Annotated in this window: 90 protein-coding genes and 1 pseudogene; 33 read left to right on the forward strand and 58 right to left on the reverse strand. The window is 69.3% G+C overall.

The genetic code is table 11. The annotated features are described in order from the left end of the window. Positions 1–132 precede the first annotated feature (132 nt). The 10 genes from ACWFR3_RS21935 to ACWFR3_RS21980 form a co-directional block, all read right to left on the reverse strand. A complete protein-coding gene (locus ACWFR3_RS21935) occupies positions 133–1,830 on the reverse strand; it encodes a proline--tRNA ligase (RefSeq protein WP_453736282.1) in 1,698 nt (565 codons plus the stop codon). Between the two features lie 69 nt (positions 1,831–1,899). Next, on the reverse strand, positions 1,900–2,445 hold the full coding sequence (locus tag ACWFR3_RS21940; protein ID WP_453736283.1) for a GNAT family N-acetyltransferase: 546 nt from the start codon (positions 2,443–2,445) through the stop codon (positions 1,900–1,902). 70 nt (positions 2,446–2,515) lie between these two features. Continuing rightward, the gene (locus ACWFR3_RS21945; RefSeq protein WP_453736284.1) at positions 2,516–3,364 is read right to left on the reverse strand and encodes a GNAT family N-acetyltransferase; all 849 of its coding nucleotides are present in this window, start codon (positions 3,362–3,364) and stop codon (positions 2,516–2,518) included. A gap of 981 nt (positions 3,365–4,345) precedes the next feature. Next, positions 4,346–5,503, reverse strand: coding sequence for a flavodoxin-dependent (E)-4-hydroxy-3-methylbut-2-enyl-diphosphate synthase (gene ispG, locus ACWFR3_RS21950; RefSeq protein ID WP_453736285.1), 1,158 nt, complete (start codon positions 5,501–5,503; stop codon positions 4,346–4,348). A gap of 163 nt (positions 5,504–5,666) precedes the next feature. Further along, complete coding sequence (locus tag ACWFR3_RS21955) at positions 5,667–6,968, reverse strand: M50 family metallopeptidase (RefSeq protein ID WP_453736286.1); 1,302 nt, start codon at positions 6,966–6,968, stop codon at positions 5,667–5,669. Continuing rightward, on the reverse strand, positions 6,965–8,221 hold the full coding sequence (dxr, locus tag ACWFR3_RS21960) for a 1-deoxy-D-xylulose-5-phosphate reductoisomerase (protein ID WP_453736287.1): 1,257 nt from the start codon (positions 8,219–8,221) through the stop codon (positions 6,965–6,967). The genes ACWFR3_RS21955 and dxr overlap by 4 nt, the downstream gene beginning before the upstream one ends. Before the next feature lie 109 nt (positions 8,222–8,330). Next, positions 8,331–10,277, reverse strand: a complete 1,947-nt coding sequence (locus ACWFR3_RS21965) for an acyl-CoA dehydrogenase family protein (protein ID WP_453736288.1) — start codon at positions 10,275–10,277, stop codon at positions 8,331–8,333. A 225-nt stretch (positions 10,278–10,502) separates the two neighbouring features. Beyond that, positions 10,503–11,948: an aldehyde dehydrogenase family protein gene (locus ACWFR3_RS21970; protein WP_453736289.1), complete on the reverse strand. Its 1,446-nt coding sequence runs from the start codon at positions 11,946–11,948 to the stop codon at positions 10,503–10,505. 145 nt (positions 11,949–12,093) lie between these two features. Next, on the reverse strand, positions 12,094–13,683 hold the full coding sequence (locus ACWFR3_RS21975) for a PucR family transcriptional regulator (protein WP_453736290.1): 1,590 nt from the start codon (positions 13,681–13,683) through the stop codon (positions 12,094–12,096). 204 nt (positions 13,684–13,887) lie between these two features. Further along, on the reverse strand, positions 13,888–16,293 hold the full coding sequence (locus tag ACWFR3_RS21980; protein ID WP_453736291.1) for an ATP/GTP-binding protein: 2,406 nt from the start codon (positions 16,291–16,293) through the stop codon (positions 13,888–13,890). A 289-nt stretch (positions 16,294–16,582) separates the two neighbouring features. Here ACWFR3_RS21980 and gabT point away from each other — a divergent pair, with 289 nt between their 5' ends. Continuing rightward, the gene (gene gabT, locus ACWFR3_RS21985; RefSeq protein ID WP_453736292.1) at positions 16,583–17,917 is read left to right on the forward strand and encodes a 4-aminobutyrate--2-oxoglutarate transaminase; all 1,335 of its coding nucleotides are present in this window, start codon (positions 16,583–16,585) and stop codon (positions 17,915–17,917) included. Positions 17,918–18,465: 548 nt separating this feature from the next. After that, entirely contained in the window at positions 18,466–19,071 is a 606-nt protein-coding gene (locus ACWFR3_RS21990; RefSeq protein ID WP_453736293.1) for a phosphatase PAP2 family protein, read from the forward strand. Here ACWFR3_RS21990 and ACWFR3_RS21995 read toward each other — a convergent pair. The 8 genes from ACWFR3_RS21995 to ACWFR3_RS22030 form a co-directional block, all read right to left on the reverse strand. Next, positions 19,059–20,192: a chitinase gene (locus tag ACWFR3_RS21995; RefSeq protein WP_453736294.1), complete on the reverse strand. Its 1,134-nt coding sequence runs from the start codon at positions 20,190–20,192 to the stop codon at positions 19,059–19,061. The two genes, ACWFR3_RS21990 and ACWFR3_RS21995, sit on opposite strands and share 13 nt — an antisense overlap. Positions 20,193–20,280: 88 nt before the next feature. Beyond that, complete coding sequence (locus ACWFR3_RS22000; protein ID WP_453736295.1) at positions 20,281–20,757, reverse strand: hypothetical protein; 477 nt, start codon at positions 20,755–20,757, stop codon at positions 20,281–20,283. Between the two features lie 126 nt (positions 20,758–20,883). After that, positions 20,884–22,302, reverse strand: coding sequence for an NAD(P)/FAD-dependent oxidoreductase (locus tag ACWFR3_RS22005; RefSeq protein ID WP_453736296.1), 1,419 nt, complete (start codon positions 22,300–22,302; stop codon positions 20,884–20,886). A 30-nt stretch (positions 22,303–22,332) separates the two neighbouring features. Further along, positions 22,333–23,136: an ABC transporter permease gene (locus ACWFR3_RS22010; protein WP_453736297.1), complete on the reverse strand. Its 804-nt coding sequence runs from the start codon at positions 23,134–23,136 to the stop codon at positions 22,333–22,335. After that, complete coding sequence (locus ACWFR3_RS22015; protein ID WP_453736298.1) at positions 23,136–24,065, reverse strand: ABC transporter permease; 930 nt, start codon at positions 24,063–24,065, stop codon at positions 23,136–23,138. Before ACWFR3_RS22015 ends, ACWFR3_RS22010 begins: the two co-directional genes overlap by 1 nt. After that, entirely contained in the window at positions 24,062–25,222 is a 1,161-nt protein-coding gene (locus ACWFR3_RS22020; protein ID WP_453736299.1) for an ABC transporter ATP-binding protein, read from the reverse strand. The genes ACWFR3_RS22015 and ACWFR3_RS22020 overlap by 4 nt, the downstream gene beginning before the upstream one ends. 53 nt (positions 25,223–25,275) lie before the next feature. Then, positions 25,276–26,520 (reverse strand): ABC transporter substrate-binding protein, encoded by a 1,245-nt coding sequence (locus ACWFR3_RS22025; protein ID WP_453736300.1) that lies wholly within the window; start codon positions 26,518–26,520, stop codon positions 25,276–25,278. A gap of 59 nt (positions 26,521–26,579) precedes the next feature. Further along, positions 26,580–28,082: a gamma-aminobutyraldehyde dehydrogenase gene (locus tag ACWFR3_RS22030; RefSeq protein WP_453736301.1), complete on the reverse strand. Its 1,503-nt coding sequence runs from the start codon at positions 28,080–28,082 to the stop codon at positions 26,580–26,582. 207 nt (positions 28,083–28,289) lie between these two features. Here ACWFR3_RS22030 and ACWFR3_RS22035 point away from each other — a divergent pair, with 207 nt between their 5' ends. Then, on the forward strand, positions 28,290–28,853 hold the full coding sequence (locus tag ACWFR3_RS22035; RefSeq protein ID WP_453736302.1) for an NADAR family protein: 564 nt from the start codon (positions 28,290–28,292) through the stop codon (positions 28,851–28,853). 293 nt (positions 28,854–29,146) lie between these two features. On the opposite strand, the gene ACWFR3_RS22040 is transcribed toward ACWFR3_RS22035, so the two are convergent. Next, positions 29,147–29,605: a DUF4190 domain-containing protein gene (locus tag ACWFR3_RS22040; RefSeq protein ID WP_453736303.1), complete on the reverse strand. Its 459-nt coding sequence runs from the start codon at positions 29,603–29,605 to the stop codon at positions 29,147–29,149. 462 nt (positions 29,606–30,067) lie between these two features. Between ACWFR3_RS22040 and ACWFR3_RS22045 the strand changes: the two genes are divergently transcribed. Genes ACWFR3_RS22045 through ACWFR3_RS22055 form a run of 3 tightly spaced genes read left to right on the forward strand, consistent with a single transcriptional unit; the run spans position 30,068 to position 32,054 of the window. After that, positions 30,068–31,126 (forward strand): adenosine deaminase, encoded by a 1,059-nt coding sequence (locus tag ACWFR3_RS22045; protein ID WP_453736304.1) that lies wholly within the window; start codon positions 30,068–30,070, stop codon positions 31,124–31,126. A gap of 21 nt (positions 31,127–31,147) precedes the next feature. Continuing rightward, positions 31,148–31,837, forward strand: a complete 690-nt coding sequence (locus ACWFR3_RS22050) for a glycerophosphodiester phosphodiesterase (protein ID WP_453736305.1) — start codon at positions 31,148–31,150, stop codon at positions 31,835–31,837. A gap of 49 nt (positions 31,838–31,886) precedes the next feature. After that, positions 31,887–32,054, forward strand: coding sequence for a hypothetical protein (locus ACWFR3_RS22055; protein WP_361193995.1), 168 nt, complete (start codon positions 31,887–31,889; stop codon positions 32,052–32,054). A gap of 87 nt (positions 32,055–32,141) precedes the next feature. Here ACWFR3_RS22055 and ACWFR3_RS22060 read toward each other — a convergent pair whose 3' ends face one another. Then, complete coding sequence (locus ACWFR3_RS22060) at positions 32,142–32,813, reverse strand: class F sortase (RefSeq protein WP_453736306.1); 672 nt, start codon at positions 32,811–32,813, stop codon at positions 32,142–32,144. Continuing rightward, entirely contained in the window at positions 32,810–33,631 is an 822-nt protein-coding gene (locus ACWFR3_RS22065) for a hypothetical protein (protein WP_453736307.1), read from the reverse strand. Before ACWFR3_RS22065 ends, ACWFR3_RS22060 begins: the two co-directional genes overlap by 4 nt. A 197-nt stretch (positions 33,632–33,828) precedes the next feature. Between ACWFR3_RS22065 and ACWFR3_RS22070 the strand changes: the two genes are divergently transcribed. Continuing rightward, positions 33,829–34,299, forward strand: coding sequence for a hypothetical protein (locus ACWFR3_RS22070; RefSeq protein WP_453736308.1), 471 nt, complete (start codon positions 33,829–33,831; stop codon positions 34,297–34,299). A gap of 42 nt (positions 34,300–34,341) precedes the next feature. Here ACWFR3_RS22070 and ACWFR3_RS22075 read toward each other — a convergent pair whose 3' ends face one another. Continuing rightward, positions 34,342–35,550, reverse strand: a complete 1,209-nt coding sequence (locus tag ACWFR3_RS22075; protein WP_453736309.1) for an ABC transporter substrate-binding protein — start codon at positions 35,548–35,550, stop codon at positions 34,342–34,344. 184 nt (positions 35,551–35,734) lie between these two features. Next, positions 35,735–37,174: a gamma-aminobutyraldehyde dehydrogenase gene (locus tag ACWFR3_RS22080; protein ID WP_453736310.1), complete on the reverse strand. Its 1,440-nt coding sequence runs from the start codon at positions 37,172–37,174 to the stop codon at positions 35,735–35,737. Between the two features lie 161 nt (positions 37,175–37,335). On the opposite strand from ACWFR3_RS22080, the gene ACWFR3_RS22085 reads away from it, so the two are divergent. The 6 genes from ACWFR3_RS22085 to ACWFR3_RS22110 all read left to right on the forward strand — a co-directional run bounded on the left by ACWFR3_RS22085 (position 37,336) and on the right by ACWFR3_RS22110 (position 43,306). Next, positions 37,336–37,848, forward strand: a complete 513-nt coding sequence (locus tag ACWFR3_RS22085; RefSeq protein WP_453736311.1) for an Lrp/AsnC family transcriptional regulator — start codon at positions 37,336–37,338, stop codon at positions 37,846–37,848. After that, positions 37,833–39,212: an aspartate aminotransferase family protein gene (locus ACWFR3_RS22090; RefSeq protein ID WP_453736312.1), complete on the forward strand. Its 1,380-nt coding sequence runs from the start codon at positions 37,833–37,835 to the stop codon at positions 39,210–39,212. Before ACWFR3_RS22085 ends, ACWFR3_RS22090 begins: the two co-directional genes overlap by 16 nt. Positions 39,213–39,437: 225 nt before the next feature. Continuing rightward, the gene (locus tag ACWFR3_RS22095; RefSeq protein ID WP_453736313.1) at positions 39,438–40,259 is read left to right on the forward strand and encodes an ABC transporter ATP-binding protein; all 822 of its coding nucleotides are present in this window, start codon (positions 39,438–39,440) and stop codon (positions 40,257–40,259) included. After that, positions 40,241–41,416, forward strand: coding sequence for a hypothetical protein (locus ACWFR3_RS22100; protein ID WP_453736314.1), 1,176 nt, complete (start codon positions 40,241–40,243; stop codon positions 41,414–41,416). The genes ACWFR3_RS22095 and ACWFR3_RS22100 overlap by 19 nt, the downstream gene beginning before the upstream one ends. A gap of 152 nt (positions 41,417–41,568) precedes the next feature. Beyond that, positions 41,569–41,973 carry a VOC family protein gene (locus ACWFR3_RS22105; protein ID WP_361194027.1) on the forward strand — a complete coding sequence of 135 codons (405 nt, stop codon included), beginning with the start codon at positions 41,569–41,571 and terminating at the stop codon, positions 41,971–41,973. 121 nt (positions 41,974–42,094) lie between these two features. Then, positions 42,095–43,306, forward strand: a complete 1,212-nt coding sequence (locus ACWFR3_RS22110) for an LOG family protein (RefSeq protein WP_453736315.1) — start codon at positions 42,095–42,097, stop codon at positions 43,304–43,306. 273 nt (positions 43,307–43,579) lie between these two features. Here the strand turns inward: ACWFR3_RS22110 and ACWFR3_RS22115 are convergent, their stop codons facing one another. The 5 genes from ACWFR3_RS22115 to rlmN form a co-directional block, all read right to left on the reverse strand. Next, positions 43,580–44,380: a maleylpyruvate isomerase family mycothiol-dependent enzyme gene (locus ACWFR3_RS22115; protein WP_453736316.1), complete on the reverse strand. Its 801-nt coding sequence runs from the start codon at positions 44,378–44,380 to the stop codon at positions 43,580–43,582. Positions 44,381–44,484: 104 nt separating this feature from the next. Continuing rightward, positions 44,485–45,537, reverse strand: a complete 1,053-nt coding sequence (locus ACWFR3_RS22120; RefSeq protein WP_453736317.1) for an ABC transporter ATP-binding protein — start codon at positions 45,535–45,537, stop codon at positions 44,485–44,487. Between the two features lie 52 nt (positions 45,538–45,589). Then, positions 45,590–47,278: an ABC transporter permease gene (locus ACWFR3_RS22125; protein WP_453736318.1), complete on the reverse strand. Its 1,689-nt coding sequence runs from the start codon at positions 47,276–47,278 to the stop codon at positions 45,590–45,592. Beyond that, complete coding sequence (locus ACWFR3_RS22130) at positions 47,254–48,351, reverse strand: thiamine ABC transporter substrate-binding protein (RefSeq protein WP_453736319.1); 1,098 nt, start codon at positions 48,349–48,351, stop codon at positions 47,254–47,256. Before ACWFR3_RS22130 ends, ACWFR3_RS22125 begins: the two co-directional genes overlap by 25 nt. 248 nt (positions 48,352–48,599) lie before the next feature. Beyond that, a complete protein-coding gene (gene rlmN / locus ACWFR3_RS22135) occupies positions 48,600–49,706 on the reverse strand; it encodes a 23S rRNA (adenine(2503)-C(2))-methyltransferase RlmN (RefSeq protein ID WP_361194044.1) in 1,107 nt (368 codons plus the stop codon). A gap of 664 nt (positions 49,707–50,370) precedes the next feature. Here rlmN and ACWFR3_RS22140 point away from each other — a divergent pair. After that, entirely contained in the window at positions 50,371–51,654 is a 1,284-nt protein-coding gene (locus tag ACWFR3_RS22140) for an ATP-binding protein (RefSeq protein ID WP_453736320.1), read from the forward strand. 54 nt (positions 51,655–51,708) lie between these two features. Then, a complete protein-coding gene (locus ACWFR3_RS22145) occupies positions 51,709–52,347 on the forward strand; it encodes a hypothetical protein (protein ID WP_453736321.1) in 639 nt (212 codons plus the stop codon). Between the two features lie 47 nt (positions 52,348–52,394). Here the strand turns inward: ACWFR3_RS22145 and ACWFR3_RS22150 are convergent, their stop codons facing one another. After that, on the reverse strand, positions 52,395–53,060 hold the full coding sequence (locus tag ACWFR3_RS22150; RefSeq protein WP_453736322.1) for a YdcF family protein: 666 nt from the start codon (positions 53,058–53,060) through the stop codon (positions 52,395–52,397). After that, entirely contained in the window at positions 53,057–53,332 is a 276-nt protein-coding gene (locus tag ACWFR3_RS22155) for a UTRA domain-containing protein (protein WP_453736323.1), read from the reverse strand. Before ACWFR3_RS22155 ends, ACWFR3_RS22150 begins: the two co-directional genes overlap by 4 nt. A gap of 38 nt (positions 53,333–53,370) precedes the next feature. Between ACWFR3_RS22155 and ACWFR3_RS22160 the strand changes: the two genes are divergently transcribed. The 3 genes from ACWFR3_RS22160 (at position 53,371) to ACWFR3_RS22170 (ending at position 55,498) form a co-directional block, all read left to right on the forward strand. Further along, positions 53,371–54,105, forward strand: coding sequence for a hypothetical protein (locus ACWFR3_RS22160; RefSeq protein ID WP_453736324.1), 735 nt, complete (start codon positions 53,371–53,373; stop codon positions 54,103–54,105). Then, the gene (locus ACWFR3_RS22165; protein WP_453736325.1) at positions 54,102–54,437 is read left to right on the forward strand and encodes a type II toxin-antitoxin system PemK/MazF family toxin; all 336 of its coding nucleotides are present in this window, start codon (positions 54,102–54,104) and stop codon (positions 54,435–54,437) included. Before ACWFR3_RS22160 ends, ACWFR3_RS22165 begins: the two co-directional genes overlap by 4 nt. A gap of 272 nt (positions 54,438–54,709) precedes the next feature. After that, positions 54,710–55,498, forward strand: a complete 789-nt coding sequence (locus ACWFR3_RS22170; RefSeq protein ID WP_453736326.1) for an NUDIX domain-containing protein — start codon at positions 54,710–54,712, stop codon at positions 55,496–55,498. Here the strand turns inward: ACWFR3_RS22170 and ACWFR3_RS22175 are convergent. Then, positions 55,482–56,489, reverse strand: coding sequence for an XRE family transcriptional regulator (locus ACWFR3_RS22175; protein ID WP_453736359.1), 1,008 nt, complete (start codon positions 56,487–56,489; stop codon positions 55,482–55,484). The two genes, ACWFR3_RS22170 and ACWFR3_RS22175, sit on opposite strands and share 17 nt — an antisense overlap. A 671-nt stretch (positions 56,490–57,160) precedes the next feature. Between ACWFR3_RS22175 and ACWFR3_RS22180 the strand changes: the two genes are divergently transcribed. From ACWFR3_RS22180 to ACWFR3_RS22205, 6 genes are all read left to right on the forward strand, one after another. After that, positions 57,161–57,424: a DUF6284 family protein gene (locus tag ACWFR3_RS22180; RefSeq protein ID WP_453736327.1), complete on the forward strand. Its 264-nt coding sequence runs from the start codon at positions 57,161–57,163 to the stop codon at positions 57,422–57,424. Further along, the gene (locus ACWFR3_RS22185; protein WP_453736328.1) at positions 57,421–57,870 is read left to right on the forward strand and encodes a Pycsar system effector family protein; all 450 of its coding nucleotides are present in this window, start codon (positions 57,421–57,423) and stop codon (positions 57,868–57,870) included. Before ACWFR3_RS22180 ends, ACWFR3_RS22185 begins: the two co-directional genes overlap by 4 nt. After that, positions 57,867–58,751 (forward strand): DUF2637 domain-containing protein, encoded by an 885-nt coding sequence (locus ACWFR3_RS22190; protein WP_453736329.1) that lies wholly within the window; start codon positions 57,867–57,869, stop codon positions 58,749–58,751. Before ACWFR3_RS22185 ends, ACWFR3_RS22190 begins: the two co-directional genes overlap by 4 nt. Positions 58,752–58,806: 55 nt before the next feature. Next, a complete protein-coding gene (locus ACWFR3_RS22195; protein WP_453736330.1) occupies positions 58,807–59,124 on the forward strand; it encodes a hypothetical protein in 318 nt (105 codons plus the stop codon). Positions 59,125–59,305: 181 nt separating this feature from the next. Continuing rightward, on the forward strand, positions 59,306–61,435 hold the full coding sequence (locus ACWFR3_RS22200; RefSeq protein ID WP_453736331.1) for an FtsK/SpoIIIE domain-containing protein: 2,130 nt from the start codon (positions 59,306–59,308) through the stop codon (positions 61,433–61,435). Positions 61,436–61,637: 202 nt separating this feature from the next. After that, the gene (locus ACWFR3_RS22205; RefSeq protein WP_453736332.1) at positions 61,638–62,096 is read left to right on the forward strand and encodes a hypothetical protein; all 459 of its coding nucleotides are present in this window, start codon (positions 61,638–61,640) and stop codon (positions 62,094–62,096) included. A 12-nt stretch (positions 62,097–62,108) separates the two neighbouring features. On the opposite strand, the gene ACWFR3_RS22210 is transcribed toward ACWFR3_RS22205, so the two are convergent. Then, positions 62,109–62,297 (reverse strand): hypothetical protein, encoded by a 189-nt coding sequence (locus ACWFR3_RS22210; protein ID WP_453736333.1) that lies wholly within the window; start codon positions 62,295–62,297, stop codon positions 62,109–62,111. A gap of 119 nt (positions 62,298–62,416) precedes the next feature. Between ACWFR3_RS22210 and ACWFR3_RS22215 the strand changes: the two genes are divergently transcribed. From ACWFR3_RS22215 to ACWFR3_RS22240, 6 genes are all read left to right on the forward strand, one after another. Beyond that, positions 62,417–63,292: a bifunctional DNA primase/polymerase gene (locus ACWFR3_RS22215; protein WP_453736334.1), complete on the forward strand. Its 876-nt coding sequence runs from the start codon at positions 62,417–62,419 to the stop codon at positions 63,290–63,292. A gap of 3 nt (positions 63,293–63,295) precedes the next feature. Beyond that, entirely contained in the window at positions 63,296–64,771 is a 1,476-nt protein-coding gene (locus ACWFR3_RS22220; protein WP_453736335.1) for an ATP-binding protein, read from the forward strand. A gap of 458 nt (positions 64,772–65,229) precedes the next feature. Further along, positions 65,230–65,472: a helix-turn-helix domain-containing protein gene (locus ACWFR3_RS22225; protein WP_453736336.1), complete on the forward strand. Its 243-nt coding sequence runs from the start codon at positions 65,230–65,232 to the stop codon at positions 65,470–65,472. 88 nt (positions 65,473–65,560) lie between these two features. Further along, positions 65,561–66,826 carry a tyrosine-type recombinase/integrase gene (locus ACWFR3_RS22230; protein WP_453736337.1) on the forward strand — a complete coding sequence of 422 codons (1,266 nt, stop codon included), beginning with the start codon at positions 65,561–65,563 and terminating at the stop codon, positions 66,824–66,826. Between the two features lie 103 nt (positions 66,827–66,929). After that, the gene (locus tag ACWFR3_RS22235) at positions 66,930–67,376 is read left to right on the forward strand and encodes a hypothetical protein (RefSeq protein WP_453736338.1); all 447 of its coding nucleotides are present in this window, start codon (positions 66,930–66,932) and stop codon (positions 67,374–67,376) included. 223 nt (positions 67,377–67,599) lie between these two features. Continuing rightward, complete coding sequence (locus tag ACWFR3_RS22240) at positions 67,600–67,932, forward strand: DUF6233 domain-containing protein (RefSeq protein WP_453736339.1); 333 nt, start codon at positions 67,600–67,602, stop codon at positions 67,930–67,932. Between the two features lies 1 nt (position 67,933). On the opposite strand, the gene ACWFR3_RS22245 is transcribed toward ACWFR3_RS22240, so the two are convergent. The 6 genes from ACWFR3_RS22245 to rpsB form a co-directional block, all read right to left on the reverse strand. Then, a complete protein-coding gene (locus ACWFR3_RS22245; RefSeq protein WP_453736340.1) occupies positions 67,934–68,779 on the reverse strand; it encodes an endonuclease/exonuclease/phosphatase family protein in 846 nt (281 codons plus the stop codon). A gap of 214 nt (positions 68,780–68,993) precedes the next feature. Continuing rightward, positions 68,994–70,070 (reverse strand): phosphatidate cytidylyltransferase, encoded by a 1,077-nt coding sequence (locus ACWFR3_RS22250; protein WP_453736341.1) that lies wholly within the window; start codon positions 70,068–70,070, stop codon positions 68,994–68,996. A gap of 34 nt (positions 70,071–70,104) precedes the next feature. Beyond that, entirely contained in the window at positions 70,105–70,662 is a 558-nt protein-coding gene (frr, locus tag ACWFR3_RS22255) for a ribosome recycling factor (protein WP_127829926.1), read from the reverse strand. A 151-nt stretch (positions 70,663–70,813) separates the two neighbouring features. Next, complete coding sequence (pyrH, locus tag ACWFR3_RS22260; RefSeq protein WP_397714914.1) at positions 70,814–71,575, reverse strand: UMP kinase; 762 nt, start codon at positions 71,573–71,575, stop codon at positions 70,814–70,816. A 187-nt stretch (positions 71,576–71,762) separates the two neighbouring features. Continuing rightward, positions 71,763–72,599, reverse strand: coding sequence for a translation elongation factor Ts (gene tsf / locus ACWFR3_RS22265; protein WP_389908938.1), 837 nt, complete (start codon positions 72,597–72,599; stop codon positions 71,763–71,765). Positions 72,600–72,693: 94 nt separating this feature from the next. After that, a complete protein-coding gene (gene rpsB / locus ACWFR3_RS22270; protein ID WP_453736342.1) occupies positions 72,694–73,629 on the reverse strand; it encodes a 30S ribosomal protein S2 in 936 nt (311 codons plus the stop codon). 290 nt (positions 73,630–73,919) lie between these two features. Between rpsB and ACWFR3_RS22275 the strand changes: the two are divergent. Then, a pseudogene (locus ACWFR3_RS22275) lies at positions 73,920–74,504 on the forward strand (peptidoglycan DD-metalloendopeptidase family protein); the annotation flags it as partial. 175 nt (positions 74,505–74,679) lie between these two features. Here ACWFR3_RS22275 and ACWFR3_RS22280 read toward each other — a convergent pair. From ACWFR3_RS22280 to proS, 18 genes are all read right to left on the reverse strand, one after another. Beyond that, positions 74,680–75,237 carry a TetR/AcrR family transcriptional regulator gene (locus ACWFR3_RS22280; protein ID WP_453736360.1) on the reverse strand — a complete coding sequence of 186 codons (558 nt, stop codon included), beginning with the start codon at positions 75,235–75,237 and terminating at the stop codon, positions 74,680–74,682. 132 nt (positions 75,238–75,369) lie between these two features. Next, positions 75,370–76,212 carry an RNA polymerase sigma factor WhiG gene (gene whiG / locus ACWFR3_RS22285; RefSeq protein WP_351165420.1) on the reverse strand — a complete coding sequence of 281 codons (843 nt, stop codon included), beginning with the start codon at positions 76,210–76,212 and terminating at the stop codon, positions 75,370–75,372. Between the two features lie 328 nt (positions 76,213–76,540). Continuing rightward, positions 76,541–77,713 (reverse strand): DNA-processing protein DprA, encoded by a 1,173-nt coding sequence (dprA, locus tag ACWFR3_RS22290; RefSeq protein ID WP_453736343.1) that lies wholly within the window; start codon positions 77,711–77,713, stop codon positions 76,541–76,543. Then, on the reverse strand, positions 77,710–79,329 hold the full coding sequence (locus tag ACWFR3_RS22295; RefSeq protein ID WP_453736344.1) for a YifB family Mg chelatase-like AAA ATPase: 1,620 nt from the start codon (positions 79,327–79,329) through the stop codon (positions 77,710–77,712). Before ACWFR3_RS22295 ends, dprA begins: the two co-directional genes overlap by 4 nt. Continuing rightward, positions 79,329–79,706 (reverse strand): YraN family protein, encoded by a 378-nt coding sequence (locus ACWFR3_RS22300; RefSeq protein ID WP_453736345.1) that lies wholly within the window; start codon positions 79,704–79,706, stop codon positions 79,329–79,331. The genes ACWFR3_RS22295 and ACWFR3_RS22300 overlap by 1 nt, the downstream gene beginning before the upstream one ends. A 141-nt stretch (positions 79,707–79,847) precedes the next feature. Next, a complete protein-coding gene (locus ACWFR3_RS22305) occupies positions 79,848–80,156 on the reverse strand; it encodes a DUF2469 domain-containing protein (protein WP_003965949.1) in 309 nt (102 codons plus the stop codon). A gap of 55 nt (positions 80,157–80,211) precedes the next feature. Continuing rightward, positions 80,212–80,733, reverse strand: coding sequence for an NUDIX hydrolase (locus ACWFR3_RS22310; RefSeq protein ID WP_453736346.1), 522 nt, complete (start codon positions 80,731–80,733; stop codon positions 80,212–80,214). Next, on the reverse strand, positions 80,723–81,490 hold the full coding sequence (lepB, locus tag ACWFR3_RS22315; RefSeq protein ID WP_453736347.1) for a signal peptidase I: 768 nt from the start codon (positions 81,488–81,490) through the stop codon (positions 80,723–80,725). The genes ACWFR3_RS22310 and lepB (ACWFR3_RS22315) overlap by 11 nt, the downstream gene beginning before the upstream one ends. Positions 81,491–81,570: 80 nt before the next feature. Further along, positions 81,571–82,542, reverse strand: a complete 972-nt coding sequence (gene lepB, locus ACWFR3_RS22320) for a signal peptidase I (RefSeq protein ID WP_453736348.1) — start codon at positions 82,540–82,542, stop codon at positions 81,571–81,573. Further along, complete coding sequence (lepB, locus tag ACWFR3_RS22325) at positions 82,427–83,512, reverse strand: signal peptidase I (protein WP_453736349.1); 1,086 nt, start codon at positions 83,510–83,512, stop codon at positions 82,427–82,429. Before lepB (ACWFR3_RS22325) ends, lepB (ACWFR3_RS22320) begins: the two co-directional genes overlap by 116 nt. Then, positions 83,505–84,224 (reverse strand): signal peptidase I, encoded by a 720-nt coding sequence (gene lepB, locus ACWFR3_RS22330; RefSeq protein WP_453736350.1) that lies wholly within the window; start codon positions 84,222–84,224, stop codon positions 83,505–83,507. Before lepB (ACWFR3_RS22330) ends, lepB (ACWFR3_RS22325) begins: the two co-directional genes overlap by 8 nt. 45 nt (positions 84,225–84,269) lie before the next feature. Beyond that, positions 84,270–84,620, reverse strand: coding sequence for a 50S ribosomal protein L19 (gene rplS / locus ACWFR3_RS22335; RefSeq protein ID WP_453736351.1), 351 nt, complete (start codon positions 84,618–84,620; stop codon positions 84,270–84,272). A 132-nt stretch (positions 84,621–84,752) separates the two neighbouring features. Beyond that, positions 84,753–85,574 (reverse strand): tRNA (guanosine(37)-N1)-methyltransferase TrmD, encoded by an 822-nt coding sequence (gene trmD / locus ACWFR3_RS22340; RefSeq protein WP_453736352.1) that lies wholly within the window; start codon positions 85,572–85,574, stop codon positions 84,753–84,755. Continuing rightward, on the reverse strand, positions 85,574–86,137 hold the full coding sequence (gene rimM, locus ACWFR3_RS22345) for a ribosome maturation factor RimM (protein WP_453736353.1): 564 nt from the start codon (positions 86,135–86,137) through the stop codon (positions 85,574–85,576). Before rimM ends, trmD begins: the two co-directional genes overlap by 1 nt. Before the next feature lie 134 nt (positions 86,138–86,271). Continuing rightward, the gene (locus ACWFR3_RS22350) at positions 86,272–86,511 is read right to left on the reverse strand and encodes an RNA-binding protein (RefSeq protein WP_119295199.1); all 240 of its coding nucleotides are present in this window, start codon (positions 86,509–86,511) and stop codon (positions 86,272–86,274) included. 2 nt (positions 86,512–86,513) lie between these two features. Continuing rightward, positions 86,514–86,951: a 30S ribosomal protein S16 gene (rpsP, locus tag ACWFR3_RS22355; RefSeq protein ID WP_363212531.1), complete on the reverse strand. Its 438-nt coding sequence runs from the start codon at positions 86,949–86,951 to the stop codon at positions 86,514–86,516. 209 nt (positions 86,952–87,160) lie between these two features. Beyond that, entirely contained in the window at positions 87,161–87,757 is a 597-nt protein-coding gene (locus ACWFR3_RS22360; RefSeq protein ID WP_365864749.1) for a hypothetical protein, read from the reverse strand. 261 nt (positions 87,758–88,018) lie between these two features. Next, on the reverse strand, positions 88,019–89,434 hold the full coding sequence (proS, locus tag ACWFR3_RS22365) for a proline--tRNA ligase (protein ID WP_453736354.1): 1,416 nt from the start codon (positions 89,432–89,434) through the stop codon (positions 88,019–88,021). Positions 89,435–89,660: 226 nt separating this feature from the next. Between proS and ACWFR3_RS22370 the strand changes: the two genes are divergently transcribed. Beyond that, positions 89,661–90,524, forward strand: coding sequence for an SAM-dependent methyltransferase (locus ACWFR3_RS22370; RefSeq protein ID WP_453736355.1), 864 nt, complete (start codon positions 89,661–89,663; stop codon positions 90,522–90,524). Between the two features lie 56 nt (positions 90,525–90,580). Here ACWFR3_RS22370 and ACWFR3_RS22375 read toward each other — a convergent pair whose 3' ends face one another. After that, complete coding sequence (locus ACWFR3_RS22375; RefSeq protein ID WP_453736356.1) at positions 90,581–91,489, reverse strand: LysR family transcriptional regulator; 909 nt, start codon at positions 91,487–91,489, stop codon at positions 90,581–90,583. A 70-nt stretch (positions 91,490–91,559) separates the two neighbouring features. Here ACWFR3_RS22375 and ACWFR3_RS22380 point away from each other — a divergent pair, with 70 nt between their 5' ends. Then, positions 91,560–92,207, forward strand: coding sequence for a maleylpyruvate isomerase family mycothiol-dependent enzyme (locus ACWFR3_RS22380; protein ID WP_453736357.1), 648 nt, complete (start codon positions 91,560–91,562; stop codon positions 92,205–92,207). Here ACWFR3_RS22380 and ftsH read toward each other — a convergent pair. Further along, positions 92,204–94,144, reverse strand: coding sequence for an ATP-dependent zinc metalloprotease FtsH (ftsH, locus tag ACWFR3_RS22385; protein WP_453736358.1), 1,941 nt, complete (start codon positions 94,142–94,144; stop codon positions 92,204–92,206). The genes ACWFR3_RS22380 and ftsH overlap by 4 nt on opposite strands. Positions 94,145–94,225: the final 81 nt, after the last annotated feature.

Raw genomic sequence — 94,225 nt, forward strand, 5'->3', positions numbered from 1 at the left:
GCCGGCGTTTGAGGCCATCTTTTCGGGGGTCCAGGGGGCGGAGCCCCATGCCACGCGGCGGAGCCGCACATCAGATGCAGCGGGAAGGGGCGGGATTGGGGAGAGCCCCGCAGGGCCCCCGCCCCAGCCGGCTCAGGCAGTCAGCCGCGCAACCGCCTCAGCCACGGTGAGCTCCTCGCGCTCGCCCGTCCTGCGGTCCTTCAGCTCCACGACGCCCTCGGCGGAGCGACGCCCCGCCACCAGGATCTGCGGGACCCCGATCAGCTCCGCGTCGGTGAACTTCACGCCGGGCGAGACGCCTGCCCGGTCGTCGACCAGGACCCGTACGCCCGCCGCGTTCAGCTGCTCGGAGACGTCCAGGGCCAGCTCCGTCTGGAGCGCCTTGCCCGCGGCCACCACGTGGACGTCGGCGGGGGCGATCTCCTTGGGCCAGCACAGACCCTTGTCGTCCGCGGTCTGCTCGGCGAGCGCCGCCACCGCGCGCGAGACGCCGATGCCGTACGAGCCCATGGTCACGCGGACCGGCTTGCCCTGCTGGCCCAGGACGTCCAGCTGGAAGGCGTCGGCGAACTTGCGGCCGAGCTGGAAGATGTGGCCGATCTCGATGGCGCGGTCCAGCTTGAGACCGGTGCCGCACTTGGGGCAGGGGTCGCCCTCTTCGACGACCACGACGTCGAGGTACTCGTTGACCTCGAAGTCACGGCCCGCGACGACGTTCTTCGCGTGCGTGTTGATCTTGTTCGCGCCGGTGATCCAGGCCGTGCCGGCCGCCACCCGCGGGTCGGCGATGTAGCGGACCTTCTCCAGGCCCTGCGGGCCGACGTAGCCGCGTACGAGGTCGTCGCGGCCCTCGAAGTCCTCGGCCGTCACCAGTTCGACGACGGCGGGCGCCAGGTGCTCGCCGAGCTTGCCGAGGTCGACCTCGCGGTCACCGGGCACGCCCACGGCAACGATCTCGCCGTCAACCTTGACCAGGAGGTTCTTCAGGGTCGCGGACGCGGGCACGCCGAGGTGGGCCGCGAGGGTCTCGATGGTCGGGGTGTCGGGGGTGTCCAGGTCCTCGACGGGGCCGTGCGCCGAGCCGTCGGCGGTCTCGGTGACGACGAAGGAGACCGCCTCCGTGTTGGCCGCGTAGTCGCACGCGGGGCAGTCCACGAAGGTGTCCTCACCGGCGGGCGCGGGCGCCAGGAACTCCTCGGAGGCCGAGCCGCCCATCGCGCCGGAGACGGCGGAGACGATGCGGTGGTCGAGACCGAGACGCTCGAAGATCTTGATGTACGCGGCGCGGTGCAGGGCGTAGGACTCGGCGAGGCCCTCGTCCGTGGTGTCGAAGGAGTACGAGTCCTTCATCTGGAACTCGCGACCGCGGAGCACACCGGCGCGGGGGCGGGCCTCGTCGCGGTACTTCGTCTGGATCTGGTACAGGATCACCGGCAGGTCCTTGTAGGACGAGCACTGGTCCTTGACGATCTGGGTGAAGATCTCCTCGTGCGTGGGGCCGAGGAGGTAGTCGGCGCCCTTGCGGTCCTTGAGGCGGAACAGCAGGTCGCCGTACTCGTCGTAGCGGCCCGTGGCGTCGTACGACTCCTTGGGCAGGAGCGCGGGCAGGAGGACTTCCTGGGCGCCGATGGCGTCCATCTCCTCGCGCACGACGTGCGTGATGTTCTCCAGGACCTTCTTGCCGAGCGGCAGCCAGGACCAGATGCCTGCGGCGGTGCGGCGGACGTATCCGGCCCGGACGAGGAGCTTGTGGTTGAGCGTCTCGGCGTCCGCCGGGTCGTCGCGCAGTGTCTTGATCATCAATCGGGACATGCGCTGGACCTGGGCCATGGTGAACTCCTGCGTGGAAAGGTTGATGAGCAGGAGGTTACGCGGGGCGTGGGCGCGGGCGGAAATCGGTTAGGTTCCCGGCCGCCTGAGCGGCAGCGGAGCGCCCATCACCGCGTACGGCCTGGAGGCGCTGGGGAACTGGACGTTCCGGGCCAGGTCCGCGTATCCGAGGGAGCGGTAGAGGCCGCGTGCGGGGCTCTCCGTGTCGATCGCGGAGAGGATCGAGCGGGGCTGGCGGGCGGCGTCCGTGATGGTGGTGATCAGGGTGCGGCCCACCCCGCGGTTCTGGTATCCGGGCTGTACGTGGAGCTCGGTGATCACGAAGGAGTCGTCGAGCCATCCGTCCAGGCCACCGGCGCGCAGATACGGCTCGACGACCGTGGACCACCAGTGGCCGCGGTCGTTGGGCATGCCGTAGACGAAGCCGACGAGCCGTCCCTCGGGGGTGGTGGCACCCAGGGCGCGGGCGCCGGGGTAGGTGATGTGCCGCAGCACGATCTGTCGCCGTACGGACACCTCGTCGTCGCTGAGCCCGAAGGCGTGGGCCTGCACCCGCAGCGCCTCGTCCACGTGCGTGGCGAGGTCCAGGGGCCCGATCGCGACGTCGTCAGTCATGCGCCGAACTTTAACTCGCGAAAGCGTGTAGGTGAGGGGCGCGGTGCGGGTCGCGGGAGTCGTGGGGGAGCTAGAACAGGACGCTCATGAACGCCCCGACTTCTTGGAAGCCCACGCGCCGGTACGCCGCTCTGGCCGCGGTGTTGAAGTCGTTGACGTAGAGGCTGACGACCGGGGAGACGTCCTCCAGGGCGTAGCGCAGGACGGCTGCCATGCCGGGGGCCGCGTAGCCCTGGCCGCGGTACTCGGGGGCCACCCAGACGCCCTGCACCTGGCAGGCCTGCGCCGTGGCCGCGCCGATCTCGGCCTTGAAGATGACCTTGCCGTCGCGGTCGAGGCGAGCGAACGATCGGCCCGCGCCCACCAGTTCGGCGACGCGGGCCTGGTAGAGCAGGCCGCCGTCGCCCGCGAGGGGCGAGATGCCGACCTCCTCGGTGAACATCGCCACGCACGCGGGCATGATCGTCTCCATCTCGTCCTTGCGGACGCGACGGACGTACGGATCGGGTTCGATGTCCGCCGGGAGCCGGTCGGTGACCATCAGGGGCTGCTGGGCGCGGACTTCGCGGGCGGGGCCCCAGGAGGGTTCGAGGAGGCGCCAGAGCTGGGCGGTGGGCTCGGCGGGGCCGACTATGGAGGAGCAGCGGCGGCCTGCCCTGCGGGCGCGGTCCGCGAAGGCGCGGATTGCTCGCGGGGTCGCGCAGATGGGGACGAGGTTCGCTCCGGCGTAGCAGAGCGACTCCAGCATTCCGTCCTGGTACCAGCCCCACATCTCGCCGCCGAGCCGCCACGGGTCGAGGCCCGCGACGCGGACCCGCGAGGTCACGAAGGCGTTGGCCACCGGCTCGCGGTCGAGCACAGCGAGCGCGGCGTCCAGGTCACTCGGTTCAAGGACCCTGGTGGTGGTCTGAGTCAACACGTGCGGGGGCCTCACCATGACAGTCTGCTGATCTCCGCACTGTACCTGGCGGGGGCGCCTTGTGCGGGGTGCCTTTTGTCCTCGGGGGTTACTCGCCTCCGGCCGGTTCTTGCTCCTGGCGGGGGTGCCTTGTGCGGGGCGCCTTTTGCCCTGGACGGTTACTCGCCTCCGGCCGGTGTTTGCTCCTGGCGGGGGGCCTTGTGCGGTGCCTGTTGCCCTGGGGGGCTCCTCGCCGGCGGCCTGTCCTTGCTTCTGGCGGGGGCGTCTTGCGCGGAGGCCTTCTGCCCTGTGGGGCTCCTCGCCGCTGGCGGGTGCTTGCTTCTGGCGGGGGCGCCTTGTGCGGGGGCCTTTCGTCCTGCGGGGTGGCTCGCCGGCGGCGAGTGCTTGCTTCTGGCGGGGGCCTTTTGTTCTGCGGGGTGGCTCGCCGGCGGCGGGTACTGGCCGGTGGGGCCGGAGCCTTTTCGCCGCTTCGCGGCGGATCTTTCCCGCCCACCCACCCGAGCACCCTGGGTAATCGGGCGGGTGGGCGGGAGACATCCGGCGCGAAGCGGCGGTCCAGCCCGGGCGAGGTCAGGCCACATCCGCCGCGAATCGGAGGGGCAGACCAGGCGAGGGCGCGCGACATCCGCGCAGCGGCGGTCCAGACCGGGAGTGCGCGGGCGGCATCCCCGGAGCGGCCGTCCAGACCGGAAGCGGGCGGGCCACATCCGTCGCGAAGCGGCGGGACAGGCCGGAGCAGCGGGGCCGGATCGAAGTGGCGGCGCCGGACCGGAGTGGCAGGGCCAGACCGGAGCAGCGGGGCCAGACCGGAGTGGCGGGGCCGGATCGGGGTGGCGGGGCCGGACCGGAGCAGCGGGGCCAGTTCGGAGTGGCGGGGCCGGATTGGTGTGGGTTCGAGGCGCAGGGGCCAGGGCACGTGTGGGCCCCGCCACCGAGTGGTGGCGGGGCCCACACGTCGTGGTTCAGGCCGAGCGCAGCGGACTAGCCCGCGATGGCCACCGTCGGCTCGCCCGACGGGATGCCGTCCTTCTCCATCTGCTCGGCGATCTTCATCGCCTCTTCGATGAGGGTCTCCACGATCTTCGACTCGGGGACGGTCTTGATGACCTCGCCCTTGACGAAGATCTGGCCCTTGCCGTTGCCGGAGGCGACGCCGAGGTCGGCCTCGCGGGCCTCGCCGGGGCCGTTCACGACGCAGCCCATGACGGCGACGCGGAGGGGGACCTCCATGCCGTCCAGGCCCGCCGTAACCTCCTCGGCCAGCTTGTACACGTCCACCTGGGCACGGCCGCAGGACGGGCAGGAGACGATCTCCAGGCGGCGCGGCTTGAGGTTGAGGGACTCCAGGATCTGGAGGCCGACCTTGATCTCCTCCACCGGCGGGGCCGAGAGGGAGACGCGGATCGTGTCGCCGATGCCCTCGGAGAGCAGCGCGCCGAAGGCCACCGCCGACTTGATCGTGCCCTGGAAGGCCGGACCCGCCTCGGTCACACCCAGGTGCAGCGGATAGTCACAGGCCGCAGCCAGCTGGCGGTAGGCGTTGACCATGACCACCGGGTCGTTGTGCTTGACCGAGATCTTGATGTCGCTGAAGCCGTGCTCCTCGAAGAGCGACGCCTCCCACAGGGCGGACTCGACCAGCGCCTCCGGGGTGGCCTTGCCGTACTTCTGGAGCAGGCGCGCGTCCAGCGAACCCGCGTTGACACCGATCCGGATCGGCGTACCCGCATCGTTCGCGGCCCGCGCGATCTCCTTGACCTTGTCGTCGAACTGCTTGATGTTGCCCGGGTTCACCCGGACCGCGGCACAACCCGCGTCGATCGCCGCGAAGACGTACTTCGGCTGGAAGTGAATGTCGGCGATCACCGGGATCTGCGACTTGCGCGCGATGGTCGCCAGCGCGTCCGCGTCGTCCTGCGTCGGGCACGCGACCCGCACGATCTGGCAACCGGACGCGGTCAGCTCCGCGATCTGCTGCAGCGTCGCCCCGATGTCGGACGTACGCGTCGTCGTCATCGACTGCACCGACACCGGTGCGTCCCCGCCGACGGCGACCGTACCGACCTGGATCTTGCGGCTGACCCTGCGGTCGGCGAGCTTGGTCGGTACGGACGGGATTCCGAGAGAAACGGCAGTCATCTGGCGTGCATCCCCAAGGTGTGGATCAAGGTCCCGAGATCGGCGGGCTCCAGGCTTCGAGATTACGGCACCCCGCAGGGCCCGAGCACACCCCGTCCCCAAGTCCACCCAATGGTGGGCGACCGGACACATAGAGTGCCCGGCCGCCGCAAACTTCGCGTTATCAGGAGATTCTTACCGGGTTAACTACATCCGCGATCAGAACAAGGATCGTGAAGCAGATGAAGATTCCGGCCACCACATAGGCCACCGGCATCAGCTTCGCGACGTCGAAGGGGCCCGGGTCGGGCCGCTTCAGGAGCTTGGCCGCGTTGCGTCGCAGCGACTCCCACACTGCGCCCGCGATGTGCCCGCCGTCCAGGGGCAGGAGCGGCAGCATGTTGAACAGGAACAGGGAGAGGTTGAAGCCCGCGACCAGGAACAGCATCATCGCGATCTGGTTCTCCGGCGGGATGTCGAGGGTGAAGACCTCGCCGCCGACGCGGGCCGCACCGACGACGCCCATCGGGGAGTCCTGCTTGCGGTCGCCGTCCCCGAAGGCCGCGTCCCACAGGTCGGGGACCTTGGAGGGGAGGGCGACGAGCGACTCGACGCCGTTCTCCATCATGTCGCCCATACGGTTCACGGAGTCGCCGAAGCCCTGCTTGACGATGCCGGTGGCGGGGGTGAAGCCGAGGAAGCCCGCGTAGACGTACTTGCCCTCCACGTAGCCGCCGTCGCCGTCCGTCTTGCTGACCTGGTTCTTGATCAGGTTCGCGTGCAGGTCGACCTGCTTGCCGTCGCGCTCGACCGTGATGGTGGCCGGGCCGATGGTCTCGCGGATCTTGCCCTGGAGCGCGGACCAGTCGTCGACGGGCTGCCCCTGGAAGGCCACGATCTTGTCGCCGAGCTTCAGTCCTGCCGCCTTGGCGGGCGCGGCCGTGTCGCCCTTCTCGCACTTGGAGCGGTTCTCGCTCTGCTGGATGACGCAGTCGGACACCTTGCCGACCGTCGTCGTCTGGGTGCTGATGCCGAAGGTCATCATCACGCCGAGGAAGATCGCCACGGCGAGGATGAGGTTCATGAACGGGCCCGCGAACATCACGATCACGCGCTTCCACGGCTTGCGCGTGTAGAAGAGGCGGGTCTCGTCGCCGGGCTTGAGCTCCTCGAAGGCGGCCGACCGCGCGTCCTCGATCATGCCGCGCCAGGGGGACGTGGAGCGTGCCTCTATGCGGCCGTCCGGGCCCGGCGGGAACATGCCGATCATGCGGATGTAGCCGCCGAGGGGGATGGCCTTGATGCCGTACTCGGTGTCGCCCTTCTTGCGCGAGAAGATCGTCGGGCCGAAGCCGACCATGTACTGCGGCACGCGGATGCCGAACAGCTTGGCGGTCGACAGGTGGCCCAGCTCGTGCCAGGCGATCGAGAACAGCAGCCCGACCGCGAAGACGACTATGCCGAGGATCATCATCAAGGTCGTCATGCGCGGGCCTCCGCGGTCGCCTTCGCCGTCAGTTCACGTGCCCGGGCGCGTGCCCAGGTCTCCGCTTCGAGGACGTCCGCGACGGTCAGGGAAGTTCCCGCGGACGGTGTGCCGTGTTCGGCCACGACCTCCGTCACGGTCTCCATGATCCCGTTGAAGGGCAGGGCGCCGTTCAAGAACGCGTCCACGCACTCCTCGTTGGCGGCATTGAACACTGCCGGGGCCGTGCCCGCGAGCTTGCCCACATGCCGGGCGAGCCCGACCGACGGAAAAGCGTCGTTGTCGAGGGGGAAGAACTCCCAGCTCGACGCCTTGGTCCAGTCGAAGGCGGGGGCGGCGTCCGGCACGCGCTCGGGCCAGCCGATGCCGATGGCGATCGGGCCGCCCATGTCGGGCGGCGTGGCCTGGGCCAGCGTCGATCCGTCGGTGAACTCGACCATGGAGTGCACGTAGGACTGCGGGTGGACGACGACCTCGATGCGCTCGAAGGGGATGTCGTAGAGGAGGTGCGCCTCGATGACTTCCAGGCCCTTGTTGACGAGCGTCGCGGAGTTGACGGTAATGACCGGGCCCATGGCCCAGGTCGGGTGCGCGAGCGCGTCCTTCGGCGTGACGTTCGCCAGATCGGCCTTCGTACGTCCGCGGAACGGGCCGCCGGAGGCCGTGACGACCAGCTTGCGCACGTCGGCGCGGGTCCCCGCGGCGAGCGCCTGGAAGAGCGCGGCGTGCTCGGAGTCGACGGGGATGATCTGCCCCGGCTTGGCGAGCGCCTTCACCAGCGGGCCGCCGACGATCAGCGACTCCTTGTTGGCGAGGGCCAGCGTGCGGCCCGCTTCGAGCGCGGCGAGGGTGGGCGCGAGCCCGATGGATCCCGTGATGCCGTTCAGGACGGTGTGGCACTCCGATGCGGCGAGCTGTGTGGCCGCCTCGGGCCCGGCGAGGATCTCGGGCAGCGGCTCAGTGCCGTACTGCCCCTTCAGTGCCTCGCGCAGCGCCGGTACGACGTCCTCGCGGGCCACCGCGACGGTCCGCACCCGCAGCTGCCTGGCCTGCTCGGCGAGCAGCGATACGCGGCCGCCGGCGGCGGAGAGCGCGGTGACGCGGAAGCGACGGGGGTTGCGCAGGACGAGGTCGATGGCCTGGGTGCCGATCGACCCGGTCGAGCCGAGGATGACGATGTCCCGCGGACCGTCCGTCACGACGGGGTCGAAGACGAGATGCGGGTCGGCGAGGGGGGCTGGACTGTCGCTCATCCCCCCATTCTTGCCTGGGCGGCGGTGTGAGGAGACACTGCGCCCCGATCCGGGTGCCCGAAGTTGCGTTCCGGGGCGTTCCCCCGGGAGGGAACGCCCCGGAAATCCGTCAGCGGATCGGCCGGTGGACGTTCTCCCAGGTGCTGGCGCCCGGGGTCGCGTCCGCGATCCAGGGGCCCTCGCCGCTGGGGTCGACGACGCCGGATTCCAGCCACGTGTACGTGCCGGACAGGACGCCCTTGACCACCTTGCGGTCGATGTCGTCCGTGTTGGTCCACAGCCGGTCGAAGAGCTCGTCGACGCGGATGCGGGACTGGTGGCAGAACGTGTCGGCCAGTTGGTAGGCCTCGCGGCCGTGGTCCTCCGTCGTCCGCAGGAGCTCGGCGCGTACGCACGCCGCGCTCATCGCGAAGAGTTCGGCGCCGATGTCGACCACGCGGCCCAGGAAGCCCTGCTTGGTCTCCATCTTTCCCTGCCAGCGCGACATCGCGTAGAACGTCGAGCGGGCCAGCTTGCGGGCGTTGCGCTCCACGTAGCGCAGGTGCGGGGAGAGGTCCGCGTGGCCGCTGGGGTGGAATTCGGAGTACGAGCTCGGGAGCTGGCCCGGGCCCGTGACCAGCTTCGGCAGCCAGCGGGCGTAGAAGCCCCCCGCCTTCGCGCCCGCCTTCGCCTTGTCGGAGAGCGACTTGTCCGGGTCGATCAGGTCGCCGGCCACCTTGAGGTGCGCGTCCACCGCCTCGCGGGCGATGAGCAGGTGCATGATCTCCGTCGAGCCCTCGAAGATGCGGTTGATGCGCAGGTCGCGCAGGACCTGTTCCGCCGGGACCGCGCGTTCGCCGCGGGCCGCGAGGGACTCGGCGGTCTCGAAGCCGCGGCCGCCGCGGATCTGCACCAGTTCGTCCGCGATCAGGCAGCCCATCTCGGAGCCGTACAGCTTGGCGAGCGCCGCCTCGATGCGGATGTCGTTGCGGTCCTCGTCCGCCATCTGCGAGGAGAGGTCGAGTACGGCCTCCAGAGCGAAGGTCGTCGCCGCGATGAAGGAGATCTTCGCGCCGACCGCCTCGTGCAGCGCGACCGGCTTGCCCCACTGCTCCCGTGCGCCCGACCACTCGCGGGCGATCTTCAGGCACCACTTGCCCGCGCCGACACACATCGCGGGCAGCGAGAGGCGCCCGGTGTTGAGGGTCGTCAGGGCGATCTTCAGGCCCGCGCCCTCCGGACCGATGCGGTGCGCGGCGGGGACGCGGACCTGGTGGAAGCGGGTCACGCCGTTCTCCAGGCCGCGCAGGCCCATGAAGGCGTTGCGGTTCTCGACGGTGATGCCCTCGGCCGCGGCCTCCACCACGAAGGCCGTGATGCCGCCCTTGTGGCCCTCGGACTTCGGTACGCGCGCCATGACGACCAGGAGGTCCGCCACGACGCCGTTCGTGGTCCAGAGCTTCACGCCGTCCAGGACGTACTCGTCGCCGTCCGGGACGGCCGCCATCGCCATGCGGGCCGGGTCGGAGCCGACGTCCGGTTCGGTCAGCAGGAACGCGCTGATGTCCGTACGGGCGCAGCGCGGCAGGAACTCGTCCTTCTGCTCCTGCGTGCCGAACTGCTTGAGCGGCTGGGGTACGCCGATCGACTGGTGGGCGGAGAGCAGCGCGCCGATCGCCGGGCTCGCGGAACCGACCAGAGCCAGCGCCTTGTTGTAGTACACCTGCGTGAGGCCGAGCCCGCCGTACTTCGTGTCGATCTTCATGCCGAGCGCGCCGAGTTCCTTGAGGCCGTTGAGCACCTCGTCGGGGATCTGCGCCTCGCGCTCGATGCGGGCCGAGTCGATCTTCGTCTCGCAGAAGTCGCGGAGCTTGGCGAGGAACTCCTCGCCGCGCCGGGCGTCCTCGTCGGCGGGCAGGGGGTGCGGGTGGATCAGGTCGAGACGGAAGCGGCCGAGGAAGAGTTCCTTGGCGAAGCTGGGCTTGCGCCAGTCCTGTTCACGGGCGGCCTCGGCGACCTGCCGGGCCTCGCGTTCGCTGACGGACGCACCGGGAGTGGGTGTGGGTTGTGCGGGCATTGAGGAGCTCACCTCGCCGCGGAGTGGGGCCGATCGGCTCCGGTTGACCCGATCTTGACCCGGTCGGTTACTGACTGGTGCTACTCGATCGTATGGATCGTATGTACCCGATTCGTCCGGAGCCCACCAGTCCTCGCGCAGCGTTTGGGCGTCCGGCGCCCCGGCACACGAGAACGGCCGGAGCCCCCGCACAGTGGGCTCCGGCCGTCGTACTCGGCGTACGGATCAGAGATCGAGACCCGTCATGACCATGACCCGCTCGTACGTGTAGTCGTCCATCGCGAAGCGGACGCCCTCGCGGCCCACGCCGGACTGCTTGACGCCGCCGTACGGCATCTGGTCGGCGCGGTAGGAGGGGGCGTCGCCGATGACCACGCCGCCGACCTCAAGGGCGCGGTGCGCGCGGAAGGCGGTCTGCAGGTCGTGCGTGAAGACGCCCGCCTGGAGGCCGTACTTGGAGTCGTTGACGGCGGCGAACGCCTCCGCCTCGCCGTCCACCTTCTTGATCGTGAGGACCGGGCCGAAGACCTCCTCGACGGCGATCGTCACGTCGCCCGGTACGTCGGCGAGCACGGTCGGCGCGTACGAGGCGCCGTCCCGCTTGCCGCCCGCGAGCAGCTGGGCGCCCGCCTGGACGGCCTCGTCGACCCAGGACTCCACGCGCTTGGCGGCGTCCTCGTTGACCAGCGGGCCGACGTCGGTCTGCGGGTCGGACGGGTCGCCGGTGTTCTGTCCCTCGATGGCCTTGAGCACGCGCGGCACGAGCCGGTCGTACACGGAGGCGTCGGCGATGACGCGCTGCACCGAGATGCAGGACTGGCCGCCCTGGTAGTTGGAGAACGTCGCGATGCGCGAGGCGGCCCAGTCCAGGTCCTCGTCGGAGGAGAAGTCGGACAGGACGACGGCGGCGCCGTTTCCGCCGAGCTCCAGGGTGCAGTGCTTGCGCGGCACCGAGTCCAGGATCGCGTAGCCGACCTTCTCGGAGCCGGTGAAGGAGATGACGGGAAGGCGCTCGTCCTGGACGAGAGCGGGCATCTTGTCGTTGGCGACCGGCAGGATCGACCAGGACCCTGCGGGCAGCTCGGTCTCGGCGAGCAGCTCGCCGATGAGCAGACCGGAGAGCGGGGTCGCCGGCGCCGGCTTGAGGATGATCGGCGTGCCGGACGCGATGGCCGGGGCGATCTTGTGGGCGCAGAGGTTCAGCGGGAAGTTGAACGGCGCGATCCCGAGGACGACACCCTTGGAGAAGCGGCGCGTGAAGGCGAGACGCCCCTGGCCACCGGCGTCGGTGTCCAGGCGCTGGGCCTCGCCGCCGTTGAACCGGCGGGCTTCCTCCGAGGCGAAGCGGAAGACGGAAACGGCACGGCCGACCTCGCCGCGGGCCCACTTGATCGGCTTGCCGTTCTCGGCGGAGATGAGCTGGGCGATCTCTTCCGTGCGCTCCACGAGCCTGCGGCTCACGTGGTCGAGGGCGGCGGCCCGCACGTGCGCCGGGGTCGCGGCGAACTCGTCGCGCACGGCGTAAGCGGCGGCGACGGCTTCCTCGACCTGGGCGTCGGTCGGGACGGCAGCCTTGCCGACGGTCCGCCCGTCCCAGGGCGAAGTGACGTCGAGAGTGGTCTCACCGGTGGTCTGGCGACCGGCGAGCCAGAAGGCGTGGATGGAAGTCATGTCGATTCCCGGCCCTTCCGCGAAGGTGTGTCTTGGGGGGTACGTTCCCCACCGTAGGGGCGGCAAGGGTGCGAGACGTTTGTCCGACTCGGAGTACTGCCCTTTGGGGCCGCGCCGCTTTGGCAGGGGAGCAATTCCCCCCGGGTCAGTCCGTACCGCTCGATGTCGCCTTCAGGGAGAGCCACAGCTCCATGCGGACGTCCGGGTCGTCCAGGGAGCGGCCCAGGATCTCCTCGACCCTGCGCATGCGGTAGCGCAGCGTGTGGCGGTGGACGCCCAGGTCCGCCGCCGCCGCGTCCCACTGGCCGTGGCGCGAGAGCCAGGCGCGCAGGGAGGCGATCAGGTCACCGCGGCCCGTGGCGTCGTGTTCGAACAGGGCGCGCAGCAGACCGTCGGCGAAGGCGCGCACCGCGTCGTCGGCGAGCAGCGGCAGGACCGAGCCCGCGGCGAGGTCCTCGTGCTCGACCATCGCGCGCCCCCTGCGCCGGGCGATGGACAGGGCCTGGTCGGCCTGCTTGTAGGCGGTGGCCGCCGCGATCGGGCCCGCGGGCGCGGAGAGGCCGAGGAGGAGTGCGGCCCCGTCGCCCGCGCCGCCGTCGGGCACCTCGGAGCGCCCGGCCTCCAGCGTCTGCGCGTACGCGACGCAGGCCGCCGCGCCCGCGCCGCCGTCCACGACGAGCAGCACGAGCCGTTCGCCGTAGGGGACGACGAGGAGGGCCTCGCCGGCGCGTGCGGCGGCGGATTCGACGGTGTCCGTGAGCCCGGCGAAGGGGTCGCCGTCCTCCGGGGCCGCGGAGGACGGGACTTCCGCCACCACCAGGCGGAACGGGGCGTCGAGCAGGCTGCCGTACAACTCCCCCGCCACCGTGCGGGCGTGTTCCGGCTCTCCGGCGAGGAGCATGCGAAGGACGGCGGAGCCGACCCTGCCCTCGGCGGCCTGGAGCGAGCGGTTGCGCTCCGTGGTGAGGGTCAGGAGCGCTATGGCGGAGTGCAGGGCGTACCGCTCGGCGGTGCCGAGGGTGGAGGCCGTGCCGACGGCGAGCGCGGCGCGCGGGCGCCGTCCCGTGCCGATCGAATGCAGCTCGACCCGGTCTTCCGCGCCCGCGACGACCGCGCTCGCGGGCGCCGCCCGGTCGCGAAGCCGCTCGACGTCGGAGACGAGCCGGGCGGCGCGGCGCGATGCCCACTCGGGGGCCGTGGCGACGACGGCGCCGGACGCGTCGTACAGCGCGGCCCAGCCGTCCACCTGCGCGGCGAGCGCGCCGAGCAGCCCCTCGGGGCCGTCGCTCAGCGCCTGCTTGGTCAGCTCGCGCTGGGCCGCGAAGCCGGCCGTCACCGCGCGGTACTGATCGGCGGCGATGGCGGCGGACACGGCCTTGCTGATGGCGAGGAACGGCGTGCGCCGCGGCACCTCCAGGAGCGGAAGCCCTTCGTCCGCGGCGGCGTCGACCAACGCTTCGGGGATGTCCTTGTAATGCACGCCGACCGCGAACCCGAGCCCGACGACGCCCGCCGCCGCGAGCCGCTTCACGTAGCGGCGCATGGCATCCGGATCCTCCGCGTCCAGCTTGAGCGCGGTGATCATGAGGAGCTCACCGCCCTCCATGTAGGGCACGGGGTCGGTGAGCTCACTGGCGTGCGCCCAGCGCACGGGCGCGTCCAGATGTTCCTCACCCGCGCGCACGGTGAGCTTCAGCGCGGAGTGATGGACGAGGGAGGCGAGCGTGGGCGGCATGGGACCTTCAGGTCGGGTCAGCAGGTCAGGGCGGCAGTTCTGGCAGCGGGCGGTGAGGCGCGCGTGCCGGTCGGCCATTGAATCCCGGACGAGATGTGGATCTTTTGGCCGGTACGTATGAACGACCTGTGCCGATTCTGCCTCACCGTACGGTACGTACGGGACCGAATACCCCGTACGCATATCCCGTCCGCGCCCCGGCGGCTACCCCCGAAGATCCACGAGCAGCGGCGGCGCGTGCTCACCCCGCACATCCGTCAGGGAGAGCACCGCATGCCCCGCGGGCACCCCGTGCGCCAGTTCGGAGGCTGACCAACGCTCGCGCTCCACCTGACGGACGGTGACTGCGTCCCTCGTCACGGCCTTGCCCGTGACGAGTTTGCGCAAGGCGTGCAGGGCGCGCGTCATCGGCTGATCGGCGAAGACCGCGTGCTGGGCGACCTCGCGGGTCTCGATCCACGAGGTGCCCCACGCCTCCGCGAAGCGTCTGCCGTCCCATGTGGTGACGCCGGAGAACGCCATACGGCAGCCGACGGTCGCGTACAACGGCCCTTGCAGTGCCTCGGGTACGTCACTGACCGTACGCAGGGCCAGCACCACTCCGGCGTTCACGGACCGCAGGCGCTGGATGCCCTGGACCGTTTCGTCGGTCACCGCGCGGGTGGCGTCGTCCAGGACCAGGCAGACGAAGTGCTCGCGGTCGGGGCGCGTGTGCACCACGGCATTGAACTGGGCAAGGACGAGACGCGTGATCAGCCGCGAAGCCTCGCCGTGCCCGCGTTCGGGCAGGTCGATGCGCACGCGCATGGGGTGGTGCATCACCGCGCGCAGGGAGAAGGGGCTGTCGCTCCCCGAGTGGAAGAAGTCGGCGAAGGCGGGACGGTCGAGGAGCGCGAGCCGGTCGGCGAGCGCCGGTCCCGGATCGGCCGCGCTCCCCTGCTGGCGGACCCTCGCGTCGAGTTCGCGCCGCATCACGGCGTGCTCGTCGGACCGGAGGGCGTCGCGCAGCCCCGACATGGCCGAGGGCACGCCTTCGAGCAGTTCGCGCAGGGCGGGCACCGAGGGGAAACGGCCGTACGCCGCCCAGTAGGGGCCGAGCACCTGGGCCAGCGTCGTCGCCGCGCGGCGGCTGCCGACGGCGGGGAGGTCGCCGACGAGCCCCTCGGCCAGGAAGGACGCGGCCTCGTCGGGGTCCGACGTACCCGCGTACAAGTCGAAGTCGTGCACGGACCCGGGGTCGCCGATCTTGACGACCACGTCGTAGGCGTCGTCGCTGCCGAGCGAGGTACCGGCCGCGCAGACCGCGACGACCGCGCACTGGCTGGTGAGCGCCTGCAGGGAGAGGGACTCCACGACCGGGCGTACGAGCCGCTCGGTCTTGCCCGACCCCGACGGGCCGACCGCCAGGAGCGAGGTGCCGAGGGCAGCGGAGTCCAGGGCGACGCCCGCGCCGCGGCTGTCCGCGGGGTTGCGGTCCTCGGCCACGCACCGTCCGATGCGGACCTGCCCGACCAGCAGGTCGTGGGTCGCCGTGCGGGAGGGAAGATCGCGCGCTCCGGAGGGGTGCGTCCAGGCGGCCCCGCCCTGCCGCAGCACCATGTCGTCGAACGCGTCGCGCAGCGCGGGGTTCCCGTCCGCCGTGCTCCACACCCGGCGCACCCGGACGCAGTCGACGTCGTTCATCTGACCGCTCAGCACCGCGGCGGACAGCACGTCGGCCGCCCTGTCCCGGCCCGCGCCCCTGAGCTCCGGCCACTGGGCCCGCGACGCCACGGGCGCGGGCTGCCGCGGAGGCGCCGGCACCGCGCCGTTGCCGACCGGCCGCGGACGGGCGAACCACGTCCGCAGGAAGCCCGCCCAGTCGCCCAGCTTCGCGAAGGGCCAGAGCACCGCCGCGGTGATCAGGGCGTACAGCCCGTACGTGACCAACGCGTTCTCGAAGATCTCGAAGCCGCCCGAGAACAGCGCGGTCAGCGCCATCACGCCGGTGGCGATCGGCAGCGGGTCCCAGGTGACGCCGGGGAAGGCCTCCGGCCAGACGAACATCAGGACGATCAGCGCGCCCGCCGCCGCACGGAGCGCACGGCTGGGCTGTTCCCTTTGGCCGACGAGATGCCGCAGCGCCTCGGCCCAGTTCCCGAGGCGGGCGACTCCGTACACCAGCAGCACGAAGACCGCGCTGCTGATGGCCTGCAGGGCTTCATTGCCCTGCCACATCTCCTCGTTCGGATTGATGGTCCCCGAGTGGAACCAGCCGTCCGGGGTGAGGAGCCAGATGAGCGGCCGCTGATAGGGGATGTACTGCTGCTGCCACATCGACCAGACGAACAGCCCGATCAGCAGCGAAATCAGCACCCCCGCCAGCAGGGCGCGGTCCATCCGGCGGTCTTCCTCACCGCTCTCGGCCGGCGGCACGTGCCGGAACCTCCAGATGCCGAGCGCCGCCTTGGGACGCGGCGCCGACAGCCAGTCGGCGACGGCCGACAGAGCGCCGGGCGGCCTGCGCGGCACCGGCGGCAGCCCGGCGGGCACCGGCGGCGGAGCATGCGCGGGGCGGGGCACGGGGGTGGCATGAGTGCCGTGCGCGTCCTGCGTGCCGTCGGAATCCATGATCCTTGCCCCCTGGACTGCCGTTCTCCTGGTTCGCGGCTCAATCTAGTGCCCCCACAGGGGGAGTTCATCGAATACGCGCCCGGGACCTGCGAGGACACCCTGCCCCGCGCCGACCCCCGCAGGGGACGAAAGCCGCACCCCGCCCACCCGCCGCTATGTCCACCACGGACAACCGCCACGCCGAACAACTCCCCCGTGGAGCATGCCCGCCCCTTGCCTGCGCCCCTAACCTGCGAAGAAAGCAAGCATTCGAGCGTCCGCCTCGCCCCACCCCCAGGAGCACCCCATGACCGCACTTCCGCAGGAGCGCCGCGTCGTCACCGCCATTCCCGGGCCGAAGTCCCGGGAGCTGCAGGCCCGCCGTACCGCCACGGTCGCCGGTGGCGTGGGTTCCGTGCTGCCCGTCTTCGCGGCGCGCGCGGGGGGCGGCATCATCGAGGACGTCGACGGCAACCGCTTCATCGACTTCGGCTCCGGCATCGCCGTGACGTCGGTCGGCGCCAGCGCCGAGGCCGTCGTACGCCGTGCGACCGCGCAGCTCGCCGACTTCACCCACACCTGTTTCATGGTCACGCCCTACGAGGGGTACGTCGCCGTCGCCGAGCAGCTCGCGGAGCTGACGCCGGGTGACCACGCCAAGAAGAGCGCCCTGTTCAACTCGGGCGCCGAGGCCGTCGAGAACGCCGTCAAGATCGCCCGTGCGCACACCAAGCGCCAGGCCGTCGTCGTCTTCGACCACGGCTACCACGGCCGTACGAACCTCACGATGGCGCTGACCAGCAAGAACATGCCGTACAAGAACGGCTTCGGGCCGTTCGCGCCCGAGGTCTACCGCGTCCCGGTGGCCTACGGCTACCGCTGGCCGACCGGCGAGGAGAACGCCGGACCCGAGGCCGCCAAGCAGGTCATCGACCAGATCGGCAAGCAGGTCGGCGCGGAGAACGTCGCCGCGATCATCATCGAGCCGGTGCTCGGCGAGGGCGGCTTCATCGAGCCCGCGAAGGGCTTCCTGCCCGAGATCGTGAAGTACGCCAACGACAACGGCATCGTCTTCGTCGCGGACGAGATCCAGTCCGGCTTCTGCCGCACCGGCCAGTGGTTCGCGTGCGAGGACGAGGGCATCGTCCCGGACCTCATCACGACCGCCAAGGGCATCGCGGGCGGTCTGCCGCTCGCCGCCGTCACGGGCCGCGCCGAGATCATGGACGCCGCGCACTCCGGCGGCCTCGGCGGCACCTACGGCGGCAACCCGGTGGCCTGCGCCGGTGCGCTCGGCGCCATCGAGACGATGAAGGAGCTCGACCTCAACGGCAAGGCCAAGGCCATCGAGGCGACGATGAAGGCCCGCCTGAACGCCATCGCGGAGAAGTACGACATCGTCGGCGACGTCCGCGGCCGCGGCGCGATGATCGCCATCGAGCTGGTCAAGGACCGCGCCACCAAGGAGCCGAACGCCGAGGCGACGGCCGCGCTCGCCAAGGCGTGCCACGCGGAGGGCCTGCTCGTCCTCACGTGCGGCACGTACGGCAACGTCCTGCGCTTCCTGCCGCCGCTGGTCATCGGCGAGGACCTCCTGAACGAGGGTCTCGACATCATCGAGGCGGCGTTCGCGCGCGTCTGACCGCGTTCGCGGGCGTCTGACCGGCGGCCCCTTCCGTACCGCCCGTCACCGCCCGTAACCGCTCACCGGAGCCGGGATCGCCCCCGAAATGGGGGAGATCCCGGCTCCGCATGTGTTGGCACATGCCCCTGACGTGTGCGCACCTCGCGTGGTGCAGGAGCAGTGACCTGGGGTTACCGTCAGGGCGTGTGAAGAACGTGTGCGGGCCCCATGACGGGTTGCCGTTCCGCCTGTCGGACGGGTCGCCACCTGACGTACGGTTTCTGCAGATGAGAGAAACACCCCGCCCACAGGGGACTGTGGGCGACACCGGGACGGAGCCTCCCCAGCCCCGTCTTGGTCGTGCCCTCGCGCACACACCCGGAGCTTCTGGCTCCGGAACTCCTCACCGATCGGATGGCCGCCCGCCCCAAACCCCCCGGGGCGCGCGGCACACCGGTCAGGACGGCCGCCTCGGAACTACCCCCCCTGTTCCGGGGCGGCCGACCACTTTCTCCGTCTCCCTCTGCTGCCTCTGCGCGCTTCTCTTCGCGCTCATCACCTGGCAAGTGATCGCCGACGGCCCCCTCCGCGACGCGGACGAGCGGCTCGGCCCCTGGATCACCGGAAGCCGCCTCCCGGACGGCGCGGCCGAATTCCTCGCCGATCTGGGCGGCGTCGCCGTCGCCGTGCCGGTCCTCGCCCTGGCCATCGCCTACGCGGCTTGGCGCGGCCGCCAGGCCGGCACGTTCCGCTGGTGGCTCGCGCCGGCCGTCACCGCCGCGGCCATGGCGGCGGTCCCTGTGCTCGTGGTCCCGCTCAAGGAACTCGTCGGCCGCACCGGCCCGCCCGGCATGGACGGCAGCGGCTACTACCCCTCGGGCCACACCGCCACCGCCATGGTCGCCTACGGCGGAGCGGCGCTCCTCCTGCTGCCGTACCTGCGCGGCACGTACGCACGGCGCGAACTGGTCATCGCCTGCGCCCTGTTGAACTTCGGGGTCGGGCTCGGCCTGGTGCGGCGCGGGTATCACTGGCCGCTGGACGTCGTGGCCAGCTGGTGTCTGTTCGGGATCGTGCTGCAGGTGATGGTGCTCGTGGTGGCGCGGTACGGACACCGCGCCACCGGAGACGGGGGCATTGAAGACGGGACGGACGCGGCTCAGCCGAAGTAGCCGTCGTAGTTCTTCGAGAACTCCCGGTTGTTGTGCCGGTCCCAGTTGATCGACCAGGTCATCAGGCCGCGCAGCCCCGGCCAGGTGCCGTGCGTCTTGTACGAGCCGCAGTTGGTGCCCTTGGTCAGGCAGTCCAGGGACTTGTTCACCTCGGCCGTGGAGACATGACCGTTGCCCGCGTTCACCGACGCGGGCATGCCGATGGCCACCTTCTCCGGGGGCAGCGCCGGGAAGACGTTGTTCGTGTCGCCCGCCACCGGGAAGCCCGTGAGCAGCATGTCGGTCATCGCGATGTGGAAGTCCGCGCCGCCCATGGAGTGGTACTGGTTGTCCAGGCCCATGATCGGGCCGGAGTTGTAGTCCTGGACGTGCAGCAGCGTGAGGTCGTCGCGCAGGGCGTGGATGACCGGGAGGTAGGCGCCGGCGCGCGGGTCCTGGCCGCCCCATTTGCCGGTTCCGTAGAACTGGTAGCCGAGCTGCACGAAGAAGGTCTCGGGGGCCATCGTGAGCGTGAAGCCGCTGCCGTACTTGGCCTTGAGGGTCTTGACGGCCGAGATGAGGTTCACGATCGACGGGGTCTTCGGGTTCTTGAAGTCCGTGTCGTCGGCGTTCAGCGAGAGGGAGTGGCCCTCGAAGTCGATGTCCAGGCCGTCGAGCCCGTACTCGTCGATGATCGCGGAGACCGAGGACACGAAGGTGTCGCGGGCCTGCGTCGTGGTCAGCTGGACCTGGCCGTTCTGGCCGCCGATGGAGATCAGGACCTTCTTGCCGGCTGCCTGCTTGGCCTTGACCGCGGCCTTGAACTCGTCCCTCGACTCGACGCCGGGGCACTCGGTCTGCGGACAGAGGCTGAAGCGGATGTCGCCCGACGTGGCGGAGGTCGGCTCGCCGAAGGCGAGGTCGATGATGTCCCAGCTGTCGGGGACGTCCGCGAGCCGCGTGTATCCGGAGCCGTTGGCGAAGCTCGTGTGCAGATAGCCGACCAGGGCGTGGTCGGCGGCGGCCTTCGGCTCCGGCCCGCGGGAAGGGCCTGCCGAGGCCTCCGCGGCGAGCAGGCCGGACGCGGCGAGCGCGCAGGCCGTGGCCGCCGCCACGGTGAGACGTCTCAGGTGACGCGACAAGGAACGATCCACGACTGCCTCCGGGCATGGGGGGTTGGAGGGTGGGTCGCTCAATTTGGTCCAGACCAATCATGTTGTCAAGACCCCGTCAAGAACTCGGTGCCTCTCCGTCCCGCGGCGCCAGTTGCGCCGCCGCCTCGTGCATCGCGAGTTCGAGGAGCGCCGGATCCGTCAGCGTGCCCGAGCCGTCGGGCGGGACCAGCCAGCGGACGCCGCCCGTGGAGCGTCCGGGATACGGGACCACGATCCAGGTGCCGCGCCCGGCACCGCGTACACCCGTGCCGAGCCAGCGGGCCACCGTGCCCGCGGGCACGAAGAACCCCATGCGGGAGTCGCCGAAGTCGGCGAGCACCGGGCCGGGGCGGTCGATGATGCGGGTCAGTACGTCAAGGGTGGGATAGCCGAGGACGCCGGGGAGGATCAGTACGTCCCAGAGCTTGCCCGCGGGAAGGAGCGCGACCCCCAGGGGGTTGCGCTCCCACTCCCAGCGGCAGGCCTCCGGATCCGGCGCCACCGACACCAGCCATTCGACCGCCGGCTTCGCTCCCGAGCCCGAGCCAGTCATGACGGGACCTCCCTCTCTCCTGTACGACAGCTGTGCTTGTCACAGGAGAGAGGGAGGTCGGGCCGGAGCATTACGCGGGTTTCGGGAACTTGTTGACGAAGAGTCGATAGAGGGGGTCGAAGCAGGTCAGCTGTCGAAGCCCAGCCCCAGCTTGTCCATCGTCTTCAGCCACAGATTGCGCCTGCCGCCGTTCTCGTCCGCGCGGGCGAGCGACCACTTGGTCAGGGCCACGCCCGTCCACGCGAACGGCTCGGGCGGGAACAGCAGCGGCTTCGTGCGCACCATCTCCAGGGACGTACGTTCCGTGCGCTCGCCGGAGAGCAGGTCCAGCATGACGTCGGCGCCGAAGCGGGTGGCCCCGACACCGAGCCCGGTGTAGCCCGCCGCGTACGCGACCCGCCCCGCGTGGGCCGTGCCGAAGAACGCCGAGAAGCGCGAGCACGTGTCGATGGCGCCGCCCCACGCGTGCGTGAACCGGACCCCCTCCAACTGCGGGAAGCAGGTGAAGAAGTGGGCCGCCAGCTTCGCGTACGTCTCGGGGCGGTCGTCGTGCTCGGCGCGCAGCTTGCCGCCGAAGGGATAGATGGCGTCGTAGCCGCCCCACAGGATGCGGTTGTCGGCGGAGAGCCGGAAGTAGTGGAACTGGTTGGCGCTGTCGCCGAGGCCCTGCCGGTTCTGCCAGCCGATGGCCGCGAGCTGCTCCTCGGTCAGCGGCTCCGTCATCAGGGCGTAGTCGTAGACCGGGACCGTGTACGCCCGAACACGCTTGACCAGCGAGGGGAAGATGTTCGTGGCGAGCGCGACCTGGCGTGCGCGGATCCGGCCGTACGGGGTGCGCACGGCCATCCCGGCGCCGGACGAGACCAGTTCGAGCGCGGGCGTGTGCTCGTAGAAGCGCACGCCCTTCTCCAGGCAGGCGCGCTTGAGGCCCCAGGCCAGCTTCGCCGGGTGCAGCATGGCGACGCCCTCGCGGTCCCAGAGGCCGCCGAGGAAGGTCGGCGAGTCTACGTGCGCGCGCACGGCGTCCGCGTCGAGCAGCTCGGAGCCGTCCGCGAGGCCGTGCTCCGCCATCTCCTCGTACATCTCGCGCAGTTCGGTGAGCTGGTGCGGCTGGGTGGCCACGTCGATCTCGCCGGTGCGCTCGAAGTCGCAGTCGATGGAGTAGCGCTTGACGGCCGCCTCGATCTCGTCGAGGTTGCGGGCGCCGAGCTCCTCCAGCTTCGCGATCTCGCCGGGCCAGCGGGAAAGGCCGTTCGAGATGCCGTGGGTGAGGGAGGCGGCGCAGAAGCCGCCGTTGCGGCCTGAGGCGGCCCAGCCCGCCTCCCTGCCCTCGACCAGGACCACGTCACGGTCCGGGTCGCGCTCCTTGGCGATCAGCGCGGTCCACAGTCCGCTGTATCCGCCGCCCACGACGAGCAGGTCGCACTGCTCCTCGCCGGTGAGGGCGGGCTCGGCGCGGGGTTTGCCGGGGTCGTCCAGCCAGTACGACACCGGCTGGGCGTCGGCGAGTGACTTGGTCCAACGGGTCATGGCGCTTGGGGCCATGATTTCCACTCCTTCAGAGTTCTTACCGGGCTACCGGGATTGCTTGTTGCGGCGCTTTCCGACGATCATTCCGCCGAGCACCAGGAGAACGGCGACAAGGAACATCGCCGTGCCGATGACATTGATCTGAACGGGCGTACCGCGCTGCGCCGATCCCCACACGAACATGGGGAACGTCACGGTGGAGCCCGCGTTGAAATTCGTGATGATGAAATCGTCGAAGGAGAGCGCGAAGGCGAGCAGCGCGCCCGCCGCGATTCCCGGTGCGGCGATCGGCAGCGTGACCCGGAGGAAGGTCTGCACGGGGCCCGCGTAAAGGTCCTGTGCGGCCTGTTCCAGGCGCGGGTCCATGGACATCACGCGCGCCTTGACGGCGGTCACCACGAAGCTGAGGCAGAACATGATGTGGGCGATGAGAATCGTCCAGAATCCGAGCTGCGCGCCCATGTTGAGGAAGAGCGTGAGCAGGGATGCGGCCATGACGACCTCGGGCATCGCCATCGGCAGGAAGATCAGCGAGCTGACCGCGCCGCGTGCCCGGAACCGGTAGCGCACGAGTGCGAAGGCGATCATCGTGCCGAGCACGGTCGCGCCGATCGTCGCCCAGGCCGCGATCTGCAGGCTCAGGCTGAGCGAGCCGCACATGTCGGCGACGCCGCAGGGGTCTTTCCAGGCGTCGAGCGAGAACTCCTGCCAGGCGTAATTGAAGCGCCCCTTCGGCTTGTTGAAGGAGAACACCGTCACGACGACATTGGGGAGCAGCAGATACGCGAGCGTCAGCAGACCCGCGATGACGACGAATTTGCCGCGCAGCCAGCGGAAGAAGGCAGCCATCAGACGAGATCCTCCGTCCCGGACTTGCGGATGTAGAAGGTGACCATCACGAGGATCGCCGCCATCAGGATGAAGGAGAGAGCCGCGGCCGTCGGGTAATCCAGAATGCGCAGGAACTGCGTCTGGATGACGTTGCCGACCATGCGGGTGTCGGTGGAGCCGAGCAGATCCGCGTTGACGTAGTCGCCCGCCGCCGGAATGAAGGTGAGCAGCGTTCCGGAGACGACGCCCGGCATGGAGAGCGGGAAGGTCACCTTGCGGAAGGTCGTGGACGGCTTCGCGTAGAGATCCCCGGCCGCTTCGTGCAGCCGGCCGTCGATGCGCTCCAGGGACGTGTAGAGCGGCAGGATCATGAACGGCAGGAAGTTGTACGTGAGTCCGCAGATCACCGCGAGGGGTGTGGCAAGGACCCGGTCGCCTTCGGTCACGCCGAGCCAGCTGGTGACGTCGAGTACATGCAGCGAGTTGAGGGCACCCACGAGGGGGCCGCCGTCCGCGAGGATCGTCTTCCACGCCAGCGTACGGATGAGGAAGCTGGTGAAGAACGGCGCGATGACCAGGACGAGGATGAGGCCCCGCCATCGGCCCGCGCGGAACGCGATCAGATACGCGAGCGGGTAGCCGAGCAGCAGACACAGGATCGTGGCGGCGCCCGCGTACATCACCGAGCGCAGGAACTGCGGCCAGTAGTCGCTCAGCGCGTCCCAGTAGGTGGCGAAGTGCCAGGTGACCTTGAAGCCGTCTTCCAGGGAGCCGGTCTGGACGGACGTCGACGCCTGGTAGACGAGCGGCAGCGCGAAGAAGACGACGAGCCAGAGGATGCCGGGCAGCAGCAGCCAGTAAGGGACGAGCCGCCCCCGCTTGCGGACCTTGCGCGGCGCCTCGTCCGGCTCTTTCTCCGGGGACGCCTTGGTGAGGGTGGTCGTCATGCGGAGGCGTCCTCCTCGACCTTCTCGACGCCCGCCTCGATGTCCTGGGCGGGGTCGAGGCCGAAGGTGTGCGCGGGGTTCCAGTGCAGGACGACGTCGACGCCGGGGACCAGGCGGGTGTCGCGCTCGATGTTCTGGGCGTAGACCTCGAACTCGTCGCAGATCGGGCTGTTGACGACGTACTGCGTCGATACGCCGATGAAGCTGCTGTCGGCGATGCGGCCCGTGATGCGGTTGCGCCCCTCGGGGATCTGCCCCGCGTCGTCGGCGTGCGTGAGGGAGATCTTCTCGGGGCGTACGCCGAGGATGACCTTGCCGCCCGTGGTGGTGGGCGCCGTACATCGCGCGGCGGGCAGCACGAGCTTGCCGTCACCGGCCTTGAGGGTGAGGTCGTCGCCGCTACGGCCCGCGATCTCGGCCTCTATGAAGTTCGACGTGCCCAGGAAGTTGGCGACGAAGGTGGTGCGCGGGTTCTCGTAGAGGTCGGCGGGGGCGCCGAGCTGTTCGACGCTGCCCGCGTTCATCACCGCGACCTGGTCGGCCATCGTCATGGCCTCCTCCTGGTCGTGCGTGACGTGGATGAAGGTGATGCCCACCTCGGTCTGGATGCGCTTGAGTTCGAGCTGCATCTGGCGGCGCAGCTTGAGGTCGAGGGCGCCGAGCGGCTCGTCCAGGAGCAGCACCTTGGGGTGGTTGATCAGGGCGCGGGCGACGGCGACTCGCTGCTGCTGGCCGCCGGAGAGCTGGTGCGGCTTCTTGCGGGCCTGCTCGCCGAGCTGGACGAGGTCGAGCATGTCGCCGACCTGGCCCTTCACCGATTTGATGCCGCGCCGACGGAGGCCGAAGGCGACGTTCTCGAAGATGTCGAGGTGCGGGAAGAGCGCGTACGACTGGAAGACCGTGTTGACCGGCCGCTTGTACGGGGGCAGCGCCGTGACGTCCTGCTCGCCCAGGTGCACGGTGCCCGAGCTGGGCTCCTCCAGGCCCGCGATCATGCGGAGCGTGGTGGTCTTGCCACAGCCGGACGCGCCGAGCAGCGCGAAGAAGGAGCCCTGCGGCACGGTGAGGTCGAGGGGGCGCACGGCCGTGAAGGAGCCGTACGTCTTGCTGATCCCGGTGAGGCGGACGTCGCCGCCGTGTTCTGTAGCAGTCGTCATGGTGCGTCCAGGAGGTCTAGGGGCCGAGGGAGTCGAGGGAGGGGGACGAGTGGTCAGGCACCGGTCAGCTTGGCGAACTTCTCCTCGTACGCCGTCTCTTCCTTCGGCGTCAGCGAGCGGAACCCGTGGGACTTCGCGGCCATCTCCTTGTCCGGCAGGATCAGCGGGTTCGCGGCGGCGTCCTTGTCGAGCTTCGCCAGTTCGGGGCGCACGCCGTCCACGGGGCAGACGTAGTTGATGTACGCGGCGAGGCGCGCGGCGGGCTCGGGCTCGTAGTAGTAGTCGATGAGCCGCTCGGCGTTGCGCTTGTGGCGCGCCTTGTTCGGAACCAGCAGGTTGTCCGTGGACGTGATGTAGCCCTGGTCCGGGATGTGGAAGGCGATGTCGGGGTTGTCGGCCTGGAGCTGGACGATGTCGCCGGCCCAGCCCAGGCACGCGGCGAGGTCGCCCTTGTCGAGGTCCGAGGTGTAGTCGTTGCCCGTGAAGCGGCGGATCTGCTTCTTGTCGACGGCCTTCTGGAGGCGGGCGATGGCCGCGTCGAAGTCGTCGTCGGTGAACTTCGACGGGTCCTTGCCCATGTCGATGAGCGTCATGCCGACGCTGTCGCGCATCTCGGAGAGGAAGCCGACGCGCCCCTTGAGCTTGGGGTTGTCCAGGAGCTGCGACACGGAGGTGATGTCTTCGCCGTCGGTCGCCTTCTTGTTGTACGCGATGACCGTGGAGATGCCCGTCCAGGGGTACGAGTAGGACCGCCCCGGATCCCAGTCCGGGTTGCGGAACTGGGCGGCCAGATTGGTGTACGCGTGCGGCAGGTTGGCCGGGTCCAGCTTCTGGACCCAGCCGAAGCGGATGAGCCGGGCCGCCAGCCAGTCCGTGACGCAGATGAGGTCGCGCCCGGTTTCCTGGCCCGCGGCGAGCTGCGGCTTGATCTTGCCGAAGAACTCGACGTTGTCGTTGATGTCCTCGGTGTACTTGACCTTGATCCCGGTGCGCTTGGTGAACGCGTCCAGGGTGGGGCGGCGTTGGTCGTCGTCGACGTCCATGTACTCGGTCCAGTTGGAGAAGTTGATCTGCTTCTCGTCGGCCGAGTGGTCGTCGGACGAGACCTCGCCCTGGCCCTTGCTCGCGGCCGGGATGCCGCAGGCGCTGAGGGCGCCGAGACCGCCGACGGCGAACGCGCCGCCCGCGGAGGCGCGCAGCAGGGAACGGCGGGTGAGGGCGGCCCTGCCGTTCCTGAGGCTGCGGTGCATGGCGGCCAGTCGGGCCGGGGAGAGGGGGTCGGGCTCGTACTGCTCCATACGCTTGGTGCCCTTTCGGGAGGATGGCGGCCGCTGGTCGGGCGGCCTGTGGCAATCGGCTATCGGTCCCCGAAGACGGTGCGGTGCCAGTCCTTGCGGACGACCGCGGTGTTGTCGAACATGACGTGCTTGATCTGCGTGTACTCCTCGAAGGAGTAGGCGGACATGTCCTTGCCGTAGCCGGATGCCTTGTGACCGCCGTGCGGCATCTCGCTGAGGATGGGGATGTGGTCGTTGACCCATACACAGCCCGCCTTGATCTCGCGGGTCGCCCGGTTGGCACGGAAGACGTCGCGGCTCCAGGCCGAGGCGGCGAGACCGTACGGGGTGTCGTTGGCGAGCCTGATCCCTTCCTCGTCGGAGTCGAAGGGCAGCACCACGAGGACGGGCCCGAAGACCTCGGACTGCACGATCTCGCTGTCCTGGGCGGCATCCGCGATGAGGGTGGGCCGGTAGAAGGCGCCGGGGTGGTCGAGCGCCTCGCCGCCGGTGACCACGCGCGCGTAGGAGCGTGCCCGGTCGACGAAACCGGCGACGCGGTCGCGGTGGACGTGCGAGATGAGCGGGCCGAGATCGGTGTCATCGGCGAAGGGATCACCGAGCCGCACGGTCTCCATGAGGGCGGCGACGCCGTCCACGAAGGCGTCGTACAGGGGCCGCTGTACGTACGCGCGCGTGGCGGCCGTGCAGTCCTGCCCGGTGTTGATGAGCGCGCCCGCGACCGCGCCGTGCACGGCGGCTTCGAGGTCGGCGTCGTCGAAGACGACGAACGGCGCCTTGCCGCCCAACTCCAGATGCAGCCGCTTCACGGTGGAGGTGGCGATCTCGGCGACGCGCTTGCCGACGCCCGTGGAGCCGGTGAAGGAGGTCATGGCGACGTCGGGGTGGCCGACGAGCCGCTCGCCCGCGTCACGTCCTGCGCCGCTGACGATGTTGACGACACCGTCCGGGATGCCCGCCTCGGTGGCGGCCTGCGCGAAGAGCAGCGAGGTGAAGGGGGTGAGCTCGGCGGGCTTGAGGACGATCGTGTTGCCCGCGGCGATGGCGGGGAGGACCTTCCAGGCGGCCATCTGGAGGGGGTAGTTCCAGGGCGCGATCGATCCCACGACCCCGATGGGCTCACGCCGGACGTACGAGGTGTGGTCGCCGGAGTACTCACCGGCCGACTGGCCTTGGAGGTGCCGGGCGGCCCCCGCGAAGAAGGCCGCGTTGTCGACCGTCCCCGGGACGTCGAACTCCCGGCTGAGCTTGATGGGCTTGCCGCACTGGAGCGACTCGGCCTGCGCGAACTCCTCGGCGCGCTCCGCCAGTACCGCGGCGAAGCGGTGCATGGCGTCGGAGCGCTCGCCGGGGGTCGCGCCCGCCCATTCGGGGAAGGCCTGTGCGGCGGCGGCGACGGCGGTGTCGACGTCCTTCTCGCCCGCGAGTTCGTATCGGTGGATCTCGTTGCCGGTGGCCGGATCGACGACGGCGTGGGAGCGGCCCGATGTGCCCTTGGTCAGCCGTCCGGCGATGTACTGCGCGCCTTCCGCGAAATGGTCCTGCGCCTGGAAGTTGTGCATGACGCTCTCCTCCGCCGTCGTCCCCGTCCCGCGGGGGTCGGCGTAGCTCCAGATCGATTTGAGTGACGATCCTGGCAGAGCAGTAGTACTCCAACAAGTGATTCCGTTGTTGCCTTTTGGTTACGCGACGGAATCTGTCGACCAGGTGTCGAGTTGTCTTGGAAAACCAAGGACGAAGTGTCAGTGGTGCGTGCCAGACTCGCGTGCATGACGAAGATCGACTCGGCGGACGCGCTGGTCCGCGCGGTGCGCGCGGGGGAACGGGTGAAGTATCTGCACTTCTGGGGCCACACCCCGCGCCGGGACGGAGCGCTCGGCGCGAGCTGCTTCAGCCAGTGGTGGGAGTCCCCGTTCACCGTGGACGGCGTGGAGTACGGCACGGCGGAGCACTGGATGATGGCGTCCAAGGCCCGCCTCTTCTCCGACGCGGAGGCGGAGGCGAAGATCCTCGGCGCCCGTACGCCCGCCGAGGCGAAGAAGGCGGGGCGTCTCGTGCGGGGCTTCGACGAGGCGGTCTGGGAGCGGGAGCGCTTCGGGATCGTGGTCGAGGGCAGCGTCCGCAAATTCGCCTCGACCGAACCCCTCCGCGCGTTCCTGCTCGGCACGGGGTCGCGGGTCCTGGTGGAGGCGAGCCCCATGGACCGCATCTGGGGGATAGGCCTGGCGGCCGACGACGAGCGGGCCATGGACCCGGAGAAGTGGCGGGGCCCGAACTTGCTGGGCTTCGCCCTGATGGAGGCACGAGAGCGTATCGCTGGGCAGCGGGCTTGAGGGGGGTCCAGCGCGGGGCGCTGCAGCTGGCTTGAGCGGGGCCCGGCGTTGGCACTGGGCAGGGGGCTCGGGCGGGTGCCCGGCGGGTCTGAGCCGCCGCTTCGCGGCGGATCTTTCCCGCCCACCCACCCGATTACCCCGCATCGACCCCGCATCGCGGGGCAACGGGTGGGTGGGTGGGAGACATCCGCCGCGAAGCGGCGGCTTAGGGCACTGCTGAAGGCGCCCAGGGTGGGTGGGAGACATCCGCCGCGGAGCGGCGGCTTAGGGCACTGCTGAAGGCGCCCCGCCAGTCAGGAGCCGACGACCAGCACAGTCGAGTAGCTGCCGTCGTCCGAAGCCCCGTCCTCCTCGAACGCGTCATCCGGCACCACGATCAACACCACCATGAGGGCCACGCCCAGGACGATGCCCGCGACACCGCAGATGATCCCGGCCAGCGCCTGCCCGGAGTTCGTCGCCTCGCCGCGCTTCGCCCTGCCGCGACCGATCGCCCCGAAGATGATCGCGAGGATGCCGAGCACGATCGCCAGGGGCCACAGGCAGAAGCCGGCGGCCGCGATGATCCCGAGTACGAGTGCGGTCACGCCCATCCCGTTGGCGGGCGTCATCGGCATCGAGGCCCAGCCGTAACCGGGCGGGCCCTGACCCTGGTAGCCCGCGTAGCCGGGATAACCCGGGTAGCCCTGCGGCCCCGGAGCACCCGCGCCCTGATAGCCGCCGCCGGGGTACCCGGGGTAGCCGTAAGGCACCTGCCCCGGACCCTCCGGCCCCACCGGAGGCGGCGGCACCGGCTCGCCCTGGCCCCCCGCGCCGGCCGGAGGCGCGAACGGCCCGGCACCCGGCACCGGCCCCGGCCCCGCCCCCGAAGCAATCGTCGACTGCTCATGCGCGGACGGCGCAGCCCACGGATCCCGCTTCTCCAGCGGCACCGGTCCAAAAGCCGATCCGGAAGCCGGCCCGGCTTCCGGACCAGGAACCGGCCCAGAAGCCACCCCCGGCACCCCCCGCCCCGATCCCGCCCCGTCCTCCGGCGGAGCCCAAGGGTCCCGCCCCTCGGACGTGCCCGATTCGCCCGAACCCTGGGACATGCCGCGTCACCTCTTTCGTACGTTCCGTCATGCTACGGCCACCGCCTCCGCCGAAGGCCCGCGGCCTAGGATGATCCCCACTTACCCGATCAGCCGATCAATTCCGTTCCTGGGGAGGAAACCGTGACCGATCCGCACAGCACCCGTGAGCCACGCGACCCACATGCCTTCATCGCCGGACTGCCCAAGGCAGAGCTGCATGTGCACCACGTCGGTTCGGCGTCTCCCCGCATCGTCTCGGCGCTCTCCGCCCGGCACCCCGACTCCTCGGTGCCCACGGACGTGGAGGCCCTCGCGGACTTCTTCACGTTCACGGACTTCGCCCACTTCATCCAGGTGTACCTCTCGGTCGTGGACCTGGTCCGCACCCCGGACGACGTACGCCTGCTCACGTACGAGATCGCCCGCGACATGGCCCGGCAGAACATCCGCTACGCCGAGCTGACCGTCACCCCCTACAGCTCCGTGCGCCGCGGCATCGACGACCGCGCCTTCATGGACGCCATCGAGGACGCCCGCAAGTCGGCCGAGGCGGACCTCGGTGTCGTACTGCGCTGGTGCTTCGACATCCCCGGCGAGGCGGGGCTCGAATCCGCCGAGGAGACGGTGCGGCTCGCGACCACCGACAAGCTGCGCCCCGAGGGCCTGGTCTCCTTCGGGCTCGGCGGGCCCGAGATCGGCGTACCGCGTCCCCAGTTCAAGCCGTACTTCGACCGCGCGATCGCGGCAGGCCTGCACTCCGTGCCGCACGCGGGCGAGACCACCGGCCCCGGCACCATCTGGGACGCCCTCACCGACCTGCGCGCCGAGCGCATCGGCCACGGCACGAGCGCCGCGCAGGACCCGAAGCTCATGGCCCACCTCGCCGAGCACGGCATCCCGCTGGAGGTCTGCCCGACGTCGAACATCGCGACCCGCGCCGTCGCCACCCTCGACGAGCACCCCATCAAGCAGTTCGTCGCCGCCGGGGTCCCGGTCACCATCAACTCGGACGACCCGCCCATGTTCGGCACGGACCTCAACAACGAGTACGCGGTCGCCGCCCGCCTCCTCGACCTCGACGAACAGGGCATCGCGTCGCTCGCGAAGAACGCCGTCGAGGCCTCGTTCCTCGACCCGGCGGGCAAGGCGCGCATCGTCGCCGAGATCGACACGTACACCCGGACCTGGCTCGCCCCCTAGGACCGGCACCACAATGGGGCCATGCGCACCGTGACAGCCGTGACAGCCGTGGCCCACCGAGGCGATCCCTACCGCGCCCGCGAGAACACCCTCCCGTCCCTGCGCTCCGCGTTCGGCCGGGGCGCGGACGCGGTGGAGATCGACGTCCGCCTCAGCCGTGACGGCGTCCCCGTCCTGCTGCACGACGAGACCCTCAAACGCCTGTGGGACATCGACCGCCCCCTCGCCACGCTCTCCGCGGACGAGGTGCGCGGCCTCACCGACGGCGGCGTACCCACCCTGGAAGAGGCCATCGCGGCGACCGACGGCCAACGGCTCATGCTGGATCTGCCCGGCGCGACCCCCCGGTCCGTACGCGCGGTCGTCGGCACCGTCGCCGACTGCGGGGCGGCCGAGCGGACGTACTACAGCGCGGGCGCCCGTACGCTGCTCGCGGTGCGCGCGGCGGATCCCGGCGCCGAGCTCGCGCTGACCTGGACGACCGTCGCCCCGCCGCGCCCCGCCGTGCTCGACGCGATCAAGCCGCGCTGGCTCAACTACCGCTTCTCGCTCCTCGACCGCGACCTTGTCGCCCGGGCGCGGCATCAGGGGCTGCTCGTCTCGGCCTGGACCCCGGACACGAAGCGCTCGATGCGCCGTCTCCTCGACATCGGGGTCGACTCGATCACGACCAACCGCGTCGACACGCTGCACGGCTTGCGCACGGTGTGACGGCGGCGCCCCCTCGTGGCCGCGCGCCCCCTCAACTAGCTTGTGCTACATGGGGAACAGCGACGACGACAGGCGGGACGAACCGCTCTTCGTGTACGAGCGCGACGAGCGGGGCTACCGCGGCCACCGCCTGAATCCACGCCATCCCGTGGGCCGCATGCTGACCATCGCTCTCCTGGTCGGCATCGTCCTCGTCATCCTGCTCATGGCGAAGTGACGGCATCCGCGCCGCGCCCGCCCCCGCCCTCAGCCGGGCCGAGGGCGAGGACCAGGGCCAGGGACAGGGCCAGGACCAGGACCAGGACTAGGCGACGTCTGTCATGCTCGCGAACACCGTGACGTTGCTGGAGTAGTAATGCCGGTCCGCGTCGAACTCGCCGCCGCAGGTGATCAGGCGCAGCCCCGCGTGGTCGATGTTCTTGTACACCTCCAGGGTGGGGAACTTCTTCTTCGGATACTCCTCGACACGGTCCACGGTGAAGGTGGCCGTCTTCCCGTCCTCGCGGTCGACCACGATGGTGTCTCCGGCCTTCATGGTCTTCAGCCCCTTGAAGACCGCGTCGGCGCCGTTCCAGGTCACATGCCCGGCGATCACCGCCGGGCCCCGGGAGCCGGGGGCGGGGCCCGGTTCGTACCAGCCCGCCAGGTCCGGGTTCTCCGGCGTCGTCATCGCCCCGTCCTTGTTCTGCCCCAGCGTCTCCAGCTCGCTCGACACGCCCAGGGAGGGGATGGAGACCCGCTGGGGTGCCGAACGGGCCAGGTCCGTGGCGGGGTCGCCCCGGTCCGATCCCGGTTCCGGCTCCGCGGTCGGTTCCGCGCTCGGTTCCGCGTTCGGAGCGCTCCGGGCCGGCTGGGCCTGCGAGGCAGCGGTGCCCTTGCCGTCCGCTCCGTCCTTGCCCGCGCACGCGGAGAGCAGCAGAGCTGCCGTGACGGCGGCGGCCACAGGGGCAAAGACGTGCCGGGCCGAGCGGCTCACGCGGCATCCCCCGCCTTCGCGACCGCGGGGACGGGCGTCATCCGCGTCCGCCGCCGTACGAGTACCAGCCCACCGACGGCCGTCACCGCCGCCGCCCCGGCCGTACCGATCACGGCCGCGGACGGCATGCCGTCCGCGGCACCTCCTCCCCCGGTCTCGACCCCGCCGACCGGCACGGACCCGACCGCCGCGCCCTTGACCACGCCGCAGTTGGTCGGAGCGGTGGCCTCCTGGGGAAGCTTCGGGTCGAGTTCGCTCTTGCCCGCGCCCTCGAAGTCGTACTTGCCGTTGTCGTTGGGGTCGATGCCGTGCTGCACGATGTGCAGGTCCTTGATGTGGTCGACCACGTCCTGCCCGACGGTGATGGTCCGCTTGTACGAGACCTTCCCCTGCGCGTCGGCCACCGGCATCCGGTCCACGGCGAGTCCGCTGCCCGCGTCGGTGCCGCCGGATTCGGTCAGCGAGATGTTGATGTCGCCGTAGTGGACGGTGGCCTCGGTGTTGTCGAGGATGCCGTCACCGTTGGTGTCGTCGCCGTTGTCGGGGCACTGGAAGTCGTGCCCGTCGGTGGACCCGTGCAGGTGCTGCGCCGACGGCTGTCCCGGCACCATGCCCTCGGACTTGATCCATACGGTCAGCGCGTTGCCGCGCAGGCTGAGGAGGGCCGTTCCGGTGGAGCCGGAGTCGTTCAGCGACGCCAGGTCGATCTGGTAGGCCGGGGTGTCCGCCGCGAACACCGGGGACGAGGCGGCCACGGTGAGAAGGACGGCGGGCAGAGCGGCGAGCGCCGCGAGCAGGCCGGTGCGCTTGGGCATCACGTTCGTTCCTTTTCCGCGGCGCCCGAACGGGACTGCCGCACGTCGCAGTTACCCATGAAACGCAAGGAGGCTCGTGAGTGTTCAAAGCGAGGAAGCTTCCCTCTTCGCTTCGTGCGGACAGCCGTGGTGGATAATCCGGACGCCTGGAGGGCGGCGCGACGACGGCGCCGACGGCACCGACGGAGGGGAGAGCGGCCATGGCGGCCGGATGGGACTGGGACGGCGACGAGAGCCTGCTGCGGTTTCGCACCCCGTCCGACTGGGACGCCGCGTACGAACACGGCAGAGTCCGCCGTATGGGCTCAGCCGCGATCGGGCTGGCTTTCAACTGCACCCTCGCCGAGGCCTCGCCCCGCATCGTCAAGGCGATGCACTTGCCGGACAGGGCGGAGCAGGGCTTCGCGTTCACCGCGGCCGGAGCCGCCGCCCGGCTCAACGGCGAACTGACGCCGGAGCTGTACGAGGCGCTGCGCGCGGAAGGGCACGCGGGCCTCGCCGGGGACGCCATCGACGACACGCTGACCTTCGTGCCGTTCCGCGAGCTGCCGCCCTGGCTGAAGCGGCGATGGGTGTGGACGGGAGTGCGGGACCGGCTGGTGGGCCGGTGGATACGGTCGGTGGAGGCGGTGAGCGACGCCTGCTCGGCCCTGCGCCGACGCCGCTCCTGACCGGCGGCCCCGCCACAGCAACCCCTACAACACCTACAACACTTACAGCCCCGCGATCGCGTTCCACCGCTTCGCGAACTCCGTCCGCTCCTTCGACGTGATGTCCCGCGCGATCGCGAGCCGCCCCCGCATCGCGTCGTCGGGGAAGACCAGCGGGTCCTCCGCCAGCGCGGCCAGTTCCTTGTCCTTGGACGAGGCGAGGACGTCGCGCGCGGCCGGTACGGGGCAGACGTAGTTGACCCAGGCGGCGAGCTCGGCGGCCACCTCGGGGTCGTAGTAGTAGTCGACGAGCCGTTCCGCGTTCTGCTTGTGGCGGGCCAGGTTGGGGATCATCAGGGACTCGGCCCACAGCTCGGCGCCCTCCTGCGGCACCACGAACTCGATGTCCGGGTCGTCCGCCTGGAGCTGGATGACGTCACCGCTGTAGGCCTGACAGGCCAGGACGTCCCCGCTGGAGAGGTCCTTGATGTAGTCGTTGCCGGTGAAGCGGCGGATGTGCTTCGACGCCACCAGCTTCTCCACCCGGTCGCACATCCGGTGGAAGTCGTCGGCCTTCCACTTGGTGATGTCGACTCCGTCGCCCTGCATGAGCAGCGCGAACGACTCGTCGAGCCCGGAGAGCAGCGTGACCCGGCCCTTGAGATCATCGTCCCAGAGGTCGGACACGTGCTTGATCTCCCGGCCGAGCTTGCGCTTGTTGTACGCGATGCCGGTGATGCCCGACTGCCAGGGCACGGTGTTCTTGCGGCCGGGGTCGAAGCCCGGGGAACGCAGCAGCGGGTCGAGGTACTTGGTGACGTTCGGCTGCCGGGCGCGGTCCATCTCCTGCACCCAGCCGAGGCGCACGAAGCGCGCGCACATCCAGCCGCTGATGACGATGAGGTCGCGGCCGGTCTCCTGGTGGTTCATCAGGGACGGGCTGATCTTGCCGAAGAACTCGTCGTTGTCGTTGATCTCCTCCGTGTAGCGGACGTCGATACCGGTCCGCTTCTCGAAGGCGTCGAGCGTGGGCCGCTTCGTCGAGTCATCGTCGTCGGTGTCGATGTAGAGCGGCCAGTTGGCGAAGGTCAGCGACTTGTCCCGCAACGAGCGGTCCCCCGCGGCTCGCTCACCGGGTCCGATGTACGCGGCGGGCACCCCGCACCCCGCGAGCGCGCTGACGGCCGCCCCGCCGCCGACGGCTCGCAGCAGGGACCGGCGGGAGACCGACCGGCGGGAGACTGAGGAGGCTTCTCTGGGGTTCGCTCGCACTCCGGCAGCATGCGCCCGCGGCTCACGTAGGGGCAATGGACGCTGCGTCGAGCCGAGCGGTCGGGAAGCGACACCCTGTCGATCACCCGGCCGCGGCAGGGGAGTTGAAACGCGGCCGGGGAGTTGATGCGCGTCCGCCCCCGCGCACTTGCCGTGCGCGGGGGCGGACCGGGAACCGGGGGTCTCAGCCCTCGATCGACGTCATCACGTGCTTGATGCGCGTGTAGTCGTCGAAGCCGTACGCCGAGAGGTCCTTGCCGTAGCCGGACTTCTTGAAGCCGCCGTGCGGCATCTCCGCGACCAGCGGGATGTGCGTGTTGATCCAGACGCAGCCGAAGTCCAGGACCTTGGCCATGCGCATGGCGCGCGCGTGGTTCTGCGTCCAGACCGAGGAGGCGAGGGCGTAGTCCACGCCGTTCGCGTACGACACGGCCTGCGCCTCGTCCGTGAAGGACTGGACGGTGATGACCGGGCCGAAGACCTCGTTCTGGATGATCTCGTCGTCCTGCTTGAGGCCGGAGACGACGGTCGGGGCGTAGAAGAAGCCCTTCTCGCCGACCCGCTGGCCGCCCGCCTCGACCTTGGCGTGCGCCGGGAGGCGGTCGATGAAGCCGGAGACCTGCTTCAGCTGGTTGGCGTTGTTGAGCGGGCCGAAGAGCACGTCCTCGTCGTCCGGCTGGCCGGTCTTCGTGTCGGCGGCGGCCTTGGCGAGCGCCGTCACGAACTCGTCGTGGATGGACTCGTGGACGAGCACGCGCGTGGCGGCCGTACAGTCCTGGCCCGCGTTGAAGAAGCCCGCCACCGAGATGTCCTCGACGGCCTTGGCGATGTCGGCGTCCTCGAAGACGACGACCGGCGCCTTGCCGCCCAGCTCCAGGTGGACCCGCTTGAGGTCCTTGGAAGCGGACTCGGCGACCTGCATGCCGGCGCGCACCGAACCGGTGATGGAGGCCATCGCCGGGGTGTTGTGCTCGACCATCGCGCGGCCGGTGTCACGGTCGCCGCACACGACGTTGAAGACACCCTTGGGGACGATCGAACCGATGATCTCGGCCATCAGGACGGTCGACGCGGGGGTCGTGTCCGAGGGCTTGAGGACGACGGTGTTGCCCGCGGCGAGCGCCGGGGCGAACTTCCATACGCCCATCATCATGGGGTAGTTCCACGGCGCGACCTGCGCGCAGACGCCGATCGGCTCGCGGCGGATGATGGAGGTCAGACCCTCCATGTACTCGCCGGCGGCGCGGCCTTCGAGCATCCGGGCCGCGCCCGCGAAGAAGCGGATCTGGTCGACCATGGGCGGGATTTCCTCGGACCGCGTGAGGCCGGTCGGCTTGCCCGTGTTCTCGACCTCGGCCGCGATGAGCTCCTCGGCACGCTCCTCGAACGCGTCGGCGATCTTGAGGAGGTACTTCTGGCGCTCGCCCGGTACCAGGTCACGCCAGGCGGGGAACGCGGCGGCGGCCGCGTCCATGGCGGCGTCGACGTCGGCCTGCCCCGACAGGGGCGCGGTTGCGTAGGACTCGCCGTTGGCGGGGTTGACCACTTCGGTGGTCCGGCCGTCGGCGGCGTCCCGGAATTCTCCGTCGATGTAGTTACGCAGGCGGCGCAGCTCGGTGGTCACTTCCGGCCCTCCAGTCAGATGTCCAGTGGATGAGACACCCACCCTAGTCGGTACACCGACGCTTTCAACATACCCGGGGGCCCGTAGCTGCGAAATCCGTGACGATTGAAGCTTCAGACAACGAATTTCATCGATCTGACCTTGCGGAACTGTCGAGTCCTGTGCACCATGGGGTCGTGGCCAGTCGCAGCGCAGATTCCAGTAGTTCCCGGCACGGGAACAGCTCTTCTCCCATCGACGCCGTCTCCCTGGCGATCATCGAACAGCTTCAGGAGGACGGGCGCCGTCCGTACGCCGCCATCGGCAAGGCCGTGGGCCTGTCCGAGGCGGCCGTGCGCCAGCGCGTCCAGAAGCTGCTCGACCAGGGCGTGATGCAGATCGTCGCCGTCACGGACCCGCTCACCGTGGGTTTCCGGCGCCAGGCGATGGTCGGCATCAACGTCGAGGGCGACCTGGATCCGGTGGCGGAGGCGCTGACGGCCATGGCCGAGTGTGAGTACGTGGTGATGACCGCGGGCTCCTTCGACCTGATGGTGGAGGTCGTCTGCGAGGACGACGACCACCTTCTCGACGTGATCAACAAGCGCATCCGCGCCCTCCCCGGCGTGCGCTCCACCGAGAGCTTCGTCTATCTGAAGCTCAAGAAGCAGACCTATATGTGGGGAACCCGATAGCCGTGAGCAAGGACCTCAGCCAGACCGCGTACGACCACTTGTGGATGCACTTCACCCGCATGTCGGACTACGAGAACGCACCCGTGCCCACCATCGTGCGTGGCGAAGGCACCTACATCTACGACGACAAGGGCAAGAAGTACCTCGACGGCCTCTCCGGCCTGTTCGTGGTCAACGCCGGTCACGGTCGTCACGAGCTCGCCGAGACGGCGTACAAGCAGGCGCAGGAGCTGGCCTTCTTCCCGGTGTGGAGCTACGCCCACCCCAAGGCCGTCGAGCTGGCGGAGCGCCTCGCCGACTACGCGCCCGGCGACCTCAACAAGGTCTTCTTCACCACCGGTGGCGGCGAGGCCGTCGAGACCGCGTGGAAGCTGGCGAAGCAGTACCACAAGCTCACCGGCAACCACACGAAGTACAAGGTCATCTCGCGCGCGGTCGCCTACCACGGCACCCCGCAGGGCGCCCTGTCCATCACCGGTCTGCCCGCGCTCAAGGCCCCCTTCGAGCCGCTCGTACCGGGCGCGCACAAGGTGCCGAACACGAACATCTACCGCGCGCCGATCCACGGCGACGACCCGGAGGCCTTCGGCCGCTGGGCCGCCGACCAGATCGAGCAGGAGATCCTCTTCGAGGGCCCCGAGACGGTCGCCGCCGTGTTCCTTGAGCCGGTGCAGAACGCCGGCGGCTGCTTCCCGCCGCCGCCCGGCTACTTCCAGCGCGTGCGCGAGATCTGCGACCAGTACGACGTACTGCTCGTCTCGGACGAGGTCATCTGCGCCTTCGGCCGCCTCGGCACGATGTTCGCCTGCGACAAGTTCGGCTACGTCCCGGACATGATCACCTGCGCCAAGGGCATGACGTCGGGCTACTCCCCGATCGGCGCCTGCATCATCTCGGACAAGCTCGCCGAGCCGTTCTACAAGGGCGGCAACACCTTCCTGCACGGCTATACCTTCGGCGGCCACCCGGTCTCGGCCGCGGTCGGCGTCGCCAACCTCGACATCTTCGAGAAGGAGGGTCTCAACCAGCACGTCCTCGACAACGAGGACGCGTTCTACCAGACCCTGCGCAAGCTGCACGACCTGCCGATCGTCGGCGACGTCCGCGGCAACGGCTTCTTCTACGGCATCGAGCTCGTGAAGGACAAGGCCACCAAGGAGACGTTCAACGACGAGGAGACCGAGCGCGTCCTGTACGGCTTCCTCTCCAAGGCGCTCTTCGAGAACGGCCTGTACTGCCGCGCCGACGACCGCGGTGACCCGGTCATCCAGCTCGCCCCGCCGCTGATCTCCACCCAGGAGACCTTCGACGAGATCGAGGGCGTACTGCGCCAGGTCCTCACGGAGGCGTGGACGAAGCTCTGAGCCACGTCGGCAGCACGCCGACAGCTCCGAGCGACATCATGTGATCGCGTGATCGAGTGATCAACAGCGGCCCCGGGGGCGCCCGTTCGAGTGAGACGGGCGCCCCCGGGCCGCGTCGTTTCCAGGCAGCGCGGCCTGGATCCCTAGCGTGCCCAGTGACCGATCGGCCCCGCCTTCGTTCCCCCGTACGGGGGAGGCAAACTGATCTGAACCGAGGTGTACGTGATGGTGGCCCCGCCGGACAACGACGTGCTGTGGGCACGCGCCCTGCACGTCACGCACAACGGCTCGCCCGCGCTCACCGGTGTATCGGTGGGCGTGCGCGAGGGCGAGATCCTCGCCGTCACCGGCCCGCGCGGCAGTGGCAAAACGACTCTCCTGCACTGTCTCTCCGGCCAGCTCCTGCCCGAGCAGGGCGAGGTCTGGTTCAACAGCACGCCGGTGCACACGATGAGCGCGGGGGTCCGCGAGCGCCTGCGCCGTGACCGCTTCGGCTGGATCGCCCCGGAGCCGCACCTCGTGCCCGAGCTCACGGCCAGGGAGAACGTCGCGCTGCCGCTGATGCTGCGCGGCGCGTCGCACCGGGTGTCCAAGAACACCGCGCAGGAGTGGCTCGACCGCCTCGACATCGGCGACTGTGCCCGCAAGCGGCCGCACGCACTCCTCCAGGCCCAGCGCCAGCGCATCGCCATCGCCCGCGCCCTGGTCACGATGCCGTCCGTGATCTTCGCCGACGAGCCGACGGCTCCGCTGCACCGCGCCGACCGCGCCCACGTCCTTCGTACGCTGACGACCGCGGCCCGCTCGCACGGCATCACGGTCGTCCTCGCCACGCACGACACGGAGGTCGCCGCCCTCGCCGACCGGACCGTCACGCTGCTCGACGGGCGGCGCGTGAATACCGTGCATCTGCCGGGGACGGACGAGGCCGGGGCCGACTCCTCAGAGGCCGCCGATGCCACGGGCGCCGGCGACGCCTCGGAGGCCGGTGCCGGGGGCGACTCCGACGACGCGGAAGGCCGGGCCGCGTGCTCGCTCTCCGTCTAGCCCGCGGGGCCCACCCCCTGGTCCAGCTGCGCAGGCTGCTCGTCGCCGCCGCGTCGGCCGGCACCGGCTTCCTGCTGCTGTGCACGCTGGGGTACGCGATGGGACACCCGGATGCCTCCGGCGGAGCCCTGCTGCGGCTCGCCTGGTGCGTCGCGCCGATCGCCGCCACCGTCTACTTCGCCGTCACCGTCGCGCGTACCGACCCGGCGACCCGGCCGCGCTCCGGGCTTTCCGCGGTGGGTCTCGGCCCGGCCAAGCTCTCGGTGCTCGCCGCGATCTCCACAGCCGTGGCGTGCACGCTCGGCTCGATGGTGGCGCTCCTGTTCTTCCTGCACCTGCGCGGCGATCTGTCGGGGCTGCCGTTCGACGGCGCCGCGTCCGAACTGCTCGCCGCCGACTACCCGTTGCCCCTCGCCGCCGCGCTCACCCTGCTCGCCCTCGTCCCGCTGACCGCCACCGCCGCCAGCGCCGCCGTACTGCGGCCACGGACCGCGAAGTCCGGCAAGGGGCAGGAGGAACCGGCACGGATGTACGCACCGGCCGCGCCGCAATCGCCGCCGAGCGGGCTCCCCTGGGGGATCGCGCTCCTGGCGGCGGGCCTCGCCGTCGAGTCGTACGCGAGCCGCTCCGCGGGCACGCCCGGCCTCACGCTGCCGGGCGGCCTGACAGGCAGCCCCGCGGGCGTGCTCGCCGGGTGGCTGCTCACGGCGGTCGGCCTCGCGCTCGCGGGCCCCGGCCTCACGTACCTGTGCGGGCGGATCCTGCAGACGGCGAGGCCCGGCGCGATGCGGCTGCTCGCCGGGCGCGGGCTGCAGGAAGAAGCCCGGCGGATCGGGCGGCCGCTCGGGGTGCTCTGCGCGGTGGGTTCCGGAGCGTACGCGGCGCTCACGCTCTACGCCGGTGACCGGCCCGCCATCGGTCCGCTGACCATGCTCGGCGCACTGCTCGTCGCGGGCTGCGCGGTGCTGACCCTGGCCACGGTCACCATCGAGGCCAAGCACGCGCGCGCCGACACGACGTCCGCGCTGCTCCAGCTCGGGGCTCCGGCATCCATGCTGCGCGGCACCGCTGCGCTGCGGGCAGGGACACTCGCCGTCGTGATCGGGCCGCTGACCTGGGTCGTCGCGGAGCTGGCGGCGGTGCCGCTCGCCAGGTGAGCGGCTTTCGCCGAAAGTGCGGGAAGAAAATCCGCGACGGGCGATGAGTTCTGCGTCGAACGTACGTCTACCCCTCCGTAGGACACGGAACGCACGCGCGCAGCACACGGAACGCACGCGCACGCAGAACTCACCGCAACGGGAGACTCCTCATGTACCAGCAGATGATCTTCGTGAACCTCGCCGTGAACGACGTCGACAGCTCGAGGAAGTTCTTCACGGAGCTCGGCTACTCGATCAACCCGCAGTTCTCGACGGACGACTGCGCCTGCGTCGTGATCAGCGACACGATCATCGCGATGATGCTGAGCAAGAAGCACTACCAGCAGTTCACCGAGAAGCAGATCGCGGACCCGAAGACGACCAGCGAGACGCTGCTCTGTCTGAGCGCCGAGAGCCGCGAGAAGGTCGACGAGCTGGTCGACAAGGCCGTGGCGGCAGGCGGCACCGCGGGCAAGACGCAGGACTACGGCATGATGTACGGCCGCGCCTTCGACGACCTGGACGGCCACACCTGGGAAATCATGTGGATGGACCCGTCCGAGGTGCAGGGCTGAGAGCTGTCGGCGCGGGCTTGTCGGCGTGGGCTTTCCGGTGCGGGGCGTGGGTCTCAGTGCGGCGGGGCTTCCGGCGTGGGCTGACGACCGGCGCCCGGCGCGGCCTGCTTAGCATGGGCGGATGCAGCCGACTCCCGAACCCGCGTCCGCCTCAGCATCCGCATCCGCCGCCCGGCCCTCGCCCCGCCTTCCGGGCGGCGACCGTGAGATCGAGTCGCTCGCGGAGTTCGACGACCTCGCCGCACACGGCTCGCTCGCCGGATGCCGCGTCCAGGCCATAGACCTGACGGGGCGTACGACGGCGCTGCGGGACTGCGACGCCACCGGCGCGGTGTTCCTCGGCTGCGCGATGGAGCAGGACGCGGTGGACGCGGTGCGGGCGGCCGGGGCGCTGGTGTTCCCGCCCGTCCCCGGCCTGCCGTTCAACCCGTACCGCGGTCTTCTCTACACGCCGGACGAACTGTTCGCGGGACTCTCCGACAGCGGGTACGAGGCGACTCCTGACGCCCGCGCCTACGCGTGGTTCCAGGAGACCAAGGCCGACGGCGACGTCTTCTCCTCGATGCTCCGCGCGATCCACGACGACTCGGTCTCGGACGCCCTCGACGAACTGCTCGTCAGCGCGCGGGTGGTGGGCGTCATGGGCGGCCACGCGATGGCCCGTGGCACGGAGGAGTACGAGGGGGCGGCACGGCTCGGGCGTTCGCTCGCCCGCGCGGGATTCACGGTCGCCACGGGCGGCGGCCCCGGCGCGATGGAGGCGGCGAACCTGGGCGCGTACGCGTCCGTCTTCCGTGACGAGATGCTGGACGAGGCGCTCGAACTCCTCGGCAAGGCCCCCTCCTTCACGCCCTCGATCACCGAGTGGGCGCGGGCCGCCTTCGACGTCCGCGAGCGCTGGCCGTCCGGCGGCGCGTCGGTGGGCATCCCCACGTGGTTCTACGGCCACGAGCCGCCGAACGCCTTCGCCACCCACCTGGCCAAGTACTTCGCCAACGCCACCCGCGAGGACGGTCTGCTGGCGCGCTCGAACGCGGGCATAGTGTTCCTCCCCGGCGCGGCGGGCACCCTCCAGGAAATCTTCGACGCGGCAACCCCGAACTACTACGAGTCGCGCGGCGAACCGTCCCCGATGGTCCTGGTGAACCGCACCCACTGGACGGAACACCTCCCGGCCTGGCCACTGCTGCAGGCACTGGCACAGGGCCGCTCGATGGAGTCGAAGATCGCCCTGGTGGACAAGGTGGAGGAGGCCCCGGCGGCACTGGCAACGATCCAGTCCGGCGAGCACTCCAGCCCGTCCGGCGAGCACTTCAGCCCGTCCGGCGTTTGAGGACGAACTCGGCGGAGCCGGTGATGAGGCCACACCCGGCGGACTTTCCAGCCCGTCCGGCGAGCACTTCAGCCCGTCCGGCGTTTGAGGACGAACTCGGCGGAGCCGGTGATGAGCCCGCGCCCGGCGGACTTTCCAGCCCGCCCGGCAGGCTTTCCAGCCCGTCCGGCGTTTGAGGACGAACTCGGCGGAGCCGGTGATTTGACGGCTCCCAAGGCCCGGGCCCCCGCGCCGAGCGGGTTTTCGGGAAGGGGCGGGGTTGGGGAAAGCGACTTACCCGAACGAGGCCCGCTCCAGCCAAAAGTCCAGCAACTCCCGCTCCCCCAACACCTCCACGGCCCCGCCGTCCAACGGCCGCCGCCGATAAAACGCAAGCAACACCTCAGTAAGCGGCCCCCGAAGCGCAACACTCGCCTTCTCATGCCCCCGCCGCCACTCGAACCCCTCCTCCCCGAACTCAATGACCCACTCCGCGTTCAGCCCCGCAGTCGCATCAGTCGCATGCAGATGAATACTCCGCCCAACCCCCCGCAACTCCGCCGCGCTGTCCGACGGCTGAGTCCGCTGCACGAACCGCACGATCTCCAGCCACTCATCGATCGCGTCGGCAGCGACATCCGGCGCGACCTCGTAGGCAACCCCCGCAGCAATAGCCGCATCCGCCCGGTGAACAGCCACCTCATGCGTCATGCGCCGCACCCAGAACCCGGCGTTCTGCGGCTCCGCCCAGCTCCACACCGAGGTCTCGGCACTCACGCCGGACAGCGTCGTCAGGGCAAGCTCGGCGGTCTCGGCCAACCAGGCGTCGAGGGCGGCGGCATCGTCCCCCTCAGGGCCCCGAATGCCGGGGACCTCCTCCTCCGGAATGGCCTCCGTGGCCCGGGTCGCGACCAACCGCTCCGCCCACCGCACGGCACCGCCGACATGGCGGGCGAGGTACCCCAGGGTCCACTCCGGGCAGGTAGGCACCGTGGCCGAAAGGTCGGCACCGGCCAGCGTGGCCCGCAGCCGGCCCAACTGATCGACTATCTCGGCGCAGTAGCGGTCGTATCCCAGGGACTTCGAAGACGTCATGAGCCGCACCTTAGGTCGGCCGCAACCCAGAGGCACCTGAGTTTCGCCCCACTCCCGCGAGAACCCCGCTCCCCAAAAGCCGCTCCCCCGAGGCCCCCACCACCTCACCCCAGAACCACAACATCCCCCGCATCAAACGCAACCCCCACCCGCTCCCCCACTCCAGGCGCATCCCGCAACGCACAGGCCGCCTCAAGCCGCGGCCCCACCCGGGGCTCCAGATGAACGGCGACATGAGTACCCCGGAAGGTCCGCGCCGTCACCACGCACGGCACCCCCTCATCAGCAGCCACCAGCCGCACCCCGGCGGGCCGCACAAGGAGCCGGCACGCCCCGTCCTGCGCACCGTCCGGCACCGGAACCTTCCCCCAGACGGTGTCCGCCACGTCACCCACGACCGTCGCGTCGACGACGTTGTCGAAGCCCAAGAACCGCGCCACGAACTCGTCCGCCGGATGCCGCCAGACCTCGAGCGGCGTACCGGACTGCGCGATCCGCCCGTCCCTCATCACCACGACCCGGTCCGCGAGCGCGAACGCCTCGCCCTGGTCGTGCGTGACCGCGAGCACCGTCGTACCCAACTCGTCGAACAGCTCGCGGAGTTCGACGACAAGCCGCTCCCGCAACGACCGGTCGAGCTGCCCGAGCGGCTCATCGAGCATGAGCAGTCGCGGCCTCGGCGCGAGCGCACGCGCCAGAGCGACCCGCTGCTGCTCCCCGCCCGAGAGCGAGGCGACGGCCCGCCGCTGCGCACCCGGAAGCCCCACGAGGTCGAGCAACTCGGCCACCCGGTCGGCCTGTTCGCCCCGCGAAACCCCGTGCATGCGCAGCCCGAACGCGACATTGCCCGCCACGTCGCGCTGCGGAAACAGCTGATGGTCCTGGAACATCAGGCCGACCCCGCGCTTGTGCGCGGGCACGCCCCGCTGATCGCGGCCGTCGAGCAGCACCTGCCCACCGTCGAGGTCCTGGAGCCCGGCGACCGCACGCAACAGCGTCGACTTGCCGCTGCCGCTGGGGCCGAGCACGCACACGATCTCGTGCGGCGCGACCTCCAGACCGACCCCGTCGAGGACGGCCCGCGCCCCGAACCGCACGGTCGCATCCGCCAGCGTCAACAGACCCGCACCCACACCCGGCCCCTTGCCTGCACCCACACTCACTCCCGCACCCACACCCGACCGCTCACCCGACCGCTCACCCATCAGATCAGAACTCCCCAGTCGTGCGGTCGGTACGGAGCCGTTCGAGCAGCAGCAGCGACACCGCGCACACCACCATCAAGATCGTCGAAAGTGCCATCGCCTGCCCGTAGTTGAGCTCCCCCGCCCGTCCGAGAAGCCGGGCGACGGCGACCGGCAGCGTCGGATTGTCCGGCCGCGCGATGAACACGGTCGCGCCGAACTCCCCCAGGGAAACGGCGAAGGCGAACCCGGCGGCGATGAGCAGCGCCCGCCGCACCATCGGCAGGTCGACCTCCCGCCACGCCCGCAGCGGCGACGCCCCGAGCACGGCCGCCGCCTCGCGCAGGCGTCCGTCCACCGCGCGCAGGACGGGCAGCATGGTGCGTACGACGAAGGGCACGCCCACCAGGGCCTGCGCGAGCGGCACCAGGATCCACGTGGAGCGCAGATCGAGCGGCGGCTTGTCCAGCGTGATCAGGAACCCGAAGCCGACCGTCACCGCGGAGACCCCGAGCGGCAGCATCAACAGCGCGTCGAAACCGCGCACCAGGCGCCCGGCCTTCCGGGTGAGCGCCGCCGCCGCGAGCCCGCCGATCACCAGGGCGATGGCGGTGGCGGCGAGCGCGTACTGGAGCGAATTCCAGACGGCCTCGATCGGCGGGACGAGGAAGGCCCCGCCCTCCGCCGATGTCAGCTCCTTGTAGTAGGTGAAGCCGTAGCCGTCGGGGCCGCTCAGCGAGCGCTCGATCAGCACGCCGAGCGGCAGCAGTATCAGTACGGCGATCGTGACCATGACCCCGCCGAGCAGCGTCCACTGCCCCGCGCCGCGCGGCCGCCGCGCCACAGCTGACGCGTCGACGAGCTTCAGCGCGGTCTCCCGCCTGCGCACGGTCCACGCGTGCACGGCGAGGATCAGGCCGACCGCCGCGAACTGCACGATCGTCAGGACGGCGGCCGTCGAGAGGTCGAGGAGCTGGGCGGTCTGCCGGTAGATCTCGACTTCGAGGGTCGAGTACGCGGGTCCGCCGAGGATCTGCACGACGCCGAAGGAGGTGAACGTGAACAGGAAGACCATGAGGGACGCCGCGGCGACGGCGGGCCCGAGCGCCGGCAGTGTCACCGTCCGCCATGCGGCCCACCGCGAGGCGCCGAGCATCCGCGCGGCCTCCTCCTGGCGCGGATCGAGCTGCGACCAGAGCCCGCCCACGGTCCGTACGACAACCGCGTAGTTGAAGAAGACATGCGCGAGCAGAATCGCCCACACCGTGGTGTCGAGCCGCACGCCCCACATCTCGTCGAGCAGCCCGCCCCGCCCGAGAAGGGCGAGGAACGCGGTCCCGACCACGACGGTCGGCAGCACGAACGGCACCGTGACGACCGCCCGCAGGACCTGCTTGCCCCTGAACTCGAAGCGCGCGAAGACGTACGCGCCGGGGAGTGCGATGACGAGCGTGAGCAGGGTCGAAGCGAGCGCCTGCCAAGTGGTGAACCAGAGCACGTGCCGGACGTCGGACTGCGCGACGACGTCCGCGATCCGCCCGAACTGCCACTGGCCGCCCACCTTCAGGCCGCGCGCGATGATGGCGGCGACCGGGTAGGCGAAGAAGACCGCGAAGAAAGCGACGGGCACGGCCATCAGGCCGAGCCGCGCCGCACTCCCGCGCCCGGCCCTCTTGCGGGCCGGGCTCTTTACTTCAGTACGAGCGAGGTCCACGACTTGACCCACTGCTCGCGGTTGTCGGCGATCTTCTTCGGGGCCAGGGTCTCCGGCTTGTCGATCGTCACGCCGTGCTCGGTGAACAGCTCGGGCAGCTCGGTCTTCTCGCGCACCGGGTTCACGAACATGTTGAGCGGCATGTCTTCCTGGAACTTGCTGCTGATCAGGAAGTCGAGCAGCGCCTTGCCGCCCTTCTCGTTCTTGGCGTTGCCGAGCAGACCCGCGTACTCGACCTGCCGGAAGCAGGTACCGGTCGCGACGCCGGTCGGCGCCTCCTTGGGCTGCGGCTTGGCGTAGAGCACCTCGACGGGCGGGGACGAGGCGTAGGAGACGACGAGCGGCCGGTCGCCCTTGGCCTTCTTCCCTCCGGCGGACCCGGAGAACTCTTCGTTGTAGGCCTGCTCCCAGCCGTCGACGACCTTGACGCCGTTGGCCTTGAGCTTCTTCCAGTAGCCCTCCCAGCCGTCGTCGCCGTACTGGGCGGCGGTGCCGAGGAGGAAGCCGAGACCGGGAGAAGAGGTGGAGGCGTTCTCGGTGACCAGCAGATCCTTGTAGGCGGGCTTGGCCAGGTCGGCAAAGGACTTCGGCGGCGCGAGCTTCTTGTCGGCGAAGTACTTCTTGTCGTAGTTGACGCAGATGTCGCCGCTGTCGACGGGCGTGACGCGATGCTTGCCCTGATCGACGCGGAACTGCGAAGCGACCTGGTCCGACCCCTTGGCCTCGTAAGACTGGAAGAGACCGTTGTCGAGCGCGCGGGAGAGCAGGGTGTTGTCGACGCCGAAGAAGACGTCCCCTTGCGGGTTGTCCTTCGACAGGATCGCCTTGTTCACGGCGGCACCGGCGTCCCCGTCCTTGAGGACGTTGACCTTGTACCCGGAGCTCTTCTCGAACTCCTTCAGTACGTCCTTGGAGACGTTGAAGGAGTCATGGCTGACGAGCGTGACGCTCTTGGAGTCGGCCTTGTCGCCACTGCCGGACGAGCTGCCGCAAGCGGAGAGCGCGACAAGCGAAAAACCAACCGCGACCGCGGTAACGGTGACCTTCTTGGTGCTGACCTTACTGATGCTCACTGAGTTGATTCCTCCTGGAGTGACCAGGAAGAGACGCGGCCCTGCCCGCGGACCAGGCCGTATCGGACCGGTCCGCGGGCAGGGCGCAACAGCTTGAGTGGTGTCCGAACTTCCTACCCGGAATGACCCGGGCAAGGTTCAGAGGGTCTGCGGCCAACCTGTCCTTGGTGCCGCACTCTCAGCGCTGTGGCGCTCCCCTGTCGGAATATGAAGATGTGTTCCGGCTATGAAGATGTGTTCAAGCCAGACTAACGCTCCGACGCGGCAAGCTGGCCGCATGCCCCGTCGATCTCCTGACCCCGGGTGTCACGAACCGTGACAGGTACCCCGTGAGCGGCAATGGCGTCCACAAAGGCCTTTTCGTCCTCCGGCCGCGACGCCGTCCACTTCGAGCCCGGCGTCGGGTTCAGCGGAATCAGGTTCACGTGCACGGGCTTGTTCCTGAGCAGCCGCCCGAGCCGGTCACCGCGCCACGCGTGGTCGTTGATGTCCCGGATCAGCGCGTACTCGATGGAGAGCCTGCGCCCCGACTTGGCGGCGTACTCCCACCCGGCATCAAGCACCTCACGCACGTTCCACCGCGTATTGACGGGTACGAGGGTGTCGCGGAGCTCGTCGTCGGGCGCGTGCAGCGAGATGGCGAGCCGGCACTTGAAGCCCTCGTCGGCGAACCGGTGGATGGCGGGCACGAGCCCGACGGTCGAAACGGTGATGCCGCGCTGGGAGAGCCCCACACCGTCCGGCTCGGGGTCGGTCAGCCTGCGAATGGCTCCGGTGACCCGGTTGTAGTTGGCGAGAGGCTCGCCCATCCCCATGAAGACGATGTTGGACAGCCGGGCGGGCCCACCGGGAATCTCCCCGTCCCTGAGCGCGCGCATCCCGTCCACGATCTGGTGCACGATCTCGGCGGTGGACAGATTCCGGTCGAGACCGGCCTGCCCCGTCGCGCAGAACGGACAGTTCATGCCGCATCCGGCCTGCGACGAGATGCACATCGTCACGCGGTCGGGATAACGCATGAGCACGGACTCGACGAGCGTCCCGTCAAACAACCGCCACAGCGTCTTGCGAGTGGTGTCGTCATCACAGCTGATGTGACGCACCACGGACATCAGCTCGGGAAGCAACGCCTCCTGCAGCTTCCCGCGCGACCCGGCGGGGATGTCGGTCCACTGCTCCGGGTCGTGCGCGTACCGCGCGAAGTAGTGCTGCGAGAGCTGCTTGGCGCGAAACGGTTTCTCGCCGACAGCGGCGACGGCTTCCTTGCGCTCGGCGGGCGTGAGGTCGGCGAGATGCCGCGGCGGCTTCTTGGCTCCGCGGGGCGCGACGAAGGTGAGTTCTCCGGGTACAGGCATGGTGGTTCCAGTGTCGCAGACAGCGGGAGCCCGGCCAGGTCACCGCGTTTGGGTGGTGGTCGTCGTTGGTCACCACTGGTGGGTGCGGGCCCCCCTTGGACGGCCCACAGACGGCCCAGCAATCCGCTGGCTGAACTGGGAGAAGAGGGCCCCGACACTCTGCCTAAGCCCACTTGCTGACACGGCCCGCAGGCGGGGCGGGCTGAGCCCGCATTGCAAATCAAGCGGCTCAGCGCAGGTCAGGCGTAGCAATGTGGCACGCCGCGGCTCAGAGGCTTCGGAACTTCGCCCGCCCTGCACATCTGGCGCCAATGGAATCCGATCACACGCTCCCGGAGCCGGACGCGCACCGATGTATGCCAACTCCGGCGGATGCCACAGAGCAGGCAGGAGGTCACGCGGCGTCACGCAGGATTAGGCACGCCAGCCTTGTACGCACGGATCGAGGCGTGCCCACACTGTCGACCCGGCACCAACCTCGGCGTCTTGGATTAGGGCGGCGCCCCAAAGGCCGAAGCGGTGACGAGCGTGCTGGGAAGTACCGTCGGCGACCTGCTTCAGGGTAGGCCGTAGCGCCTCGCCGAGTCGACCGGGTAGCCGCATCGAGGGTGCGAGATTGCAGAAGTTGAGCGCAGGCGCCCGTCGCAAGGAACACACTGACTGCATGGCTCTGGACATCGATCACACTGCCCCATTCCGCACTCCCCTACAGTTGCGATCCCTTGTTGTTGCGATCCAAAGCGCTGGGGAACACGATGAGAGCGACTGGATTGAATGGAAATCCAATTACGACTTGAGCGAGAAAAGCACCAAAGCTACGCTTGCGCGCCACATTATCGCCCTGGCAAATCGCACTGTAGAGAAAAGCCGCCAGGCGGCCGGAGGGCACGGCTACATTATGGTCGGGGTCGAGCCGAACAATCTCGAAGGTGTTCGCACCGTAGATTTGGCTGACCTGGAATCAGGGGTTCGCCCCTACCTCGGGCCTCTCGGTCCTGAATGGATCCCGGCATACATCTCCTATGAAGGTAAAGAAGTCCTAGCAATTTCCGTAGATCCACCCCGACAGGGAGACAGAATCCACACACTCGAAAAGGCGTTTGATAAATATTACGCCGGGATGATATTCGTTCGCAGGACGGCTCAAACCGTACTTGCGGACCCTGGAGAAGTATTAGCCCTAACACAGAGGGCCCAGATTGTAGAGGATCGTCAATCCCTGACACTCGCGAGCCCCGAAGAAGTAATTTCAGTCCCTTCCTGGCCATGGCTCGACGAGACACTTCGATCCATGCTGAACGAGGAAAGGAAAGAAGTTGAAGCTAAGGGACGTAGGAGGGTTGCCCATCAGTTCCTTCCCGCCATCAATAATGACCCTCGCACCCTTGATGATTACACCGAGGAAGCAAGGCAATACCTAGAAAGATACAAAACCTACCTGTTCGAAGTTGCTGTGCAGACGTTCGTGCGCTCAGGACACGGCGCACTAGAGATGCACCTCACGAACAGACAAGAGCGCAGCTATCAGCAAGTAAGGGTGGAAGTGGAACTCCCCCCTGGCTTCGCCGCCTATATGGCCAAAGAATACGCCGGTGACGATATCGAGCCGCCAAGTAGGCCAATACCACTGGGAGAGCAGCATTTTTCGGCAATTAGCAACGAAATCCATTTCGGAGATATAATTTCCCGATCCTCAGGCCTCGACCTTGATGCACGGGTTGAAGATGGGAGAATCATTTTCGACATAGCAAGTCTTCGGGCGGAGGAATCCCTACCTCTTCCCGTTTTGCACCTCCTAGCACCATCAGACCTCAACAGCGGTGCGATTCAATTAGCTTGGTGGATTACTGCAGTAAACGCCGTCGGCAGAACTAAGGGCGCTATCGAAATCGAAATCGAAATCGGTACCACAGTCGAGAGACAGCACGAGGCGTCCGACGAGGACTGACGAAGCATTGCTAGAACCTCACAGTTGCATTCCCTCCAAGGGAGGACTCGCCACATGCCATTGGACGATGACGTAAATCAGGCGCTCTTCCGTCTGCACTTCGGCTTCAACGCTCCCCTCTGGAAGTCGGCGATCCAGCTCCAAATTAGCCGACTTCAACCGGTCGAGGAGTTAGCGATCCGCCATTTTTCCGCTTGGAAGGCGATCGAGGCAGGCTCAGCTTCAGAAGATCAGTTAGCCGTCCAGCGCGACCTAGAAACTGCTTTTTTATCTGATCCAGATGCCGATCGCGCTTTCAAGGTTCTCCTACACCCGACGGCAGGGCCGGACGCGGCGTTCCTGGTTGTCGCAATGCGAGGCCTTCTATCTTCTGCAGAACAGATGGTCAAACAAGTTGCCCCATTGGGTAAGGAATCCGCGCTCCGCAGTGCGGTTGATGCATTCACCAGCGCTCAGCCTCTCGTGAAACACTTCCGTGACGTGCTCATCCACAATGATGAGTACAGCGTTGGTCAAGGGAGGTCTCAGAACAAAGCCATCACCACTGAAGGTATAGGTGTCACCCAGGATGACACTGGCCGAATCCTCGTAACCTGGGGAGGTCACGCCCTTATCCTTCTTCAAGCCGCTGATGATGCCATGAATCTGTGGCGTGCGCTCAGTGGCGAATTCTGGGGTAAACTGACTTCTTAGGTATGGTGTCCCGCTGCCAACTATGCAAGTGATCCGCCTTTGACGCGTCAGCTACTACTCATGGCACCCGGAATGAGACGGCTAGTGAACCCCGCGTCACACAGGCGTCCATAGGCCAATCTCGCCCATTCGGGGACTTGCTGCCTGATCACGAATCCCCGCTCGGGATAGGTCATGAGTCTCTGTTGCGCCCCAACAAGCATGTCAATGACTAGTCGCGCATTCCCGATCGAGTCGACGTACTCCGAGAGCGTCATCGCCGCAGAGGAACTCACCCACGTCACTTCCGGCCAGACTTTACACGCCGTAGCGAATGACCGACGCTCCTCATAGGGCTTGCTGACCAGTAGCGCAGATTCAACGGGCACCCCTCGCTTTTCCAGCAAAGCTCGCGTCAGCGTGATGTTCTCGCCGGTGTTCCGAGCCCGCGGCTCGACGAGGATCGCGTCCGCCGGCACTCCAAGCTCTACGGCCCGCTCGCGGTAGTGCTCGGCCTCGCCCTTCGGCATCACTTCGCGGGTCGTGCGGCTGGTGGCGCCAGTAAAGACGATCAGCGGGGCCAGTCCGCGGTGATACAGGTCGGCCGTGACGTCAGCTACTCCGAGATCGTGGCTGCCGAGCCCGATCGCCACCGAGCACCGCCGGGGTTCGTGGCCCATCTGCTGGAAGTCCCAGAGTTCCTGCGCGTCGGCCCATGCCTGTACAGAGATCACGCCTTGCCGCCTTCTTCCTGCGCCGAGTCAGGCACCTTGAAGTCGTAGGACCACGCGAAGCTCGTGACCGCATGAACGCCAATGGCGAACTCCACCACCGTGTCCTCTGCGGTGTAGGTGGTGCGATGCAGCTCGACTACCCACTCCCCGGCAGGGAGCTGCAAGAGCTTGGACTCGGTAGCGCTAGGCGTCCGGGGGTGCGCGGCAAGTGTGGCGCGGCGTGCGATCTGGATCAGACGCTCGTCTCGCCTGCTGGGCCCTGCCTGGGGCATGATCCGCCCATGTTTTACATTTGTTGTACGCTCGATTTATGAGCATTGGCTTCCGTCCTACGGAAGAGGACAACGAGATAATCCAGGCGCACAAGCGGACCGGCGAGTCGACCGCGGATGTCCTCCGTAGGGCTCTACGGTCCCTCGATCGCGAGGAGTGGGAGCGGCAGGCCCGCGAGGACATGGAGCGGATCGCTGCTAGCGGCGAAGATCTGTCTACCGAGCCGGATGATTGGGGCTTCGACGAGGCTGGCGAGGCGGTGCTGTTCCAGCAAGGGCCAGCTTCCGAGTCTCGACCTGCGGCAGGAGCTGAGCGGGCTGAGCATACAACTGCTTTTGGGCTGGCCAGCGCAGAGGCAACCAGGGCTGGTGTTCCTGGTCTCCTGCTGGTGCCAGAGGTGAAGGCGGTGCAGGATGCCATCCGGGCGGCCCATAGGCAGCTTCCCAACATGCAACTTCCCTTCATGCAAGTGAAGTGGTCGCAGGACGCACTGCGTGCGGCAATCGATATTCACCGCCAGCAGGTGAATGCACCAAAAGATCCTGAGGCGGGTCCGAGACTGGCTAGTGAAACCTTCTTCCAAAGACCGCCGACCGAAGTGGCCGCAAGCAGCGTCCATTTCGTTTCCGACCTCAAGGCTTATACCTCTAGGGAGCATGAGCCTTCCGCTTCATCGGAGCTCGATCAGGCGCACCACGCTTCATCGCATCACCCTTTGCCTCCGAAGTTGGCGCGTCTTCACGCTGCGGTCCGTAGGGCCAGTAGGCGGTGATCCGGGGCGCGGTATACAAGATTGACCTTGGCACGGACAAGCGGGGTCGTGAGCAGCAAGGCAAGCGTCTCGGCATAGCCATGAGCCAGCCCCCCACTGGGTGGTCGACCGTGACTGTTGTACCGACCTCGACGAGTGCGAGTGCGGCAATCTTCAGGCCGGAGTTGGTCATTGCCGGACGAGAGACCTTGGCCTTGGTTGACCAGATTCGATCGATTGACATTGGCTTCGTCCTAGGCGAACCCGTCGACGTTCTCACCCACGCAGATCTAGCCCAGGTGGATTACGCGTTGGGTCGCTGGCTGGGGCTCAGCGTGAACCTGAACATCTGAGTTTCTGCACGGAGTGGCTGTGAAGCGGGCCAAGAGACGATGGCCCGCCTCAGACAGGCTGTGCGCCCTGCTCTGGGGCTGCAACGGTCCTGTAGGCCGCCGACGGCCAGCGACTTTGGCACAGGTGCGTGTTCAGGGCCATCGCAGTGTCGGTTCGGGAAGGTCCTTCATGACCACGTCGCGGCAGCGGAGGCCTTGAAGGTTCGCTCAGCAGCGCAGCCCCTGCCCGCTAACCTGGTACGCACCACCTCAGAATGGAGAGTGCTCCACGGATGGGACCGAAGACGGCCAAGGTCTACGAGACGATTCGTGACCGACTCGCGTCAGGCGAGTACGCCCCCGGCGACAAGATGCCCTCAGAGCGCACCCTGTCAGAGGAGCTCAGCATCGGCCGAACGGCGCTTCGACAGGTCCTCGCCCGGCTCCTGTCAGAGGGTGCGTTGGAGGTACGTGGCAGGAGTTCGTACCGGGTGCCCAGCGCGGTGAGCGTCGAGACGCCCGAAGGATTGGAACCGTGGCTCATCCACGGCGAGCGGGACCTCTACGACAATCGATGGGTCAAGCTGCAGCTCTGGGACGTGGAGCCGCCTGGCGTAGAGCGGTTCGAGCATCACGTGGTGAAGCTCCACCACGTAGCCGTCACCGCGGTTCTGGACGACCAGGACCGAGTACTGATGCTGTGGCGGTACCGCTTCGTTCCGCAGCAGTGGGGGTGGGAGCTTCCGGGCGGCATCGTGGATGAGGGGGAAGATCCTGCGACCACGGCGCTCCGGGAAACCGAGGAGGAAACCGGGTGGCGCCCGAAGTCCGTGGAACACGTCGTCACCTATCAGCCCATGGTCGGCATGGTCGACTCACCGCACGAGATCTTCGTTGGTAACGGAGCCGAACGGGTTGGCGCTCCGACCGATCTCGAAGAAGCAGGCCACATCGAGTGGGTACCACTGGCCGATATCCCGGCGCTCATGGCCCGAGGCGAACTGATGGGCTCTGGAACCCTCGTGGCCTTGCTCCACATCCTCGCGAGTCGAGGCAAGCCAGGGGTTACAGCCGCTCACTGAGAAGGTCGATACGGCGGCGCTGCCGCACCGAACCGGTGCGGCTCGCCAGTAGCCGCGCCTTTCTCAGGTTGGTGTTCGCGTCGTCGTACTCGGCTCGTGCCAGGTGCGCTTGAGCGAGGTCCGTGTGGAGCCCGGCCTGGGCACGGACGAAGGTCGGATCCACCACCTCTAAGGCTCCGTACAGGCTGGTAATCGCGTCGGCATCACCCAGCAGACCCAGGACATTGCCCCGCCATCGGGCAAGGTGGCCGTCGTTCAGGAAGATACTCAGCATGTCCGGGTCTCTGTCCCCAGAACCTGGCGGGATGCTCGCCGCCGCCGCGTCGAGCGCGCGTCGACAGTCCACGGGCATACCGGCATAGGCGCACAACTCTGCCTCGGCGGCGTACAACCATGCCCAAAGGCGGGGCGATCCTCCCTGGCCAAGAACACGTTGAGCATCACGAACCAGCTCCAGACCAAGTGCCGGCCGACCCGCCTCGCAGAGTACGTATGCCTGCTCTCCCATCGCATGCGCGAGATACATCGGCGCCTCAGCGTCGCGCGCTGCCCGCTTGGCGACTTCGTAGTACTTCCAAGCACGTTCAACTGCCCCCGAGTCGATCGCCTGCCATGCAGCCATCGTCGACGCCCCAGCAAGCGCCAGCGCCACCGGTCGGCGCGCGCTTGGGAGCACTGCGAAGTTCAGCGCGTCCTCAAGAGCTGCGAGGTGCCCCGTCACTTGGTCCACGAGGCCAGCGGCACCCATCTGGCGGTCCATGGTGCGCAGTAGCTCGGTCTGATCGTTGAACGTCTTCACCATGGATTCCGCGACGCTGTGGGCCGAGTCGATCCTGCTCAGCAGGTCCTCGTACCCGTCGGTCATCGACGGCGCGATTACAAGCGGGCTGTCCCGCAGTTCCGCGTCGGTGATCCCCAGGAGTTGCCGCAGAACCGCCGCGTAACGGTCCGAGATGGTGCGCTTGCCGTTCTCCCATTCGGACACGTACACACGCAGGCTCGCGGTTGAGGCAACGTCCGTGAGGTGCCGTCGGGCGTACTGCTCGATTTCGCGGATCAGTCGTTCCTGAGACCAGCCTCGCGACTTTCGCGCGCCCCGAAGTCCTGTGCTGATAAGCCACCACCCGGCGATAGAACCACTCACTGATCTTTCCAGCATGCCTCACATCGGTGCAGGTCAACAGGGGTTAACAGAACAGGAGTTAAGTCCTGTTGGCTACCGAGAACCCTCCTCTAAGCGATCTCCTGTAGGTGCACCGCAGGGGGCACACGCCACTCGAACCGGCGAAGCCTCTTGACTCTGGTGCGCACCAGTTGCATGCTTCTGGTGCGCACCAGATGGCGGACTCGCCTCCGCCAAAGGTGCGCAACCAGGAGCCCCGCATCGGACGGGGGGAGGTTCCCGGCGCCTTGTCAGCCGGAGGGCTTAGACCGAAAGGTCACGTCTCCATACGCCTGCACCGGGAGCTCGTGTTCCCGGAAGGAGACATCAGCAGGACCCCACATCCCCGCAGCACTCTGCGGCCGGTTGCCTCCGCTGCTCGTCTCGTACGAACAGCGCTGAGGGGAGCCGGATCTACCGACTTCAACGGCGCGCGGCCCCGGTGCGGGAACACCGGGGCCGCTGTTCGGGCCGTTCCTGTATGAGAGGAACACGACCCAATGGAACACATCGTTACTGTTCAGGACGCTGTTACCGCGTTCGCCGACTTCATGGAGCCGACGAGCGCTGAACTGGACACCATCGAGCACGAGATGCCCGTCATCCTGGCGGACGTCGAACTGCTGGACGCACAGATCATCACCCTTGACCGCACACCGACCGAGCTGGACGCACGGCGCCTGCGCCGGGCCCGCCGCAAGGCCCTCGCCGCCCGCGTGGCGCTCGCCAACGCCGCCGCGACGGTGGCGGGGGTGGGCGCGTGAGTGCCATCGACTCGAAGCTGACGGCCGCGCACGCCGAGGTGAAGGCCGAGATTGTCCGCACCGACACCAAGACCAGCCTGCTGCTCGCCTTCGTCGGCGCGCTGCTCGCCGGGACCTGGACCGTCGGCAAAGACGCACCCCTGACCGCCCCCGCCTACGTGGCCGGCGGACTCGGTACGGCGCTGCTGCTCGCCGCGGCTGCTCTGCTGCTGCGCTCCGTGCGCCCCAACCTGGGAGGCCGCCACGGCTTCCCGCTGTGGGCCACCCTCACCGCCGAGGAGATCAGCGCCACCCTGGCCACCGACCTGAGCGCGGACATCGCGGGCCTGTCCCGCATCGCCGTCGCCAAGTTCACCGGCCTCAAGCGCGCCGTCGACCTCACCTGCGCGGGCGGTGCGCTCCTCGTCCTCGCCGCGCTGCTCGCGGCAGGGGGTGCGCTGGCATGAACCGCACCGGAAAGATCCTCCTGATCACCGCACTGGTCGTGGTCGTCGCCATGGCCTTCCGGGTCTCCTGGAACGCGCTGCGCGACATCGCGGGCGCGGTCGGGGCGGATGCCACGGCCGCGATGCTCTACCCGTTCGTGGTCGACGGCCTGATGGCCCTCGCCCTGGTCGCCACCCTGGTGCTGGCCGGGCGGGACCGGACGTTCGCGCTGCGGGTGCTGGGCACATACACGCTCGCCTCGCTGGTCCTGAACTACGTGCACGGGCTCGTGCCCGAGCTGCACGGTCGATCGGTCGACTGGGGACGGCTCGCCGACTGGGACCCGGCGAACTGGGCGCTCGTGCTGCTCGCCACGTCGCTGCCGGTCGGGTCGATCTACTTCGGATCGGATCTGGTCGCCAAGGTCCTGCACCACCGCCCCGCCCCGATCGACCCTCCGACCGTAAATGCGGAGGAATCCACCGAGACCGCAATCAATCGGTCTACCGCTGACCTGCCCGGATCGACCCCGGAGCCGGTAGCGGTGAACCGAGCGCCGATGCCGACCCCGGTACCGGTCGGGTTCCTGAAGTCGGCGATGCCGCTCAAGCCCGTACCGGTGATCGAGCCGACTCCGAAGGCGTCGATCGAGTCGCGTGCGGTGGCCGCCGAGTCGACCCGCCCGCGCCGGGCGACCGGCCGCGTTCCCAACGTGGCCCGATCGCCCCGGCCCAAGCGCACTCCCGAGCAGCTGCTCGCTGAGGCGCGCACCGCGACCGCCGATTGGCCGGACGCGAAGTTGACCGCCGAAGGCATCCGGCTCGCGGTGCGCACGTCGCCGAAGAACGCCCGCACCCTGCGCGAGGCCCTGCGCGCCGAGCGCGCCGGGGCGGTGGCCTGATGCCCGCCGCCCCGTTCCCGTCCGCCCGTCGCACGTCCCCGAGGAGGGGTTGACCGTGGCCAAGCCCGATACCCGCCGCATCGACCGTGAGATCCGCGAGACGACCCGCAAGCTCGAAGCGGCCCGGGAGCGCCAGATGTGGCCGCTGACCGGCCGCGAACGCCGCGCCGTCCTCGCCGCCTGCGCCGGTGGCGTCTACCAGGTCGCCCGGCACAAGAACACCGACCGCAGCACGCAGAAGGCCGACACCGCCTGGGCGGCGGCCGAGACCCGGCTGAACGCGGAGATCACCGCGTTGCAGGTCGAGCGGCAGCGCATCGTCACCGAGAACGCCAGGGCCAAGGCCGCCAAGAAGTCCTCGGGTTGGTGGTGACCCGCCCGCTCGGCGCAGAACGGCTGTCAGGCAGCCCAGCGCATCGCGCTGCAGCACGAGCATCGCAGCAACCCGCCCGGCCACTGACCGCGCCCCCGCCGGGGCGGCCCTGCCCCTGCACGGCCGCCCCGGTACCCCTCAACTTCCCGCCCCGATCGGGGTAGTCAGGAGTTCCTCCGTCATGAGCGAGAACGTCGTTCACCTGCACAAGCACCCCGACCCGCCCGCCGCCGACACTGCGAGCGTGACCACGCTGACCGTGGTGCCCAACCCGGCGCCGCCCGCCCCTGTTCCGCTGTGGGTGCGCTCCGGCCGGGCCGTCAAGACCGCTGTCACACACGAACGCACCAAGGGTGCGGGCCGGTTGGCGGCCCGGCACACCATGTACGCGGTGGGCGGCACGCGGATCGTGTCCCGCCGCGTCTGGGACGGCCGCACCGCCTCCCGCTACGAACGCATGCTGCGGGCGGCCGAGGCCGCCGGGAACTACGAGGTGGCGGCCGAGTGGGAGGAGCGCGGCCGCCAGTTCCGCGCGGCCCGCCACCAGCGGCGCATGGACCTGCTCCACTCGCCCGTGGATGCGGCCCGGGGCCTCGCGGTCGGCACCGGCGCGGGCATCGGCGCCCTGATCGCGCTCGGGGTGGCCCTGGCGATCGCCAACGAGGACATCGCCGACGTGCTCACCCCGCTCATGGCCGTCATCGGCCTGATCAAGCTGCTCATCACCATCGTCACCGTCGTATGGGGGCCGCTGGTCACGCTGGGCCCGTTCGTGGCGCTGCTCGCCCTGTGGGGCGTGGGGCGGCACCAGCAGGCCGCCCCGAACTGGGCGCTGCCCGAGCGGGTCCGCAACGGCGAGGGCGAGCCCATCACCCCCTCGATCGTGGTCAAGGCGCTGCGGGATCTGGGGGTGCCCGCGCTGCGCAACGCCATCAAGGAGATGGGCGATGCCGGCGCTTCCATGCTGGGGCCGATCACGATCGCCGGATGCGGCGTCGAGGTCGACGTCACGCTGCCCTCGGGGGTGTCGACGATCGAGATTCAGCAGCGGCGCCGCAAGCTCGCGGAGAACCTGACCCGGCACAAGCACGAAGTGTTCATCACCATCCCGCCCGCCGCCCGCACCGTGCGGCTGTGGATCGCCGATTCCGGCGCGCTGGACGAGCCGATCGGCCCCTCCCCGCTGGTCACCGACGACACGGCCACCTCGAACTACAAGACCGGCAAGGCCCCCTGGGGGCAGGACCTGCGCGGGGATGCGGGCCTGCTGAGCCTCTATCAGCGCCACGTGCTGGTCACGGGCCGCTCGAACCAGGGCAAGACCGCCGCCCTGCGGGCACTGGCACTGTGGCTGGCGCTGGACAAGTCGGTGCAGTTCTGGCTCGCCGACCTCAAGGGCATCGGCGACTGGAAGTGGCTCGACGGCATCGCCGGGGTCATGATCGAGGGCCCGACCGACGAACACGTCATCCAGGCCACCGAGATGGTCGAGGACGCCGTCGACGAGATGAACCGCCGGGTGGAGGCCCGCCGCACCGATCCGAACGTGGTGTTTCCTCCGCTCATCGTGATCGTGGACGAGGCGCAGGTGGCGTTCATGTGCCCCGCCCTGGGCGAGGACAAGCGGCCCTACGGCGGCTCCAAGGCCACCTCCCGGTACTTCATGGCCGTCCGCAAGATCCACAACCAGGGCCGCGCGGTCGACGTCCTGATGTGGCAGGGCACCCAGGACCCCACCGACCAGAACCTGCCCAAGCTGGTCCGCGAGGGCGCCCACACGCGCGCCTCGCTCGTGCTGGGCACCGAATCGCAGTCCCGCATGGCGCTGGGCGACAAGGCCGTGGACGACGGCGCCGCCCCGCACGAGCTGCGCCAGGGCCTGGACAAGGGAACCCTGGTCGTCGCCTCCGACGGCATCGACATCCCCCAGGGCCAGTCGTCCATCACGGTGCGCACGCACTACATCGACGACGACGCCGCCGACGCCATCGGCGCCCGCGCCAGGATGCTGCGCGACGGGGTCACCACCCTGCACGTCGTAGAGCGCGACGAGCAGCGCGACTCGCTCGCCGACATCGCCGCCGTCCTCGGCGACGCGCCGCGGCTGCTGACCCAGGACGTCCTCAAGCGCCTGGCCGCACTCGACGAAGGTGCGTACGGCACGTGGTCGTTCGGTGATCTCACGCGCGTCCTGGAGGGCACCGGCGCCGAGCCCTACAAGTCGGACGGGCGCATGGCCGTCGCGGCCGACCGCCTCGCGGCCGCTCTCAAGAACCGCGACGGCAATGGTTCCGCTTCGGCCGCGAAGTAGAGGGAGGCAGGCCCTCTCGGGTCAGGGAGGCAGGGAGAACTCCCTGACCGCCTCCCTGACCCGCCTCCCTGGCCCTGACCTGCATGAATGATCGTTCAGGGAGGCAGGGAGGCCCGCAGGCCAGGCCCCTGAAACCCCCTTCTCACGCCGCATGACAGGGGGTGCCTCCGCCTCCCTGACCACTTCCCGGAAGGGATTCCGCATGCATCCCGAACGCCAGCGTCACGCGCCCGTGGAACGGGCCGTGACCGTCCACCAACCCACCCCGATCGTCCCGGCGCAACCGGCCCCGCTCGTGCCCGTACAGGCCAACGGCCACGTCGCCGCCGTGCAGTCCATCGTGCTGCCCGACGGGCGCGTAGTCACCGGCTACGCCATCGACACCGCCAAGCCCGAACCCGTCGCAGCCAAGCCGCTCGTCTCGCGGACGGCGGTGAACATCGCGCTCGGCGGCATCGGGTTCGGCGCCATCTGCGGCGGGCTGCTCTTGCTCACCACCTTCATCACTGCACTCGCCGCCCTGGTGCAGCAGCTCATCATCCTGGCCGCCGTCATCTTCGGCGGATGGATCGCCGTCCAGATCTTCGGCGGCCGTTCGCGCGGCGGGATCACGGTCAACGCCCGCAAGGCCGTGATCAAGCGCAATCACTTCCATGGCTGAGCCCGCCAGCGGTCACGATCGCTCTCGCTGGACCCAACCGGCCACGAGACCCGCGACCAGCGGCACCAGCGCCCACACCGATGCCTCCAGGGCCGCCTGTGGCCATGGCAGTTCGTCAAGCCAGTGCTTCAGCCCCAAGAAGAGCACGAACCCCACCCCGTAGGCGGCAACCACCACCCCGGCCTTGCGCCAACCCGTCATGGTCCTGCGCCTACTCCCGCTCGCCCGCCTTACGAGGCAGGGGCGGCCCCCGCATCTCACCAAAGAACCGGGGCCGCCCTTGTCCACCTGATCCCTACAGACCTGTGGAGGTCTCCAGCATGACCCAACCCACCGACATCCGGCGAGCCCCTAGCGGCGGCCTGAACGAGCGCCTTTGCACCGCCCTGGATCTCGCGGCATCCGGCATCCCCGTGCTGCCGCTACGAGCCGGGAAGGTGCCGTTCGGCAACTGCCGCGCCTGCGCGAGCAACGCGTGCGGCGGCCGGCCGAACATGAAGACCCCCGGCCCGTGCACCTGCCCGGCGCCCTGCCACGGCTGGGCCGCCGCCACCACCAACCCCGACGTCATCACCTCCGGCATCTGGCAGCGCACATGGGCGCAAGGGGAGACCGTCGCCTACCACCCCGGCGGGGCCCGGCTCACGGTCGTCGACCTGGACGACGCCGACGCGATCACGTGGGCCCGCGAAACCCTGCCCGCCACGCAGACCGTGCCCACCACGCGGGGTGAGCACTGGATCTACCAGGGGCCGATGCCCTCCGCCAACAAGGTCCGGCCCGGCGTCGACATCAAGTCGGCCATGGCCTACGCCCGGTGGCTCGGCCCCGGCACCGGCACCCTCACAGCACTCCCGGACTCCGTACGCGCGCTGACCGCAGAGCAACCCGCCACGGCCCGGCCAGTGGCCGTCACCATGCCCGCACGGAGCGGGAACGGCCACTGCCCGCACCGCACGCCGACCTACCTGGAGCGCGGCCTCGCCATGGCCGAGCAGCGCATCACCGACGCCCGCAGCGGCGTGCACGCGACCGTCTACCGCACCTTCCTGGCCGTGCTGTCCACGCACGGCCGGTGCGGCTGCCTCACCGACACCCACGCCGCACGGCTGTTCACCGCCGCGCAGGCCAGGGGCGAAACGGCCCGGCACTGCACCGATGCGTGGACCAACGCCCGCACCGCACTGGGGATGTGAGCCATGTCCGACGACGAGAAGAACCCCGCCCGCGAGGTCATCACCGACTACGCGCAATCCCACTTCCGCTACTTCCGCACCGCCGATGGCACCGTCTATGCGCAGAAGAACGGCCACCCCGTGGCCCGCCCGATCCGCTCCCAGGGCACCACCGGCAGCCACCGCCAGGAACTCATGGTCGGCTTGTTCAAGGACGGCCGCGGCGTGTTCAACGGCACGGCCCTGAAAGAGGCGTTGGACTTGATCGAGGCGCTCGCGCTGACCGAGGGTGTGCAGCCCGTGCATATCCGGGTGGCCCCCGGGTTCGACGGGGCGACGTGGCTGGACCTGGGCCGCGACGACGGGCAGTCCGTGCGCATCCACCCCACCGGCTGGGACATCATTGTCCCCGATCCGCGCGAGGTGTGCTGGCGGCGCACCCAGCTCACCGGCGAACTGCCCCTGCCCGCCAAGGACACCGACGGCAAGGGCATCGACCTCCTGCTGCGGCTGTGCAACTTCGCCACCGCCGAGGCTGAATGCCTGGCCCTCGCCTGGCTCATCGGCTGCCTGGGACCCTCCGCGCCCGTCCCCGCCCCGTTCCTCACCGGGCCGCAGGGGGCGGGTAAGTCCACGGCGGGCAGGATGCTGGTGCGGATCGTCGAGGGCATGAGCAGCGATCTGCGCCGCGCCCCGAAGGACGAGGAGAACCTGATCGCTGCGGTGGCGGCCGGGTGGGTTACCGCCCTGGACAACCTCTCCTACATGACGCCAGACCTGTCGGATGCGATGTGCTGCATCGTCACCGGAGCCGAAAGCGTCAAGCGCGCCCTGTTCACCGACGGGGATGTGGTCCGTGCCCGGTACCGCCGCCCCATGCTGCTGACCGGAATCGATGTCGGCGTCATCCGGCCCGACCTCGCCGAACGGCTCCTGCCGCTGCGCCTGGAGCGGCCCCGCGTCCGGCGTACCGAGGCCGAACTGTGGGCGGAGTACGCGGAGGTCCTGCCGGTCGTTCTCGGTTCGCTCCTGGACCTCGCGGTCAAGGTCCGCGCGGCCGATGCGGAGACGCCCACCGATCTGCGGATGGCGGACTTCGCGCACCTGTGCGCGCAGTTCGACGCGGCCACCGGGCTGGGCGCGCTGGGCGCCTACCGAGCCAGCCTGGACGATCTCAACGACGACGTCATCGAGGGCGACCTCCTGGCGCAGACCGTCCTGCGGCACGCCGAGACCCTGGAGCCGGGGGCAGAGCAGCGGATGACCTCCACCGAGTGGCTGCACCTCCTCAGCGTTCTTTACAGCGACGACGGATCGCGTCCGCTGCCCAAAGGCTGGCCGACCACCGGCAAAGTCCTCTCCGACCGCCTCAAGCGCCTGCAGCCCACCCTTGCCGCCCGTGGTGTCCTCATCGACTCGGGCCGCACCAGCAAGGGCCGCTACCTCGAAATGACCCGCCTGCCCGCCCCGCCCTCACCCGAGCAGAAGCGCATGTTCTGATCCGCGCACCGCGCTCGCCCGGACAAGCAAGAAGAGCACCACCGGCCCCGCGTGCTCCTCTTGCTTGTCCGGCGCAACGCGCCGCCTATAAGACGTGCCGCCAAAGCGGCTCCTTCTTCACGCTTTGAGCCGCACCGCACCACAACAGACACCCCCTCTTTTGTCCTAAGAGGAGAGACGCTGCGTCATCCGCGTCACCCACGCACGGAAACGGCCCCTGACCTGCGGCTGAAGCGATGACGCAGACGGCAGCCTCTGCGTCATCCTGCGTCATCTGCGTCACCCGACGACGCAGCCCGTGACACACCGATGACGCACCCCCTGACCGCTGCGTCAATCAAAACCGCAGGCCAGAAGCCCAGGTGACGGTGATGACGCAATGACGCATAAATCCGCACCTCGGACACACGCGCCCTGAGAAGTTCCCGAACGGACCACGACTCAACGCGAGGACCCCCATGAGCCGAACCCGTTCCGCTGAACCCGACCCCCGCGCAACGCTCCGGGCCGGACTCCCAGACCGCTACCTCACGCCCGACGACATCGCCGAACTCTTCGAAGTGCCCCTGGAAACCGTCTACCAGTGGCGCAAGAAGCGCACCGGCCCGCCCGGCTTCCGCGTCGGCAAGTACGTCCGCTACGACCCCACCGCCGTACGCGACTGGACAAGAGAGCGCATGGCCGCCGACAAGGCCGCCTGACCGGCACCCACACGAGCACGTCCAACCACCCGCAGGGCGGGGCCTTATGGCCCCGCCCTGCTTCGCTCTGCGAGAGGATCGCGCCCGCATGGCCGGCCACATCCAAGACCGCTGGTTCAAGACGGAAAAGGACGCCGACGACAAGACCCGGCGCGTGAAGACCGAACGCCACGGCATCGGCATGCGCTACCGAGCGCGCTACGTCGGGCCCGACGGCACCGAGAAGTCCAAGAGCTTCCGCGACGGACAGAAGCGCCGTGCGGAAGACTGGCTGACCAACATCGAAGCTGACATGTCGCGCGGCAACTACACGGACCCTGCCGCCGCACGGATCACCTTCAAGCAGTACGCCGAACGCTGGATTGCTGCTCAGTCCACGGACGTGTCGTCGCGGACCACCACAGAGACACGAATTCGGCTCCATGCAATCCCGTACATCGGATCACGGCCGCTGTCGTCGTTCCGGCCGAGCCACATTCGTACCTGGGTACGTCAGTTGGAAGACTCTGGGCTCGCGTCGTCGTATCGACGCGGCATCTTCGCGAACGTATCCGCGGTCCTGACCGCTGCCGTTGACGATGGGCTCATCCCCCGGAACCCCTGCCGAGCCAGTTCGGTGACGGCCCCGAAACCGGGCGGCGAACGTATCGTCCCGTGGACCGCAGAGCAGGTGTTCGCCGTCCGCGAGGCTCTACCGGCGCGCTTCCGGGCCATGGTGGATCTCGGCGCGGGGTGCGGTCTGCGCCAGGGCGAAATCTTCGGTCTGCCTGTCGACTCCGTGCGGTTCCTTACGGGATGGCTGCACGTCGGCCTCCAGATCAAGGTGGTGAAGGGAAGGGCGTACTTCGGGCTCCCAAAAGGCGACAAGGAGCGTGACGTTCCCCTGCCTGAGAAAGTCGGCCAGGCGCTGGCTCTCCACGTGAAGCAGTACCCGCCCGTGGAGATCACCCTGCCGTGGATGAAGCCCGACGGCCCGCCCATCACCAAGCCGCTCATCTTCTCGGGGCCGCAGGGCAACCACGTCTACCGGAGCAACTTCAACATCAGCCCGTGGAAACCCGCCCTCGCAGCAGCAGGGCTCATCCAGCGGCCGGAGGACGGCGGCCCCCTGCCCTCCGCGCGCGAGCACGGGATGCACGCGCTGCGGCACTTCTACGCTTCGGTGCTCCTGGACGCCGGGGAGAACATCAAAGCGCTCAGCAGCTACCTCGGGCACACAGACCCCGGGTTCACCTTGCGGGTCTACACGCACCTCATGCCGAGCAGCGAGTCCCGGACGCGAAAGGCGGTCAACGGGCTCTACCAGGCTGCCGGGGATGGAGAGGACGTCTCGGGAGCAGCCCAAGCGGCATAGCGGCCAGCGTCAGCGGCGGTAGTGGTGCGGGCATTCGCAGCGGTGTCAGTGCTCCTGCCAGATTCGGTATGCAGCCCGTACCGGCACTGGAAAAATCCCGACTATGAACGCGTGGGTGACACTGCTCGCGGCCATCGTTGGCGCCGCCATAGCGCTCGTGGGACAGCGCCTCGCAAAGCGCGCTGAAGACAAGGCACGCCTGTCGGAGTTGCTCATGGAGCAGTGCGCCTTGATCGCTGCCTCTGAGACGGATTTCGAGGATCGCATCTGGGAGGAGCGGGTCCTCGGCATGGAGGACCGTGTCAGTGGCTTTGACCTCCCCGCCCACGTGCTGGCGTCTGTTCGCCTCAAGATTCTCACTCAGGACGGCGCATTGCTCGCGGCGCTTGAGGAGTTGAACGTCGCTGGCAAGGAGCTGGGGAGCTACTGGAGGCAGGGCCACAGGGACGATGACACGTACACAAGGCTTTGGCTTCGACACCACAAGGCCATACCCAAGTTCATCGAGGCGAGCGGCGAGGCGGTCCGCCGGCGCCTCGCGTCGGCCTAGCCCGCAGCGCCTCACGGCCCACGCACGGCCCAGCAAGCAGCAATAGGCCGCCCGCCCGTGCCATAACCGCAGGTGGGAGGCTTATTCTCGTCGGATGCCTGCCAGTTCTCCGGGTACAGGCATGGTTCATCCAGTGTCGCAGACGGCGGGAGCCCGGCCTGATCGCCGCCTCCGCCCGTGGCGGTCGCTGCCCCCCGCAGCCCATGCACTTAGACTCGAACATGTGAGCGACCTCCCGCCTGACCTGCCGCGTCTCCGCACCCTGCGGACCTGGCACGCCATGTGGGTTCAGCGGTTGGACGAGGCGATCTGGGCCGCCGAGCGGCGTGAGGCCGAGCGGGTTCGTGGTGAGCGGGCCCGGCCGCCCGTTCCGGACTGGCTCGTCGAGCAGGGGCTCGACGGGCGCGCCCCCATCTACGTGCACGTCGGCGGGTGCCACATGGCGGGCAAGCGGTCCCGCGGCGTCAGCCGGGGCCAGGCGCGCCAAGCGCTGTACGAGCAGGTCGACGCGTGCCCGCACTGCCGCCCCGACACCGAGCTCGGCGTACTGGAGTGAGCTACGCCGGCTCCAGGTCGGCGTGCAGCATGTTGTGGTCCGAGTACTCGGTGAGATGCACCTCGTGCCCGCGCGGGACGAAACCGCGCAGGAAGACGTAGTCGAACTTGCTGTACCAGTCGGTGGTCACATCGCAGCTGCCGGTGGCCGCGGGACCGCACTCGGGGTCCACGTCCTCGGCCAGGTCCCACATCCCGGAGAGCTCGGGGGCGCCCGGCATCGCGTTGAAGTCGCCGAGCACGATCGTGCGGTCGTGCCGGGCCACCTCCTTCGCGAGGACATCGACCTGTTCCGCCCGGAACTCCGCCTGCTGCCGCTGGGCGAGGTGCGTGTTGAAGACCCGGACGGGCCTGCCGTCCACCTCGGTGGTGACCGCCATGTACCCGCGGTCCTCGGATCCGCCGTCGGGATACTCCACGCTCACCCGGTCCTCCATCGGCGCCGCCGAGAGGATCGCCTGCCCGAACCCCCCGGGGTTCCACGGCACTCCCCCGCATCGGCTCCAACTCTGCAGCACCGACCCGTACTCGACGTGGTAGTCAAGGCCGTACAGGTACTGGAGGTAATCCCGGATTCTCTCCACGTCACGCACGCACGCCTCCTGCAGCCCGACGACCTGGGGCGCGTACGAGGCGATGTCCGCGGCCCGGCCTGCGTTGCTCCCGGATTCGTTGCAGGGGTTGCAGATGTTCCACGTCATGACGCGGTTCGGCACGAAGTCCTCGGGGGCGTCGGCCGGCAGTTCCTTGGCTACGTAGGAGCCGCCCGGCGCACTGGGGCCGAGGAGCGCCATGCAGGCCAGGATCATGCCGCCCGCGAGAAACCGCGCGCCTGTTCCGGACACCATCGCCTCCTCAAGGCCCTCAAGGTGGGGACACGGCAGCACCCGCAGTCTCCCCGCACGCCACAAGGCTATGGGACGGGGCGTAAGCGGCACATGAGGTGCCTGGATCCGTCGCACACGAGGAGCACGAAAGGACACGAAAAGGGGCCCGCCGTCTCTGTCGACGACGAGCCCCTCACGTACAGAACGCGCTACAGATCACGTACGTCTACGCGGCTCAGCCCGACCCCACAAAAACCACGAGCAGCAGCCACACCACCGGCGCGGTCGGCAGCAGCGAGTCCAGGCGGTCCATGATGCCCCCGTGACCGGGAAGCAGCGTGCCCATGTCCTTGATGCCGAGGTCCCGCTTGATCATGGATTCGCCGAGGTCACCGAGGGTCGCGCTGGCGGCGACCGCGAGGCCGATGAGCAGCCCCTGCCACCACGTGCCGCCGTCTATCAGGAACTCCATGCACAGCGCACCGCCCGCCATCGCGAACGTCACCGCGCCGACCAGGCCCTCGCGGGTCTTGCCGGGGCTGATGCGCGGGGCCAGCTTGTGCTTGCCGAAGCGCCAGCCGATCGCGTACGCCCCGGTGTCGCTGACCACGGTCAGGAGCAGGAACGTGAGCACCCGCATCGCGCCGTCGTCCGCGGTGAGCATCATCGCCACGAACGTGGCGAGGAACGGGACGTAGAACGCCGCGAAGACGCCCGCCGTGACGTCCTTCAGATAGCCCTCGGGCGGCTCGGTCATGCGCCAGACGAGCACCGCGAGCGCGGTGAGCGCCATGGCGACCCAGGCGCCCTCGGGCCCGCGCACATATCCGGCGACGACCATCGCGGCGCCACCCACCGCGAGCGGTACCAGCGGCGCCTTGATGCCCTTGCGCTCCTGAAGCCGTGAGGTGAGCTCCCAGAGACCGACCACGACGGCGACCGCTATGACGCCGACGAAGACGGCCTTCACGATGAAGAGCGACGCGATGATCACCACGCCGAGCCCCACGCCGACTCCTATGGCCGCGCCGAGGTCACGGCCCGCGCTCTTCTTCTGCGGCGCCTGAGGCGCACGCGGCGCCTCGGGGGCGGGCTGTGATGCTGCGCTGGGCATGGGCTCCTGGGGTACGTCAGGCACGTCAGGCATGTCGGGCACGATGGGCATGGGCCGCGTCTCTGCTGGATACAGGGCGTCATGCGCATCGTACGCGGGACCTGCCGGAGCAGCCCCTTGAGCACCTTGAGCAGGGCCCTGGTCGGGCGGCCCCCAGTACCCGGCTCTGGGAGGCGCCCCCCGGGAGAAGTCGTTCACGGATCGGATTCCTCAGTCCTCAGACCTCGAGCCCTCAGACCTCGAGCAGCTCGGCTTCCTTGTGCTTGAGCAGCTCGTCCACCTGGGCGACGTACTTCGCGGTGGTGTCGTCGAGCTCCTTCTCCGCGCGACGGCCCTCGTCCTCGCCGATGTCGCCGTCCTTGATCGCCTTGTCGATCGCTTCCTTGGCCTTGCGGCGGATGGAGCGGATCGAGATCTTGGAGTCCTCGGCCTTGGTCTTGGCGACCTTGATGTACTCCTTGCGGCGGTCCTGCGTCAGCTCGGGGAACGTCACCCGGATGATGTTGCCGTCGTTGCTGGGGTTGACGCCCAGGTCGGAGTCGCGGATCGCCTGCTCGATGTTGCGCAGCGCGCTCTTGTCGAACGGGGTCACCACGGCCATCCGCGGCTCGGGCACCGAGAACGAGGCCAGCTGATTGATCGGCGTAAGGGCGCCGTAGTAGTCAGCCACGATCTTGTTGAACATCGCCGGGTGCGCACGGCCTGTGCGAATCGCGGCGAAGTCCTCCTTGGCGACCACGACGGCCTTCTCCATCTTCTCCTCGGCCTCGAGGAGGGTCTCTTCGATCACCACTTGCTCCTGCGTGTTGTGAGTGGGCTGGGGGCGCCCCCACACGGTGAAGTAGGGGGAGTCCATGGGGTGTCGGCTGCGTCGCGTCTCTTTCCCTGCACCGTGTCCGACCGGCAGGGCTTTGTCCATCCCCCGGGGGGCGTCCCCGGGATCAGGCGCGGGTGCCCTCGTCGCCCACGAGTGTGCCGATCTTCTCACCCTTGACGGCACGGGCGATATTGCCGGCGGAGAGCAGCTCGAAGACCAGGATGGGCAGCTTGTTGTCGCGGCACAGCGTGATCGCGGTCATGTCGGCGACCTTCAGGTCGCGGGTGATGACCTCGCCGTAGCCGAGCGCGTCGTACTTCACCGCGTCCGGGTTGGTCTTGGGGTCGGAGTCGTAGACCCCGTCGACGCCGTTCTTGCCCATGAGCAGGGCCTCGGCGTCGATCTCCAGGGCGCGCTGCGCCGCGGTCGTGTCGGTGGAGAAGTACGGCATGCCCATGCCGGCGCCGAAGATGACCACGCGGCCCTTCTCCAGGTGCCGCACGGCGCGCAGCGGGATGTACGGCTCCGCGACCTGGCCCATCGTGATGGCGGTCTGCACGCGGCAGTCGATGCCTTCCTTCTCCAGGAAGTCCTGCAGGGCAAGGCAGTTCATGACCGTGCCGAGCATGCCCATGTAGTCGGAGCGCGCGCGGTCCATGCCGCGCTGCTGCAGCTCGGCGCCGCGGAAGAAGTTGCCGCCGCCGATGACGGCCGCGATCTGGGCACCGTCGCGGACGACCGCGGCGATCTCCTTGGCGATCGCGTGCACCACGTCGGGGTCGACGCCAAGGCCGCCCCCGCCGGCGAATGCCTCACCGGAGAGCTTCAGCAGGAAACGACCGGGGACTTTATCGTCGCCACTGTTTGTGTCGGCCTTGGTGGTCATGGAGTTCTCGCTTCTTTTTGCTCGGCGCACATACGAAGAAGGCCATTGCCGGTGGGGTGTCGTTCGCATCCCATGCTCGGCAATGGCCTCCTCGTCAGATCCTGCGGTCGTACGTCGCGTACTGCCTTCAGTACGCGGGCGACCGCTGTCGACCCTAGCGGGGTCTACCGTCGATCGCGGTACGGACTCAGATGCCGACCTTGATGCGCGAGAAGCGCTTCAGGGTGACACCGGCCTCGTCCAGGACCTTCTGGACGGACTTCTTGTTGTCGAGAGCGTACGGCTGACCGAGGAGGGTGGCCTCCTTGAAGAAGCCGTTGACGCGACCCTCGACGATCTTGGGCAGCGCGGCCTCGGGCTTGCCCTCGGCGCGGGTGGTCTCCTCGGCGACGCGGCGCTCGGACTCGACGACCTCGGCCGGAACGTCCTCGCGGGAGAGGTACTTCGGCGCGAAGGCGGCGATGTGCTGCGCGATGCCCTTGGCGAGGTCGGCGTCGGCCTTGTCCAGCTCGACCAGAACACCGATCTGCGGGGGCAGGTCGGGCATGGTGCGGTGCATGTAGGCGGTGACGAAGGTGCCCGAGAACTGCGCGAAGCGGTCCAGGACGATCTTCTCGCCGAGGTTGGCGTTGGCCTCGTCGACGTACGCCTGGACGGTCTTGCCGGCCTCGATCTCGGAGGCGAGCAGCGCCTCGAGGTCGGCCGGGGACGTCTTGGCGATGTGCGCGGCGAGCGAGTTCGCGACAGCCTGGAACTTCTCGCCCTTGGCGACGAAGTCCGTCTCGCACTTCAGCTCGACGATCACGCCGGAGGTGTTGTCGTCGGCGATGAGGGAAACCACGGCGCCGTTCTCGGCGGAGCGGCCCTCGCGCTTGGCGACGCCCTTCTGGCCCTTGATGCGCAGGGCCTCGACGGCCTTGTCGACGCTGCCGTCAGCCTCGTCGAGCGCCTTCTTGCAGTCCATCATGCCGGCGCCCGTGAGCTCGCGGAGCTTCTTGACGTCAGCGGCGGTGTAGTTCGCCATGATCCTGAAATTCTCTTTCGGAGGTCTGAAAGATCTACGGGTGAACGGCGGGGGCCTGTTGGGCCCCCGCCGTCAACTACCGAACCTGTGAAGGTCAGGCCTGCTCGGTCTCCGCGGCGGGGGCCTCGGCCTCAGCCGCGGCGGCCGGGGCGTCGGCCTGCTCGGCGTCGGCGGCCTTCTCCGTCTCGGCGGACTTCTGAACCTCGGCCTCGTCGGCCTTGGCCTCGTCAGCCTTGGGCTCGTCGGCCTTCTTCTCGCCCTCGAGCAGGTCGCGCTCCCACTCGGCGAGGGGCTCGCCGGCGGCCTTCTCGCCCGGCTTCTGGTCGCCCGTGGCGACACCGGAACGGGCGATGAGGCCCTCGGCGACGGCGTCGGCGATCACGCGGGTGAGCAGGGTGACGGAACGGATCGCGTCGTCGTTGCCCGGGATCTTGTAGTCGACCTCGTCGGGGTCGCAGTTGGTGTCGAGGATGGCGACGACCGGAATGTTGAGCTTCCGGGCCTCACCGACCGCGATGTGCTCCTTCTTGGTGTCCACGATCCAGACGGCGCTGGGCACCTTGGACATCTCGCGGATACCGCCGAGGGTCTTCTCCAGCTTGGCCTTCTCGCGGGAGAGGACGAGCAGCTCCTTCTTGGTGAGGCCGGACGCGGCCACATCCTCGAAGTCGATCTGCTCGAGCTCCTTCAGGCGCTGCAGGCGCTTGTAGACGGTCGAGAAGTTGGTGAGCATGCCGCCCAGCCAGCGCTGGTTCACGTAGGGCATGCCGACGCGGGTCGCCTGCTCGGCGATGGCCTCCTGCGCCTGCTTCTTCGTGCCGACGAACATGACCGTGCCGCCGTGGGCGACGGTCTCCTTGACGAACTCGTAGGCGCGGTCGATGTACGACAGCGACTGGAGCAGGTCGATGATGTAGATGCCGTTGCGCTCCGTGAAGATGAAGCGCTTCATCTTCGGGTTCCAACGACGGGTCTGGTGACCGAAGTGGACGCCGCTTTCCAGCAGCTCCCGCATCGTGACGACGGCCATGGCCGTACTCCTAGGTGTTCTCGGTTGTGCCGCGTCCGCCGGATGACGGTCGCGCCTGACGCCCGCGATGCGCCGTGCCACAAAGGACCGAGAGGCGCTGGCACCTGGCTTTTCATGGCCTGGTGTCGGGGCGTGCGAAGTCGACCCGGTGACCCGGATCGCCACAAGAAGTGTACGGGACCCGCGAGGCAGCGGGTGACGCCGCTGTCCACAAGCGGCTGGTCATCCACAGATCCGGACCATGATCCCTGCGGACGGGCCCGGCGCGGGACGGTTCTGGCATGTCTCACATGCGAAGAAGCCCGGGCCTCGTACTGCTGACCGCGACGCTGATCACCGCGGCACTGGTCACCGCGGCACTGATCATCACGGCGGCGCTGCCTGCCGCCGCTGCTGCCGCCGCCGGGGAGCCGGTGCCGAAGGTGGGCGGCGGGTGGCCCGTGGGGGTGCGGCCCGCGGTCGTACGCGGCTGGGAGCCTCCGGCGACGGAGTACGGCCGGGGGCACCGGGGTGTGGACCTCGCGGCGGCGCCGGGGGCCGTGGTCCGGGCGGTGGCTCCGGGCAGGGTCTCCTTCGCGGGCCGGGTGGCGGGCCGGGGAGTGATCGCGGTGGAGCTGGCGGGGACGGGCGATCCACCCCTGCGCACGACGTACGGGCCAGTGCGGGCCACGGTCGAGAAGGGCGCGGAGGTGGTGACGGGCGAGGCGCTGGGGGTACTGGAACTCCCCTCGGCGACGGCGGCCGCCCACTGCCCGAGCAGCTGCCTGCACTGGGGCCTGCTGCGGGCCGACGCCTACCTCGACCCACTCACGCTGCTGCCACCGTGGCTGCTGCGGGGCGGGGCGTCCCGTCTGCTGCCGGTGATCGCCGTGCCGTTCTCGCGCCTTCTCCCCTGGTGGGCAGGTGTTCCGTTCGGCGACGGACCAGAGCGGCCCGACGGACCAGAGCCGCGCGACGGAGCAGTGCCGCAGGACGGAGCAGTGCTGCGCGACGCCTCACCGCCGGGCGCCCATGAGCGAGGCCTCAGCCCCGCAGCTAACGGTCAGGGCCTCAGCCCCGCACACCCCGCAGCGCCATGGTGACGGCGGCCTCGGTGATGGCGGAGGGGTCCTCCGCGGCGCCCAGCTCGATGCGCCGCACGGCCGCGTCCACGACACCCTGCAGCAGCATCGCCGCGAGCCGCGGCTCGGCGTGCCCGAGCTCGCTCAGGGCCTGGCCGATCATGGCGACGAGCCCGCCGTGCGCGGCACGGATCTTCTCCCGCGCCCCCGCGTCCAGCTCGGCCGCGGAAATCGCGACGACGGCCCGGTGACGCCGGTCGCCGACCAGCGCCAGCTGCTGGCGCACATACGCCTCGACCTTGCCCTCGGCGGAATCGGCCCGCTCCATCGCCGCCGAGACCTCCGCCGCCCAGACGGGGAAGTCGACCTCGCACAGCTCCTCGACGACTGCGGCACGCGACCGGAAGTACTCGTACACGGATGACCTCGCGAGCCCCGTGCGCTCAGCGAGGGCGGGGAAGGTCAACGCTTCCGTACCGCCCTCGGACAGCAGGGACCGCGCTGCGTCCAGCAGGGCGCCGCGTTGCATCGACCGGTGCTCGGCCACAGAGGCCGCTCGAATCCTTGGCACGCACTCCACTCTACGGATGTGACCGCCAGGACGGGAGTCGATCCACCTCGCGGAACTCCGGGCGCCCGCCTCGCGGCACCGGCCGGCGGCAGGGACGATTCAGCGCGCTCAGCGGCCGAAACTCGCCAGCTTCGCCCGCAGCTGGAGGACCGATTTTGTGTGGATCTGGCTCACCCGGCTCTCCGTCACTCCGAGCACGTTGCCGATCTCGGCGAGCGTAAGGCCTTCGTAGTAGTAGAGCGTGACGACGGTCTTCTCCCGCTCGGGCAGCGTATTGATCGCGCGCGCGAGCAGCCGCCGGAGCTCGCGGTCCTCGGCGACCTCCACGGGGTTGTCGGCCGCCGTGTCCTCGAGCGTGTCCATCAGGCTCAGCCGGTTGCCGCCCTCGCCCCCGACGTGCAGGAGCTCCTCCAGGGCCACCACGTTCGCCAGCGACAACTGGCTGAAAACGGCGTGCAGTTCCTCCAGAGCGACCCCCATCTCGTGGGCGACCTCGCTCTCCGACGGCGTACGCCTCAATTGCGCCTCTAGCGTGGCGTAGGCCCGCTCGACGTTGCGCGCCTTCTGCCGCACGGACCGGGGAATCCAGTCGAGCGCCCGGAGTTCGTCGATCATCGCGCCGCGGATACGGGTGATCGCGTACGTCTCGAACTTGATGGACCGTTCGATGTCGAACTTCTCGATCGCGTCGATGAGGCCGAAGACCCCGGACGAGACGAAGTCCGCCTGCTCGACATTGGGCGGAAGACCCACGCTGACCCGGCCCGCCACATACTTCACCAGTGGCGAGTAGTGCAGGATCAACTGCTCGCGCAGCCGCCCGTCACCCGTCTCCTTGTACGACCGCCACAGCTCGTCCAGCGACGAGGGCGCGGGGGGCCGCTCCCGCTCGCCGCTACGGGCGGCGGGGGGAGCTGCCGCCCGATCGGACCCTGAGGTGTGCTGGGGCATTCGTCGCCTTGAGCCGTTCTGCCGTGAACTGGTGAGGTCGTGCGAGCCGATGGATTCGCCCGCACCCGCGAGGTGGTGAGCTTCCGTGAAGTGAATGAGGTTGTCCGTCTGCTTGCCTGTGGTTGCCTGTCCGCGTCGGAATCCTTGTGAGCGTAGCGTGACTGGAGTGTCGCAGTGTGCGAACAGTAGGGGATCACGCGCACGCAGATACGTTCCGCTGGGCTCTTTGACGGACACCTCCTGTCGCCCTCCGTGACGACCGCGGAGCCTCAACTGCACGATTTTGCAAGGCCATCAGGAGTTCATCCAGACGGCCGAACACACTCGGTCACGGACCGTCCACCTCCGGGAAGACCGACACATTCGCCTGGCGTGTCAACTGCCAGCCGTCGCCGTGTCGTTCGACGAACCCGAGAGAGCGCAACTCGTACAGCCGACCGACTGCTTCGTCGGCCACCGTGCCCGCGCCGAGAGCGATCTCCCGGACCGACGCGCAGCCGCGGGCGGGCAGCGCCGCCAGGACACGCGCGGCGTCGGCGGCGAGCAGGTCGCGCGGCACGACGGGACCGCGCCGCTCCGGGGCCAGCTCGCCCATGTCACCCACGAGCTCGACGATTTCCGCCGCGTCGGTCACGAGTACACCGTCACCTCGCAGCAGTTCGTGCACCCCCGCCGAGAGCCCGCTGGTCGCGGGCCCCGGCACCCCCATGGTGAACCGGCCCAGCTCCCGCGCACTGCGCGCCGTGGCGAGCGCACCGCTGCGGTACGCGGCCTCGACGACAACGCACCCCCTGGTCAGGGCGGCGATCACCCGGTTCCTGAGGATGAACCGGCTCGGCGTCGGATGATCACCCGGAGGTAACTCCCCCACCAGCAGACCCTGTTCCGCGATCCTCCTGATCAACTCGGCATGTCCCCGCGGGTAGGCCCGGTCGACCCCGCACGCGAGCACCGCGACCGTGGCCCCGCCGGCTCCCAGCGCTCCCCGGTGCGCGGCCCCGTCGACCCCGTAGGCCCCGCCCGACACGACGACCCAGCCCCGCTCGGCGAGCCCCGCCCCGAGCCCGGCCGCCATGTGCGCCCCGTACTCCGTGCAGGCCCGCGCGCCCACCACCGCCACCGACCGGAGCGCCCATATCCGCAGGCTGGGCCGCCCCCGCACCCAGAGCCCCACCGGCCGCCCGTCCCCCAGGTCATCCAGCTGGAGGGGCCACTCCGCCTCCCCCGGGCACACGAACCGCATCCCCGCGTCCCGCGCCACCGCCAGGTCCTGCCCGGGCCGCGCCCTCGCCGCCCGCGCCCGCAGCCCCTCCCACCGCGCCGGCGTCACGCCGTCAAGGCGCTCCTCCCCCTCGGCCAGCCGCCGCACCACTTCGACGGCCCCCGTCTCCCGCAGCCACCGCCCTCCCACCTCGTCCCCCGGTTCGAGGATCCGGGTCAGGGCCGCCCGCGCCAGCCGCTCCGCCTCCGGCACACAACCCGGTCCCCCGGCCGAGGTCATGTCCGCGCCCCGATCGCCATCGGCACACCCCGCGAGACTCCCGTGCGCAACTGCAGGGCCAGGGCGACGTCCTGTGCGGCAGGCCGCTCACGTCCCGCGAGGTCAGCGACGGTCCAGGCGACCCGCAGGACCCGGTCGAGCCCCCGCGCGGTCAGGAATCCACGCTCCAGGTCGAGTTCGGCGGCGTCCAGGGCGCCCCGCTCGGCGGGCCACCGCGTGCGCAGTGCGTGTCCCGGCACCTCGCTGTTGGTACGCCAGCCGGTGCCGGTCAGCCTGGCCGCCGCTCTCTCCCGGGCGACGCGCACCCGGTCGGCGACCGTCTGCGTGGAGTCCCCCCGCGTGCCGTACCCGGCAAGCTCGGACCGCGTGACCGGCTCCACCTCCACCTTCAGGTCGATCCGGTCGAGCAGCGGGCCCGAGAGCCTCGCCTGATAGCGGCGCACGGCGGATGCCGGGCATTCGCAGCCGTCGCCGAGCAGGGTGTGCCGACCGCAGGGACAGGGGTTGGCAGCGAGCACCATCAGGAATTTCGCGGGCAGCCGCACCACGCCCGCGCTCCGGGCGATCACCACATGGCCCGCTTCCAGGGGCTGACGCAGGGAATCCAGCGTCTGGCTGCTGAACTCCGGCGCTTCGTCGAGAAAGAGCACGCCGCGATGGGCCAAGGAGACCGCCCCCGGCCGTGCGATTCCCTTACCGCCGCCCACGAGCGACTGCATCGTCGCGGAGTGGTGCGGCGCGCAGTACGGCGCGGTGTCCACCAGGGGTCTGCCCGGCGGCAGCATGCCCGCCACCGAGTGGACGGCCGTCACCTCCAGGGACTCCTCGCGGGTCAGCCGCGGCAGAATCGCCGGCAGCCGTTCCGCGAGCATCGTCTTTCCTGCGCCCGGCGGGCCCTGCAGAAACAGATGGTGCCCACCTGCCGCCGCCACCTCCACGGCGGTCCTGGCCGACGCCTGTCCGACGACATCGGCGAGGTCCAAGGCATATGCGTCCTCCGGACCACCGCTGAGCCCAGTGCCCACGCCGGTTCCCGGTACGCAAAGCCCCGCGAGCATCGGGTCGGGCCGCCCCGGCTCGGCAGGCTCCTCCTCCGGCACCGGCTCATCGGTCAGCACGGCGATCAGCTGTCGCAGACTGCGCACCCCGAGCACCGAGACCCCCGGCACCAGCGCGGCCTCGGCCGCCGTGCACTCCGGGACGACGACCTGCTCGTAGCCCGCGTCCGCCGCCGCGAGCACCGCGGGAAGCACTCCCCGGACCGGCCGCACCCGCCCGTCGAGACCCAGCTCACCGATCATCACGATGTCGGTGAGGGTCCGCGGATCGATGCGCTCCGCCGCGCCGAGCACCGCGCAGGCCACCGCCAGATCGAAGCCGCTGCCGCCCTTGGGCACCGACGCCGGGCTGAGCCCCACGGTGAGCTTCTTCTGGGGCCACTCACCGCCGGAGTTCACCACCGCGGCCCTGACCCGGTCCTTGCTCTCCGTCAGGCTCTTGTCCGGGAGCCCGACCAGCGTGAACGCCGCGACGCCGGGCTCCAGATCGGCCTGCACCTCGACGACCACGCCCTCGACGCCCACAAGCGCCACGGAGCACGTACGCGCGAATCCCATCAGGCCACCCCCCGCGCGTGCTCCACGACGGGGGCGCCGCGGCGCGGGATCAGCACGCCCACGAGGTCGATCCGCACCCCGCCCGGCGGCGGGCCGCCGCGCTCCTCGATCCAGCGCTCGGCCAGGCGCCGCAGCCGCTCCGCCTTGACCCTGCTGACGGCCGCCATCGGATGCTGGAAGACCGTCGAACCAACAAGCCCCGCTCTGCGCGTCTTGACCTCGCAGACGACCAGCGCTTCGCCGTCCATGGCCACGATGTCGATCTCGCCGGTTCTGCCGCCGCGCCAATTGCGCTCCAGAACCGTCATCCCGGCTTCGCCCAGCCGCCGCGCGGCCAGATCTTCGCCGTACCGCCCGAGTGCCCCCTGTGCGTTCATGTCGGCACCACCTCCGACATCCACACTGGGGCTCACCCCCGAGCGTTGTGGATCTTGGTGGACGACTCACCCGTTGTGGATAACCCGCTCACCCGTGGCGGTGAACCAAGCGGCGACCGAGCAGTGAGTCAGGCCGCGAACTCAGCCTCCCGGCAGTTCGAGATCGCTCTTGTTGAGCTCCTCGATATTCACGTCCTTGAACGTGAGGACGCGCACCTGCTTCACGAACCGTGCGGGCCTGTACATGTCCCACACCCAGGCATCCGCCATGGACACCTCAAAGAAAACCTCACCCTGGACCGAGTGCACCTGCATCTCGTAGTCATTGGTGAGGTAAAAGCGCCGTTCGGTCTCGATCACATATTTGAACAGACCGACGACATCGCGGTACTCCCGGTAGAGCTTCAGCTCCATCTCGGTCTCGTACTTCTCGAGGTCCTCGGCGCTCATGGCATGTTCCCCTTCAGCCGTGCGTCCCCCTATTGTGCGTCAGCCCCTGGAGCCTCTACACGATTTCCGCGTCGAGGGTCTCGGGCCGGCTCGGAGGACCCTCGTCGAGCAGCCTGCGAAGCAGCTCGGCGAGCCTGGTCGGATACACCGTCTCATGTGCCTCGGTCAGTTCCCGGCACGTCCACCAACGCGCTCCCGCGACGGTCCGCTGTTCCAGCTCCGTCAGCCCTGTCGCCCGCGTCGACGTCTGTGACGTACGCGCGAGGAAGTACCGCTCGTCCTGGTCCCAGCGCCGTCCGGCGAAGGGGAAGGAGCAGAACCGCTGCCACAGGGCGGGGCCGAGCTCGACCTCGGAGATGCCCGTCTCTTCCATCAGTTCACGCAGTGCGGCCTGTTCATGCGTCTCGTCGCCCTCCAGACCGCCGCCCGGCGTGAACCACCAGTCGTTGGCCGCGTCCTCCGGCTCATGACCGTGCAGCAGCAGGATCCGGTCCTCCGGGTCGAGCAGCACCACCCGCGCGACCTCGCGCGGCTCTCGCGGCTCGCGCGCCTCTCGCGGCTGCGACTCAGCCGACACGAGCGGTCGCTCCCGAGTCGTCGCGGCTCTGCGGACGCTCACGCCCGCGCCGCAGCCGCTTGGCCACCGGGCCGTACGCGGCGCCTCCCATGACGAGGACGGCACCGGCCACCACCGCCCACACCATGAGCCGCACGGGTCCGGGGTCGGAGATGCCGCCCGGCATGTCCGCGAAGCCTTCGGGCCGTTCGAGCGTCCCGAACTTGTCCATCGGCCAGGCCACCGCGTCGACCCGCCCCTCCACCGCGCTGCGCGGCACGGAGCCGTGGTTGGAGTCGCCCAGGTGCACGCTGGAGTCCAGAGAGCCGCTGCGCTCGTCACCGAGCAGGAAGAGGTTGCCCTCGGGGACCGTGGTGGCCGGGATACCGGTGGCCGCGGCGCCCTTGCCCTCGGGAAGATACGGTTCTGCGACCTGCTTGCCGTTGACCATCAGCTTGCCGTCCGTGCAGCAGGAGATCCGGTCCCCGCCGATGCCGACCACACGCTTGACCATCGGCAGATCGCCCCAGCTCGCCTGCCGGAAGACGACGACGTCGCCCCGGCGCACGTCGCTGCCGTCCATCCGCTCCGCGAGCACCCGGTCGCCCGCGCCGATCGTCGGCGTCATCGACCCGGTTGGAACGGTGTACGGCTGGTACAGGATGGCGCCCCAGACGAAGCCCCCCAGGAAGAGCACACAGCCGAGGGCCACGGCAAGGCCCGACAGCACGCTGCCGAGTCGTCCGTGGCCCTCGTCCGTACGTTGTGTCCTGCTCATCCCAGTGCTCCCCCATATCGGAGACGACCCCGCGCCCCTACGAGCAGGAGCGCGGAAGATCAGCGATCTGGGACGGCACCCTACCCGGCGGTACCTCCGCCAGAAACCCTCGCGGCCCGCGCAGCGGCCACCGTGAGCCGGCGCCTGCGCCAGAGCACGACCGGAACCGCACCGGCGAGCCCGAGGGCCGCGGGCGCCGCGCTCATGGCGGCGTTGATGCCCTGCTGGTCGAAGGTGTCCGGCTTGGGCAGCGTCGCCCAGCGGGTGGGCGGCCAGGCGATCACGATCGCGCGGCCCACGACGTTGTCCGCGGGGACCGCGCCGCCGCCGGGCTGGTTCTGGTGGTAGCGGGAGTCCAGCGAGTTCTGCCGGTGGTCACCCATGACCCAGATTTTGCCTGCCGGAACGGTGACCTTGAACTGACCGCCCTGGTCGTCGACGGTGCAAGGGGTGTTGCCCTCGAAGACGTACGGCTCGTTCAGCGCCTTGCCGTTGACCTTCACCGGTCCCGTGCCCTTGCACTCGACCGTGTCGCCGCCGACCGCGATGACGCGCTTGATCAGGTCCTTCTCGTCGGCGGACGGCATCAGGCCGACCCAGCCGAGAACCCGCTGAATCGCGTTCGGGTCGGGCGTCGGCTCACCGTCGAGCCAGTGGCCGGGGTCCCTGAAGACGACGACCTCGCCGCGCTCGGGCTCCGAGCCGAACCACGGGGTCAGCTTGTCGACCAGTACGCGGTCGCCCTTCTGGAGCGTGTTCTGCATCGAGTCCGAGGGAATCGAGAACGCCTGCACCAGGAAGGTCTTGATCACCAGCGCCAGGATCAGCGCGATGCCGATGAGGAGCGGCAGCTCCTTCCAGAAGGAGCGGGGCTTCTTCGCCCCCTTGGCCCGCTTCCCGTCCTGCTCACCGGGCGCGGGCGTGGCGCCCGCGGAGTCACTCCCCCGGTTCACGCCGTCCGCTGCGGCCTCTGCCCCGGGCTCGTCTGACCGCCCTGGCTGCTCCTCGGGCCCACCGTGTCCGGACCGTGCGCCGACCGCCACATCCCCCACATCCACTCCTCAGTCCGTGCCGCTGCCCGCTCCTGATGCGATGCAGGCCCACCACTCCCATAACGAGCGGGAGTTCCGCAGGGGTCGGGAGTCCGGTCAATCCGTATCGATCGCCGGTAGCCACCCTATGCGACGGCCCGATGGCGGTGTCCGACCCCGCACGCGCGTCGGGTACGGACGCGTACGTATCGGGCTCTTCCAGCTTGCGCCAGTGGTCGAAGGGCCAGGCGATGACAAGCGCGCGCCCCACCACGCTGTCCTCCGAAACCGTGCCGCTGAACTTCTCCGTGCGGTGGAAACGGGAGTCGGCCGAGTCCGAGCGGTGGTCGCCCATGACGAAGAGGCGCCCCTGGGGGACCTTCACCTCGAACTCGAAGGACGACGGCTCGTCTCCGGGGTTGATGTAGGGCTCGGTGAGGGGGACGCCGTTGACCGTGAGCTTCTTGTTCTTGTCACAGCACTTCACGGTGTCGCCGCCGACGCCGACCACGCGTTTGATCAGGTCGCGTTCGTTGTCGGAGGGCAGCAGCCCGATGAAGGTCAGGCCTTCCTTGACCTGCTTGACGCCTACGGGGTCGTCCTTCTTCTTGGTCTGTTCGTCCTTGAGCCAGTTGCCGGGGTCCTCGAAGACGACGACGTCGCCGCGCTCGGGCTTGGCACCGAACCACGGGGTGAGCTTGTCGACGAGGACGCGGTCGCCGACCTTGATCGTCTGCTCCATCGAGCCCGAAGGGATCACGAAGGCCTGCACCAGGAAGGTCTTCAGAACCAGGGCTATGAGGAGCGCGACGCCTATGAGGAGAGGTATCTCCTTGATCGCCGAGCGCTGCCTGCGCCGCTTGACCTTCCGCGCGAGCTTGCGCCGCTCGGCCCTTCCGGGCAGTACGGGGCCGCTGGTGGGCCGGGATCCGGTGGGCAGCCTGGTGTCGGCACGGTGACTGGCGTCGCGGGTCCGTCCGCGGTTACCCATGCGCGCCGCCTGGTGCCGGCACGCGCGCGTAGCCGTCGGGACGCTCCAGGGAGGTCCAGTGGCCGATGGGCCAGGCGATCCAGTCGGCTCTGCCGATCACGGAGTCGACGGGGATCATGCCGCCGCCGGGCATGCCGAGGTAATCGCGGGAGTCGCGGGAATCGCTGCGGTGGTCGCCGAGGAGAAACAGGCTGCCTTCGGGGACGACGGCGACAAAGGGCACCTTCGAGGGGGCGTCCCCCGGGTACAGGTACGGCTCGTCGACGGGCTCGCCGTTCACCTTGATCCTCCCCCGCTTGTCGCAGCAGACCACCCGGTCTCCCCCCACCCCTGCGACCCGCTTGATGTAGTCGGCATCCCCGAAGTAACCGCTGCCGTCGAAGACGACCGCGTCACCTCGCTGCGGCTCGGAACCGAAACGGTACGCCAACTTGTTGACGAGTACCCGGTCTCCGACCCGGAATGCGGGCTTCATGGAGCTGCTGGGGATCTGGAACGGCTGCATCACGAAGGTGCTGACGACCAGCAGGGACACCATGCAGAACAGCAGCGTCAGGGTGATTCTGCCGCCGGGCACCCAGGAGACGAACGACATAAAAGCGGAGCGCGACCGGTCCTCCGCCTCCACGGACTCCCCGTCGCTCTCGGCGCTCGGGGAATCGGTGGGTGGGGAGGAGCGGTCGCGCTCCGTGTGCTGTGCTTCGGTGTCCATCGGGGCCAGATGCTATCCGGCCCCGCTGTGGACCCGTGCGCGAGCTCAGTTGTCGCGCTTCTCCTTGATCTTCGCGGCCTTGCCGCGCAGCTCACGGAGGTAGTACAGCTTCGCGCGACGCACGGCGCCGCGGGTGACGAGCTCGATCTTCTCGACGATCGGGGTGTGCACCGGGAAGGTGCGCTCCACGCCGACGGAGAAGGAGACCTTGCGGACCGTGAAGGTCTCGCGCACGCCGGCACCCTGGCGGCGGATGACTACGCCCTTGAACTGCTGCACACGGGAGCGGTTGCCCTCGATGACGCGCACGTGGACGTTGACGGTGTCACCCGGGCGGAAGGCCGGGATGTCGGTGCGCAGCGAAGCGCTGTCGACGGAGTCGAGCAGGTTAGCCATGATCGTCTGCTTTCTTCACTGATGCCACAGGTCATCAGCGGGAGATTCGTGATGAGGATTCGATAGCTGTTCGCGTCGGGCGGGCGTCGTTCCCCCTGTGGCAGGGGCGCACGCTGGACGTACAGCAGCGACCTATTGTTCCACGGCGTCGGGGTCTCGCCCAAATCGGCCGTCGGGCCCCGGCCGCCACCCCAGGATCGAGAGCATCTCGCGGTCCTTCTTGTCGAAGACATCGGGGTCACAGCGCTCGATCAGATCGGGCCTGTTGCGGACCGTGCGCCGCAGCGCCTCGTCCCTGCGCCAGCGTGCGATCTTGCCGTGGTGGCCGCTGATCAGCACGTCGGGGATGCCGTGACCGCGCCACTCCGGAGGCTTCGTGTAGACGGGGCCTTCGAGGAGGTTGGCCATGGCGCCCGGCGCGAAGGAGTCGTCGCGGTGGGACTCGGCGTTGCCGAGGACGCCGGGCAGGAGCCGGGCCACGGCCTCGGTGACGACCAGGACGGCCGCCTCGCCGCCCGCGAGGACGTAGTCACCGATCGACACTTCGTAGACGGGCATCCGGGTCGCGTACTCGTCCATGACGCGGCGGTCGATGCCTTCGTAGCGCGCGGGCGTGAAGACCAGCCAGGGCCGCTCGGAGAGCTCCACGGCGAGTTCCTGGGTGAAGGGCCGCCCGCTGGGCGTGGGGACGACCAGGACGGGCCCGTGGGCCCCGGCCTCGTACCCGTCGGCCAGCACGTCGTCGAGCGCCGCGCCCCAGGGATCGGTCTTCATGACCATGCCGGGGCCGCCGCCGTAGGGGGTGTCGTCGACGGTGTTGTGCCGGTCGTACGTCCACTCCCTGAGGTCGTGCACGTTCACGTCGAGCTGTCCACGCGCGCGTGCCTTGCCGACGAGGGAGACGTTCAGGGGGTCCAGATACTCGGGGAAGATCGTGACGACGTCGAGCCGCATCAGGCCTCGTCCCCCGAGGGAGCCTCGTCGTCCCTGGTGGAGACGGTCTCCGCGCGGTCGTCGATCAGGCCGGGGGGCGGGTCGATGATCGCCCGCTGCTCCTCCAGGTCGATCTCGGTGACGATCGACTCCACGAAGGGGATCATCACCTCGCTGCCGTCGGGGCGCTCCACGATGAACAGGTCCTGCGAGGGCAGGTGCGAGATCTCCGTGATGCGGCCGACCTCGACCCCGTCCTTGGTGACGATGTCGAGGTCCATGAGCTGGTGGTCGTAGTACTCGTCCTCGTCCTCCGGCAGCTCTTCCGGGTCGACCTCCGCGATCAGCAGGGTGTTGCGCAGCGCTTCGGCGCCCGTGCGGTCGCGTACGCCCTCGAAGCGAAGGAGCAGGCGGCCGCTGTGCACCCGGCCGGTCTCGATGGTCAGCGGCCCCGTGGAGGCGGGGTCGGTGGCGAGGACGGCGCCGGGGCCGAGCCGCAGCTCCGGCTCGTCGGTACGCACCTCGACGGTGACCTCACCCTTGATGCCGTGGGCGCGGCCGATCCGCGCGACTACCAGCTGCACTGCTCTCTCTCCTGTCGTGTGCCTACGGAAGGGGGTCCGTAAGCGCCCGCAGACGGTTTTGGCCGCCTGCAGACGACTACGGGCCGGGGAAGGCCCAGAAGCCCTCCCCGGCCCGTGCCGGTGCTACCTGTGGTTCAGTGAACCTGGTCCACGTCGACGAGGTCGACGCGGACACCGCGGCCGCCGATGGCGCCCACGACGGTCCGCAGAGCGCGCGCGGTGCGGCCGTTGCGGCCGATCACCTTGCCGAGGTCTTCCGGGTGGACCCGGACCTCGAGCACACGCCCCCGGCGCAGGTTGCGCGAGGCGACCTGCACGTCGTCGGGGTTGTCGACGATGCCCTTCACGAGGTGCTCGAGAGCCTCCTCGAGCATGCTCAGGCCTCGGTCGACTCGGTGGACTCGGCCTTGGCCTCGTCCGCCTTCTTGTCAGCCTTCTTGGCCTTCTGGGTGATGGCCTCACCCTTCGCCTCGTCGCCCTCGAGGCCCTTGGTGAAGGCCTCGAACGCGGCGCGCTTGTCCTTGGGCTCCGCGACGAGCAGCGGCGCCGGGGCCGGAAGGCCCTTGTGCGCCTGCCAGTCACCGGTGAGCTTCAGGATCGCCATGACCGGCTCGGTCGGCTGAGCGCCGACGGAGAGCCAGTACTGCGCGCGCTCCGAGTCGACCTCGATGCGCGAGGGGTTCTGCACCGGGTGGTACAGACCGATCTCCTCGATGGCCCGACCATCACGGCGGGTACGGGAGTCGGCGACGACGATGCGGTAGTGAGGCGAACGGATCTTGCCCAGACGCTTCAGCTTGATCTTGACTGCCACTGGAGTGGTGTCTCCTGGTCTTGACGTGGTTGGGCACAACGAGATGCCACGTGGGGTTGCGGTACTCGGGGTGCCCGATGGACGCGTCAGCCGGAGGCGAGAGGGTTCCTATGCGGCTGTCGAGTACAGCTAGCCATTGTGCCATACGCCGCCGGGGCGTCCGCACCCAGTCCGGGCGCCCCGAGCGGCACACCGCCGGCTCAGCCCCGTCAGCCGGCGGCGGCGCCGACCACTTCCGGAATGCGGAAGGGCTTCCCGCAGCCGCCGCAGACGATGGGCGCCTGGGCGAGCACCGAGGGGACCACGCGGACGTTGCGTCCGCAGTCGCAGACCGCCTTGACGCGGACGCCGCCTCCGGAGGAGCCGTGCCGGGCGGCAGGCCCCCGGAAACTGCGTGCCGTGTCGGCGGCGGTCGCCGCGGTGTGCGCCTTCAGGGCGCGCTGGAGCCGCTCGATCGTCGGGCGGTAGCGCTTCCTGGCCTCGGGGTTGAGCGTGACCAGGGAGAAGCCACTGCTGGGATGCGGCTCGTCGGGATGGTCGAGACCCAGCTCCTCGGCGATCGCGAGGAATCTGCGGTTGTGGTAACGGCCCGCGCGTGAGGTGTCGCGTACGCCGCGTGACGCGGCGATGCCATGGACTGCCTCATGGAGCAGTCGCTCGAAGGAGAGCTCGGCGCCGCAGGCGGACGACGACTCTCCGATCAGGGATTCGGGCGCGGCAAGATCGGGCAGCTCGGGGTGGTGCCGCTGAATATCGGCCCACGCCTGTGCCAGCTCTGCGGCGAGAACAGGTGGTGTCGTGCTCACGTCGTGAACAACGAGCAGGGGAGCCCGGGGGTTCCATTCCGGGGCATCCCAAATAATTTGCACGTACCCGTCAGTTGTCATTGATGTGTCCGGACGAGGGCGGGTGCGCTGATCTGCGCAGAAGCCTCGCAGCTCGTGGCAAGCCGGTACGTAGTAGCGCGTACGCCCCGGCGCGTAGCGGAACTGCGCACACCGGAGCTTGTGTTGCACGGGCAGGCGTACGAGCCGAGAACGGGCGCCCTGGTACCGGCGGCGTGCCCATCAGTAGGCGCGGGCCACCACAGCGACGTTACCGGGGGTGTCATCGGCGTCGGGCACCGCCCCGTCCTCCGTGACCAGACACCGTACGGACACGGAGTGCTCGGCGAGCTCCGCCTCGCCCCGAGGGCCGAGCGCGGCCCAGGGGATGCGCGCCCAGCCGCCGGCGGCGGTGGCCTCCACGGCCTGCTCGACGGTGGTGACGTCCGAGGTGCGCGACTCCCTGCGCTCGCGTGCCTGGTCCAGGAGCAGCTGCTGGTCCTCTTCGAGGAGTGCGGGCAGCAGCGCCGCCAGGGAGTCGATCGCCACCGGCTCCTTGCCTCCTCTGATGCGGCGGGCCAGCATCGCGGTGCCGTTGGCCAGGTCGCGCGGGCCGACCTCGACGCGGACGGGCACTCCCTTGAGCTCCCAGTCGACGGCCCGGCGTCCGAAGGGGACGTCCGTGCGGTCGTCGACCTGTACGCGCACGCCCGCGGCCGTCAGTCGGTCGCCGATCCCGCGGACCGCGGCGAGCACCGCCTCGTCGTCCTTGACGGCGAGGACGACGGCCTGGACCGGTGCGAGGCGCGGCGGGATCCGCAGTCCACTGTCGTCGCCGTGCATCATCACCAGGGCGCCGATCATCCTTGTCGTACTGCCCCAGGAGGTCTGCCAGACGAGCTCCTGCTTGCCCTCCCGGGAGAGGTACCGGGTGTGGAAGGCCTTGGCGAAGTTCTGACCGAGCTCGTGGCTCGTGCCGAGCTGAAGGGCCTTGCCGTCGCCCATCACGCCTTCGAGCGTGAGGGTGTTGAGGGCGCCCGCGAAGCGCTCCCTAGCGGTCTTGCGGCCGAGGACGAAGTCCATGGCGAGGACGTCCCGCATGAAGGCTCCGTAGACGTCCCGGTGGATGCGGGCCGCGAAATCGCGCGCCTCCTCGTACGTCGCGTGCGCCGTGTGCCCCTCCTGCCAGAGGAACTCCGACGTCCGCAGGAAGAGCCGGGGCCGCAGCTCCCAACGGACCACGTTCGCCCACTGATTGATCAGGAGCGGCAGGTCTCGATAGCTCTGCACCCACTTGGAGAAGTACTCGTTGACGATCGTCTCGGAGGTGGGGCGCACGACGACCGGCTCTTCGAGCTCCTTGCCTCCGCCGTGCGTGACGACGGCCAGCTCGGGGGCGAAGCCTTCGACGTGCTCGGCCTCCCTGGTCAGGTACGACTGGGGGATGAGGAGCGGGAAGTACGCGTTCTGGGTACCCGTCTCCTTGATGCGCGCGTCCATGTCCTGCTGCATGCGTTCCCACAGGCCGTAGCCGTACGGCCGGATCACCATCGTGCCGCGCACCGGGCCGTTGTCGGCCAGCTCGGCCTTGTTGATCAGGTCCTGGTACCAGCGCGGAAAGTCTTCCGCCCGGGGCGTGAGAACGGGTGCCTTGGCCATGGCGCGCATGGTACGGCGGGCCCCCTGAGCGCGTGAATTGAATTCTTCCGGGATTGCTCCAGGGGGCGCACGACGGTGGCACGCAAGCATTGCCCCACAACCCCTGGACGCCGCGACGGATGCGGAGTTCCCTGGCATACGGGGGGAGTGCGAGCGCACTGCACGGGGGCGGACGAACCGTTTGAATACGACACTCCAGTAACTCTCGGCGATTGGGGCGCTTTCCATGACACCTACACTCGCGCAGCCGCACCTCCCCCGCGCGGGCACGACCCCCCGCGGCGTGGACCGGTGCGCACGCGCGCGTGACTGGGCGGAAATTCAGGAACGGATGCTGGTTCCGCTCTATGAAGCGGTGTACGAACGACTCGACGTGGGCAGCGAAACGCGGCTTCTCGGCCTCGGCTGCGGTTCCGGACTCGCCCTCTTGATGGCTGCGTCAAGGGGCGCGTCGGTCACCGGTGTCGACCCCTCGGCGCCCGAACGGCTCGCCCTGGCCCGCGAACGCCTGTTGCCCGAAGCGAGCCCGGACACTCAGCCGCACGGCGAGGCCCGGCTCGTGGACGGCGGTCCCGCCGACCTGGCGGGGCCGGACGCACCCTCGTACAACATGGTGACCGCGTTCCAGCCGATCGGCTGCATGGCGGGTGACTCCGAAGGGCTCTCGGGCCTCCTGGAGTCCACCGTTCCGCTGACCGGGCACGGCACCCCCGTGGTCCTCGTCGGCTGGGGTCCGCCGGAGCGCTGCACGACCTCTTCCGTACTGAGGGTGGCGACCAAGCTCGCCGAGCCACTCCGTAGTACGGGAAGCTGGCGCCCCGCGCTCCGCGACGACCTGGAGGAGGTCGCCCAGCGGGCGGGCCTCAAACCGGACGGCTCGGGACGCGTGGCGTGCCCCTTCGGGTACGCGGACACGGACAGCGCGGTCCGGGGTCTGCTCTCGACGGGTCTCTTCGACGCGGCGGTGGGCGCGACGGATCAGGTACAGGTCGACAAGGAGCTGACGGAGGCCCTGCACCCGCACAAGCGGCGGGACGGGACGGTGTGGATGCCGAACGTGTTCCGGTACTTGATCGCGCGTACTCGGTAGCCCGGTTACTTGATCGCGCGTACGCAGTAGCCCGGTCGCGTACGCGGCAGGCCCGGCTAGCTTCGGTCCAGGGCTGTCCGCAGCCGGTCGAGCAGCACGCCGGCCGCCGGGCTCGCGGGTCCGTCCGTGCGCCAGGTCAGGGCGATCCTGCCGCGGGGCCGGGGATCCGTGATCTCCAGTATCCGCAGCCCGTACGCGGCCGCCGTGCGGGGCTCGATCGCCGGCAGGACGGCCACGCCGAGACCGCGGACGACGAGTTGCACCAGGACCTGCGGAGCGGCGGCCTCGAAGGCGATGCGGGGCCTGATGCCGGCCTGCGCGCAGGCGCGGTCGAGCACACCGCGCAGTCCGGTGCCGCGCGGCAGGCTGATCAGCGGACGGTCGCGCAGCTCGGCCAGCGGGACTGTCGTACGGCCCTCGGGCACGAGCAGGGCGTCGCCCGGCAGGACGACGGCCACCAGGGGTTCGTCGATCACCAGCTGCAGGGAGACCCCCGGCGGGGGCTCCTCGTCCGTCAGGCCGAGGAGGGCGATGTCGAGTTCGCCGGCGCGCAGTGCGGCCAGCATCCGGTCGGAGCTGTCCTCGGTGAGGGCGATCTCGACGTCGGGGTGATCGTCGTGGAAGTCGGCGAGTACGGAGACCACGTCGAACTCGTGGGTGGCGGCGCCGGACACCAGGCCGAGCGCGATCTGGCCGCGGAGCAGCCCGGTGAACTCGTCCACCGTGTGCCGCACGCCGTCGACCGCGGCGAGCGCGGCCCGCGCGAACGGCAGGACGGCCTCGCCCACCTCCGTCAGGGTCACCGACCGTCCGGAGCGGTCGAGGAGCGGCTGGCCGAGCTCCCGTTCCAGCTGCCGGATCTGGGCGCTGACCCCCGGCTGGGCCAGGTGCAGGCGTTCGGCGGCGCGGGTGAAGTTGGCCTCTTCCGCCACGGTGACGAAGTACTGGAGCTGCCGGAGTTCCATAACCGGCAATGCTAGCCACAAGAAGATTCAGCTCTTGGACTTATGGCGAGGGGGTCGACACCCTGAAGAGGTGGACATCAGAACGGCCGTCGCCGCCGAACGCCATGACCTCGCCGCCCTGCTCGACGATCTGACGCCCGCCCAGTGGGAGGCACCGACCCTCTGCGCGGGGTGGCGGGTCCGGGACGTCGCGGCCCATATGTCGCTCGGCTTCCGGTACTCGCTCCCCAAGACGCTGACCGAACTCGTCAAGGCGCGCGGAAGCCTCCACCGGATGACCGACCGCTGCGCCCGCAGGGACGCCGCCGCCCACTCGACCCGTCAGCTCACCGCGTTCCTCAGGGACAACGCGGACCATCCCTGGCAGCCGCCCATGACCGGGATCGAGGGAGCGCTCGGCCACGACGTGGTCCACGGCCTCGACGTCTCGGTCGCCCTCGGCCTCGGACGCAGCGTCCCCCTGGAGCGAATCGACGTCCTTCTTAAGAAGGTCACGCCCAAGAGCACGAAGTTCTTCGGGGCGGACATCGGCGGCGTCGAGTTGCGCGCCGACGACCTCGACTGGAGTTACGGCAGCGGCACTCCCCTGACCGGCGCCGCCCAGGACCTTCTCCTTGTCCTGTACGGCAGGAAGCTCCCCGCGGGCCACCTCCGCGGGGAGCTGCAGAGCCGCTTTGCCCTACAAGAGCCCCTACAAGAGCCCGTGCAGGAGCCCTAGTCGGTGTACTTGGTCAGCCGCGTGATGCCGGCGATGCGATACGCCGCCTCCTCGTCCAGGGTCTCGTTCTCCAGGAGCGCCGCCGCCAGGGCGTCCAACTGGCCGCGGTGGTCCCTCAGCTGCCTGCACGCGCTCTCGTAGCAGGCGTCGACGATCCGCCGCATCTCGTGGTCGATCGTGTCGAGGGTGACCGGGGCAGCCGAGAGCCCGTAGGCCTGCTGGGCGTCGTTCGGGAGCGCGGAGAGACGGCCCACGCGTTCGCTCATGCCCCAGCGGCCGACCATGCCGCGGGCGATGTTGGTGACCTGTTCGAGGTCGTTCTCGGCGCCCGTGGTGATGGCGTCGAAGACTACGTGTTCGGCCGCCATGCCACCCAGGGCCCCGACGATGCGGCCGCGCAGGTACTCCTCCGTGTACGCGTACTTGTCGGAGTCGGGGGTCGAGAGCGTGACGCCCAGGGCGCGCCCCCGCGGCACGATGGTGATCTTCCGGACCGGGTCGGCGCCGGGCTGCAGCATGCCCAGCAGGGCGTGCCCGCTCTCGTGGTACGCCGTGCGCCGCCGCTCCTCGTCGGGCATGACCAGCGGCCGTTCGGCGCCCAGCTGGACCTTCTCCAGAGCCTCGGACATGTCGGACTGCGTCACTTGCTTCTGCTTGCGCTTGACCGCGAGCAGGGCGGCTTCGTTGGCGAGGTTGGCGAGTTCCGCGCCGGTCATCCCCGGTGTCGTACGGGCGACCTGAGCGAGGTCGATGTCGCTCGCCAGCGGGATCTCACGGGTGTGGATCTTGAGGATGGCCTCGCGTCCGCCGCGGTCGGGCGGGCTGACGGTGACGACCCGGTCGAAGCGGCCGGGGCGGGTCAGGGCGGGGTCGAGGATGTCGGCGCGGTTGGTGGCCGCCAGGACGATGACGCCCTCCGAGCCCGAGAAACCATCCATCTCGGTGAGAATCTGGTTCAGCGTCTGCTCGCGCTCGTCGTGCCCGCCCATCCCGCTGCCGCCGCCGCGCGCCCGTCCGATGGTGTCGATCTCGTCGATGAAGATGATGGACGGCGCGACCTTCCTGGCCTCGGCGAAGAGTTCCCGTACGCGCGAGGCGCCGACGCCGACGATCATCTCGATGAACTCCGACGCGGACGCCGAGAAGAAGGGCACCCCCGCCTCACCGGCGACGGCCCGCGCGAGCAGCGTCTTGCCGGTTCCGGGCAGGCCCGCGAGCAGCACGCCCCGCGGCATCTTGGCGCCCATCTCACGGTAGGCGTCGGGCTTCTTGAGGAAGTCGACGACGTCACTGAGCTCGCCCTCCACCTCGTCGATGCCCGCCACGTCCTCGAAGGTGGTGCGCTGCTCGCCGGGTTCGAGCTCCACCGGCTTCGGCGGTGCCTTGCGGCCCAGCATGCCGCCCGCGCCGCCGCCCATGCCCGAGCTCATCCGCCGGGCGATGAAGATCCACAGGAAGACCAGGAGCAGCATCGGGGCGAGCGAGATGAGCAGGTTGGACAGGAAGCTGCGCTCCTGGACGACCGGCTCGGCGGTGACGGTGACGTCGTGCTTGGTGAGGTCGTCCCAGAGCTTGTCGTCGGCGAAGGCGGGGCGCTGGGTGGTGAACTTGGTGTACTTCCCCTTCGCGTCGCCCGGCTTCTCCTGCTCTTTCTTGAGCTGCCCCTGGATCGCGTCGCCCTTGGAGTAGATCTTCGTGACGTTGCCGGAGTCGACCTGCTTGCTGAACTCCGTGTACGAGATCGTCGGCTCGTCGCCCTCGTTGAAGAACGAGAGCACGAGGTTGGCGATGAGATAGACGATGAGCGCGGTGAGGATGAGCCCGCCCCATCCGCCCGGCATCTTCTTCTTCGGCGGCGGCGTGGGCGCGGGCGGGGGTGCGCCCTCGGAGCGCCATGGCTTGTCGGTCGCCCGGCGCGGCGGCACAGGGTTGCTCATATGGGGACGTTACGACACAAACAGGGGCTGGGCACCTGCTCCGAAAACGCCTGAGGCGCCCCTCCCGGCTGAGCGGAGGGG

The sequence above is a fragment of the Streptomyces sp. NPDC055189 genome (assembly GCF_053606765.1).

What these genes read in the sequence shown, in the direction of transcription:
- ACWFR3_RS22170 (WP_453736326.1), top strand. Translation starts at nt 54,710, where the DNA reads ATGGGACCGAAGACGGCCAAGGTCTACGAGACGATTCGTGACCGACTC.
- ACWFR3_RS22235 (WP_453736338.1), top strand. Translation starts at nt 66,930, where the DNA reads ATGAACGCGTGGGTGACACTGCTCGCGGCCATCGTTGGCGCCGCCATA.
- ACWFR3_RS21955 (WP_453736286.1), bottom strand. Translation starts at nt 6,968, where the DNA reads ATGACGACCTTGATGATGATCCTCGGCATAGTCGTCTTCGCGGTCGGG.
- ispG (WP_453736285.1), bottom strand. Translation starts at nt 5,503, where the DNA reads ATGACTGCCGTTTCTCTCGGAATCCCGTCCGTACCGACCAAGCTCGCC.
- ACWFR3_RS22155 (WP_453736323.1), bottom strand. Translation starts at nt 53,332, where the DNA reads ATGCCCCAGGCAGGGCCCAGCAGGCGAGACGAGCGTCTGATCCAGATC.
- lepB (WP_453736349.1), bottom strand. Translation starts at nt 83,512, where the DNA reads ATGGGTAACCGCGGACGGACCCGCGACGCCAGTCACCGTGCCGACACC.
- trmD (WP_453736352.1), bottom strand. Translation starts at nt 85,574, where the DNA reads ATGCGGCTCGACGTCGTCACGATCTTCCCCGAGTATCTGGACCCCCTG.
- rplS (WP_453736351.1), bottom strand. Translation starts at nt 84,620, where the DNA reads ATGGCTAACCTGCTCGACTCCGTCGACAGCGCTTCGCTGCGCACCGAC.
- ACWFR3_RS22200 (WP_453736331.1), top strand. Translation starts at nt 59,306, where the DNA reads ATGAGCGAGAACGTCGTTCACCTGCACAAGCACCCCGACCCGCCCGCC.
- ACWFR3_RS22000 (WP_453736295.1), bottom strand. Translation starts at nt 20,757, where the DNA reads ATGACTGGCTCGGGCTCGGGAGCGAAGCCGGCGGTCGAATGGCTGGTG.
- ACWFR3_RS22180 (WP_453736327.1), top strand. Translation starts at nt 57,161, where the DNA reads ATGGAACACATCGTTACTGTTCAGGACGCTGTTACCGCGTTCGCCGAC.
- proS (WP_453736354.1), bottom strand. Translation starts at nt 89,434, where the DNA reads ATGGCCAAGGCACCCGTTCTCACGCCCCGGGCGGAAGACTTTCCGCGC.
- ACWFR3_RS22215 (WP_453736334.1), top strand. Translation starts at nt 62,417, where the DNA reads ATGACCCAACCCACCGACATCCGGCGAGCCCCTAGCGGCGGCCTGAAC.
- dxr (WP_453736287.1), bottom strand. Translation starts at nt 8,221, where the DNA reads ATGAGCGACAGTCCAGCCCCCCTCGCCGACCCGCATCTCGTCTTCGAC.
- ACWFR3_RS22230 (WP_453736337.1), top strand. Translation starts at nt 65,561, where the DNA reads ATGGCCGGCCACATCCAAGACCGCTGGTTCAAGACGGAAAAGGACGCC.
- ACWFR3_RS21935 (WP_453736282.1), bottom strand. Translation starts at nt 1,830, where the DNA reads ATGGCCCAGGTCCAGCGCATGTCCCGATTGATGATCAAGACACTGCGC.
- dprA (WP_453736343.1), bottom strand. Translation starts at nt 77,713, where the DNA reads ATGACCTCGGCCGGGGGACCGGGTTGTGTGCCGGAGGCGGAGCGGCTG.
- ACWFR3_RS22190 (WP_453736329.1), top strand. Translation starts at nt 57,867, where the DNA reads ATGAACCGCACCGGAAAGATCCTCCTGATCACCGCACTGGTCGTGGTC.
- ACWFR3_RS21970 (WP_453736289.1), bottom strand. Translation starts at nt 11,948, where the DNA reads ATGACTTCCATCCACGCCTTCTGGCTCGCCGGTCGCCAGACCACCGGT.
- whiG (WP_351165420.1), bottom strand. Translation starts at nt 76,212, where the DNA reads ATGCCCCAGCACACCTCAGGGTCCGATCGGGCGGCAGCTCCCCCCGCC.
- ACWFR3_RS22210 (WP_453736333.1), bottom strand. Translation starts at nt 62,297, where the DNA reads ATGACGGGTTGGCGCAAGGCCGGGGTGGTGGTTGCCGCCTACGGGGTG.
- ACWFR3_RS22095 (WP_453736313.1), top strand. Translation starts at nt 39,438, where the DNA reads ATGGTGGCCCCGCCGGACAACGACGTGCTGTGGGCACGCGCCCTGCAC.
- ACWFR3_RS22295 (WP_453736344.1), bottom strand. Translation starts at nt 79,329, where the DNA reads ATGGGATTCGCGCGTACGTGCTCCGTGGCGCTTGTGGGCGTCGAGGGC.
- ACWFR3_RS22220 (WP_453736335.1), top strand. Translation starts at nt 63,296, where the DNA reads ATGTCCGACGACGAGAAGAACCCCGCCCGCGAGGTCATCACCGACTAC.
- ACWFR3_RS22145 (WP_453736321.1), top strand. Translation starts at nt 51,709, where the DNA reads ATGCCATTGGACGATGACGTAAATCAGGCGCTCTTCCGTCTGCACTTC.
- ACWFR3_RS22025 (WP_453736300.1), bottom strand. Translation starts at nt 26,520, where the DNA reads ATGGAGCAGTACGAGCCCGACCCCCTCTCCCCGGCCCGACTGGCCGCC.
- ACWFR3_RS22055 (WP_361193995.1), top strand. Translation starts at nt 31,887, where the DNA reads ATGGGGAACAGCGACGACGACAGGCGGGACGAACCGCTCTTCGTGTAC.
- rlmN (WP_361194044.1), bottom strand. Translation starts at nt 49,706, where the DNA reads ATGCCTGTACCCGGAGAACTCACCTTCGTCGCGCCCCGCGGAGCCAAG.
- ACWFR3_RS22375 (WP_453736356.1), bottom strand. Translation starts at nt 91,489, where the DNA reads ATGGAACTCCGGCAGCTCCAGTACTTCGTCACCGTGGCGGAAGAGGCC.
- ACWFR3_RS22245 (WP_453736340.1), bottom strand. Translation starts at nt 68,779, where the DNA reads ATGGTGTCCGGAACAGGCGCGCGGTTTCTCGCGGGCGGCATGATCCTG.
- ACWFR3_RS22140 (WP_453736320.1), top strand. Translation starts at nt 50,371, where the DNA reads ATGGCTCTGGACATCGATCACACTGCCCCATTCCGCACTCCCCTACAG.
- ACWFR3_RS22305 (WP_003965949.1), bottom strand. Translation starts at nt 80,156, where the DNA reads ATGAGCGCCGAGGACCTCGAGAAGTACGAGACCGAGATGGAGCTGAAG.
- ACWFR3_RS22225 (WP_453736336.1), top strand. Translation starts at nt 65,230, where the DNA reads ATGAGCCGAACCCGTTCCGCTGAACCCGACCCCCGCGCAACGCTCCGG.
- ACWFR3_RS22350 (WP_119295199.1), bottom strand. Translation starts at nt 86,511, where the DNA reads ATGCTCGAGGAGGCTCTCGAGCACCTCGTGAAGGGCATCGTCGACAAC.
- ACWFR3_RS21980 (WP_453736291.1), bottom strand. Translation starts at nt 16,293, where the DNA reads ATGGATTCCGACGGCACGCAGGACGCGCACGGCACTCATGCCACCCCC.
- ACWFR3_RS22015 (WP_453736298.1), bottom strand. Translation starts at nt 24,065, where the DNA reads ATGACGACCACCCTCACCAAGGCGTCCCCGGAGAAAGAGCCGGACGAG.
- ACWFR3_RS22160 (WP_453736324.1), top strand. Translation starts at nt 53,371, where the DNA reads ATGAGCATTGGCTTCCGTCCTACGGAAGAGGACAACGAGATAATCCAG.
- ACWFR3_RS22050 (WP_453736305.1), top strand. Translation starts at nt 31,148, where the DNA reads ATGCGCACCGTGACAGCCGTGACAGCCGTGGCCCACCGAGGCGATCCC.
- lepB (WP_453736350.1), bottom strand. Translation starts at nt 84,224, where the DNA reads ATGGACACCGAAGCACAGCACACGGAGCGCGACCGCTCCTCCCCACCC.
- ACWFR3_RS21940 (WP_453736283.1), bottom strand. Translation starts at nt 2,445, where the DNA reads ATGACTGACGACGTCGCGATCGGGCCCCTGGACCTCGCCACGCACGTG.
- ACWFR3_RS22030 (WP_453736301.1), bottom strand. Translation starts at nt 28,082, where the DNA reads ATGCACAACTTCCAGGCGCAGGACCATTTCGCGGAAGGCGCGCAGTAC.
- ACWFR3_RS22020 (WP_453736299.1), bottom strand. Translation starts at nt 25,222, where the DNA reads ATGACGACTGCTACAGAACACGGCGGCGACGTCCGCCTCACCGGGATC.
- ACWFR3_RS21975 (WP_453736290.1), bottom strand. Translation starts at nt 13,683, where the DNA reads ATGCCGCCCACGCTCGCCTCCCTCGTCCATCACTCCGCGCTGAAGCTC.
- rpsB (WP_453736342.1), bottom strand. Translation starts at nt 73,629, where the DNA reads ATGGCCGTCGTCACGATGCGGGAGCTGCTGGAAAGCGGCGTCCACTTC.
- ftsH (WP_453736358.1), bottom strand. Translation starts at nt 94,144, where the DNA reads ATGAGCAACCCTGTGCCGCCGCGCCGGGCGACCGACAAGCCATGGCGC.
- ACWFR3_RS22005 (WP_453736296.1), bottom strand. Translation starts at nt 22,302, where the DNA reads ATGGCCCCAAGCGCCATGACCCGTTGGACCAAGTCACTCGCCGACGCC.
- ACWFR3_RS22115 (WP_453736316.1), bottom strand. Translation starts at nt 44,380, where the DNA reads ATGACGTCTTCGAAGTCCCTGGGATACGACCGCTACTGCGCCGAGATA.
- gabT (WP_453736292.1), top strand. Translation starts at nt 16,583, where the DNA reads ATGACCGCACTTCCGCAGGAGCGCCGCGTCGTCACCGCCATTCCCGGG.
- ACWFR3_RS22370 (WP_453736355.1), top strand. Translation starts at nt 89,661, where the DNA reads ATGACACCTACACTCGCGCAGCCGCACCTCCCCCGCGCGGGCACGACC.
- tsf (WP_389908938.1), bottom strand. Translation starts at nt 72,599, where the DNA reads ATGGCGAACTACACCGCCGCTGACGTCAAGAAGCTCCGCGAGCTCACG.
- ACWFR3_RS22300 (WP_453736345.1), bottom strand. Translation starts at nt 79,706, where the DNA reads ATGAACGCACAGGGGGCACTCGGGCGGTACGGCGAAGATCTGGCCGCG.
- ACWFR3_RS21965 (WP_453736288.1), bottom strand. Translation starts at nt 10,277, where the DNA reads ATGCCCGCACAACCCACACCCACTCCCGGTGCGTCCGTCAGCGAACGC.
- lepB (WP_453736347.1), bottom strand. Translation starts at nt 81,490, where the DNA reads ATGAGCAGGACACAACGTACGGACGAGGGCCACGGACGACTCGGCAGC.
- ACWFR3_RS22110 (WP_453736315.1), top strand. Translation starts at nt 42,095, where the DNA reads ATGCAGCCGACTCCCGAACCCGCGTCCGCCTCAGCATCCGCATCCGCC.
- pyrH (WP_397714914.1), bottom strand. Translation starts at nt 71,575, where the DNA reads ATGACCACCAAGGCCGACACAAACAGTGGCGACGATAAAGTCCCCGGT.
- ACWFR3_RS22105 (WP_361194027.1), top strand. Translation starts at nt 41,569, where the DNA reads ATGTACCAGCAGATGATCTTCGTGAACCTCGCCGTGAACGACGTCGAC.
- ACWFR3_RS22010 (WP_453736297.1), bottom strand. Translation starts at nt 23,136, where the DNA reads ATGGCTGCCTTCTTCCGCTGGCTGCGCGGCAAATTCGTCGTCATCGCG.
- ACWFR3_RS22035 (WP_453736302.1), top strand. Translation starts at nt 28,290, where the DNA reads ATGACGAAGATCGACTCGGCGGACGCGCTGGTCCGCGCGGTGCGCGCG.
- ACWFR3_RS22070 (WP_453736308.1), top strand. Translation starts at nt 33,829, where the DNA reads ATGGCGGCCGGATGGGACTGGGACGGCGACGAGAGCCTGCTGCGGTTT.
- ACWFR3_RS22205 (WP_453736332.1), top strand. Translation starts at nt 61,638, where the DNA reads ATGCATCCCGAACGCCAGCGTCACGCGCCCGTGGAACGGGCCGTGACC.